95 protein-coding genes, 6 pseudogenes and 1 riboswitch (1 of these 102 only partly in view) are annotated in these 112,716 nt (G+C 63.1%); of the genes and pseudogenes, 53 read left to right on the top strand and 48 right to left on the bottom strand.

From position 1 onward, the window contains the following. The 3 genes in view from KI797_RS16680 to KI797_RS16670 are tightly spaced (at most 37 nt apart) and all read left to right on the top strand, a layout consistent with a single transcriptional unit that may run on beyond the window. A protein-coding gene (locus KI797_RS16680; RefSeq protein WP_226170201.1) for a transporter substrate-binding domain-containing protein crosses the window boundary here: on the top strand, positions 1–154 show its end. 4,112 nt of this gene lie to the left of the window's left edge; the window shows 154 of its 4,266 coding nt (coding positions 4,113–4,266); the start codon falls outside the window, past its left edge; the stop codon is at positions 152–154. Next, positions 147–1,358 carry an EAL domain-containing response regulator gene (locus KI797_RS16675; RefSeq protein ID WP_182786288.1) on the top strand — a complete coding sequence of 404 codons (1,212 nt, stop codon included), beginning with the start codon at positions 147–149 and terminating at the stop codon, positions 1,356–1,358. Before KI797_RS16680 ends, KI797_RS16675 begins: the two co-directional genes overlap by 8 nt. A gap of 37 nt (positions 1,359–1,395) precedes the next feature. Beyond that, entirely contained in the window at positions 1,396–3,372 is a 1,977-nt protein-coding gene (locus KI797_RS16670; protein WP_226170199.1) for a HAMP domain-containing methyl-accepting chemotaxis protein, read from the top strand. A gap of 152 nt (positions 3,373–3,524) precedes the next feature. On the opposite strand, the pseudogene KI797_RS16665 reads toward KI797_RS16670, so the two are convergent. From KI797_RS16665 to metN, 5 genes and pseudogenes are all read right to left on the bottom strand, one after another. Next, positions 3,525–3,596 (bottom strand): annotated as a pseudogene (locus KI797_RS16665) (transcription/translation regulatory transformer protein RfaH); the annotation flags it as partial. Positions 3,597–3,766: 170 nt separating this feature from the next. Continuing rightward, the gene (gene rfaH / locus KI797_RS16655) at positions 3,767–4,267 is read right to left on the bottom strand and encodes a transcription/translation regulatory transformer protein RfaH (RefSeq protein ID WP_182786284.1); all 501 of its coding nucleotides are present in this window, start codon (positions 4,265–4,267) and stop codon (positions 3,767–3,769) included. Between the two features lie 98 nt (positions 4,268–4,365). Further along, on the bottom strand, positions 4,366–5,166 hold the full coding sequence (metQ, locus tag KI797_RS16650; protein ID WP_005327312.1) for a methionine ABC transporter substrate-binding lipoprotein MetQ: 801 nt from the start codon (positions 5,164–5,166) through the stop codon (positions 4,366–4,368). A gap of 26 nt (positions 5,167–5,192) precedes the next feature. Further along, the gene (locus KI797_RS16645) at positions 5,193–5,846 is read right to left on the bottom strand and encodes a methionine ABC transporter permease (RefSeq protein WP_226170197.1); all 654 of its coding nucleotides are present in this window, start codon (positions 5,844–5,846) and stop codon (positions 5,193–5,195) included. Positions 5,847–5,904: 58 nt separating this feature from the next. Next, positions 5,905–6,948, bottom strand: coding sequence for a methionine ABC transporter ATP-binding protein MetN (gene metN, locus KI797_RS16640; RefSeq protein WP_171272534.1), 1,044 nt, complete (start codon positions 6,946–6,948; stop codon positions 5,905–5,907). A gap of 482 nt (positions 6,949–7,430) precedes the next feature. Between metN and KI797_RS16635 the strand changes: the two genes are divergently transcribed. After that, positions 7,431–7,886 carry a hypothetical protein gene (locus tag KI797_RS16635; protein ID WP_005327308.1) on the top strand — a complete coding sequence of 152 codons (456 nt, stop codon included), beginning with the start codon at positions 7,431–7,433 and terminating at the stop codon, positions 7,884–7,886. A 52-nt stretch (positions 7,887–7,938) separates the two neighbouring features. Here KI797_RS16635 and ppgK read toward each other — a convergent pair whose 3' ends face one another. Then, a complete protein-coding gene (ppgK, locus tag KI797_RS16630; protein ID WP_226170195.1) occupies positions 7,939–8,682 on the bottom strand; it encodes a polyphosphate--glucose phosphotransferase in 744 nt (247 codons plus the stop codon). Between the two features lie 83 nt (positions 8,683–8,765). Next, the gene (gene queG, locus KI797_RS16625) at positions 8,766–9,920 is read right to left on the bottom strand and encodes a tRNA epoxyqueuosine(34) reductase QueG (protein ID WP_226170193.1); all 1,155 of its coding nucleotides are present in this window, start codon (positions 9,918–9,920) and stop codon (positions 8,766–8,768) included. Positions 9,921–10,052: 132 nt separating this feature from the next. Between queG and KI797_RS16620 the strand changes: the two genes are divergently transcribed. From KI797_RS16620 to KI797_RS16575, 10 genes are all read left to right on the top strand, one after another. After that, complete coding sequence (locus KI797_RS16620) at positions 10,053–11,555, top strand: NAD(P)H-hydrate dehydratase (RefSeq protein WP_226170191.1); 1,503 nt, start codon at positions 10,053–10,055, stop codon at positions 11,553–11,555. A 17-nt stretch (positions 11,556–11,572) separates the two neighbouring features. Next, complete coding sequence (tsaE, locus tag KI797_RS16615) at positions 11,573–12,046, top strand: tRNA (adenosine(37)-N6)-threonylcarbamoyltransferase complex ATPase subunit type 1 TsaE (protein WP_041206351.1); 474 nt, start codon at positions 11,573–11,575, stop codon at positions 12,044–12,046. Continuing rightward, positions 12,037–13,563, top strand: coding sequence for an N-acetylmuramoyl-L-alanine amidase (locus KI797_RS16610; RefSeq protein WP_226170188.1), 1,527 nt, complete (start codon positions 12,037–12,039; stop codon positions 13,561–13,563). The genes tsaE and KI797_RS16610 overlap by 10 nt, the downstream gene beginning before the upstream one ends. Positions 13,564–13,743: 180 nt before the next feature. After that, the gene (gene mutL / locus KI797_RS16605) at positions 13,744–15,615 is read left to right on the top strand and encodes a DNA mismatch repair endonuclease MutL (protein WP_226170184.1); all 1,872 of its coding nucleotides are present in this window, start codon (positions 13,744–13,746) and stop codon (positions 15,613–15,615) included. Positions 15,616–15,696: 81 nt separating this feature from the next. Then, positions 15,697–16,629, top strand: a complete 933-nt coding sequence (gene miaA, locus KI797_RS16600; RefSeq protein WP_226170182.1) for a tRNA (adenosine(37)-N6)-dimethylallyltransferase MiaA — start codon at positions 15,697–15,699, stop codon at positions 16,627–16,629. Between the two features lie 72 nt (positions 16,630–16,701). Continuing rightward, positions 16,702–16,965 (top strand): RNA chaperone Hfq, encoded by a 264-nt coding sequence (gene hfq / locus KI797_RS16595; RefSeq protein ID WP_011704864.1) that lies wholly within the window; start codon positions 16,702–16,704, stop codon positions 16,963–16,965. Between the two features lie 63 nt (positions 16,966–17,028). Then, complete coding sequence (gene hflX / locus KI797_RS16590; RefSeq protein ID WP_182786271.1) at positions 17,029–18,315, top strand: ribosome rescue GTPase HflX; 1,287 nt, start codon at positions 17,029–17,031, stop codon at positions 18,313–18,315. 82 nt (positions 18,316–18,397) lie between these two features. After that, complete coding sequence (hflK, locus tag KI797_RS16585; RefSeq protein WP_041206349.1) at positions 18,398–19,546, top strand: FtsH protease activity modulator HflK; 1,149 nt, start codon at positions 18,398–18,400, stop codon at positions 19,544–19,546. Positions 19,547–19,549: 3 nt separating this feature from the next. Then, positions 19,550–20,434, top strand: a complete 885-nt coding sequence (gene hflC, locus KI797_RS16580; RefSeq protein WP_041206348.1) for a protease modulator HflC — start codon at positions 19,550–19,552, stop codon at positions 20,432–20,434. An 85-nt stretch (positions 20,435–20,519) separates the two neighbouring features. Beyond that, the gene (locus KI797_RS16575) at positions 20,520–20,708 is read left to right on the top strand and encodes a DUF2065 domain-containing protein (RefSeq protein ID WP_005327246.1); all 189 of its coding nucleotides are present in this window, start codon (positions 20,520–20,522) and stop codon (positions 20,706–20,708) included. 92 nt (positions 20,709–20,800) lie between these two features. Here KI797_RS16575 and ispB read toward each other — a convergent pair whose 3' ends face one another. Next, positions 20,801–21,772: an octaprenyl diphosphate synthase gene (gene ispB, locus KI797_RS16570; RefSeq protein ID WP_226170180.1), complete on the bottom strand. Its 972-nt coding sequence runs from the start codon at positions 21,770–21,772 to the stop codon at positions 20,801–20,803. Positions 21,773–22,014: 242 nt separating this feature from the next. Here ispB and rplU point away from each other — a divergent pair, with 242 nt between their 5' ends. From rplU to KI797_RS16550, 4 genes are all read left to right on the top strand, one after another. Continuing rightward, positions 22,015–22,326, top strand: a complete 312-nt coding sequence (rplU, locus tag KI797_RS16565; protein ID WP_005304210.1) for a 50S ribosomal protein L21 — start codon at positions 22,015–22,017, stop codon at positions 22,324–22,326. Between the two features lie 17 nt (positions 22,327–22,343). After that, the gene (rpmA, locus tag KI797_RS16560) at positions 22,344–22,601 is read left to right on the top strand and encodes a 50S ribosomal protein L27 (protein ID WP_005911261.1); all 258 of its coding nucleotides are present in this window, start codon (positions 22,344–22,346) and stop codon (positions 22,599–22,601) included. Positions 22,602–22,790: 189 nt separating this feature from the next. Then, positions 22,791–23,996, top strand: coding sequence for an Obg family GTPase CgtA (gene cgtA / locus KI797_RS16555; RefSeq protein ID WP_218409651.1), 1,206 nt, complete (start codon positions 22,791–22,793; stop codon positions 23,994–23,996). A gap of 368 nt (positions 23,997–24,364) precedes the next feature. Then, a complete protein-coding gene (locus KI797_RS16550; protein ID WP_043130455.1) occupies positions 24,365–25,735 on the top strand; it encodes a YjiH family protein in 1,371 nt (456 codons plus the stop codon). Positions 25,736–25,807: 72 nt separating this feature from the next. On the opposite strand, the gene KI797_RS16545 is transcribed toward KI797_RS16550, so the two are convergent. After that, positions 25,808–28,693: an HD domain-containing phosphohydrolase gene (locus KI797_RS16545; protein ID WP_226170178.1), complete on the bottom strand. Its 2,886-nt coding sequence runs from the start codon at positions 28,691–28,693 to the stop codon at positions 25,808–25,810. A gap of 231 nt (positions 28,694–28,924) precedes the next feature. On the opposite strand from KI797_RS16545, the gene KI797_RS16540 reads away from it, so the two are divergent. Together KI797_RS16540 and KI797_RS16535 are read left to right on the top strand one after the other, a co-directional pair. Continuing rightward, complete coding sequence (locus tag KI797_RS16540; RefSeq protein ID WP_226170176.1) at positions 28,925–29,914, top strand: luciferase-like monooxygenase; 990 nt, start codon at positions 28,925–28,927, stop codon at positions 29,912–29,914. 171 nt (positions 29,915–30,085) lie between these two features. Beyond that, the gene (locus tag KI797_RS16535; RefSeq protein ID WP_226170173.1) at positions 30,086–30,571 is read left to right on the top strand and encodes a 2TM domain-containing protein; all 486 of its coding nucleotides are present in this window, start codon (positions 30,086–30,088) and stop codon (positions 30,569–30,571) included. 66 nt (positions 30,572–30,637) lie between these two features. On the opposite strand, the gene KI797_RS16530 is transcribed toward KI797_RS16535, so the two are convergent. The 6 genes from KI797_RS16530 to lptD are packed head-to-tail and all read right to left on the bottom strand — an operon-like array spanning position 30,638 to position 37,415. Then, positions 30,638–31,459: a symmetrical bis(5'-nucleosyl)-tetraphosphatase gene (locus KI797_RS16530; protein WP_005327236.1), complete on the bottom strand. Its 822-nt coding sequence runs from the start codon at positions 31,457–31,459 to the stop codon at positions 30,638–30,640. Between the two features lie 6 nt (positions 31,460–31,465). Next, positions 31,466–31,828: a Co2+/Mg2+ efflux protein ApaG gene (gene apaG / locus KI797_RS16525; RefSeq protein ID WP_171272523.1), complete on the bottom strand. Its 363-nt coding sequence runs from the start codon at positions 31,826–31,828 to the stop codon at positions 31,466–31,468. Positions 31,829–31,832: 4 nt separating this feature from the next. Further along, a complete protein-coding gene (gene rsmA, locus KI797_RS16520) occupies positions 31,833–32,660 on the bottom strand; it encodes a 16S rRNA (adenine(1518)-N(6)/adenine(1519)-N(6))-dimethyltransferase RsmA (protein WP_226170171.1) in 828 nt (275 codons plus the stop codon). Continuing rightward, positions 32,650–33,645, bottom strand: coding sequence for a 4-hydroxythreonine-4-phosphate dehydrogenase PdxA (gene pdxA, locus KI797_RS16515; RefSeq protein ID WP_043130574.1), 996 nt, complete (start codon positions 33,643–33,645; stop codon positions 32,650–32,652). The genes rsmA and pdxA overlap by 11 nt, the downstream gene beginning before the upstream one ends. Before the next feature lie 14 nt (positions 33,646–33,659). Next, entirely contained in the window at positions 33,660–34,952 is a 1,293-nt protein-coding gene (gene surA, locus KI797_RS16510; RefSeq protein WP_043130437.1) for a peptidylprolyl isomerase SurA, read from the bottom strand. A 30-nt stretch (positions 34,953–34,982) separates the two neighbouring features. Beyond that, positions 34,983–37,415, bottom strand: coding sequence for an LPS assembly protein LptD (gene lptD, locus KI797_RS16505; protein ID WP_226170169.1), 2,433 nt, complete (start codon positions 37,413–37,415; stop codon positions 34,983–34,985). 174 nt (positions 37,416–37,589) lie between these two features. Between lptD and KI797_RS16500 the strand changes: the two genes are divergently transcribed. The 3 genes from KI797_RS16500 to djlA are packed head-to-tail and all read left to right on the top strand — an operon-like array spanning position 37,590 to position 40,121. Continuing rightward, positions 37,590–38,618, top strand: coding sequence for an aminoglycoside phosphotransferase family protein (locus KI797_RS16500; protein WP_226170165.1), 1,029 nt, complete (start codon positions 37,590–37,592; stop codon positions 38,616–38,618). Further along, on the top strand, positions 38,615–39,283 hold the full coding sequence (murU, locus tag KI797_RS16495) for an N-acetylmuramate alpha-1-phosphate uridylyltransferase MurU (protein WP_226170162.1): 669 nt from the start codon (positions 38,615–38,617) through the stop codon (positions 39,281–39,283). The genes KI797_RS16500 and murU overlap by 4 nt, the downstream gene beginning before the upstream one ends. A 19-nt stretch (positions 39,284–39,302) precedes the next feature. After that, positions 39,303–40,121, top strand: a complete 819-nt coding sequence (gene djlA / locus KI797_RS16490; RefSeq protein ID WP_005327208.1) for a co-chaperone DjlA — start codon at positions 39,303–39,305, stop codon at positions 40,119–40,121. Between the two features lie 69 nt (positions 40,122–40,190). Here djlA and KI797_RS16485 read toward each other — a convergent pair whose 3' ends face one another. The 4 genes from KI797_RS16485 to KI797_RS16470 all read right to left on the bottom strand — a co-directional run bounded on the left by KI797_RS16485 (position 40,191) and on the right by KI797_RS16470 (position 45,256). Further along, a complete protein-coding gene (locus KI797_RS16485; RefSeq protein WP_041206332.1) occupies positions 40,191–41,546 on the bottom strand; it encodes an NCS2 family permease in 1,356 nt (451 codons plus the stop codon). Positions 41,547–41,807: 261 nt separating this feature from the next. Then, positions 41,808–42,143, bottom strand: a complete 336-nt coding sequence (locus KI797_RS16480; RefSeq protein ID WP_005329107.1) for a hypothetical protein — start codon at positions 42,141–42,143, stop codon at positions 41,808–41,810. Between the two features lie 268 nt (positions 42,144–42,411). After that, on the bottom strand, positions 42,412–44,079 hold the full coding sequence (gene ettA / locus KI797_RS16475; RefSeq protein WP_005329110.1) for an energy-dependent translational throttle protein EttA: 1,668 nt from the start codon (positions 44,077–44,079) through the stop codon (positions 42,412–42,414). 331 nt (positions 44,080–44,410) lie between these two features. After that, on the bottom strand, positions 44,411–45,256 hold the full coding sequence (locus KI797_RS16470) for a lytic transglycosylase domain-containing protein (RefSeq protein WP_043130427.1): 846 nt from the start codon (positions 45,254–45,256) through the stop codon (positions 44,411–44,413). A 351-nt stretch (positions 45,257–45,607) separates the two neighbouring features. Between KI797_RS16470 and KI797_RS16465 the strand changes: the two genes are divergently transcribed. The 3 genes from KI797_RS16465 (at position 45,608) to KI797_RS16455 (ending at position 48,480) form a co-directional block, all read left to right on the top strand. Continuing rightward, positions 45,608–46,348 carry a glycosyltransferase family 2 protein gene (locus KI797_RS16465; protein ID WP_182786252.1) on the top strand — a complete coding sequence of 247 codons (741 nt, stop codon included), beginning with the start codon at positions 45,608–45,610 and terminating at the stop codon, positions 46,346–46,348. A gap of 88 nt (positions 46,349–46,436) precedes the next feature. Then, positions 46,437–46,802 (top strand): lipid-A-disaccharide synthase N-terminal domain-containing protein, encoded by a 366-nt coding sequence (locus KI797_RS16460; RefSeq protein ID WP_041206328.1) that lies wholly within the window; start codon positions 46,437–46,439, stop codon positions 46,800–46,802. Further along, positions 46,792–48,480: an ArnT family glycosyltransferase gene (locus tag KI797_RS16455; RefSeq protein WP_226170160.1), complete on the top strand. Its 1,689-nt coding sequence runs from the start codon at positions 46,792–46,794 to the stop codon at positions 48,478–48,480. The genes KI797_RS16460 and KI797_RS16455 overlap by 11 nt, the downstream gene beginning before the upstream one ends. Before the next feature lie 59 nt (positions 48,481–48,539). On the opposite strand, the gene KI797_RS16450 is transcribed toward KI797_RS16455, so the two are convergent. Both KI797_RS16450 and KI797_RS16445 read right to left on the bottom strand, forming a co-directional pair. Further along, positions 48,540–49,538, bottom strand: coding sequence for an NAD-dependent epimerase (locus tag KI797_RS16450; protein WP_226170158.1), 999 nt, complete (start codon positions 49,536–49,538; stop codon positions 48,540–48,542). Beyond that, positions 49,535–50,896: a UDP-glucose dehydrogenase family protein gene (locus KI797_RS16445; protein WP_171272513.1), complete on the bottom strand. Its 1,362-nt coding sequence runs from the start codon at positions 50,894–50,896 to the stop codon at positions 49,535–49,537. Before KI797_RS16445 ends, KI797_RS16450 begins: the two co-directional genes overlap by 4 nt. Before the next feature lie 303 nt (positions 50,897–51,199). Here KI797_RS16445 and KI797_RS16440 point away from each other — a divergent pair, with 303 nt between their 5' ends. Beyond that, entirely contained in the window at positions 51,200–51,808 is a 609-nt protein-coding gene (locus KI797_RS16440) for a YitT family protein (RefSeq protein WP_171272512.1), read from the top strand. Positions 51,809–52,220: 412 nt separating this feature from the next. Here the strand turns inward: KI797_RS16440 and KI797_RS16435 are convergent, their stop codons facing one another. From KI797_RS16435 to KI797_RS16425, 3 genes are read right to left on the bottom strand one after another with little or no spacing between them, the layout of a single operon-like run. Then, positions 52,221–53,027: a heme ABC transporter ATP-binding protein gene (locus KI797_RS16435; RefSeq protein WP_218409655.1), complete on the bottom strand. Its 807-nt coding sequence runs from the start codon at positions 53,025–53,027 to the stop codon at positions 52,221–52,223. A gap of 15 nt (positions 53,028–53,042) precedes the next feature. Next, positions 53,043–54,074 carry a FecCD family ABC transporter permease gene (locus KI797_RS16430; RefSeq protein ID WP_171272510.1) on the bottom strand — a complete coding sequence of 344 codons (1,032 nt, stop codon included), beginning with the start codon at positions 54,072–54,074 and terminating at the stop codon, positions 53,043–53,045. After that, complete coding sequence (locus KI797_RS16425; protein WP_218409656.1) at positions 54,071–54,910, bottom strand: heme/hemin ABC transporter substrate-binding protein; 840 nt, start codon at positions 54,908–54,910, stop codon at positions 54,071–54,073. Before KI797_RS16425 ends, KI797_RS16430 begins: the two co-directional genes overlap by 4 nt. A gap of 168 nt (positions 54,911–55,078) precedes the next feature. Between KI797_RS16425 and hutX the strand changes: the two genes are divergently transcribed. Together hutX and hutZ are read left to right on the top strand one after the other, a co-directional pair. Next, positions 55,079–55,591, top strand: a complete 513-nt coding sequence (gene hutX / locus KI797_RS16420; RefSeq protein ID WP_218409657.1) for a heme utilization cystosolic carrier protein HutX — start codon at positions 55,079–55,081, stop codon at positions 55,589–55,591. Continuing rightward, entirely contained in the window at positions 55,588–56,145 is a 558-nt protein-coding gene (hutZ, locus tag KI797_RS16415) for a heme utilization protein HutZ (protein WP_005329149.1), read from the top strand. Before hutX ends, hutZ begins: the two co-directional genes overlap by 4 nt. A 70-nt stretch (positions 56,146–56,215) precedes the next feature. On the opposite strand, the gene KI797_RS16410 is transcribed toward hutZ, so the two are convergent. Genes KI797_RS16410 through KI797_RS16400 form a run of 3 tightly spaced genes read right to left on the bottom strand, consistent with a single transcriptional unit; the run spans position 56,216 to position 58,214 of the window. Then, positions 56,216–56,620, bottom strand: a complete 405-nt coding sequence (locus KI797_RS16410) for a hypothetical protein (RefSeq protein ID WP_025328092.1) — start codon at positions 56,618–56,620, stop codon at positions 56,216–56,218. Between the two features lie 39 nt (positions 56,621–56,659). Further along, positions 56,660–57,214, bottom strand: coding sequence for a cysteine hydrolase family protein (locus KI797_RS16405; RefSeq protein ID WP_171272507.1), 555 nt, complete (start codon positions 57,212–57,214; stop codon positions 56,660–56,662). 25 nt (positions 57,215–57,239) lie between these two features. Further along, a complete protein-coding gene (locus tag KI797_RS16400; RefSeq protein ID WP_218409658.1) occupies positions 57,240–58,214 on the bottom strand; it encodes a ChaN family lipoprotein in 975 nt (324 codons plus the stop codon). A gap of 201 nt (positions 58,215–58,415) precedes the next feature. Here KI797_RS16400 and KI797_RS16395 point away from each other — a divergent pair, with 201 nt between their 5' ends. The 6 genes and pseudogenes from KI797_RS16395 to KI797_RS16370 form a co-directional block, all read left to right on the top strand. Continuing rightward, positions 58,416–60,509 (top strand): TonB-dependent hemoglobin/transferrin/lactoferrin family receptor, encoded by a 2,094-nt coding sequence (locus tag KI797_RS16395; RefSeq protein WP_226170156.1) that lies wholly within the window; start codon positions 58,416–58,418, stop codon positions 60,507–60,509. A 266-nt stretch (positions 60,510–60,775) separates the two neighbouring features. Next, positions 60,776–61,915, top strand: coding sequence for a 3-phenylpropionate MFS transporter (locus tag KI797_RS16390; protein ID WP_226170154.1), 1,140 nt, complete (start codon positions 60,776–60,778; stop codon positions 61,913–61,915). A gap of 82 nt (positions 61,916–61,997) precedes the next feature. Beyond that, on the top strand, positions 61,998–65,459 hold the full coding sequence (locus KI797_RS16385; RefSeq protein WP_226170152.1) for a hybrid sensor histidine kinase/response regulator: 3,462 nt from the start codon (positions 61,998–62,000) through the stop codon (positions 65,457–65,459). 203 nt (positions 65,460–65,662) lie between these two features. Further along, positions 65,663–65,749, top strand: a riboswitch (cyclic di-GMP riboswitch). A 111-nt stretch (positions 65,750–65,860) separates the two neighbouring features. Further along, positions 65,861–68,463, top strand: a pseudogene (locus KI797_RS16380) (glycosyl hydrolase family 18 protein). A 121-nt stretch (positions 68,464–68,584) separates the two neighbouring features. Beyond that, positions 68,585–70,351 (top strand): immunoglobulin-like domain-containing protein, encoded by a 1,767-nt coding sequence (locus KI797_RS16375; protein ID WP_226170150.1) that lies wholly within the window; start codon positions 68,585–68,587, stop codon positions 70,349–70,351. Between the two features lie 124 nt (positions 70,352–70,475). Beyond that, positions 70,476–71,024 (top strand): annotated as a pseudogene (locus KI797_RS16370) (peptidase M66); the annotation flags it as partial. Between the two features lie 2 nt (positions 71,025–71,026). Here the strand turns inward: KI797_RS16370 and KI797_RS16365 are convergent. Beyond that, on the bottom strand, positions 71,027–71,992 hold the full coding sequence (locus tag KI797_RS16365) for an IS1595 family transposase (RefSeq protein WP_226170148.1): 966 nt from the start codon (positions 71,990–71,992) through the stop codon (positions 71,027–71,029). A 63-nt stretch (positions 71,993–72,055) separates the two neighbouring features. On the opposite strand from KI797_RS16365, the pseudogene KI797_RS16360 reads away from it, so the two are divergent. Then, positions 72,056–73,891: pseudogene (locus KI797_RS16360) on the top strand (M66 family metalloprotease); the annotation flags it as partial. A 46-nt stretch (positions 73,892–73,937) separates the two neighbouring features. Here KI797_RS16360 and KI797_RS16355 read toward each other — a convergent pair. Continuing rightward, a complete protein-coding gene (locus KI797_RS16355) occupies positions 73,938–74,738 on the bottom strand; it encodes a putative RNA methyltransferase (protein ID WP_226170141.1) in 801 nt (266 codons plus the stop codon). A gap of 122 nt (positions 74,739–74,860) precedes the next feature. Beyond that, a complete protein-coding gene (crp, locus tag KI797_RS16350) occupies positions 74,861–75,499 on the bottom strand; it encodes a cAMP-activated global transcriptional regulator CRP (protein WP_025328082.1) in 639 nt (212 codons plus the stop codon). 370 nt (positions 75,500–75,869) lie between these two features. On the opposite strand from crp, the gene KI797_RS16345 reads away from it, so the two are divergent. After that, complete coding sequence (locus KI797_RS16345) at positions 75,870–76,274, top strand: OsmC family protein (RefSeq protein WP_041206318.1); 405 nt, start codon at positions 75,870–75,872, stop codon at positions 76,272–76,274. Between the two features lie 48 nt (positions 76,275–76,322). Further along, positions 76,323–76,622, top strand: a complete 300-nt coding sequence (locus KI797_RS16340; RefSeq protein WP_005330517.1) for a hypothetical protein — start codon at positions 76,323–76,325, stop codon at positions 76,620–76,622. 72 nt (positions 76,623–76,694) lie between these two features. On the opposite strand, the gene KI797_RS16335 is transcribed toward KI797_RS16340, so the two are convergent. The 3 genes from KI797_RS16335 to KI797_RS16325 all read right to left on the bottom strand — a co-directional run bounded on the left by KI797_RS16335 (position 76,695) and on the right by KI797_RS16325 (position 78,621). Beyond that, the gene (locus tag KI797_RS16335; RefSeq protein WP_226173153.1) at positions 76,695–77,228 is read right to left on the bottom strand and encodes a DUF4136 domain-containing protein; all 534 of its coding nucleotides are present in this window, start codon (positions 77,226–77,228) and stop codon (positions 76,695–76,697) included. 15 nt (positions 77,229–77,243) lie between these two features. Then, positions 77,244–78,113: a phosphoribulokinase gene (locus KI797_RS16330; RefSeq protein WP_005330514.1), complete on the bottom strand. Its 870-nt coding sequence runs from the start codon at positions 78,111–78,113 to the stop codon at positions 77,244–77,246. A 262-nt stretch (positions 78,114–78,375) separates the two neighbouring features. Then, complete coding sequence (locus KI797_RS16325; protein WP_041206316.1) at positions 78,376–78,621, bottom strand: YheU family protein; 246 nt, start codon at positions 78,619–78,621, stop codon at positions 78,376–78,378. A gap of 89 nt (positions 78,622–78,710) precedes the next feature. Here KI797_RS16325 and KI797_RS16320 point away from each other — a divergent pair, with 89 nt between their 5' ends. Then, positions 78,711–78,917, top strand: coding sequence for a hypothetical protein (locus tag KI797_RS16320; protein WP_081805769.1), 207 nt, complete (start codon positions 78,711–78,713; stop codon positions 78,915–78,917). Then, the gene (locus KI797_RS16315; RefSeq protein ID WP_226170138.1) at positions 78,865–79,872 is read left to right on the top strand and encodes a GGDEF domain-containing protein; all 1,008 of its coding nucleotides are present in this window, start codon (positions 78,865–78,867) and stop codon (positions 79,870–79,872) included. The genes KI797_RS16320 and KI797_RS16315 overlap by 53 nt, the downstream gene beginning before the upstream one ends. Here the strand turns inward: KI797_RS16315 and KI797_RS16310 are convergent. The 3 genes from KI797_RS16310 to KI797_RS16300 form a co-directional block, all read right to left on the bottom strand. Beyond that, positions 79,854–80,837, bottom strand: coding sequence for a hydrolase (locus tag KI797_RS16310; RefSeq protein WP_226170135.1), 984 nt, complete (start codon positions 80,835–80,837; stop codon positions 79,854–79,856). The genes KI797_RS16315 and KI797_RS16310 overlap by 19 nt on opposite strands. 55 nt (positions 80,838–80,892) lie before the next feature. After that, positions 80,893–81,792, bottom strand: coding sequence for a chemotaxis protein CheV (locus tag KI797_RS16305; RefSeq protein ID WP_043133004.1), 900 nt, complete (start codon positions 81,790–81,792; stop codon positions 80,893–80,895). Positions 81,793–81,944: 152 nt separating this feature from the next. Continuing rightward, positions 81,945–82,634 carry a hypothetical protein gene (locus KI797_RS16300; protein ID WP_226170132.1) on the bottom strand — a complete coding sequence of 230 codons (690 nt, stop codon included), beginning with the start codon at positions 82,632–82,634 and terminating at the stop codon, positions 81,945–81,947. A gap of 39 nt (positions 82,635–82,673) precedes the next feature. Here KI797_RS16300 and KI797_RS16295 point away from each other — a divergent pair, with 39 nt between their 5' ends. Then, entirely contained in the window at positions 82,674–82,880 is a 207-nt protein-coding gene (locus tag KI797_RS16295) for a YheV family putative zinc ribbon protein (RefSeq protein WP_033130616.1), read from the top strand. A gap of 222 nt (positions 82,881–83,102) precedes the next feature. Beyond that, positions 83,103–83,735 (top strand): FKBP-type peptidyl-prolyl cis-trans isomerase, encoded by a 633-nt coding sequence (locus tag KI797_RS16290; RefSeq protein WP_043133000.1) that lies wholly within the window; start codon positions 83,103–83,105, stop codon positions 83,733–83,735. Between the two features lie 59 nt (positions 83,736–83,794). Here the strand turns inward: KI797_RS16290 and KI797_RS16285 are convergent, their stop codons facing one another. Further along, the gene (locus KI797_RS16285) at positions 83,795–84,010 is read right to left on the bottom strand and encodes a SlyX family protein (protein WP_005330500.1); all 216 of its coding nucleotides are present in this window, start codon (positions 84,008–84,010) and stop codon (positions 83,795–83,797) included. Between the two features lie 14 nt (positions 84,011–84,024). Then, complete coding sequence (locus KI797_RS16280) at positions 84,025–84,993, bottom strand: WD40 repeat domain-containing protein (RefSeq protein ID WP_226170130.1); 969 nt, start codon at positions 84,991–84,993, stop codon at positions 84,025–84,027. A gap of 119 nt (positions 84,994–85,112) precedes the next feature. Between KI797_RS16280 and fkpA the strand changes: the two genes are divergently transcribed. Both fkpA and KI797_RS16270 read left to right on the top strand, forming a co-directional pair. Continuing rightward, a complete protein-coding gene (gene fkpA, locus KI797_RS16275) occupies positions 85,113–85,919 on the top strand; it encodes an FKBP-type peptidyl-prolyl cis-trans isomerase (RefSeq protein ID WP_041207073.1) in 807 nt (268 codons plus the stop codon). A gap of 148 nt (positions 85,920–86,067) precedes the next feature. Next, on the top strand, positions 86,068–87,474 hold the full coding sequence (locus KI797_RS16270; RefSeq protein WP_226170127.1) for a sigma-54-dependent transcriptional regulator: 1,407 nt from the start codon (positions 86,068–86,070) through the stop codon (positions 87,472–87,474). 201 nt (positions 87,475–87,675) lie between these two features. Here the strand turns inward: KI797_RS16270 and KI797_RS16265 are convergent, their stop codons facing one another. The 3 genes from KI797_RS16265 to KI797_RS16255 all read right to left on the bottom strand — a co-directional run bounded on the left by KI797_RS16265 (position 87,676) and on the right by KI797_RS16255 (position 89,447). Beyond that, the gene (locus KI797_RS16265) at positions 87,676–88,542 is read right to left on the bottom strand and encodes a tetratricopeptide repeat protein (protein WP_226170124.1); all 867 of its coding nucleotides are present in this window, start codon (positions 88,540–88,542) and stop codon (positions 87,676–87,678) included. 113 nt (positions 88,543–88,655) lie between these two features. Then, a complete protein-coding gene (locus KI797_RS16260; RefSeq protein WP_043132774.1) occupies positions 88,656–88,991 on the bottom strand; it encodes a hypothetical protein in 336 nt (111 codons plus the stop codon). A gap of 117 nt (positions 88,992–89,108) precedes the next feature. Next, complete coding sequence (locus tag KI797_RS16255) at positions 89,109–89,447, bottom strand: DUF2956 domain-containing protein (RefSeq protein ID WP_005330489.1); 339 nt, start codon at positions 89,445–89,447, stop codon at positions 89,109–89,111. Between the two features lie 249 nt (positions 89,448–89,696). On the opposite strand from KI797_RS16255, the gene ushA reads away from it, so the two are divergent. Next, positions 89,697–91,367 carry a bifunctional UDP-sugar hydrolase/5'-nucleotidase UshA gene (gene ushA / locus KI797_RS16250; protein WP_226170121.1) on the top strand — a complete coding sequence of 557 codons (1,671 nt, stop codon included), beginning with the start codon at positions 89,697–89,699 and terminating at the stop codon, positions 91,365–91,367. Between the two features lie 206 nt (positions 91,368–91,573). Here the strand turns inward: ushA and KI797_RS16245 are convergent, their stop codons facing one another. Continuing rightward, positions 91,574–92,428 (bottom strand): Tim44 domain-containing protein, encoded by an 855-nt coding sequence (locus KI797_RS16245; protein ID WP_226170118.1) that lies wholly within the window; start codon positions 92,426–92,428, stop codon positions 91,574–91,576. Between the two features lie 426 nt (positions 92,429–92,854). Between KI797_RS16245 and dnaB the strand changes: the two genes are divergently transcribed. The 3 genes and pseudogenes from dnaB to alr all read left to right on the top strand — a co-directional run bounded on the left by dnaB (position 92,855) and on the right by alr (position 95,619). After that, on the top strand, positions 92,855–94,249 hold the full coding sequence (gene dnaB / locus KI797_RS16240) for a replicative DNA helicase (protein ID WP_005330482.1): 1,395 nt from the start codon (positions 92,855–92,857) through the stop codon (positions 94,247–94,249). Positions 94,250–94,255: 6 nt separating this feature from the next. Beyond that, positions 94,256–94,398 (top strand): annotated as a pseudogene (locus KI797_RS21220) (replicative DNA helicase); the annotation flags it as partial. A 147-nt stretch (positions 94,399–94,545) separates the two neighbouring features. Next, positions 94,546–95,619, top strand: coding sequence for an alanine racemase (alr, locus tag KI797_RS16235; RefSeq protein ID WP_226170116.1), 1,074 nt, complete (start codon positions 94,546–94,548; stop codon positions 95,617–95,619). A gap of 250 nt (positions 95,620–95,869) precedes the next feature. Here alr and putA read toward each other — a convergent pair whose 3' ends face one another. After that, complete coding sequence (putA, locus tag KI797_RS16230) at positions 95,870–99,826, bottom strand: trifunctional transcriptional regulator/proline dehydrogenase/L-glutamate gamma-semialdehyde dehydrogenase (protein WP_226170113.1); 3,957 nt, start codon at positions 99,824–99,826, stop codon at positions 95,870–95,872. 413 nt (positions 99,827–100,239) lie between these two features. On the opposite strand from putA, the gene KI797_RS16225 reads away from it, so the two are divergent. Beyond that, positions 100,240–100,677: a VOC family protein gene (locus KI797_RS16225; protein ID WP_226170111.1), complete on the top strand. Its 438-nt coding sequence runs from the start codon at positions 100,240–100,242 to the stop codon at positions 100,675–100,677. Between the two features lie 319 nt (positions 100,678–100,996). Here KI797_RS16225 and fumC read toward each other — a convergent pair whose 3' ends face one another. The 4 genes from fumC to KI797_RS16205 all read right to left on the bottom strand — a co-directional run bounded on the left by fumC (position 100,997) and on the right by KI797_RS16205 (position 105,928). Next, entirely contained in the window at positions 100,997–102,388 is a 1,392-nt protein-coding gene (gene fumC / locus KI797_RS16220) for a class II fumarate hydratase (RefSeq protein WP_226170109.1), read from the bottom strand. Between the two features lie 102 nt (positions 102,389–102,490). Continuing rightward, on the bottom strand, positions 102,491–103,231 hold the full coding sequence (gene pepE, locus KI797_RS16215) for a dipeptidase PepE (protein ID WP_005326891.1): 741 nt from the start codon (positions 103,229–103,231) through the stop codon (positions 102,491–102,493). Between the two features lie 140 nt (positions 103,232–103,371). Further along, positions 103,372–103,983: a response regulator transcription factor gene (locus tag KI797_RS16210; protein ID WP_226170107.1), complete on the bottom strand. Its 612-nt coding sequence runs from the start codon at positions 103,981–103,983 to the stop codon at positions 103,372–103,374. Between the two features lies 1 nt (position 103,984). Continuing rightward, positions 103,985–105,928, bottom strand: coding sequence for a sensor histidine kinase (locus tag KI797_RS16205; RefSeq protein WP_226170105.1), 1,944 nt, complete (start codon positions 105,926–105,928; stop codon positions 103,985–103,987). A gap of 260 nt (positions 105,929–106,188) precedes the next feature. Here KI797_RS16205 and dsrO point away from each other — a divergent pair. From dsrO to KI797_RS16185, 4 genes and pseudogenes are all read left to right on the top strand, one after another. Continuing rightward, positions 106,189–106,979, top strand: a pseudogene (gene dsrO / locus KI797_RS16200) (sulfate reduction electron transfer complex DsrMKJOP subunit DsrO). Continuing rightward, positions 106,969–108,075, top strand: a complete 1,107-nt coding sequence (nrfD, locus tag KI797_RS16195; RefSeq protein ID WP_226170103.1) for an NrfD/PsrC family molybdoenzyme membrane anchor subunit — start codon at positions 106,969–106,971, stop codon at positions 108,073–108,075. The pseudogene dsrO and the gene nrfD overlap by 11 nt, the downstream one beginning before the upstream one ends. Further along, positions 108,075–109,082 carry a hypothetical protein gene (locus tag KI797_RS16190; RefSeq protein WP_226170101.1) on the top strand — a complete coding sequence of 336 codons (1,008 nt, stop codon included), beginning with the start codon at positions 108,075–108,077 and terminating at the stop codon, positions 109,080–109,082. Before nrfD ends, KI797_RS16190 begins: the two co-directional genes overlap by 1 nt. Before the next feature lie 2 nt (positions 109,083–109,084). Then, positions 109,085–111,181 (top strand): molybdopterin dinucleotide binding domain-containing protein, encoded by a 2,097-nt coding sequence (locus tag KI797_RS16185; RefSeq protein WP_264160711.1) that lies wholly within the window; start codon positions 109,085–109,087, stop codon positions 111,179–111,181. A 56-nt stretch (positions 111,182–111,237) separates the two neighbouring features. Here KI797_RS16185 and KI797_RS16180 read toward each other — a convergent pair whose 3' ends face one another. After that, positions 111,238–112,599, bottom strand: coding sequence for an endonuclease/exonuclease/phosphatase family protein (locus KI797_RS16180; RefSeq protein ID WP_226170099.1), 1,362 nt, complete (start codon positions 112,597–112,599; stop codon positions 111,238–111,240). Positions 112,600–112,716: the final 117 nt, after the last annotated feature.

The raw sequence follows: 112,716 nt of genomic DNA, 5'->3' as shown, positions 1-112,716 counted from the left end.
CATGGTGGGACAGCAGGCATTGGCGGAGGAGGCTGCCCGACTGGAGGCGGCGGCCAGGTTGAAGCAGCTGGACAGGCTCGGCGAGCTGAGTCAGACGGTACAGGCATTGATGGACTCTATCAGAGGTGAAACGGGGTTATGGCTCGATGAATAGTGCACGGCATGAGTGGGTGATCATGGTGGTGGAGGATCACAACTTCCAGCGCAAGGCCCTGATGCATCAGATCCGCGGACTTGGCTACGCTAACCTGCTGGAGGCTCAGGACGGGGAGGAGGCACTGGCCCAGTGCCAGCACCACCAGGTCGACATCCTGTTTTGCGATTTGCGGATGCCCGGCATGGATGGCATGGCCCTGCTGCGTCGCCTCTCTTTGGGCGGTTTTCGCGGCGGCATAGTGCTGTGCAGCGCACTGGAGGACGATGTGGTCGACGCCGTACTGCGCATGAGCCGTGCCTACGGCCTGCAGGTGCTGGGGCGTATCGACAAACCCGCGAGCCATCAGCAGATCGCGCAGTTGATCGGCGCCTGGCAGCCCCAGCAGGTGCGCAGCCAGGAGGAGGACGGTCACAACCTGAGCCTGGATGAACTGTGTCGGGCCCTGGAGCATGATCAGTTGCTGCCCTGGTATCAGCCCAAGGTGAGCTTTGAAAATGGTCAGTGGGTCGGCATGGAGGCGCTTGCCCGCTGGCAGCATCCCGAATATGGGCTCATCTCGCCGGCCCGCTTCATCCCGCTGGCGGAGCACAACGGGCTCATGGATCCGCTGACCGAGGTGATCATCGGCAAGTCCCTGCGCGACGGTCATCTGTGGGAGAAGACAGGACTCTCCCTCAACCTGTCGATGAACCTCTCCACCACCTCGCTGATCGAGGGGGATCTGTGCAATACCCTGCTCAATCACTGCCAGCGCTGGAGCATCAACCCCGAGCTCATCACACTGGAAGTGACAGAAAGTGCCTTCGTCAAGGATCTCGGCAAGTCGCTGGAGGTGCTGACCCGCTTGCGGATGCACGGCTTCGGCCTCTCCATCGACGACTTCGGCACCGGCTACTCCTCCATGCAGCAGCTCGCCCTGCTGCCGTTCACCGAGCTGAAGCTGGACAGATCCTTCGTCGATCGCTGCTATGAGGATCCCTCCCGCCTCGCCATCATCGAATCCAGTATCGAACTGGCGCGCAAGTTGGGGTTAAAATCGGTGGCAGAGGGGGTCGAGGATGAGGCCACCTGGCGGCTGCTGGCCAGGCTGGGGTGCGATCAGTGCCAGGGATTCTTCTCCGCCCGCCCCATGCCACGCGAGGAGTTGCTCGTCTGGCATGACACCTGGTGCGAACGATTGCCCGCATTGATCGGGCGCTAATCAAGGGCAGGATGCCCGCTGCGACACAAGGATGGTCATGAAAATATCAAGCAAGCTGTTGTTGAGCTTCTGTTTTATCAATCTGCTCATCATCCTCTCCTCCGCCCTTGTCTACCATCAGCTCGGCCGGATTGAAGCGTCCCAGGAGACCCTGCTGGCCCAGGCCCTGCCCGCCCTGCAACGGGACGAGGCGAGCCAGAAAGCCCTGATCGCCACCGTCTCCTCCCTGCGGGCCTACCTCATCCTCGGCAAGGATCCCGCGCAAGGTGCGCGCATCAAGCAGGAGTGGGAGGCGGCCTGGCAGGCCATCGAGCAGCAGGGGTTCACACCCGCCCTGACCCGGTCCCTCAAGAGTTTCAAGGAGGCGCAGGAGAAGGTGTGGGCCCTGGCCCATACCGAAGACAACCTGCCGGCCCACACCCTGATGCTGCTGGAGGCAGGCCCCCTGGCGGAGGCGGCCCTCGATCAACTGCAATCCATTGCCAACGAAGAGGTGGCGACCCCCCAGATGACGCTGCCCGGCGATCGCCGCCTGCAGCTCAAGCAGGTGGGGGATGCCTACAACGGGCTGGCCAATGCGCTTTCCGCCCTGCGGGACTTCCTCATCTCCGGGGACAAGGAGTACCTGGACAAGTACCAGGACTACTACCAGTTCCACCTGCAGCGAGTGGCCGAGCTGAAACAGCAACAGGCCAACTTCACCGAGGCGCAGAAGGGTCTGTGGACGCTCTTTGAGGAGATGTCGGCTCCCTTTGCCGAGCTGGTCGGGCAGGTGATCGCCAGACGACAGGCGCCGGACTGGGATCAGGCCAACCACCTGATGGCCACCGACATAGAACCTGCGTTGACCCGACTCGCCGACCAGCTGGCAAGCCAGGTGACCCAGACCCGGGGGGAAGTGGAGAAGATAGCGGGCAAGATGGCCGGCGCCAGTCAGACCATCCACCGCACCCTGCTGCTGGCAACCACCAGCGTCATCCTGCTCGGCACCCTGGTGGCCCTGCTGTTCAGTCGTCGCCTGACCCGTGACATCGCCAGCCTGGTGAGCCGTGCCGGGCTGGTCGCCGATGGCCGTCTGCCGAGGGAGCCGTTGCCGGTGCTGCGCCAGGATGAGCTGGGCGGGTTGACGGGCTCCATCAACCGGATGTCGACCCAGTTGCGCCAGCTGGTGGGGGAGATCCAGGGGGCCGTGGCGCAGGTGGAGGGGGCCGGTCGCGAGGTGGGACTGACCACCAACGCCATAGTGGACGATCTGGCGAGCCAGAATCAGCGGCTGGATACGGTTGCGGCCGCCATAGAGCAGATGTCGGCCAGCACCCGGGACGTGGCGGGGAACATCGCCGATGCGGCTGGCGCTGCGCGTCAGACCGAGCGACAGGCCAAACAGGGGGAACAGGCTCTTGCCCGCATGAGTACCACCATGGCGCAGATTGCCGCCATGATCACCCAGGCGAATCAGGCGATGACGCTGCTCAGCAGCCAGAGCGAGCAGGTGGGTCGCGTCACCGAGGTGATCGCCACCATCGCCGAGCAGACCAATCTGCTGGCGCTCAATGCCGCCATCGAGGCGGCGCGCGCGGGAGAGCAGGGCAGGGGGTTTGCCGTGGTGGCGGACGAGGTGCGCCTGCTGGCCAGCCGCACCAGCGAGTCGACGGCGGAGATCAACCAGACCATCGCCAGCATCCAGCAACAGACCCGGCAGACGGCCGATACCGTGGGCAGCGGTACCCTGCTGGTGGAGCAAGGCCGGGGCGCCGTGGTCTCGGCGAGCGAGACACTGGCGGCTATGTCGACGCTGGTGCAGGATCTCAGTGACCAGCTTGCCGCCATCGCCACCGCGACCGAGCAGCAGTCGAGAGTGGCGCAGGAGGTGGCTGGCACCGTGGAGGAGATCGCCGGGCTCAGCCACCAGTCCAGCGAGCACAGTCAACAGGGCGAGCTGATCGCCGCCAGACTGACCCGGGAGACGAACCGACTGACCACGGCCATCAGCCGCTTTGCGCTGGATGCCTGAGGAGGAGAGCGGTGCAGCGGCATAAAAACGGGGCAGGCCGATGGGCCTGCCCCGTTTTGTTTCCAGTGCCTGGTGGTCGACGCTGCAGCTGGTCTCCTGGCAGGCTCACCAGCAGGGGTGGGGCGCTTCTCGCCAGCGATGTCTATTAAGGGTCAGTCCAGGCGCCGGAAGGCCTGGTTGTCGAAGCTGCTGCTGGTCTCCTGATTGAGCAGGCTGACCAGCAGGGATGGTGCGCTTCTCGCTGCCGACGCCGTCTAGATGCCGGAATCCGGGTCAGTCCAGTCGCCGGAAGGCCTGGTTGTCGAAGCTGCTGCTGGTCTCCTGATTGAGCAGGCTGACCAGCAGGGATGGAGCGCTTCTCGCTGCCGACGCCGTCTAGATGCCGGAATCCGGGTCAGTCCAGGCGCCGGAAGGCCTGGTTGTCGAAGCTGCTGCTGGTCTCCTGGTTGAGCAGGCTGACCAGCAGGATCGCCCGCTTCTCCCCATCCGGCTCCAGGTAGATGGCCTCGAACCCGGCCAGGGGACCAGATTCGATCAATACCTTGTCCCCTTGCGTCGGCAGGCAGGCATAGCTGGCGCGCGCCTCGTCGCTGTCGTCCCGGCTCATCAGCCGGTAGATCAGCTGGCTGCTGACGGGGGTCCACTCCTTGCCGAAGTGAATGATGCGGCTGATGCCGCGGGTGGACTTCAGGGTGACCGGAGTGACCTCTTCCAGATCCACGTAGATGAACAGGTAGTTGGGGAACATGGGTTCACGTAGCGGAACCCGTCTGCCCCGTCTCAGCTTCTCGACTTCCACCATGGGGTAATAGGATTCGACGCCTTGGGCTGCCAGATGGGCGCGAGCGCGAGCCTCTTCCTTGGGCTTGCAGTAGGCCAGATACCATTTCTTCATTGTTGTTCTGTTTTTTCGTGTTGCCGTGCTTCTGGCTATGATAACGGGGGCAAAAAAAAAGGCCACGCTTGACGTGGCCTTTTTTACAGAGTGAGTGATTACCAACCTTTCACCAGACCACCCTTGAACAGCTCGGTCCCCTTCTTGTAGACCTCGTCGGTCTGGAAGGCCTGAACGAACTCCTTGACCTTCTCGTCGTCCTTGTTGTTCTCGCGGGCAACGATCAGGTTGACGTAGGGGGACTCCTTGTCTTCGACAAACAGGCCGTTCTCGGTCGGGGTCAGGCCAATCTGACCGGCGAAGGTGTTGTTGATGATGGAGAGATCAACATCTTCAAGGGAGCGGGGCAGCTGAGCGGCTTCCAGCTCGACGATCTTGAAGTTGCGCGGGTTGCTGGCGATATCCAGCACGGTCGCTTCCAGACCGGCGCCTTCCTTCAGCTTCAGCAGGCCCTGCTTCTCCAGCAGGATCAGGGAGCGACCCAGGTTGGTCGGATCGTTCGGCACCGCGATCTGGGCGCCGTCTTTCAGCTCGGACAGGGCTTTGATCTTCTTGGAGTAACCGGCGATTGGATAGACGAAGGTGTTGCCAACCGGCACCAGCTTGAAGCCGCGATCACGGATCTGGGCATCCAGGTAGGGCTTGTGCTGGAAGGCGTTGACGTCGACGCTGCCGTCGTTCAGGGCCACGTTGGGGGTGACGTAGTCGGAGAAGGTGACGATCTCCACGGTCAGGCCGTATTTCTCCTTGGCCACCTTGGCCGCGGTCTCGACCAGTTCGGTCTCGGGGCCGGCGATGGCGCCGACTTTCAGGGTCTTGCTCTCTTCCTTCTGGCCGCAGCCGACCAGTACCAGAGTTGCCAGCAGCGCAGCCGCAGCGGATTTAATGCCCAATTTCATAAAAACCTCCTGTCAGAAATCGACGATTAACGATGATCACATTGTTTGACCAGGCGCTCACCCGCGCTCTGGATGAGTTGAACCAGTACCACCAGAATGACCACGGTGACCAGCATGACGGTAGGGTCGAAGCGCTGGTAGCCGTAGCGAATACCCACATCGCCCAGGCCGCCACCCCCGATGGCACCGGCCATGGCGGAGTAGTTAACGAGCGTGACGAGGGTGATGATGACGCTGTTGAGGATCCCGGGCAGGGCCTCAGGTAGCAGCACCTTGGCAATGATTTGCAAGGGTTTGGCACCCATGGCCTTGGCGGCTTCGAGCAGGCCGTCCGGCACTTCCATCAGGGCACCTTCCACCAGACGAGCGATGAAGGGGATGCAGCCCACGGTCAGCGGCACGATGGCGGCTATGGTGCCGATGCTGGTGCCGACGATCAGCCGGGTCAGCGGAATGATGGCCACCAGCAAGATGATGAAGGGCACGGAGCGGCCGACGTTGACGACGATGCCGAGGATCTTGTTCAGCAGCGGGTTGGTCAGGATCTGGCCCGCCTTGGTCACGTGCAGTGCCACGCCGAGCGGCAGGCCGAGCAGGCAGCCGAACAGGGCGGAGGCAAACACCATGATCAGGGTGTCGCCGAGGGCTGTGATGAGCAGATTAATCATGGCTTCGGACATGAGTCATTACCTCCAGCTGGATAGGATGGCTGAGTCGCCGAGGATTGGGCGCAGCAGATTAGTCATTGCTTCGTACATAGCCCATTACCTCCAGCTGAATGTGGTTGTCGATGAAGAACTGCTGGGTGGCCTCGCACTGGGCCTCATCCCCGAACAGCTCCGCCAGCAGGAAGCCGAACTTGACGCCACCGGCGTATTCGATGTCTGCGCTCAGTATGCTGATGTCGATGTTGAAACGGCGGCTCACCTCGGAGATGAGCGGCGAATCGACGGTGGCGCCGGTGAAGCCGAGCTTCACCAGGGGATAGCTGTTGGCCACCCGCTCGCTGCTCATCCTGTCCTGGTACTCCTGGGGCACCTCCAGATGGATGGTGGAGTGGATGAAGTCACGGGCCAGCTGGGTCTTGGCGTTGCTGAAGAACCAGGCCACCTCGCCCTGCTCGATCAGGCGACCGTCGCTGATGATGGCCACTTCGTCACAGATCCCCTTCACCACATCCATCTCGTGGGTGATGAGCAAGATGGTGAGCCCCAGCTTGACGTTGATCTCCTTGAGCAGGCTCAGGATGGATCGGGTGGTCTGGGGGTCGAGGGCCGAGGTGGCCTCGTCGCACAGCAGTACCTTGGGGGCCGGCGCCAGGGCGCGGGCGATGGCGACGCGCTGCTTCTGGCCGCCGGAGAGCTCGGACGGATAGGCGTGGGCACGGGCTTCCAGCCCGACCAGGGCCAGTAGTTCGTCGACCCGGGTCTGGATCTGCGACTTGCTCCAGCCCGCCAGCTCCAGCGGGAAGGCGATGTTGGCAAACACGGTGCGGGAGGCCAGCAGGTTGAAATGCTGGAAGATCATGCCGATCTGGCGACGAGCCTGGGTCAGGTCCCGCTCGCTCAGGGCCACGAGATCCTGACCATCGACGATGACCTGGCCCTGAGTGGGACGCTCCAGCAGGTTGACGCAACGAATAAGGGTGCTCTTGCCGGCACCGGAGGCGCCGATCACCCCGAAAATCTTGCCTTGTGGCACATGCAGGCTCACGTCACGCAGGGCGTGCACGGCGTCACTGCCTTTACCGTAGACTTTGTTGAGACCGATCAACTTAATCATGGATTCTTCCGTGCTAACAGCCTTAAAGCACAGGGCGCTACAGGCGGGTGAATTGGGCAGAGGTTTCACTGGGTTGCTCTGCCATCATGGAGGATGATGCTAAGATGTCCGGATGGCTGTGTCAACGCATGTTTCTACGTCTAGACGTCTAAAAAATGGATAAGGATTCCCGCTCGCTGACTAAGGGAAGAGGGGTAAACCGACAGCTTCAATATTAGATTCTGATTTGAAATCATCCTTCCGAATATAACCTGGATAATCACTCTTGAATCGATGATTCCCCCGTTTTGTCACGGTCTACCCCTGGGCGCTGGCAGTCAGTTGCCAGCATGACAGGGAGGAATATCTTTGCCTGTTGCTCTTCGTTTTCTCCTTTTTCTTTCCCATCCCTTTGATGTAGAACAAAAAACGACCGCTTTTATCCGGGGAGGGAGCGGCGTTTTTTTATACTGGCAGGAGGTGGACGGCAGGAGGAAGCAGAGATGCGATTTCAACAGATCAAGGACCTGATGCTTTACCTCGAACAACTGCATCAGCAGCAGGGGCGCAGTTACGGGCGCCTGATCCCCCAGGTGGATGGGGAGCGCAGCCGGATGCTGCTGGCCTATTTGCAAGGACGGGAGGACGCGGCGGCGGCCCACCTGCACGACTATCGGGAGCAGATGGGGAGTGCGGTCAAGGAGACCTGGCTGGATCAGGGCTTCGGTGAGGATCTGCTGGCCGATTGCCAGCGTCTGGCATTGGCGGCCGGTACTCAACCCGAGGAGATAGTGGCCATGGTGTCGCGGCAGGAGGAAAAACTCGTTGGCGAGCTGGGGCGCCTGGCTCGCGAGTGCCCCACGCCGGACACGGCCGCGTTGCTGACGTCGCTGGCATCCATGGCGCAATCCCGGCTGACCCGGCTGGTGCACGGAGCCCATCGGCTCGACGACATCTAGCGCGCCATGGCAGAGGCCCGGTCCGGGCCTCTTGCGGCGTTGTCGGGGAGGGTCAGTCCTCTTGCCGGGCCGCGCCGTAGAGGGCGGCCCCTATGATGCCGGCCTGGTTGAGGTTGGCCGCCGTCATCAGGGGGGCCCGGGTTTCTATCCGGTCGATAAATTTGTCGAGCTTGGCAGCGCTGCCGCCTCCCAGGATGAAGAGGTCGGGGGAGAAGAGGAACTCGAGACGGGCCAGGTATTTGTTGAAGCGCTTGCCCCAGCGGTTCCAGGAGAGATCCTCGCGTTTGCGCACCGCGTCCGAGCAGTAGTGCTCCGCCACCATCCCTTCCAGGATGAGATGACCCAGCTCGGTGTTCGGCAGCAGCTGGCCGTTGACGAACACGGCGGTACCGATGCCGGTCCCCACCGTGATGAGGATGATCACCCCCTTGCGATCCCGGCCGGTACCGAAGCGCATCTCGGCCAACCCGGCGGCATCGGCGTCGTTGAGCACGTGGCAGGGCAGGCCGGTCACGTCGGCGAACAGGTGGGCTGCGTCGGTCTCGATCCAGCTCTTGTCGATGTTGGAGGCATTCTTGGCTATGCCGTTGTGGATGGTGGCGGGGAAGCCGCACCCCACCGGGCCCTTCCACTGGAAATGCTCGACCAGCGCCTTGAGGGTGTGCGCCACGGCGGCCGGGGTGGCCGGTTGCGGCGTGGCGATGCGGTGACGCTCGCCAATCAGTTCGCCAGTCTCGGTGTCCACCAGGCAGCCCTTGATCCCGGAGCCGCCAATATCTACTCCCAACATCTGCATCCGAATCTTCCTTTTATTGTGCCGATGGCCAATGGTCGGCAGAGCATGAAAAAAGTGCTGTCATCCGGCAAGGACCAGATCACTTATGCGTGATCCGGCAGGCCTTTTTCGATGCAGCGGATCAGCAAACGGGTCTTCTTGTTCTCTTTCTCCTGGCGCACGGCCAGGGTCGCCAGCGCCCACTCGATGTGTTCGGCCACCATGGGCTCGGCACTGGCGAGCGCCTGTTGCAGCGCGGCCATGGCATCGCTGCTGGCCGGGCCGTTGCCGAGCGCTACCGCCAGGTTACGGCGCCAGCGCCGATAGCCGATACGGCGAATGGGGCTGCCTTCGGTGTGCTTGAGAAAGTCGCTCTCGCTCCAGCCCCACAAGGTCAACAGCGGCGGGCGATGCAGATTGGGGCGCGGGCTGAAGTCGGGCTCTGGGCTCGCATCCGCATAGCGGTTCCAGGGGCAGATGAGCTGGCAGTCGTCACAGCCGTAAATGCGGTTGCCCATCAGCGGCCTGAACTCTTCCGGGATGGGGCCGTCGTTCTCTATGGTGAGGTAGGAGATGCAGCGCCGCCCGTCCACCACGTAGGGCGCGACGATGGCGCCGGTCGGACAGATGTTGATGCAGGCCACGCACTTGCCGCACTGCTCTTTCTCCACCGGGGCATCGACGGGCAGCGGCAGGCCGACCAGCAGCTCCCCGAGAAAGAAGAAGGAGCCGGCAGTCTCGTTGAGCAGCAGCGAGTGCTTGCCCACCCAGCCGAGCCCCGCCTTGGCCGCCAACGGGCGCTCCAGTATGGGGGCCGAATCGACGAAGGGGCGCCACTCCCCCGGGGTTGCCTGCGTGGATGGCAACAGTGTCTGGCAGCGCTGCTCGATGCGCTCTCCCAGCTGTTTGAGCCGGTTGCGCAGCACCTTGTGGTAGTCGCGCCCGAGGGCATAGCGGCTGATGTAGCCCAGGGTAGGATCGCGCAGGGTGGCGGCAAAGCCCGCCTCGAAGGGGAGATAGTTCATCCGCACCGACAGCACCCGCAGGGTGCCCGGCAGCAGCTCGTGGGGCCGAGCCCGCATCATGCCGTGGCGCGCCATGTAGTCCATGGTGCCGTGATGACCCGCATCCAGCCAGGCCTGCAATCTGGGTTCCTCGAGGGCGAGATCCGTGTCCGTGATGCCGACCTGGTCAAATCCTAGCTCCCGTGCCCAGAGCTTGATATCGTGGGCCAGTTGTGCAAGTTCGGTGGCCGTCATGATGCCTCACCTGCCAGCTGGCTGCGGCATGGCGCCCGCAGCACAGAGGGTGACGAGGGCCGTGCGCCGTCATGGCACGCCATATGCCAGGCCAGAAGCCAGGTCAGTGGATGATGAAGGTGGGGAGCCGTCATGGTAGAGGGTATCGAGGACGCTATCGGCAAAAAACAAGGCATCAGTCTAGCACAGCCGCTGTGGCGGGCCGAACAGATCCGCAAGCTGGAGCAGCGCTGGGCCGAGCGTGAGGGGCAAGCTCTCTACGCCTTGATGGAGCGGGCCGGTGCCGCCCTGTGCAGTTATGCTCGCCATCACTGGCCCCAGAGTCACCACTGGTGGATCTTCGTCGGCCCGGGCAACAACGGGGGGGATGGCTATGTGCTGGCCCGCCTCGCCCGTCGACTCGGCCTCGAGCCTCTGGTGATCGCCGCTAGGGCCCCGGGCCTGCTCAGAGGAGACGCCAGGCGGGCCGCCGACGAGTGGCTGGCGGTGGGGGGAGAGGTAATGATGGCCGATGCGCTCGAGGGGGCGTCGCTCCCTTCGCCGGATCTGGTGATAGATGCATTGCTCGGCACCGGTGTCCAGCTCCCTCTCTCCTCGCCAATGACAAAGATCGTCGCAACAATCAATGGCTTGAATGCCCCCGTCCTGGCGGTGGACCTCCCCTCCGGGCTCAATGCCGACACCGGCCGCGCCATGGGGGCCCTGGTGCACGCCACCCGCACCCTCAGCTTCATCGGCATCAAGCAGGGCATGCTCACCGCCGACGGGGTGGACGGCGTCGGCCAGCTCGACTGGGATCCCCTCGGGGTGGTGCCCGAGGCCGGCCTGGTGCCCGCCGCCGAGCGCCTGGATTATCCCCGCCTAAAGAATCTGCTCTCTCCCCGTCCCCGCTCGGCCCACAAGGGCAAGCACGGCAAGGTGCTGCTGGTGGGGGGCAACCTGGGGATGCAGGGAGCCATCCTGCTGGCGGGGCAGGCCTGCCTGCGGGCGGGGGCGGGTCTGGTGCGACTGTGCCAGCACCCTGACTCTCCCCCCGCCAGCCTGGTGCAACCTGAGCTGATGGGATGTCCGGTTGGGATGGACGAGGGGTGGGCCTCGGTGCGCGTGCTGGGACCGGGGCTCGGGCAGGATGAGTGGGGAAGGGCCCAGTTCGAACACCACCTCAATGCCAGCGGGCCACTGGTATTGGACGCCGATGGATTGAATTGGCTGGCGCAGGCACCCCGTCATCAGGATAATTGGGTGCTCACGCCCCACCCCGGAGAGGCGGCCCGCCTGCTGGATTGCGGTGTCGCCGAGGTCGAGGCGGATCGCTTCGCCGCCGTATCGCGGCTGCAGCAGCGATACGGCGGCGTGGTGCTGCTCAAGGGGGCGGGCTCGCTCATCTGCGATGGCCAGCGCATCAGCCTCTGCGATGAAGGCAATCCCGGCATGGCCAGTGGCGGCATGGGGGATCTGTTATCTGGTATAATCGCCGCCCTCCTGGCTCAGGGCTGGTCTGCCGGCATGGCCGCGCGACTGGGGGCCGTGATTCACGCAGAGGCCGCCGACCTGGCCGCGGCCGAGGGGGAGAGGGGCATGCTGGCATCGGATCTGCTGCCCTGGATCCGCCGTCTGGTCAATCCGACACCGTAACAAGTAACAAGAAGAACATGGCAAAAACGTTGATGATGACACTGCCGGACGAGGCAGCAACTGTGGCTCTGGGCGGCCGCCTGGCGCAGGCATGCCAACAGGCCACTACCGTATTTCTGCACGGCGCCCTCGGGGCCGGCAAGACCACCCTGACCCGCGGCTGGGTGCAAGGGCTTGGCCATCAAGGCAAGGTTAAGAGTCCGACCTATACCCTGGTGGAGCCCTATGAATTGGCCGACTGGCAGGTCTATCACTTCGATCTCTATCGACTGGCGGATCCGGAAGAGCTGGAATTCATGGGGATTCGGGACTATTTCGGCGCCGATACCCTCTGCCTTGTAGAGTGGCCTGAAAAAGGGGAAGGCTGGCTGCCGTCCCCCGATCTCGAGATTACCCTGACGTATGTAAACGAGCAGCGCGAGGCCCTGATTGCGGCCCGCACTGCTATTGGCGAAGCCATTCTGGAACGGTTGTCATCTCAGTGCGCTTGATCCTTGTTATTGCCCTCTCCCTGATGGCCTTACCCTCCTGGGCAAATCAGCTCAAGAGTGTGCGGGTCTGGCCGTCGCCGGATAACACCCGGGTGGTGCTCGACATGAGCAGCGCCCCCAATTTCAACTACTTCACCCTGAGCGGCCCGAGTCGTCTGGTGATCGATCTCAAGGGGGCGAGCAACGCCGCCAACCTGGCTCGCATCGAGAACAAGAGCGAGCTGGTGCGCAAGATCCGCGAGAGCACGCCCCTTGAAAAAGGCAGCATGCGTCTGGTGCTGGATCTCAGCTCCAGCATCAAGCCGGTGGTGTTCCCGCTGGCACCGGCGGGCCCCTACGGTCATCGTTTGGTGATCGATCTGCCCTATGAAGAGAAGGGCGGCGCCACGGCGCAGCCCGCTCCCGTCGGCGGCCAGGGCAAGGCCATCGTCATCGCCATCGATCCGGGCCATGGCGGGGAAGATCCCGGCTCCATCGGCCCGCGCCGCACCTACGAGAAACGGGTGACCCTGGCGGTGTCCCAGAAGTTGGCGGCACTGATCGACCGCGAGCCGGGCATGCGTGCCGTGATGACCCGTCGTGGTGACTATTTCGTCGACCTCAACAAGCGCTCGGAAATCGCCCGCAAGGCCAAGGCTGATCTGCTGGTGTCCGTGCATGCGGACAGCTTCCACAACTCGACCCCGCGCGGCGCCTCGGTCTGGGTGCTGTCGACCAATCGCGCCAACCGCGAGATGGGCAGCTGGCTGGAGAAGCAGGAGAAGCAGGGGGAACTGCTGGGCGGGGTGGGCAAGGTATTGGCCGAGTCCGATCCCAACCCCTATCTGGCGCAGACCTTCCTCGATCTCTCCATGGACAAGTCTCGCGCTGAGGGATACGACGTCAGTCGCCAGATCCTGCGCTCCATGGGACGGGTGGCCCGGCTGCACAAGAAGGCGCCGGAACACGCCAGTCTGGCGGTGCTCAAGGCGCCGGACATCCCCTCGGTACTGGTGGAGACGGGCTTTATCTCGAACCATGCGGAAGAGAAGCTGCTGGCCACCGCCAGCTATCAGGATCAGCTGGCCCGGGCCATCTTCGAGGGGATCCGCAACTATTACCGCAGCCACCCGACCAAGGGCCCCATGATGACCGGCAAGGGGCAGCAAGTGGCCAGCGTCAGTCAGCCTGCGGCGAAAAAGGCGGCGGTTGCCCCCGCGCCCCGGCAGCAGGTGACCAACCGCATGCCGGCGACAGTACCGAGCCGCAGCAGTGATGGCGGAGCCCCGGTCGGCAGCGCCTCCGGTGCCGGGGTGATAAAACCCTACAAGGTGGCGGCCAAGGAGCCGAGCGTGCCGGTCGCAAGCAGCCAGCGCGACGACAAGTCCCAGATGATCCGCCACGTGGTCACCCGCGGCCAGAGCCTCTCCCGCCTCGCCGAGAAGCACGGGGTGAGCCAGGCGCGGCTGGTGGAGATCAACAAGCTCAAGTCACGGGATATCCAGATAGGGCAGGTGCTCTACATTCCCCAAAACTAACGCGCGGGAGCTGGCGAGGCAGGGCCGAGGGGCGCCCGGATTGGCGCTCAAGCCAGGCCGTGCCCTGCATTGTTCGCCACGTCGGCCAACCGGATGGCTGCTGGCGAAGGTGCGGTGGCGCGGCCCGTCCACGTGTTGAAAGTGTCTTGACCCCGCAAGCGAAACCATCAGGAGTAAGCCATGCCGATCCGTATATTGCCCCCTATCCTGGCCAACCAGATTGCTGCCGGCGAGGTGGTGGAGCGGCCCTCCTCTGTGGTGAAGGAGCTGGTGGAAAACAGCCTGGATGCGGGGGCCGACCGGGTCGAGATCGACATCGACAAGGGGGGCGCCAAGCTTATCCGTATTCGTGACAACGGCAGCGGCGTCGCCAAGGAGGAGCTGGTGCTGGCGCTGTCACGACACGCGACCTCCAAGGTGGCGACCCTGGATGACCTGGAAGGGATCAACAGCCTCGGTTTTCGCGGCGAGGCGCTCGCCTCCATCAGCTCCGTCTCCCGTCTCACCTTCACCTCCCGCACCGCGGAGCAGTCCGAAGCCTGGCAGGCGCAGGCCGAAGGGCGCGAGATGAGCGTCACCGTCAAGCCGGCGGCCCACCCGGTGGGGACCACGGTAGAGGTGGTTGACCTCTTCTTCAACACCCCGGCGCGGCGCAAGTTCATGCGCAGCGAGAAGACCGAATTTGCCCACATCGACGAGCTGGTACGCCGCATCGCGCTCTCCCGCTTCGACATCACCTTGATCCTGCGCCACAACGGCAAGGTGGTGCGCCAGTACAAGGCTGCCAATACGGTGCCTGAACAGGAGCGCCGCCTCGCCGCCGTTTGCGGCACTCCCTTCATGCACCACGCGCTGGCGGTGGAGAGCGAGCACAGCGACGTGCGTCTGTGGGGCTGGCTGGCGCTGCCTGCGGGTGCCAGGCCGCAGAACGATCTGCAATATACCTATGTAAACGGCCGCATGATGCGCGACAAGCTCATCAACCACGCCATCCGTCAGGCTTATGACGAGCTGCTGCCCGCCGGCAGCTTCGCCGCCTATGTGCTCTACATCGAGCTGGATCCCCGTCAGGTGGATGTGAACGTCCATCCCGCCAAGCACGAGGTGCGTTTCCATCAGGCGCGGCTCATCCACGACTTCATCTTCCAGGCGCTCTTTACCGCCCTGCGCCGGGAAGGGGCGGGAGCCAGCGAGCAGGACGAGCCCCTGGCCGAGACCCTGGTCGAGCTGCCGACCAGCCCGCAGATAGAGTATCCAGGCCAGGCGCCGCGCCCCGAGTGGTATGGTGCCGAGCACAGCTACAGAGCCCCTGTCCAGACGCGGGATGGTGGCGCCGTGCGCGAAGGTGCAGGCCGCACGGGCAACTATCAGCCCCCCGAGCCTCCCAGCCGGGAGGCGATGCGCGGCATGGGCGCCCTGCTCACTACCCTGCCGGTAGCGGGGGAGGTATCTCAGGCTGCCCCCGTCACCCCGGCCGGTTCGCCGCCGCAAGGGACTCGCGCCCTGACCCTGGTGGAACAGGCCTATCTGCTGATCGAGCGAGAGGGGCAACTGGCGTTGCTCTCCCTGGTGCGGGCCGAGCGGGTGTTGCTGCGCCACTGGTTGCTGGAGACCTGGGGCCAGGGGCTGGCGGCGCAACCCCTGCTGCTGCCGGTCTCCTTCAAGCTGCCAAAGAACCTGATTGCGCTGGTGACCGAGCAGGAACGTTTGCTCAAACGCATGGGGCTGGAGTTGAAAAGCGGGGGACGCGACACCATGATCCTGACTCGGGTGCCTGCCTTGTTGCGCCAGACCGATCTGGTGCGTCTCTTACCCGAATTGCTGCAATTGATCGAGAGCGGATCTGACAGTGATGCTGGCCAGCAGGCTGAAGTACTATGCCAGTGGCTGGTGGAGCAGGGGATAAGCACCGAGAAAATATATGATTTTTCAACTGCCAGCCGGCTGCTGACGGAACTTGTGACCGATTTCAGTGACCAACTGGCAGACATTCGCATGGCGCGCCCTCTGTCGTTGGCGGCCGTGCTGGAAGGGTTTGCACAAGGCGATTGAGTCGCCGGGGCTGACCTCTTCCATTCATTGATAGCTATTTGCATGGTACGCCTCCCGACGAGGCGACCGTGCCAGAGGAACATGAAAGTGGCTGACTTGCCGACTGCAATTTTTCTGATGGGGCCGACGGCCTCCGGCAAGACGGATCTCGCCATTGAACTGTGCCAGGCCCTGCCCTGCGACATCATCAGCGTGGACTCCGCGCTCATCTATCGCGGCATGGACATAGGCACCGCCAAGCCGACTGCCGCCGAGCTGACCCAGGCGCCTCATCGCCTGATCGACATCCTGGATCCGGCCATGAGCTATTCGGCGGCGGATTTCTGCCGCGATGCCCTGCGGGAGATGAAAGAGATCGCCGACCGCGGCCGCATCCCGCTGCTGGTGGGGGGCACCATGCTCTACTTCAAGGCGCTTCTGGAGGGGCTCTCTCCGTTGCCCTCCGCCGATCCGGCCATTCGCGCCGAGATTGAGGCAGAGGCCGCCCGCCTCGGCTGGCAGGCGCTGCACGACGAGCTGGTGCGCATCGATCCTGTGGCTGGCGCGCGGATCCACCCCAACGACCCGCAGCGGCTCAGCCGGGCGCTCGAGGTCTATCGCATCAGCGGCAAGACACTGACCGAACTGACCCAGGTGCAGGGGGAAGGCTTGCCCTACCGGGTGCACCAGTTTGCCATCGCGCCGAGCGATCGCGCCGTGCTGCATCAACGCATCGAGCTGCGTTTCGACAAGATGCTGCAAGGGGAGTTCGAACAGGAGGTCAGAGCGCTCTACGAACGGGGTGATCTTCACCCGGATCTGCCAGCTATCCGCTGCGTTGGCTACCGCCAAATGTGGGACTACCTGGCAGGGGAAGTGGGATATGATGAGATGCGTTATCGTGGCATCGTGGCCACCCGTCAGCTGGCCAAGCGCCAGATGACCTGGTTGCGTGGCTGGACCGACCTGACCTGGTTGGAATCTGGTGAGTCTGGCAATGTGGCCAGGGTGGTCGCCCGAGCTGGTGTGGCTTGACACTCCCTGTATAATCAGGTTGTTATATTGATATCCGGTGTTTAAAAACAACAAACTATAAGGAAAAGAAAGATGGCTAAGGGGCAATCTCTCCAAGACCCGTTTTTGAATGCGCTGCGCCGTGAGCGGATTCCTGTTTCTATCTATTTGGTGAACGGCATCAAACTGCAGGGTCAGATCGAATCGTTTGACCAGTTTGTCATTTTGCTGAAGAACACCGTGAGCCAGATGGTCTACAAGCACGCCATTTCCACCGTGGTGCCGGCCCGTGCCGTCAACCATCACCAGCACGCCCCTGGCGCCGCCGGTGAAGAGCAGGGTGAAGCCGAGGCGTGATATCCCGCGGCGAGCCCACTCGCCAACTCAGAATCATCATGATACCTGTCAAGGAGCAAGCGCTTGTTTGACCGTTACGAAGCTGGTGAACAGGCCGTTCTGGTACATGTCAACTTCAGCGATGAGGGTGAGCGCGAGGATCTGGACGAGCTCAAGATGTTGGTGAGCTCGGCCGGGGTCAATGCGCTGGGGGTGATCACCACCAGCCGCAGCGCGCCCAGTGCCAAATTTTTTGTCGGTAGCGGCAAGGCGGAAGAGATCGCGTCCCAGGTCCAGATGCTGGGTGCGGACGTGGTCATCTTCAACCATGCCCTGACCCCTGCCCAGGAACGCAACCTGGAGCGTCTGTTCCAATGCCGTGTGGTGGACAGGACAGGCCTCATCCTCGATATCTTCGCTCAGCGCGCCCGTACCCACGAAGGCAAATTGCAGGTCGAACTGGCCCAGTTACGCCATCTTTCCACTCGCCTAGTGCGAGGCTGGACCCACCTTGAGCGTCAGAAGGGCGGGATCGGTCTGCGCGGCCCGGGTGAAACCCAGCTTGAAACCGACCGACGCCTGCTGCGAGAGCGCATCAAGGCGATTTTACGCAGGCTCGACAAGGTGGCGAAGCAGCGGGAGCAGGGGCGTCGCGCCCGCAACCGCAACGAGGTGCCGACCGTATCGCTGGTGGGCTACACCAACGCCGGAAAGTCCACTTTGTTCAACCAACTTACAGATGCCAGCGTGTATGCTGCCGACCAACTGTTCGCAACCCTGGATCCCACCCTGCGTAAATTGGTGATCCAGGATGTGGGTGATGTGATCCTGGCGGATACAGTTGGATTTATTCGGCACTTGCCCCATGATCTGGTCGCGGCCTTCAAGGCGACGCTGCAGGAGACCCGCGAAGCGGACTTGCTGCTGCACGTCGTGGACTGTGCCGATGAGCAGATGCAGGAGAATGTCGATTCGGTGCAGACAGTGCTGGCCGAGATCGAAGCGGACGACCGTCCCCAGCTGATGATCTGCAACAAGATCGACAAGCTGACCGATCGTCCGGCCGGTCTGGAGCGGGATGACGAAGGGCGCCCGCAACGGGTCTGGCTGTCGGCCCAGACGGGTGAAGGCAGTGAATACCTGTTCCTGGCCCTGACCGAACTGCTGGCCGGGTCCATGGTCCATCACACCCTGCAGTTGCCGCCCTCGGCAGCAAGACTGCGCAGTGCGCTCTATCGGCTGAAAGGCATCGAGCAGGAAGGTTTCAGCGAGGAGGGGGATTTTGTCCTGGAGGTACGCTTGCAGCTTGCCGACTGGAACCGCCTCATGAAACAAGAAGGTGAGAGTTTACAACGCTTTATCAGGCATTGATCCGGCGATGAAGACAAGCTTCGTCAACGGTTGATGGCTCGGTAGAGATGATATCCATCCGCATGTATTAATGGAGACGCTGATGGCTTGGAATGAGCCTGGTAACAACGGCAAAGACCGTGACCCTTGGGGGAACAACGGCAAGAATCAGGGACCCCCTGATCTGGATGAGATGCTGCGCAAGGTGAGCCGTCGTTTCGGTGGCCTGTTCGGTGGTGGCAAATCGGGCGGTGACGTAGGCAAGTTTGGCCTCTCCATCGCTTTGGTGGTGGCCGTGGTGGTGTGGGTCGTCAGCGGCTTCTACACCATCCGTGAAGCCGAGCGGGGCGTGGTACTGCGTTTTGGGGAGTACTCCCACAACGTGGATCCGGGCCTGCGCTGGAAGCCGACCTTCATCGATCGGGTGATCCCGGTGGATGTGGAATCGGTGCGCTCCCTGCCTGCCTCCGGTTTCATGCTGACCCAGGACGAGAACGTGGTGCGGGTCGAGATGGACGTGCAGTACCGCGTGGTCGATCCCGAGCAGTATCTGTTCAGCGTCACCAACGCCGACGAGAGTCTGAGCCAGGCCACCGACAGCGCCCTGCGCTACGTGGTGGGTCACACCAAGATGGATGATGTCCTGACCACGGGTCGGGAAAAAGTCCGTCAGGAGACCTGGCAGGTGATCGATGGCATCATCGAGCCCTATCAGATGGGCTTGCAGATCGTCGACGTCAACTTCCTGCCGGCGCGTCCGCCGGAAGAGGTAAAAGACGCTTTCGATGACGCCATCTCCGCCCAGGAAGATGAGCAACGCTTCATCCGTGAAGCGGAAGCCTATGCCCGTGAAGTCGAGCCCAAGGCCCGTGGTCAGGTCAAGCGTCTGGAACAGGAAGCCGAAGGCTACAAGTCCCAGATCGTGCTGAAGGCCAAGGGTGAAGTCGCCCGCTTCAACGAGCTGTTGCCCCAGTATCAGTCCGCCCCCGAGTTGACTCGCGAGCGTATCTACCTGGAAACCATGGAAGAGCTCTATCAGCAAGCCAACAAGGTGCTGGTGGACATGCCTGCTGGCAACAACAGCATGATCTATCTGCCGCTCGACAAGCTGTCCGGCAAGGCCAATGCCGCGCAACCGGCGCGTCCGGCGGGCACACCTGCGGTGGAGCCGGCCCAGCCGTCCAACGAAGGGGCGAATTCCACACCGACCCCGCTGCGTGGCGGTGACCGTTTCAGCACAGGGAGAAACTGATAGATGAAAAAGCTAGCTATTGGTGTCATCGCTGTGGCCGCCATGGTCTGCTTCTCTTCCGTCTTCATCATCGATGAAGGGCAGAAGGGAATCGTGGTGCAGTTTGGCAAGGTGAAGCGGGTTGACTCCGGCGAGCCGCGGCTCTATGAGCCGGGCCTGCACTTCAAGGTGCCGCTCATCGATCAGGTTCGCAAGATGGATGCCCGCATCCAGACCCTGGAAGGTCAGGCGGATCGCTTCGTCACCTCCGAGAAGAAAGACCTCATCATCGACTCCTACGTGAAGTGGAAGATCGAGGACTTCTCCAAGTACTACCTGGCGACCGGTGGTGGCAACAAGATCCAGGCCGAAGACCTGCTCAAGCGCAAGATCAACAACGGTCTGCGTTCCGAGATCGGTAACCGCACCATCAAGGACATCGTCTCCGGTGAGCGTAGTACCGTGATGGAAGATGCCCTGATGAAGATGGCGCGCTCCTCCGAGCTCGGCATCAAGGTGGTGGATGTGCGGATCAAGCAGATCAACCTGCCGGTGGAAGTCTCCAGCTCCATCTATCAGCGGATGCGTGCCGAGCGGACTGCCGTCGCCCGTGAACACCGCTCCCAGGGCCGCGAGCAGGCCGAGATCCTGCGTGCCGACATCGACCGCAAGGTCACCGTCATGATCGCCGACGCCGAGAGTAATGCGCGTCAGCTGCGTGGGGAAGGGGATGCCGAAGCCGCCAAGATCTATGCCGACAGCTACAAGAAGGATCCCGAGTTCTTCAGCTTCGTGCGCAGCATGGAGGCCTATCGCAAGAGCTTCGCCGGTGGCAACGACCTCATGGTCTTGAAGCCTGACAGCGAGTTCTTCCGCTACCTCAAGTCACCTCATGGTGACAAGCAGTAAGCAGGCATAGCGCCATAACCCAAAGGGCCTGATGATTCAGGCCCTTTTGCTTGATGAGACAAGGGCCCAGAGGGCAGGAGGAGTCATGCTGACAGCCATCTTGATAGGAGTGGGGCTGTTGCTGCTGTTCGAGGGGCTGGGCCCCTTGCTGGCGCCGAGGGTCTGGCAGCGGATGCTGAGACTGATGAGCGATCAGCCGCCGGAGCAGCTGCGGCGCATCGGCGGCTGCCTGGTGGTGGCGGGGGCTGTGATCCTCTGGGCACTATCCCATTGAGCGGTCAAGACAGCACTGATGCCTCAGAGCAAAGCGCAGACCATAAAAAAGAGGCCACAGGCCTCTTTTTTCTTGGATGCTGACACGCTGGCTCAGGCGCTGCGCTGTACCGCCATCTGGGCCAGGGTCTCCAGCGCCTGCCTGTGCTGGGAGTCCGGCAGGATGGCGAGGGCGGCGATGGCCTTGTCGGCCTCTTCCCGTGCGCGTTGACGGGCATACTCGAGGGCACCGGTGCGGTCCAGAATGGCCAGGATGCGCTCGAGATGCTCCATGCCGTTACGGTGCTCGATGGCGTCACGGATGAGTTGACGCTCCTCCGGGGTGCCCACGGCCATGGCGCGCAGCAGCGGCAGGGTAGGCTTGCCTTCGGCCAGATCGTCGCCGACGTTCTTGCCCATCTCGTCGCTCTGGGAGCAGTAGTCCATGACGTCGTCGATGATCTGGAATGCGGTACCCAGGTACTTGCCGTAGTCGGTCATGGCCTGCTCGACGGGCTCGGTCTGATGGGTCAGCACGGCGGCGAGGCGGGTGGCGGCTTCAAACAGCTTGGCGGTCTTGCAGTAGATGACCGTCATGTAGCTCTCTTCCGTGGTGTCCGGATCGTTGCAGTTCATCAACTGCAGCACCTCCCCCTCGGCGATGGTGTTGGTGGCATCCGACAGGATCTCCATCACCCGCAGGTTGGAGAGTTCGCTCATCATCTGGAAGGAGCGACTGTAGAGGTAGTCACCGACGAGGACGCTGGCGGCGTTACCGAACAGCGCATTGGCGGTCTCCCGGCCGCGGCGCAGGTCGGATTCGTCGACCACGTCGTCGTGCAGCAGGGTAGAGGTATGAATGAATTCTATGATGGCGGCGAGCTTGAGATGATCCTGACCTTCGTATCCCAATGCGCGGGCGGCCATCACTGTCAGCATGGGGCGCATCCGTTTCCCGCCTGCACTGACAATATAGAAACCCAGCTGGTTGATCAGGCTGACATCGGACTGAAGTCTCGCCAGGATCAGTTCATTGACCGCCGTCATGTCGGCGGCACAGAGCGCACGGATAGTCTGTTGGTCCATAAGTCTCGTAACGTGACGGCAGCAATTACTGCGTTTTTAGCAATGGCGGGGATTCTACACGATTTCACAATGGGTTACAGTTAAGCGTTTATTCACGGCGGCAGATATGCGCACAAAATAAACTTTTTGCTAAATTGGCCTTGCCTAGGCAAATCGTTCTGCGTAGAATGCCGGCCCATTGTTATAGGTTTTTGCGCGTGTCTGGCCTTGAGCAAAAGACACGCCTTTACGGAGTTAATCAAATGTACGCGGTATTCCAAAGCGGCGGAAAACAACACCGTGTGGCCGAAGGTCAAATCGTTCGTCTGGAAAAGCTGAACGTTGAGACTGGCGCTACCATCGACTTCAACGAAGTTCTGATGGTTGCTGCAGGCGACACTTTTAAAGTAGGTGCTCCTTTCGTTGAAGGTGGCAAGGTTGTAGCTGAAGTTGTGGCTCACGGCCGTGGCGAGAAAGTGACTATCGTCAAGTTCCGTCGTCGTAAGCACCATCGTAAGCAAGCGGGCCACCGTCAGTGGTTCACTGAAGTCAAAATCACTGGCATCAGCGCTTAATTAGAGGAGTCCGATAAATGGCACATAAAAAAGCTGGCGGTTCATCCCGCAACGGTCGCGATTCTGAAGCTAAACGCCTTGGCGTTAAGCGTTTCGGCGGCGAAACAGTTCTGGCAGGCAGCATCATCGTTCGTCAGCGTGGCACCAAGTTCCACCCTGGCACCAACGTTGGCCTGGGTACCGACCACACTCTGTTCGCTACTGCGACCGGTAAAGTGTTGTTCGAAGTTAAAGGTCCGCAGAATCGTAAGTACGTCAGCATCGTTGCTGAGTAATTACGGACCGCAAGGATCCGAAGCCCCGCCAACCTGGCGGGGCTTTTGTTTTTCTGATGAGTTTGACGAAAAAACGGCACGCGGATGAGCCGGCGCAGACGGGCCTCATCGGCCAGATGCGTCTCGCCCGAAGGGGCCTGTACCACTATAATTGCGTATCGGTTTTTCGAATTAAGGTGACGGTTACCTATGAAGTTTGTTGATGAAGTCCAGATTCGAGTCGATGCCGGTGACGGTGGTAACGGTTGTGTGAGCTTTCGCCGTGAGAAGTACATCCCGAACGGCGGCCCGGACGGCGGTGACGGCGGTGACGGTGGCGATGTCTATCTGATTGCCGATGAGAACCTGAACACCCTGATCGACTACCGTTTCGAGCGTTTCCATGCCGCCGAGCGTGGCGAGAACGGTCAGAGCGCCAACTGTACCGGCCGACGCGGCAAGGATCGCACCCTGCGCGTCCCGGTCGGTACCCGCGCCAGCGATGAAGATACCGGTGAACTGCTGGGGGATCTGACTACCCACGGCCAGAAGCTGCTGGTCGCCAAGGGCGGCTTCCACGGCCTTGGCAACACCCGTTTCAAGAGCTCGGTCAACCGTGCCCCCTATCAGAAGAGCAACGGCACCCCGGGTGAAGTGCGTACCCTGAAGCTGGAACTGCTGCTGCTGGCTGACGTCGGCATGCTGGGCCTGCCCAACGCAGGCAAGTCCACCTTCATTCGCGCCGTCTCTGCTGCTCGCCCGAAGGTGGCTGACTATCCCTTCACTACTCTGGTGCCGAACCTGGGCGTGGTACGTGGGGAGAATTCCCGTTCCTTCGTCATCGCCGATATCCCGGGTCTGATCGAAGGCGCTGCCGAAGGTGCCGGCCTCGGTATCCGCTTCCTCAAGCACCTCGAGCGTTGCCGTGTGCTGATCCATCTGGTGGACATCTGCCCGGTCGATGGTTCCGATCCGGCCGAAAATGCCGTGACCATAGTCCGGGAGCTGGAGAAATACAGCCCCGAGCTGGCAGGCAAGCCGCGCTGGCTGGTGTTCAACAAGATGGATCTGATCCTGGAAGAAGAAGCTCAGGAAGTGATGGATCGCGTCAAGGCCGCGCTGGCCTACGAAGGCCCTGTCTACCAGATCACCGCCATCAGCAAGGAAGGCACCAAGAAGGTCTGCTACGACATCCTGGATCTGCTGGACACCATGCCCCGTCAGCTGGAAGCCGATGCCAAGGCCGCCATCGAGAAGGTCGAGTTCAAGTGGGACGATTACCACAAGAACCAGCTGGCCCAGGCGGAGGCGGAAGCCCTGGCGGCCTCCAAGGCCTTCGATGACGCTCTGGACGATGACGACGACTGGGATGACGAAGATGACGACGGTGTCGAAGTGATCTACGTCCGCGACTGAGACTCTCTTTCGTGACAAGACCGGAGCCCCGACAGGCTCCGGTTTTTTTATGGGAGGATCGACGGGATCACCTTATAGATATATTTCTCATGCCACTTATTGCCTGCCAACCGCAACGGATTATACTGCGCCCCTGAACGTAACCTGTATGAAACATTATGCTAACCTGTTGAATTGAATTGATATGCATGATTGTTTTGGTTTGTTCTTATGGATGGTTTGCCTGATAAAATATTTATGCTTGAAATAATCCATTAAAAGCTTGTTTGTGCAGTTTTTTGGGTTATTCTTGCGCCCGTTTGCCGGGCGAGGGCATGAATATGCAGGCGGCCTGGCTGAAGGAAAAGTCACATTTAAGGCTGTCTATCATGTTGGAAAAGACCCTGCAGGCACCGGCGATCCATACTCGCCGCAATGTGCTGATGTTTTTGATCCCGTCGCTCATCGGGATCCTGCTGTTCATGACCCCCGTCATCTATGACGGCAATGTCACCATCCCCGTCGCCGTGCTGGCGAAGCTGGTACAGACGGTGTTCGCCGACTATCTGGTGGCCATGGTCAGCGCCATCATTACTACTACCATGCTGATGACCTTGATCGCCTGGTTGTTCAAGCCGGCGATCCTGGTGAGACGCCCCTTCCTCAACAGCCTGTTCAACGTCTCCCCCTTCTGGGCCTGCGTGCGGGTACTGGGGGGCCTCTTCGTGCTGTTGACCTTCTTCGAGGCCGGTCCCGAAGTGCTGCGTTCCGGGGCGACCGGCGGTCTGGTGCTGCACGATCTGCTGCCGGTACTGTTCTCCGTCTTCATCTTCGCCGGCTTGCTGCTGCCGCTACTGCTGGACTTCGGTCTGCTGGAGTTTGTCGGCACCATGATGACCCGCATCATGCGCCCGGTGTTCCGCTTGCCTGGTCGCTCCGCAGTGGATTGCTTCGCCTCCTGGCTCGGGGATGGCAGTGTCGGCATCCTGCTTACCAGCAAGCAGTACGAGGGCAAGTTCTACACCCAGCGTGAAGCGGCCGTCATCGGTACCACCTTCTCTGCGGTCTCCATCACCTTCTGTCTGGTGGTGATCTCCCAGGTGAAGCTGGAACACATGTTCGTTCCCTTCTACCTGACCGTCTGCCTGGCCGGCGTGGTCGCCGCCATAGTGGTGCCGCGCTTGCCGCCGCTCTCCTGGAAGAAGGATGTCTACAGCGACGGTACTCCCCTGTGCCGCAAGCAGGAGGCTATCCCCCACCAGCACAGCGTGCTGAGTTATGGCTATCAGCGTGCCCTGACCAAGGCCGACAGCATGACGGACCTCGGCGCCGTGGCGCGGGAAGGGGTGAAGAATGCCCTGGATATGGTGTTCGGCGTGTTGCCGGTGGTGATGGCGATCGGGACCTGTGCCCTGATGCTGGCGGAGCACACCCCCATCTTCAACTGGCTGGGCGCGCCCTTCGTCCCCTTGCTGGAGCTGCTGCAACTGCCGGAGGCCGAGGCGGCGTCCAAGACCATCATGGTGGGCTTCGCCGACATGTTCATCCCGGCTGTGCTGGCTTCAACCATAGAGAGCGACATCACCCGCTTCGTGATCGCCGCCATGTCGGTGACCCAGCTCATCTATATGTCGGAAGTGGGCGCCCTGCTGCTGGGCAGCAAGATCCCGGTCAAGCTGTGGGAACTGTTCGTCATCTTCCTGCTGCGTACCCTGGTGACACTGCCGGTGATCGCCGGTGTGGCGCACCTGCTGTTCTAAGGGGCAGCCTGGAGATAAAAAAACGGTCAACTTCGGTTGACCGTTTTTTTATGGGCGCTTGGCGGATAGCGGCTAATGCGGTTCCGCCAGCAGGGCCTGGCAGGCCGCCTCGTCCAGCTGCTCGGGGGCGAGGAAGCGCAGGGCATAGTCCCGCCAGACCCCGCTGTCGATGAACAGGGTGAACAGTGCCGGGTCTATGTGCTGCTCCTGCACCATCTTCTGCATGATGGTCAGGGACTGGGAGACCGTCTTGCCCGATTTGTAGGGACGATCGCTCGCGGTCAGGGCCTCGAAGATGTCGGCGATGGCCATGATGCGGGCGGGAATGCTCATCTGCTCACCCTGTAACTGGCGCGGGTAGCCGGTGCCGTCCATCCGCTCGTGGTGGCCCCCTGCGATCTCCGGCACCTTGCGCAGGTGACGGGGAAAGGGGAGCTTCTCCAGCATGCGGATGGTCTGGATGATGTGATCGTTGATCTTGTAGCGCTCCTCCTCGGTGAGGGTGCCACGGCCGATGGCGAGGTTGTAATGTTCCCCCCGGTTGTAGAGATGGGCGGGGACCCTGACCTTGAAGCCCCAGGGATTGTGCCTGGTCAGGTTGTCGTGGGGGGGGCGGGGAATGAGGTGCACCGGCTTGTCGGCCAGCAGCGACTCGCGGCAGGGCAGGGGAGCCGCCTCCCCGGGATGGCGCTTTAGCTCCTCCGGGCTGACGCCTAGGCGATCATCCAGGGTGCGCAGCCAGGTGCGGCTGGCGATGGCATCGAGCCGCGCCAGTTTTTCCGGTGCCATCCACTCGCCCCCCAGGTTGCACTCGGCGACGAAGGCGAACTCCTGATCCAGCATCTGCCAGGTCGGGGTCACTGCCTCGAGGGCTGCCTGCCGATCGGAGGCGGGCAGCCGGGCCGCCAGCGCTTCTATATGGGCGTCGCGCTTGAGCACCTCGAAACGGGTGCGGATCTCGTGGATCCTGTCGTAGATGGTCTCCAGCTTGGTGGCCTTGTCCACCACGAACTCTGGTGTGGTGACCTTGCCGCAGTCGTGCAGCCAGCTCGCGATATGGATGGCCTCCCACTCCTCGTCGCTGAGGGTGAAGTCGCCAAAGGGGCCCTGCTGCTGGGCGCAGGCCGCCTCCGTCAACATGCGGGTCAGTTCGGGCACTCGCTGGCAGTGGCCTCCGGTATAGGGACTCTTGGCGTCGATGGCACCGGCGATAAGCTCGATGAAGGCCTCCAGCAACTGCTTTTGCTCCTCCAGCAGGCGCTGATTCTCGATGGCGGAGGCGGACATGCCCGCCAGCGCCTCGATGAGGCTGATGCGTGACGCCAGCTCCCGCGGTGCGCAGTCCGGCAAGATCAGCAGCAGGCAGCCGATAAGCTCCTGGCGGTGGTTGTAGAGGGGCTCGGCCAGTAGTTGGCGGGGGCCGGGGAAGGGGCCCCAGTCGGCCAGGCAGTGCGACCACTGCTCGGCATTAAGGGGCAGGCTGAGTCGCTCTGTATGATAGAGGCCGCCGAGCAGGGACTCCTGCCAGTGCAACTGTTCACAGTCCAGGGGCTGCCGTTGCCAGATGGCCTGAACCGCCTTCATCTGCTTCTCCTGGGCTAGATAGAGGCTGCCCCCCTCAGCCTGGGCCGCCGCCACCGTCTCGTGCAGGATGCGGCTGAGCAGGGAGTCGAAGCGGTGTTCGGCCGCCAGCGCCAGACCCATGTTCATGAAATTGCCGAGGGTCAGTCGCATGCTGGACATGGCGCGGGCGAGATCGTCTATCTCGCGGATCGCCGAGTCTGGCCGCTTGCTCTCGCCGAAGTCGAAGTGCTGGATCCGTTCGGCCTCTTGCGTCAGCGCCAGCAAGGGGGCGGCGGTGCGTCTCGCCACCAGCCAGATGATGGGCAGCAGCAGCAGCAGACCGGCACATGCCCAGGCCAGATTGCGCAGGGCGTCGTGGCGGGCCGGTGCGGTGAGTTCGTCCGTCGGTACCAGCAGGGCCAGGTAGAAGGGAGACCCCTCGTCGAGGGCGGAGAGGTTGACCAGCCAGTCGCGGCCATCCTCGGCAGTCAGCGTCAGCTCGGTTGGCTCGTGCAGCAGGGTGGGTCTGGATGCCATCTCCTGTTGCAACTTGGTCAGTATGGGTTGCTTGAGCGCCGACAACATGGGCAGCCGGCTCAGTTGATCGAAGCTGGGCAGCCGTTTGGGATCCGTTGTCAGCAGGGTTCCGACTTCGTCGAACATCACCAGCTGGCAATAGCTGGGCAGAGGCAGCTCGCCGATGAGGGAGGAAAGCCCCTCCACACCGGCATCCAGCCCGATCACCGCCCGGCGATCGTCGCTCTCCACCGCCAGCGTCATGCCAGGCTCTCTGGTGGTGAAGAAGAGATAGGGGTGGGTCACTATGATGCCCGTGCCCCAGCGCGCCTCCTTGTACCAGCCACGGTCGCGCGGATCGAAGCGATAGTCCGGCATGGGCCGCCGCTCCAGCAGTCGCAGCCGCTGGTCGAAATAGAGGAACTCTCCCCGGCCCTGACTCAGGCTCTGTACCAGCAGGTGGCTCCCGGGAGGGGGGCTGTCCAGCAATCCCCTGGCCCGCTCGGTCAACTTGCGCACCAGGAAGAAGTCGCCGTTCTCGTAACCGGCATAGATGGCACCATAGCTGGCGCTGTTGGCCAGCACCTCGGCCAGTTGGGGCAGGTAGCCGAGGCGGGATTCCAGGCTGGTCATGGCGGCCAGCTGGCCACTGCGCAGCAGGCTGAGCGACATGCGAGCCGGGCGCTGGTTCAACTTGATGGCAAGCGCGAGCTGTTCCCTGTACTGCTGGAAGCTCTGTCGCTCGTGCGCCAACCCCTGCTGCATGCCCTGCTGAAACTGCAACATGATGAGGGCGCCCCCCAGCACGGAGAACAGCAGAATGAAGAGGGTGGCAATGTGCACGTAAAAGGGTTTGCTGCCGAGGCTTGTTTTTGTCATGGACCTGTCCTTGTCCTGCGGGCGCACCCCGCGATGATCTGCTAAACAGTGTGCTCGCAAGATGACAAAAAGCATAGGAGGTGAGGGGGGAAGCGGCCCTCTATCTTCAGGGGCGCACCCTCGCCGGCACGGACGGGGCGCCTCACCGACAACCGGGTTGCGTGATTCATTCAGATATCTCATGCTACATTGCTCCACTGATGAATCGCCTTTGAATCAATGGAGTGTCCCATGCCTGTCGTTCCCTATTCCGTCCTGGATCTGGTGCCCGTCCCCGAAGGTAGCCTGCCGGCCGAGTCGTTTCGTCATTCGCAGGATCTGGCCCGGCATGCCGAGCGCTGGGGCTATCACCGCTACTGGCTGGCGGAACATCACAACATGCCGGGGATCGCCAGTGCCGCCACCGCCGTGCTCATCGGCCATCTGGCCGGCGCCACCAGCACCCTGCGGCTGGGGGCCGGCGGCATCATGCTGCCGAACCACTCGCCCCTGGTGATCGCCGAGCAGTTCGGCACGCTGGCCTCTCTCTACCCGGATCGGATCGATCTCGGTCTCGGTCGTGCGCCCGGCACCGATCAACGCACCATGCAGGCGCTGCGTCGTCAGCGCGGCGGCGAGGTGGATGATTTTCCTGCGGACGTGCGTGAGCTGATGGGTTACTTCGGTGACGAGGTGGGCGCCGTGCAGGCGGTACCTGGCCAAGGGCTGCATGTGCCGATCTGGTTGCTGGGCTCCAGCCTCTACAGCGCCCAGCTGGCGGCCGCCATGGGGTTGCCGTTCGGTTTTGCCTCTCACTTTGCACCCGGTCTGCTGTTGCAGGCACTGGAGATTTACCGTACTCAGTTCCGCCCTTCCGCGCGCTGGCCCAAGCCTTATGCGGTGGTCTGCATCAACGTGATCGCTGCCGACACGACCCGGGAGGCCCGTTTCCTGTTCACCACGCTTCAGCAGCAGTTCCTGCGCCTCTATCGGGGGGATGCCGGCAAGCTGCCGCTGCCGGTGGAGAATCTGGGGGAGCAGTGGTCACCCCGGGAGCTGATGGCGATGGAGCAGACCCTGGCCCGCTCCCTGGTGGGGGATCCGGATCAGGTACGTCACGGTCTCAAGGCCTTGCTGGCCGAAACCGGGGCCGACGAGCTGATGTTCAACGGGCCCATCGTCGATCATCAGGCCAGGCTGCGTTCCTTCGAGATCGCCGCCAAGCTGATGCAGAGCCTGTGACAATCTGGTCGGGCGCACCGATCTGCGCGCACGGGGGCTGACAAAAATCCAATTTTTTATTTCAACTTATTGATTTTAAAGGATAGTCAGGTATATGTCGGCCCTCTGTCGTGTCACCTCTCGCCGCGCTGGCCCTATGCTGGCCCTGTCAATCACCACAAGGAGTTCGAGATGATCGTCAGGAAGTTGAGATTGCAACGGGGGTGGTCCCAGGATCAGTTGGCGACCCTGACTGGCCTGAGTGTCCGCACCATACAGCGGATCGAGCAGGGCCAGCAGCCCGGACTGGAATCCCTCAAGGCCCTGGCCTCCGTCTTTGAGCTCGATGTGACGCAACTGCAGGAGAGCGAGATGAAAGGGAACGAGACCGACAGTCAGGGGACGGTGCAGGTGGCCAAGGATGAGCGGGAGGCGATGAAGTTCGTCGAGGGGCTCAAAGGCTTCTACGGCCACCTCATCAGCTATGTGCTGGTGATATGGGGGCTGTTTGTCATCAACTACCTGAGCAACCCGGACTATATCTGGGCCTGGTGGCCCATGCTGGGCTGGGGGCTTGGCCTGATGTCCCATGCCATCAACCTGTTCCAGCCGTTCAGGCTGTTCGGGCCTGAATGGGAGCGGCGCCAGGTCGAGAAGCGGCTGGGGCGCAGGCTCTAGCCTGCGTGCTGACCAACGAAGAGGCCCGGCAATGCCGGGCCTCTTTATATCGCCAGCGTCTTTGTTTCACTTGGCATAGGCGGGGCAGGGGGTCGCTATCAGGGCATCGTCTTCATAGCGCCAGAGGGTGAGGCTGTTGCCCCACACGCAGCCGGTGTCCAGCCCCTTGATGTCCGCCTTGCCGGTGGCACCCATCAGTGCCGCCCAGTGGCCGAATACCAGGATGGGGTCGTCGTCGTGGTGCTCGCGCTGCTCGAACCAGGGGCGCAGGCCCGGGGTGGACTCTGTGGGTCCCTTCTTGCACTTGAAGTCGAGCCGGCCATCGAAGTAGCAGAAGCGCATCCGGGTGAAGGTGTTGATGATGTAGCGGTAGCGCTCTATCCCCTGCAGGTTTTCGTCCCAGCTATCGGGCTGGTCGCCATACATGTGGTGCAGCAGCCAGCTGTACTGATCGCCGCGCAGCAGCGTCTCCACTTCACGGGCACAACTGCGTGCCGTGTGGGCATCCCAGGCCGGAGAGAGTCCGGCATGGATCATCATGATGGGCAGATCCGGGTGCTCCGCCAGCAGGGGGCGGTGGCGCAGCCACTCCAGCAGCTCGTCCCGATCCGGGGCCTCCATCAGGGCCTGAAGCTTGTCTTTCTTCTTGAGAGGGGCGACCCCATGAGCCACCGCCAGCAAGTGCAGGTCGTGGTTGCCGAGCACGGTCACGGCGCGGCTCCCCAGTGACTTGACGAAGCGCAGGGTGTTGAGGGAATCCGGCCCGCGGGCGACCAGGTCGCCACACAGCCAGAGCGTGTCCTTGTCGGAGTCGAATTCGGCAAGATCCAGCAGACGGCGCAGATCGTCGTAACAGCCCTGGATATCACCGACGAAACAATTCGCCATGAAACCTCAGTTGATAATGTTGGGAACGGCCAGTGTGAAAGGGGCGATGGGGGCCTCGAATTGCTGCCCCGATTCGTCTTGCAGGGTATAACTGCCTTCCATCACGCCGAAGGGGGTGGCGAGCGGTACGCCACTCTGATAGCTGAAGGTCTCGCCGGGGGCGATGAAGGGCTGCTCGCCCACGACCCCCGGCCCTTCCACTTCCAGCATCTTGCCATTGGCATCCGTGATGAGCCAGCGCCGATGCAGCAGCTGTACCTTGCCCGGCCCCAGATTCTCTATCTCGATGAGATAGAGAAAATGGTAGGGATCCTCGGTGCCCGCCACATAGCTGGGGTGCGGGCGCACCACTATCCGGGTGGATGCCATGGGATCAGGCCTGCTGCTGATCGGCCAGCCAGTTGGCGATCATGACGAACTGCTCGAGGGAGAGGTTCTCCGGGCGCAGGTTGCCATCGATGCCAAGCTCGGTCAGCTGAGCGTCGGTGATGAAATTGGAGAAGCTGTTGCGGATGGTCTTGCGACGCTGGCCGAAGCCCTCTGTGCAGACCCGGCTCAGGCAGCGGAGGTCTTTCGCGACGATTGTCGGATTCTTGTGTGGCACCAGTCGCACCACGGCCGAGTCGACCTTGGGGGCTGGCTTGAAGGCAACTGGGCCCACTTCCAGCACCGGGATCACCTGGCAGTAGTACTGGACCATGACGCTCAGGCGGCCATAGGCCTTGCTGCCCGGGCCTGCGCACATCCGCAATACCACTTCCTTTTGCAGCATGAAGTGCATGTCCTCCACCCGATCGGCGAACTCGCACAGGTGGAAGATGAGCGGGGTGGAGATGTTGTAGGGCAGGTTGCCGAAGATGCGCAGGGGCGGTTTGCCTTCCCCCATCAGGGTGCCGAAGTCGAAGCGCATGGCATCGGCCTCGATCACCGTCAGCTTGTCCTTGAGGGTCGGGTGCTCGCGCAGGCGAGCCGCCAGATCCCGGTCAAGCTCGACCACCGTCATCTTGTCCATCTGGGAGGCGACCGGTTCGGTCAGTGCCGCCAGACCCGGGCCGATTTCCACCAGGTTCTGACCCGGCTGTGGATTGATGGCGGCGACGATCTGGTCGATCACATAGCGGTCGTGCAAGAAGTTCTGACCGAAACGCTTACGGGCCGTGTGGCCCATGTGCACCTTGTTGCTCTGCACCTTACTGCTCATATCTTTTTTTCTCTACCATCTGGATGGCGTGGTTAATCGCGGTGATCAGGCTCCCGGAGTCCGCCAGGCCCTTGCCTGCCAGATCCAGTGCGGTGCCGTGATCCACCGAAGTACGGATGAAAGGAAGTCCGAGGGTGATGTTGACCGAGTTGCCAAAGCCCTTGTATTTGAGCACCGGCAGCCCCTGGTCGTGGTACATGGCGAGTACCGCATCCGCATCCTTGAGGTATTTGTCCTGGAACAGGGTATCGGCCGGCAAGGGGCCGACCAGATCGATCCCTTCCTGGCGCAAGTCGGCCAGGGCAGGTTCGATCACGTCGATCTCTTCACGGCCGAGATGGCCCCCTTCCCCGGCGTGGGGGTTGAGGCCGCAGACGTAAATTCTGGGGTGTTCGATGCCGAATTTTCCCTTGAGATCCGCATCCAGGATGCGGATCACCTTGCCAAGGCGCTCCTGCGTGATGGCCATGGCCACATAGGCGAGGGGAATGTGGGTGGTCGCCAGCGCCACCCGCAGCCCTTCGGTGGCCAGCAGCATCACCACGTCGGCGGTGTCTGACTGCTGGGCGAAGAATTCGGTGTGACCGCTGAAAGAGACGCCCGCCTGGTTGATGATCCCTTTGTGCACCGGGCCGGTCACCACGGCGGCGAACTCGCCGCTCAGGTTGCCGTCACAGGCACGCTGCAGGGTGGCCAGCACATAGGCGCCATTGCCCTCGTCGAGTTCACCCGGCACCACGGGGGCGCCGAGGGGAACGGGACAGACCGTCAGGGTCCCCGCCCGCTGCCCCCTCACGGGGGCAGCGGCATCATAGGGTTCCAGTTCGATGGGCAGCCCCAGCAGGGCGGCGCGTTCGCGCAGCAGGGCGGGATCGGCGATCACCACCAGCTGGTGTGGCCAGTCCCGCTGGGCTATCTGCAGCACCAGGTCCGGGCCTATGCCGGCGGGCTCACCCGGGGTGATGGCAAGACGATGGCTGTTCATCTGCTCATCGGCCATTAATTGGGTTCGATCTGGATGTAGGCTTCGTCGCGCAGCTCATCCAACCAGGCCTGGGACTCTTCGGTGAAGCGGCGGTTGAAGATCAGCTGATAGGCACGCTGCTCCTGGGCCTTGCCGGTGGCATCCTGGCTGCGGCGATCTTCCAGCTGCACTATGTGCCAGCCGTGGGTGGTGCGGAAGGGCTCGCTGAGCTGACCCGGTTGCAGGCGGTTGACCATGTCGCGGAACTCCGGCACATAGACGTTGGGATCGGACCAGCCCAGCTCGCCACCCTGCACCGCAGAGCCCGGATCTTCGGAGTACTTCTCCGCCATGCTGGCGAAGCTCGCCTTGCCGCTCTTGATGTCGTGCAGAATGCCGTCCAGGGTGCCCTTGGCCTTCTCCTCGCTCAGGATGATGGAGGGCTTGATCAGGATGTGGCGCGCCTTCACCTCGGTCTGCATCACTTGCTGCTGACCCTTGGTGTCGAAGATCTTGACGATGTGCAGACCGGCGCCCGAGCGCAGCGGGCCGACGATGTCACCCTTGCTGGCACCCTGTACCGCTTCGGCCATCAGGGTCGGCATCTCCTGCGGGCTCATCCAGCCCCAGTCTCCCCCTTCCAGGGCCTTGGGACCGTTGCTCTCGGCGATGGCCAGCTTGCGGAAGTCCGCCCCCTCTTTCAGCGCGGCCAGGATGCGTTCAATCTTGGCCTTGGCGGCGTTGAGCTGCTCGGCATTCGGGTTGTCAGGCAGGGCAACCTGGATGTGACCGACGTGGTACTCGGTCTGTTGCTGACCCTGTTTGCTCAGGGCCTCGACCACCTGCTTCACCTCCTGCTCGGAGATGTTGATGCGGCGGCGGACCTGGCTGCGGCGCACCTCGTTCATCAGGATCTCGCGGCGCACCTCCTCCCGGTACTGGGCATAGGTCAGCCCTTCCCGTTCGAGCTGGGCACGCAGTTGATCCAGGGTCATCTTGTTGTCGGCGGCGATGCTCTGGATGGCCTGCTCCAACTGGGTGTCACTGATCTTGAGCCCCTGGCGATCCGCCAGTTGCAGTTGCAGGCTCTCCTGGATCAGGCGATCCAGCGCCTGCTTGCGCAGGGTGACGTCATCGGGCAGGGATTGGCCGCTCTCCTGGGCTGAGGCCTTCACCTTCTGCACCAGGGCTTCCTGCTGACTGGCCAGTACCACGTCCTTGTTGACCACGGCAAGCACCTTGTCCATCAGCTCGGGCGCGGCGAAGGCGCCCTGGCTCATGACTCCAAACAGGCCTGCGGTCAGCAGGGAAATCAACGTCTTCTTCATATCCATCTCTCAAGGCGTTTGCCAGACCCGTTATTGGTCTCGCAGGTTAAACGGACGAATGTAAGGCAGTGCTTCGGTATCCAGGGAGGTACCCTTGGAGCCGGTACCCACGCTACCCAATCCTTTCATTTCAAATTGAATGCCGAGGCTGCGCTCGGACGTCGGGGCCAGGTTCACGTTGTCCGGCGTATTGACCCACTCCAGGTTGAAGTTGATGCTCCAGCAGCAGGAGTCATATTTCAGACCCACCTTGCGGTCGACTTTGACGTTCTGGTCGAGCTCCTGATAGTAGCCGCCATAGAGGTGCCACTGATCGTTGAGCGGGGTGGTCAACAGCAAGCCGATCTGGTTGAGATCCGTCACCTCGCCCTTGCGGTCGAGGTCATAGTTGGCATCCCGCACGAAGCGGTGGTTCAACTGACTGATCAGCTTCTCATGGCGGTACTCCAGGGCGCTGTTGGCAGAGCTTATCTGGCGCTGCTCCACATCATATTGTGCTCCGGCATGGGCATACCACTGCTCGTTGATCTTGGCATCGCCCTCGAACGACAGCGGCGAGCGGGTATTGGTGCTCAGATTGTCGCTGGCGTAGAGCTTGACCCTGGGCGCCACGAAGTCGAAGGCTTGGGCAACGGCCAGCCGGATTCGTTCATCGCCAGCCGGATCATAGATGCGGGTAGTGACGCCAACAGAGAGCCGGTTGGAGTCGCTGATGCGGTCCAGGCCGGCGAAGCGGCGGTCGCTGAACAGGCTGTAATAGTCCTGGCGCATGGTGGTGGAGTCGTAGACGCCGATGTTGTCCTGATCCTTGTAGGGCACATAGAGGTACTGGAACTCGGGCTCCAGGGTCTGGCTGGCCCCTTCCCCGAACCACTGCTGGTCGCGCTCGAAGGTCATGCCGCCCTTGAGGCGGAACGAGGGCAGCACCCGGGTGATGATGCCCTCCTCCAGGGTGACGTCACCCCCGCCCTGAGGCGTGAATCGGTTGGTGAAGGTACTGCTCATGTCATCCGGCACCGTCTGATCGTAACGGGTGTACATCAGCTTGTACTGGCTGTCGAGGAAGTAACCCGCCTCGTCGATGAGCGGTATGGTCAGGGTGGGGGCCGTGTAGACCCGGGTGCCGGTGTAGGCGCTACCCTTGTTCTCCTCGATGGCCTGGTCGTTGTTGTAGCCGAAGTTGGTCAGCTCGGTGTTCCAGGCCAGATCGTACCAGCTGCCCTGCTGGTAGTAGTTGTGGTTGATGCGCGGCATCAGCTCGTGGGGTTGCTGGGCGCTGGCCAGCAGGATCTGGTAGGTCCGCACCTCGGCATTGAGGTTCCAGCTCTGCTGGTAGTAGCCGGCTTTCAGAGATTGCTGCAACTGGTTGTCGACCTGGGTCCCCACCTTGGGGGAGAAGTCGTTGAAGTAGTTGTAGTCCTGATCCCGCACCTTGGTATAGTCCACCGACACCCGCATGGCATTGTCCATGAACATGGAGGTGTGGCGGGCACTGAGCAGATAGCGGTGACCATCGGACAGGTGATCGTTGAGGCTGTCCGTCTCGTCGTACTGCTTGTCATCCGCCAGGTTTTCGAAATAGAGGGTGCCCACGTGGGCCGGATCCGGCATGTAGCGGAACTCGACCTGCTCCATCAGGCCCCGTCTGTCCATGAAGCGGGAGGTGATGGTAGCATCGTAGTTGGGGGCTATGTTCCAGTAGAACGGCTGGGTGATGTCCATGCCGTTCTTGGAGCTTTGGGTATAGCCCGGGTAGAGCAGACCGGTCTTGCGCTCATCCTTGATGGGGAAGTTGATATAAGGGAAATAGAAGACCGGATAATCATAGAGCCAGAGGCTGGCGTTCCAGGCTTCCCCGAACACTTCGGACTGATCGATGTCGATGCTGCCGGCCTTCAGGGTCCAGGCCTCCTGACCCGGGGGGCAGGTGGTGTACTGGGCCCCCTCCAGGGTGATGTTCTGGTTGTTGTTGGTCATGGTGACTTTTTCGGCGAAGCCGCGCACCGGTGAGCCATGAACCTGATACTTGCCCTCTTCCAGCTCGGAGTTCTTGGTGTCCAGGTTGGATTTGAGGGTCTTGTCGCTGGTGACCGTGATCTGGCCATCGTTGTAATAGATGTTGCCGATGGCAATGACATCCCGGCTCTTCTGATCAAGCTGGGCATAGTCGGAGTCAAATTTGCGCACGCCCTGACGCACCTTGACGTCACCTTCATAGACGGCAGTACCGCCCTGCTTGGCCTCCAGGCGATCGGCATCCACTTCGACGGGCTGGGCATTGGCGTCCTGATCCGCGCTGGGTTTCTCGATCTTGGGGACATAGTCATAGCAGAGGCTGTTGAGGATCCCGGTGGCCGGTGGCGCGTTGAGGGGCGCCGCCTGTACCGTGAGCGGGCTCAGGGCAGGAACAAGGCTGATGGTCAGGGCGATGGGATAAGAACACCCCAGTGTCCATTTTGTCATGTGAAGGGCTCGCGCAATCCGTAGTAAAAACGGTTGATTCAGGGCATGCATTTTATGTCAGGATCCATCGAGTTGACATTGCATGTCATTGCTTTATGTTAGCCGGCAATGATAAAGCATTATTGCGGCCAGGGCTAACAGCCAAGTGCTGCTTTCCAATTTGGTTCCCGACTCATGCACGATCGCGCTTCCCTGCTATTGCAATGGGCACGCCGGATTTCCGGTGATGCCAATCTCCAGTTGACCCTGATCTCCGGTGACGCCAGTTTCCGCCGCTACTTCCGTGGTGGTGGTCTGGTGTGGGTGGATGCTAATCCGAAAACCGAAAAAAATCATGAATTCGTTCGCAATGCGGCCGCCCTGCACGCCGTGGGGCTGCTGGCTCCCGAGGTCAGGGGGGTGGACTATGAGCAGGGCCTGCTGGCGGTGACGGATCTGGGGGATACCCAGCTCATCGGCTGCCTGAACGATGACAACGTGCTGGCCTGGTATGGCAAGGCCATCGCCCTGCTGCCTCGGCTCGGATCGGTGGCGCTCGAGCTCGAGCCCTTCGACGAGGTCTTCATGGCGCGCGAGAACGCCATCTTCCCCGAGTGGCTGCTGGGTCATCATCTGCAACTGACCCTGAGCGCCGAGGAGCAAGGCTTGCTGGCGGAGACATTCGCCTGCCTCACCGAGAGCAACCTGGCTCAGCCTCAGGGAGTGATGCACAGAGACTTCCACAGTCGCAACCTGATGGTGTGTGGTGGCGATACGCCGGACGACAGCCAATTGGCCGTCATCGACTTCCAGGACATGGTCATCGGCCCTCTTAGCTACGACCTGGTCTCCCTGCTGAAAGACTGCTACGTGCGTTGGCCCGATGCCGTGATAGAGCAGGGCATGGGCCATGGCTTCGATACCCTGAGCCAGGCCGGTCTGCTGGGCGATCTCGATTATGCCGCTTTCCGCCGGTATGCCGATCTGACCGGCATGCAGCGCCACCTCAAGGCGGCCGGCCTCTTCACCCGTCTCTACCATCGCGACGGCAAGTCCGGCTACCTCAAGGACATCCCCCGTACCCTGGGCTACGTGGTGGATGTGTGCCACCAACATGGGGCCGAGCATCCTGTGCTGGCCCGCTTCGGCGACTGGTTGCAGCGGATTGTGCTGCCGGGCCTGACCCGAACGGCAGAGGCTCGGCGTGCCGGGGAGCCGTCATGAAGGCGATGATCCTGGCCGCGGGCCGTGGGGAGCGGATGCGCCCGCTCACCGACTTGCTGCCCAAGCCGCTGCTGGCGGTGGGGGGCAAACCCCTCATCATCCACCACATCGAGAAGCTCAAGGCGGCCGGGGTGACCCAGCTTGTCATCAACCACGCCTGGCTTGGCCACAAGCTGGTGGAGGCGCTCGGCGATGGCCACCAGTTCGGAGTCGAGATCCTGTGGTCGGCGGAGGAGAGTGCGCTCGAGACTGCGGGCGGCATCGTGCAGGCATTGCCACTGCTGGGGGATGAGCCCTTCTTGGTGATCAACGGCGATACCTGGATTGATACCGATTATGGCGCTCTGGTGAATCAGCCGTTGGCGGATGACCTGGCCCACCTCTGGCTGGTGCCCAATCCACCTCAGCACCCTCAGGGGGATTTCTCCCTGGCGGAGGGTAGGGTGCAGGACAGCCCGGCTCTGACCTTCAGCGGCGTCGGCCTCTATCACCCGGCGGCCTTTGTCTCCTTGCCTTGCGGTGCCCGCAAGCTGGCACCCCTGCTGCGCGACTGGATGGCACAAGGCCGGGTCGGTGGCAGCGTGCTGGCCGGCGAGTGGCGGGATATTGGCACAGTCGATCGGCTGCGGGAGCTGGATGACCAGCTGCTTGCCGGCACTCATTAACATCACGAGGTCTTGAACCATGCGTATTTGGGGTAAGGTGCTTGGCGCCTTCTTCGGTTTTCTGCTCGGCAACATCTTCGGCGCCCTGCTTGGCCTCTGGATCGGCCACCGCTTCGATCGGGGCATGGGCATTCGGGGGGCATTCCAGCGAGCTCCCAGCCAGCAGCAGCAGGCGGTCTTCTTCCACGCCACCTTCGCCGTCATGGGCCACATCGCCAAGGCGAGCGGTCAGGTCACCGAGCACGAGATCCGGGTCGCCTCCAGCCTGATGGACAGGATGCGACTCTCCGGCGAGCAGCGGGTGCGGGCTCAGGAGTCGTTCCGCCAGGGCAAGGAGAACGACTTCCCGCTGCGCGAAACCCTGGCGGAGTTTCGCCAGGCGAGCCTGGGGCAGCGCGACATCCTGCGCTTCTTCCTTGAGGTGCAGCTGCAGGCAGCCTTTGCCGATGGCAAGGTGGAGGCCAACGAGCGCGCCATCCTGCAGACCATAGCGGACGAGCTCGGCTTCAGCCGCATCGAGCTGGCGCGGATCCTGGCGATGGCGGAGGCGCAGATGAACTTCTTCCACCGCCAGCAGCAGGGTGGACAAGGGCAGCAATACCGGCAGGAGGCCCCCTCCCAGGATCGCCTCAAGGATGCCTACCAGCTGCTGGGGGTGAGCGAGAGCGACAGCGATCAGGATATCAAGCGCGCCTATCGCAAGGAGATGAGCAAGCATCACCCGGACAAGCTGGCCGCCAAGGGGTTGCCGCCCGAGATGATGGAGATGGCCAAGGAGAAGACTCAGGAGATCCAGCAGGCCTGGGAGTGGATCCGCGAGGCCCGCGGCATCCGTTGAACCTTGCCCTTTGTCAGCCATAAAAAAATGCCCGTCGATGACGGGCATTTTTGTATGCGAAAGCCGGGGTTAGTGGCTGTCGACCCAGACGAACTTGAGCACGAACAGCAGGGCTACCACCAGCACGCAGGGGTTGATCTCGCGCCAGCGGCCGGTGCCCGCCTTCATCACGCAGTAGGAGATGAAGCCCACGGCTATCCCCTCGGTGATGGAGAAGCTGAACGGCATCATCACTGCGGTCATGAAGGCCGGTACCGCTTCGGTCAGGTCTTCCCACTTGACCCGGGTCAGCTCGGAGCACATCAGCACGCCCACGTAGATAAGGGCGCCCGCAGCAGCGTACGCGGGCACCATGGCGGCGACCGGGGAGAAGAAGATCGCCAGCAGGAACAACACGCCGACCACGATGGCGGTGAGGCCGGTACGACCGCCGACGGCCACCCCTGAGCTGCTCTCGATGTACGCCGTCACGGAGGAGGTGCCCATGAAGGCGCCGCCGACCGAGCTCACGCTGTCCACTACCAGCGCCTGCTTCATACGCGGGAAGTGACCGCGATCATCGGCCAGCTTGGCGCGGTTGGTGACGCCGATCAGGGTGCCGGAAGAGTCGAACAGGTTGACCAGCATGAAGGAGAAGATGATCCCGGCCAGGCTTATGTCCAGAGACCCCATCAGGTCCAGCTGACCGAAGACGGGGGTGATGCTCGGCGGCACAGAGACGAAGCCCTTGAAGGTCACATCGCCAAACAGCCAGCCCAGGGTGGTGGTGACCACAATGGCGATCAGTACGGCGGAGTGCACGCCGCGGGCGGAGAAGATGCAGATAAGGAAGAAGCCGAGCAGCCCCAGCAGGCAGGGCAGGGAGGTGAGGTTGCCCACGGTCACCATGGTGGCGGGGCTCGCCACTACGATGCCGGCGTTGTGCAGGCCGAGCAGGGCGATGAGCAGGCCTATGCCGGCCGTGATGCCGACCCGCAGGGTGAGGGGGATGTTGGCAATCAGCCAGTAGCGTACCCGCAGCAGGGTGAGGATCAGCAGACCCAGGGCGCCCCAGAAGATGGTGCCCATGCCGACCTGCCAGGAATAACCCATGCCGGCCACTACCACGAAGGCGAAGAAGGCATTCAGCCCCATGGCTGGAGCCAGGGCGATGGGCAGGTTGGCGAGCAGACCCATCAGGATGCTGCCGATGCCGGCGATGAGGCAGGTAGTGACGAACACTGCCTGGGTGTCCATGCCCGCCGCAGAGAGGATCTGCGGATTGACGAACACTATGTAGACCATGGTCAGGAAGGTGGTGATGCCGGCGATGACCTCGGTACGGGCCGTGGTGCCATGGCCTTTCAGGGCAAACAGGCGCTCGAGCAATCCTTGCCCGGCGGCCGGATTGGCTGCCTGCTCTGTGGCGTTGTGTGGTTGATTCATGTTGGATTCCAATGGGTGACGTGAAATAAGCAGCAGGCGAACAGTCAACTCCATCCATGGGGGCTGGGTTGCCCTGTTTCTGGCGACTGAGCGACCAGACTCGTCCTGATACCGTGACAGCGCGCACATTTTTACACAGGCGGCGACGTTTACAAACCCCGGATCTGCGAGGGGGATCAATGAATAGAGCAAAAATTCAAACGTTTGCCATCTGCCCTCTGAAAACAGGCTCGATGGAGACCTGTTCTGTGAGGGCGGCCCTCAGCGGCTCTTCAGATAGCGCTCCACCAGCTGGGCCAGCACGGCGTCGCTGTGCTCCTGCAAGGTGGTCAGCGTCAGCCCCATGCGCTGCAGCAGCAGGTTGGCCTGGGCCTCGCTCAGGGTGCGCCCGTCGATGAAGTAGGCCTGTTCGGGCAACAGCTTGTCGTGACGGGGGAGCAGCACCCAGCTGACCCGCTCGGGTTCGATAGCGGCAAAGATCCGGCTGGCCGCGGCGCAGAAGGTATCGATGTGGGCCTTGCCATCCGGGCCCAGGCAGCCGGGTTCGATCCGGATCTGGATGGTGAGTCTCTTCGGGGGGGCGTTGGTCTGGGTCATTGGTAGGGCCGGTAGGGGAACGCGGGGAGAGTGTAAGCTAAAAGGCAACAGAAAGGGGAGCCTGGGCTCCCCTTGTCACGCTGCAATCACCCCGATGGGGTGATGCATCATTTCGCTTGCATGGCGGTCCGCTGGTGTATCTGGAGCGGTGCGGCTGGGCCGCCTCGCTCCAGTTCATGGCGGCGTGACCGCTTACTTGGCGATGCGCTTGTTTATCTGGAGCGGTGCGGCTGGGCCGCCTCGCTCCAGTTCATGGCAGCGTGGTCGCTTACTTGGCGATACGCTTGTACTTGGCGCGGTGCGGCTGGACGGCGTCGGCACCGTAGGTCTTCTTCTTCCACTCTTCGTATTCGGTGAAGTTGCCCTCGAAGAAGGCAATCTTGCCCTCGTCCTGGTAGTCCAGGATGTGGGTGGCGATCCGGTCGAGGAACCAGCGGTCGTGGGAGATGACCATGGCACAACCCGGGAACTCCAGCAGGGCGTTCTCGAGGGCACGCAGGGTTTCGATGTCCAGATCGTTGGTCGGTTCATCCAGCAGCAAGACGTTGCCGCCAGTTTGCAGCAGCTTGGCCAGGTGCAGACGGCCGCGCTCACCACCGGAGAGCTCGCCGACCCGCTTCTGCTGATCAGCGCCCTTGAAGTTGAAGCGACCGATGTAGGCACGGCTCGGGAACTCGTAGTTGCCGATGCGCAGGATGTCCTGACCGTCGGCGACCTCTTCGAACACCGTCTTCTTGTCGTTCATGCTGTCGCGGAACTGATCCACGGAGGCCAGCACGACGGTATCGCCCAGGGTGATGGTGCCGGAGTCCGGCTGTTCCTGGCCCGACATCATGCGGAACAGGGTAGATTTACCAGCGCCGTTCGGACCAATGATGCCGACGATGGCCCCCTTCGGAATGGAGAAGGAGAGATCGTCGATCAGCTGGCGGTCACCGTAGGACTTGCAGAGGTTCGCCACTTCCACCACCTTGTCGCCGAGGCGCGGTCCGGGCGGAATGAACAGCTCGTTGGTCTCGTTGCGCTTCTGGTAGTCGTTGGTGTTGAGCTCCTCGAAGCGAGCCATACGGGCCTTGGACTTGGCCTGACGGCCTTTCGGGTTCTGGCGAACCCACTCCAGTTCCTTCTCGATGGACTTGCGACGGGCCGCTTCGGAACTGGCTTCCTGAGCCAGACGGGCGTCCTTCTGCTCCAGCCAGGAGGAGTAGTTGCCTTCCCAGGGGATACCCTCGCCGCGGTCCAGCTCCAGGATCCAGCCCGCCACGTTGTCGAGGAAGTAACGGTCGTGGGTAATGGCGACGACGGTGCCCTCGTAGTCGTGCAGGAAGCGCTCCAGCCAGGCCACGGATTCCGCATCCAGGTGGTTGGTCGGTTCGTCCAGCAGCAGCATGTCCGGCTTTTCCAGCAGCAGACGGCACAGGGCTACCCGGCGGCGCTCACCCCCGGAGAGGTGCTTGATCTGGGCGTCCCAGGCCGGCAGGCGCAGGGCGTCGGCCGCGCGCTCCAGCTGGTTCTCCATGTTGTGACCACCCTGGGCGGCGATGATGGCTTCCAGTTCGCCCTGTTCGCGGGCCAGCTTGTCAAAATCCGCATCCGGGTCGGCGTAGGCCGCATAGACCTCATCCAGGCGAGCCATGGCGCGTTTCACCTCGCCGACCGCCTCTTCCACCGCCTCGCGGACTGTCTGCTCCGGATCCAGCTTCGGCTCCTGGGGCAGGTAGCCGATCTTGATGCCGGGCTGCGGACGGGCTTCCCCCTCTATCTCGGTGTCGATCCCCGCCATGATGCGCAGCAGGGTGGATTTACCGGCTCCATTCAGGCCTAATACGCCAATCTTGGCGCCCGGGAAGAAGGAGAGGGAGATGTTCTTGAGAATATGACGCTTGGGCGGCACGACCTTGCCGACCCTGTTCATGGTGTAAATAAATTGAGCCATTGGCTAATTCTCTTCCTTTTCAGTAGTTTAATGTTTTTACATTAACAAACTGACGTCGTGGTGGGGCCCGGTCGACAGGGGTCAACCGGGTTCCAAAAAACCCGTCGATTGTAAACCAATGGGAAGGGGGCGGCAAAGTAGACAACCGGGGGCATGTTGTGCAGAGAGCCCTTTCGGCAGAGGGGAAAGAAGAGGGGAGATAAGAGGGAGCGCCACAGGACAAACGGTTGGCCAGATTCCGCGGTGTGTGGGCTTAAGACTTCCTTAAGCCTGGCTCGATAGGATTCATCACGTTACCGTGAGGCGCGATGGGTTCTGCTTATGCCAGCCGTCAGCGTGGCCGTTTGATCGCCTTGGTCGGGTCCTGCCCCGAGTAGTAGAGCACCCGTTGTACATACTCCTGGGTCTCCTGGTAGGGCGGTACGCCGCCATAACGGATCACGGCCTGCTCACCGGCGTTGTAGGCGGCACTGATCCTGACCCAGTCAGTGCCAAACTGTTTCTCCAGCCACTTCAAGTAGATCATGGCACCGCGGATGTTCTGCTGTGCATCGAAGGGACGGGTCACGCCGAAGCGTACCTGGGTTTCGGGAATCAGCTGCATGACCCCTTGCGCCTGCTTGGGGGAGACGGCGGTGCTGTTGAGATTCGACTCGGCGATGGCGATGGCGAGCGCCAGCTGGGGGTCGACCTTGTGACGATGGGCAGCCTGGCGGATCATGACGGCCAGCTTCTGTTTGGTGAGGGATTGCCGGGCCAGATAGCTATCCTGATCGAAGGGCGTGCTGGGGCGCACCCAGGGGGTGCCTCCTCCACCCCCGCCGATACCGCAAGTGCCAAGGGGGGCATTGCCTACCCGCTCGTTGTAGTAGCGAGCCGCTTGCTGATTGCCGAGGCGCATGGCCATGGCGAGGTAGGCGTTGGCGTGGCGGGCGCTGCGGATCCCCTGAGGCCCGCGAGCCAGCAGGCGACCGATGCGATAATAGGCCTCCGGGTTGCCAAGGTTGGCTGCGGTGCAGTAGTGGGCGATGGCCTGCCTCGGGTTGCCTTGTTCCATGGCGGCGCCCTGACGCAGGGCGCTCATCGCCTTCGGGGCCTGGCGAAAGGCATCGGCATGGGAGGATGGTGTGACAAGCAGTAGCAGGAGTCCCCAGCTCCAGGTGCAGAGTCTCTGCATGATGGATACCTCGTCTTTCGTATCCGCAAGATATAGGTGCGATATGGGGGGGTTGCCAGCCAGGAGATGGAACATCTGGTTATGTGTTCGGCCATCAGAGATGAAAACGGTATGGAACTTTTGGCAGAGAAGGAAAAGACTCTGGCGACGAACGCCAGGTGGCTGCACTTCGCGATCCTCTTCTCCATGGCACAATTCAAATTGATAGATTTATTATTTTTGTGGCAATAGACTGCCGATCTTGCTGCCTAACGCCTTGTATTTGCATGATGTTAGTCACCTTGTCGATAAAATAGAAATGGGGGATGCAGTCGAACCGATTGCATCCTTCGTCATGATTGGGAAGCGCATATGGTTGATTCAATCGAGGTCTCTGTCGTGGTGCCCGCCAAGGATGAGCGGGACAATCTGGCCCCCCTCATCGGCGAGATCGATGCCGCGTTGGCGGGGAAATACAGCTACGAGCTGATCTATGTGGACGATGGCAGCGAGGACGACAGCTACGCCCTGCTCTGCGGTCTGAAGGCGCAATTCCCCGCGCTGCGGGTGGTGCGTCATGCGAGGGCCGTCGGCCAGAGCATGGCGGTACTGAGTGGTGTGCGCCACGGCCGCGGTGACTGGCTGGTGGTGCTGGATGGCGATGGTCAGAACGATCCGGCCGATATTCCCGCCATGCTGGAGGAGGCCAAGCACCGTTTCGCGGCGGACAAGAGCCAGGTAGGGCTCATCGGCCATCGCGTCAATCGGCGCGATGACTGGGTGAAGCGCCTCTCGTCCAAACTCGCGAACGGTTTTCGCGATCTGCTGCTGCGGGACGGCATCCCCGATACCGGCTGCGGCCTCAAGGTGGTGCGCCGTGACTGGTATCAGCGTCTGCCCGGCTTCAACCATATGCACCGCTACATCCCGGCCCTGATCCAGGCCCAGGGTGGCCACATGTCCCCCTGGCCGGTCAACCACAGACCCAGGCAGGCGGGTGTCTCCAAATATGGCGTCTGGAACCGGCTCTGGGTCGGGTTGGTGGACGTGGTCGGCGTCTGGTGGTTGCAGCGCCGCTCCAAGGTGGTCGAGATCAGGGAGACATTGGAGTGATGGAGATCCTGCTTTCGTTGCCGTCGATCTGGCTGGACCGGGATGAGCTTGCCCTGCATGTCGGCGGGTTGCGCCTGGGAGGATGGCGATGATCGATGCCCTGCTCTCCATGGAGCTGACCTGGTTCGACTGGACCGGCCTGCATGTGACCGGCTGGAAGATCATCGGCTACACAGGGGCGCTGATGTTCGGCGGCCGCTGGCTGGTGCAGTTCGTCGCCTCCAAGCGCGCCGGCAAGCCGGTGATCCCGCGCCTGTTCTGGTACATGAGCGTGCTCGGCAGCCTGATGACCCTGAGCTACTTCGTCTTCTCGCCCAAACAGGACTCGGTCGGCGTGTTGCAGAACCTCTTCCCCACCTTTACCGCGCTCTACAGCCTCTATCTGGATATCCAGCACAGAGGCTGGAAGCGGGACAAGGTCGTCAACGACTATGAGGCTCGTCATGGTAAATGACCGTTTCCTGCTCAATCAAAGATCTCTCGGCTGGCTGCTGCTGATCGCGTTGGTGGTGCTGGGTGCAGGCCTCGGGCTGCGGGATCCCTGGCCCGCCGACGAGCCGCGCTTCGCCCTGATCGCCAAGGAGATGGTGGAGAGCGGGCAATGGCTCTTCCCCATGCGCGGCGGCGAGATCTACCCGGACAAACCCCCCCTATTTATGTGGGGGATAGCACTGGGGTATCTGCTGACCGGTTCCATCAAGGTGGCGTTTCTGCTGCCCTCCCTGCTGGCGGGTCTGCTGACCATCACGCTGGTGTGGGACATGGGCCGCCGCCTGTGGAACCCCTCGGTGGGCTTCCTGGCAGGGCTGTTGCTGCTGTTTACCGTCCAGTTCACCCTGCAGGCCAAGACGGCGCAGATCGATGCGCTGGTCACCTTCTTCATCACCCTCGGCGTCTACGGCTTCGTCCGCTTCCTGCTCTGCGGTGGCGGCTGGCGCTGGTACTGGCTCGGCTGGTTCGCCGCCGGGCTTGGCATCATCACCAAGGGGGTGGGGCTGCTGGCCTTGCTAATCTTGATCCCTGCGATCTGGACCCACCGCGAGAAGATCCGTGCCGCCTCCAGGAGCGACTGGCTCAAGGGGCTGACGGGGCCGCTGTTCATGCTGCTGGCCATCGGCCTGTGGCTGGTGCCCATGTTGCTCGCTGTGGCCCAGAGCGGCGATCCCGTGCTGCAGGCCTACCGGGACAACATACTGCTGCGCCAGACGGTGACCCGCTATGCCAACGCCTGGCACCACGTCAAACCGTTCTGGTACTACCTCACCTCGGTGATCCCGCCGTTCTGGCTGCCGGTCTCCCTGCTGCTGCCCTGGCTGGTGGTGGCGTGGCGCAAGGCCATCCAGGGGCAGGACAAGCGCATCATCCTGCTACTCGGCTACCTGGTGCTGGTGATCCTCTTCTTCTCCCTGTCGCCGGGCAAGCGCGGCGTCTATGTCACGCCGGGCACGCCGGCGCTGGCCCTGCTGACGGCTCCCTTCGTCGCCGAGCTGCTGGCGCGGGTCTGGCCCGCGCGCCTGCTGGGCGGGCTCGGCTGGTTGCTGGGGATCATCTGTTTGGGCGGGGCGGGGGCACTGGCATTCAGCGCCAAGCTGGCGAGCAAGCTGGGGGATCTGGGCCCGGCGCCCTGGCTGCCCCTGCTGGCGATGGGGGCGGCGTTGCTGCTGCTCAACGCCTTGCTGCGCCGGGCACCGCTCACCGCCATCTTCTGCTCGCTTGCGGTGGGCTGGCTGATCTACTCCAGCTGGATCTGCGTGAAGCTCAACGACATGCGCACCCCGGAGGGGGTGATGGCGCTGGCGGCGCAGCAGGTGCCTGCGGGCGACGAGCTGTTGCTGGCCGGCTTCAAGGAGCAGCATCTGCTGTTCGCTCTACAACCCGTGCGCCATTATCCTTACCTGCTGGGGGACGGGGAACAGGCCCGCGAGGCGGCGGCCTGGGTGGCGGCCGCGCCCAGGCGCCATGTGCTGGGCAGCGCGGATCTGATGGTGCTGTGTTTCGAGCCAGAGAAGATGGAAAACCTCGGCAACCGCCATCGCACCGACTGGCTGCTGGCTGGCGTGGATGCCCTCAAGCCGGCATGCCAGGGGTTGACTCCCCGGCTCGAACCTTTCCGTTATACCCCGGGCCCCTGAGGCCGGACACAGCAAAAGGGGCTGCCACTGGCAGCCCCTTTTCATCTCAGGAAACGGGGTCAGACCCGATAGTAGGTCTTGTACCAGTCGACGAAGCTTTCGACGCCTTCTTGCAGCGCCATCTTGGGTTTATAACCGGTCGCCTCGAACAGCGCCTCGGTGTCGGCCCAGGTGGCGAGCACGTCGCCGGGCTGCATGGGCAGCAGGTTGCGGATCGCCGGCTTGCCGAGCGCCGTCTCGATGGCCTCCACGAAGTCCAGCAGCCGCACCGGGCTGCCGTTGCCGATGTTGTAGAGGCGATAAGGCGCCGGGCTGGCGTCGGTCTGCCCCCGCCAGTTCGGGTCGCCGACCGGCGGCCGATCCGCGACCCGCACTATCCCCTCCACGATGTCGTCGACATGGGTGAAGTCCCGGCTGAGCTGGCCCTGGTTGTAGATATCGATGGGCTCCCCCGCGAGGATGGCGCGCACGAACTTGAACAGCGCCATGTCGGGGCGACCCCAGGGGCCATAGACGGTGAAGAAGCGCAGGCCCGTGGTGGGCAGGCCGTAGAGGTGGGAGTAGGAGTGGGCCATCAGCTCGTTGGCCTTCTTGCTCGCCGCGTAGAGGGAGACAGGGTGATCCACCCCGTCCGAGGTCTTGAACGGCATCTGCTCGTTCAGGCCGTACACCGAGCTGGAGGAGGCGTAGACTAGGTGCTTGACCCCGTGATGGCGACACCCCTCCAGCACGGTCAGGGTGCCAGTGAGATTGCTGTCGGCATAGGCAAAGGGGTTGTCCAGTGAATAGCGTACCCCGGCCTGGGCTCCCAGATGGATCACCCGCTCGAACTGCTCCCGGGCAAACAGCGCCGCCATGGCGACCCGGTCGGCGAGGTCCATCCGCTCGAAGCGAAAGCCGGGCAGGGGGCTGAGCCGTGCGAGGCGCGCCTCCTTCAGGCTGACCTCGTAGTAGTCGTTGAGATTGTCGATGCCGACCACCTGATGACCGTCGTGGCAGAGCCTCTGCACCACATGGAAGCCGATGAATCCGGTGGCACCGGTGACCAGATATTTCATTGCCGTTGCTCCTTGTGCAGTCCGGTGGCCAGGCTGTCGCCCCGGCCGATGGCGTAGTAGGTAAAGCCGCGCTGGTGCAGGCGGGCCGGATCATAGAGGTTGCGACCGTCGATGATGACGGCCTGTTTCAAGGTACGCTGTATCAGCTCGAAGTCCGGGGCGCGGAACTGCTGCCATTCGGTGCAGATGAGCAGGGCGTCGGCTCCCTTGAGGGCCGCTTCCTGAGTACCGCACAGAGTCAGATCGTCCCGCAGGCCATAGAGACGCTGGGCCTCGGTCATTGCCTCGGGATCGAACGCCTGCACCTTGCCGCCAGCGGCCCAGATCGCCTCCATCAGCACCCGGCTCGGTGCCTCGCGCATGTCGTCGGTGTTGGGCTTGAAGGCCAGGCCCCAGAGGGCGAAGGTCCGTCCCGTCAGATCGCTGCCGAAGTGCTGCTGCAGGCGGGCCATGAGCTTGTGCTTCTGGCCGTCGTTGACCCGTTCCACCGCATGCAGCAGGGGGGCATCGCAGCCTGCCTCGCTGGCAGTGTGGATCAGCGCCTTGACGTCCTTGGGGAAGCAGGAGCCGCCATAGCCGCAGCCGGGATAGATGAAGTGGTGGCCGATGCGCGGGTCGGCGCCTATGCCCTTGCGTACTTCTTCGATGTCGGCGCCGAGCTTCTCCGCCAGGGTGGCCATCTCGTTCATGAAGGAGATCTTGGTGGCCAGCATGGCGTTGGCGGCATACTTGGTCAGCTCGGCGCTGCGGGCGTCCATCTGGATGATGCGATCCCGATTACGGTTGAAGGGGGCATAGAGCTCCTCAAGCAGAGACATGGCGTGGGCCGAACCGGTACCGATGATGATGCGATCCGGCCGCAGGCAGTCGGCCACTGCGGCCCCCTCCTTGAGAAACTCCGGGTTGGAGACCACCTCGAGGGGGAGGTCGACCCCGCGCTCTGCAAGGATGGAGGCGATATGCTGGTGCACCCGGTTGGCGGTGCCGACCGGCACTGTGCTCTTGTTGACCACCACCTTGCCGCCCTGCATCAGCCGGCCTATGGTGCCGGCCACCGCCAGCACGTGCTTGAGATCGGCCGAGCCATCTTCATCCGGCGGGGTGCCGACCGCGATGAAGATGAGTTCGGCAAAACCCACCCCCTCGGCCACATCCGTGGTGAACAGCAGACGGCCTGCCTGGTGGTTGGTCTGTACCAGGGGGGCGAGGCCGGGCTCGAAGATGGGGATGATACCCTCTCTCAGCCGCTCGACTTTGGCTGCGTCCACATCCACACAGGTCACCCTGTGGCCCATCTCGGCCAGTACGGCGGCCTGAACCAGTCCCACATAACCTATTCCAAATACGCTGACTCTCATCTGCTGTCGCTCCGCAGCCAGTGGCAAGGGAGTCATTTTAGAACGATTCTGACTCGCTGACAGCGAGATACCCTGGGTTTTTCAGGTTATCTTCAGGCTGGGAGGGGAGAGGGCATGACATATTTTGGTGCAAGGGTTGTAACGCAGCGCTGACGCGCACCATTTCGGCGCATGCGATCCCGTACTTGTGATCCGGGTCACTCAAAATGGACACTGTGACCATAACGAAGTCCCGACTCACGGGGCTCGCGCCCGTCATCGGGCCTCAGACACTCTTTTCACTTCGCTACTGGACATAAGGTTATGGACAACACTCCCCGTTCGGCCCATCCGCTCTATGAGGATGTGCTCGCCCTGCTGACCGCGGCAGGCTTCGTTTCCCTCGGCATCTTCCTGTTTCATCAGGTCGGTCTGCTCACCGGCGGCACCGCCGGATTGGCGCTGCTGTTGCAGCAGGTCACAGGCCTGAGCTTCGGCCTGCTGTTCTTCACCATGAACCTGCCGTTCTACGCCCTGGCCTGGCTCAGGATGGGGTCGCGCTTCACCCTCAACACCTTCGCCGCCGTGGCCACCGTCTCCTTCATGACGGATCACCTCAACGCCGTGCTGCAGATAGGCAAGATAGAGCCCGTCTATGCGGCTTTGATCGGTGGCACCCTGATCGGCATGGGGCTGCTCATCATGTTCCGCCACAAGGCGAGCCTGGGCGGCTTCAATATTCTGGCGCTGTTTATTCAGGACAAGTTCGGCGTCCGTGCCGGCAAGCTGCAAATGGGGCTTGATTGCGCCATCGTCATCGCCTCCTTCTTCGTGGTCTCCCCCTGGCTGCTGGCGCTCTCAGTGGTCGCGGCCATCATCTGTAACCTGGTGTTGACACTCAATCACAAACCGGGCCGCTACCAGATCGCCTGAGTCACCCTTCACGTTGCATACAAAAGAGCGCCTGATGGCGCTCTTTTGCTATTCGAGATCCTGACTTGATTCACTCCGCCATGGGTTGTCCCGTCTCGGGGTGGTGGATGGCTTGGACGGGGTAGTCGTGGAAAGGGAGGGCGATGCGCTCGTTATCACACGACCATGGGTTGCCCCGTCTCGGGGTGGTGGATGGCTTGGACGGGGTAGTCGTGGAAAGGGAGGGCGATGCGCCCGGCATCACACCACCATAGGCTGCCCCGTCTCGGGGTAGTGGATGGCTTGGACGGGGTAGTCGTGGAAAGGGAGGGCGATGCGCTCGTTATCACACGACCATAGGCTGCCCCGTCTCGGGTTGGTGGATGACTTGGACGGGGTAATCGTGTGGAAAGGGAGGGAGGTGCGCTCGTTATCACACGACCATAGGCTGCCCCGTCTCGGGGTGATGGATCACCTGGGCGGGGTAGTCGTAGAGGCGGGCAATCAGTTCGGGGGTCAGCACCTCTGCCGGGGAGCCGTCCGCCATCAGCCTGCCCTGCTCCAGCATCACCAGCCGGTCGGCGTAGCGCGCGGCCAGGTTGAGGTCGTGCAGCACCACCAGCACGGCGGTATTGCGGGCGGCCAGGGCGCGGGCCATGGTGAGCAACTGATGCTGGTACTTGAGATCGAGGGCCGAGGTGGGCTCGTCGAGCAGCAGCAGTCGCGGCTGCTCGGGATCGGGCAGCCGTTCCGGTGACGGCTCCTGCCAGATCTGGGCCAGTACCCGGGCGAACTGCACCCGCTGGCGTTCTCCGCCGGAGAGGCCGGGGTAGAGGCGGCCAGCCAGGTGCTCGACCCCGGCATGGGTCATGGCGGCCCGCACTATCTGGTCGCGGCGGCTGACGGGTTCGCTGTGGGGCAGCCGGCCCATGGCCACCACCTCTTCGCACAGGAAAGGGAAACTCAGGGACGAGCTCTGGGGCAATACCCCGACTCTGTGGGCCAGGGCATCGCCGGCCCACTCTTGCCGCTTGCGACCGAACAGGGAGATGCTGCCGTCATAGGCCAGCTCGCCGGTCAGGCACTTGAGCAGCGAGCTCTTGCCCGCTCCGTTCGGGCCGAGCAGAGCGGTCAGGCTGCCCCCATGCAGGTCGAGATCCAGGTTGTCCAGGATGAGGCGATTGCCCCGGGTGAGGTTGAGCCCGCGGCAAGCGAGCAGGGGGGAGGGGGATCCTGGCAAGGTGGCGTTCTCCTGTTACAGCGTCCGGCGACTCTTGATCAAGAGCCAGATGAAGAAGGGGGCACCCAGCAGGGCGGTGATGATGCCCACCGGCATCTCGGCCGGTGCCAGCAGGGTGCGGGCCAGCATGTCGGCCCCGAGCAGCAGGGCTGCGCCGAGCAGGGCACTGAGCGGCAGCAGCCTGACATGATTAGGTCCGGCCAGCAGCCTCACCAGGTGGGGCACCACTAGGCCGACGAAGCCGATCATGCCGGCCACCGCCACCGCCACGCCGACCCCGGCGGCAGTGAGCAGGATGAGACGCCGCTTGAGGCATTGCACATTGACCCCCAGATGACGGGCCTCACCTTCGCCCAGCAGCAGGGCGTTGAGGGGGTTGGCATCGCGCATGAAGAGCCACAGCAGGGAGACTAGGGTCAGCAGCGCCAGCCCCACGTCCACCGGCTTGCCGGCGGCCAGGGAGCCCATCTGCCACAGGCTCAGGTTGCGCAGCATCTGATCGTCAGCAAGGTAGGTGAGGAGCCCGATCACGGCCCCTGACAGCGCCGTGATGGCAACGCCCGCCAGCAGCATGACGGTGACCGAGGTGCCCCCCTCACGGGTGCCCAGCAAGTAGACAAGGGTGGTGGTGAGTGCCCCGCCGAGGAAGGCGAGCAGGGGCAGCAGACCGAGGCCGAGCAGGCTCTGCAACTGCTGGCCGAGGGGGGCCAGCAGCACGATGGCCAGGGCGGCGCCCAGCGCCGCACCGCCGGAGACCCCTATGATGCCGGGGTCGGCCAGGGGATTGCGAAACAGCCCCTGCATCACGGCGCCACAGATGCCGAGAATGCCCCCCACGGCGATGCACAGCAGGGTGCGTGGTAGGCGGATCTCCTGCACTATCAGCAGCTTGTGTGCTTCTATCCCGCTCTCTTTGCCAGCAAACAGGGCCTGCAGACTCTCGGCGAAGGAGAGCGACATGGGGCCGGTGGCGAGGGAGCCGACCAGCAGCAGGGCGAGCGTGCAGCCGGTGAGCGCGAGCAGCCAGGGCAGCGGCAGACGCATCATGAACCCTGCTTGATCCACTGGGCTATCTGGTTGGCCTGCTGCAAGGATCTCAGGCTGAGCCCCCCTTGCAGGGCGTGACCGTCGATGGTGTGGATGGCCCTGTTCTTGCCTGCCGGCGTGGCGGCCAGGGCCGGCACCTGGGCCAGCACGCTGTCGACGCTCTGGTATTGCTGCCAGTCACGACCGCTCACCAGCACCAGATCCGGTTGCAGTTCGATCAGGGATTCGGTGGAGACGGGCTTGTAGTCGTGCAAGCGGGCGACCGGGTTGATGCCGCCGGCCAGGGTCACCAGGGCGCTGGCGGTGGTATTGCCGCCGGCTATGCTGGTGGGCTGGCCCTTGTGCAGCAGCAGGAAGGCGACCCTGAGGGACTTGTTCTGTTTCGCCTGGGCCGCCAGTTGGTCGCTCTGGACGGCGATCTCGGCCTTCAGCCTGGTGCCGGCGGCCTGATTGCCCAGCAAGCCGGCCAGGACGTCGATCCGCTCGTTGAGGTTGGCCAGAGTGGGGGCCGTCGGCAGTACAGTAACCTCGACGCCGGCCCGGCGCAGCTGTTCCAGAGCCGGTGGTGGCCCCATCTCGTCGCTGCCGACCAGTCGGGTCGGGGCCAGACTCAGTATCCCTTCGGCAGCCAGGGCGCGGTGGTAGCCGACTCTCGGCAGCCCCTTGGGTTCAGGGCTGCTGACGTCGGTGGCAATCAGGCTCTGCTCGCCCCCCAGGGCCATAATGAGTTCTGTGGTGGCCGGGCCTATGCTGACGATACGTTCCTGCGCGGCAGCAGGCAGGGAAAGGGCTGAACAGCCGAGCAGGCTGAGTGCGAGGGCAAAACGACGGCCCATGCGAACCTCCGAAGGGTGTATGAGAGTGGGATTGCCGCCGAGAATATCAAGCTCGTGAAAAAAATGCACTGATAATGAAAGCGATTATCAATTGCGTTAAGGGGGCCGCTTTATTACAGTATCCGCCGCGAGACCGAGTACTATCGCCAGATCATCCAGGGAGAACCGATGAGCATTGCACAACGCATTCATGCGCTGCTGGAACAAGATCCCAGCGCCCATCCTTCCAGCATCGCCACCGAGCTGGCCGTCAGCGAGTGGGAGGTGGTGCGCCACCTGCCCGCCGAGCTGATGACGCTGGTGCCGAGCGATCAGGCCGAAGCCCTGCTGGTGGATCTGGCCAGTTGGGGTCAGGTGACCACCATTGTGGAGTCCGACGGCTCCATCTTCGAGGTGAAGGCCCCCTTCCCCAAGGGCAAGACGGCCCGTGGCTACTACAACCTGATGGGTCGGGACGGCGAGATGCATGGCCACCTCAAGCTCGACAACGTGGTCGGCATTGCCCTGGTCAGCAAGCTGTTCATGGGCAAGGAGGGGCACTCCTTCCAGTTCTTCGGCCACAGCGGTCGCTGCATTTTCAAGATCTACCTGGGCCGTGACGAGCAGCGTCAGCTGCTGCCTGATCAGGTGGAGCGTTTCAAGGCCCTGCGCCACCAGTATCAAGAGGAAGTGAAAGCATGAGTGAACGTCAGGAGCGTCTGCAGAACCGTCTGCAACCGGAGATCCGCGAATTTCGTGACGGTTGCCGCACCCTGCAGCTCGCGACCGTGGATGGCGAAGGCAACCCCAATGCCAGCTACGCCCCCTTCGTGCTGCAGGAAGATGGCTACTATGTGCTGATCTCCGAGATAGCCCGCCATGCCCGCAACCTGCAACAGGTGCCCAAGGTCTCCCTGATGCTGATCGAGGACGAGACCGGCGCCCGCGAACTGTTCGCCCGCAAGCGACTCACCTTTGATGCCGTAGCCGAGGTAGTGGCGCGGGATGACGAGCGCTGGGGCAAGGCGATAGCGGCGCTGGAGGGGCGTTTCGGCGACATCGTCAAAGGGCTCTCCAACCTCAAGGACTTCGTGCTGTTTCGCCTCAAGCCCGAGCAGGGTCTGTTCGTCAAAGGCTTCGGCCAGGCGTTCCGGGTCTCCGGTGACGAGTTGGTGGATTTCGTCCATCTGGTGGAAGGGCACAAGCGCGTCGACAACGGCGCCGAGTTGACCAGCGAGACGGACGCACCTGTCTGAGGTGCGGGGTCATGAGATGAAAAACGGGCAGCCTGGGCTGCCCGTTTTGTTACCTGTCCCCCAATCGGGATCACTCCTGCCAGGAGGCCTTGTTGGGGAAGGCGTCGCGATCGGCCTGGGTGGCGGTCTCGTTGCACTCCCCCCGGATCTTCCAGGAGGTCTGGCTGAGGACTATGTAGCCGGTGCGGCAATAGTTGCGCGCCGCCAGCGTCTCGGTCAGTTGCTCATCCTGCAGGGCCTCGCGGCGCTCCAGCAGGCTCTTGCTGTTGCGGCTCAGCCGGCTGTCATCCTCCTGCAACCGACTCGGCAGGACGTCGAGGGGCGCGGCTTCAAAGGTGAAGCGCTTGCTCCCCTCTTCGTTGATGTTGGTATGAAACAGGGGGGCCGGGCCGTCGGGCGTGGTGCCCGGCATTCCGGAGCAGGCCGTGATCGCCGGTAACAACAGCACAAGGGCAACGGCAGAGAATAGACGCACGCAAGACTCCAATCAGGTGATCACTTCAAGGCGGGCAGATTAGCACGCCAGCGCGGGTTGAGCCGCCTCGAGCAGCTGATCCGTGGTGAGCAGGGTTATGCGTCTGCCCTCGGGCAGGTCCAGATGCCGCCACATCCAGTTGTGGTGCTCGATGATCTGCTCGGCGCTCAGGTGGGGACGATCCGCTGTGGTGTGACCATCCTGCAACACCAGTACTTCAAAGCCATGGGCCGCGGCGCTGCGTACCGTGGTATCGACGCAAAAATCGGTGTTGCTGCCACAGAGGATCAGCCTGTCGACGGACTGCTCGGCCAACAGGAAGGCCAGCTCGGTCTCGAGGAAGCTGTCGCACGCCGTCTTGCGTACCCGGCTATCCCCCTTGGCGGGTTGCAGGGCCGGGTGCAGTTGCCAGCCCGGGGTACCGGGCTCCAGCTCGCCCCCTGGCAAGTCGTCATGCTGGATGTAGATGACCCGGCCATGTTGCTGTCTGACGTGGGCCGCGGCCCGGTTGATGTTGGCCAGTACCTGTGGCTGTTGGTGATGGGTCGCTTTCATGACCCCTTGCTGCACATCGATGATCAGTAACACGTCCATATTTTACCCGCCGTATCCTGGAAGATTAGGGTTGCAGCCACTGGCTGCAGTCACGGCTGCGGGATTGATGCAGCGCGCCCATATCTTGCTTCATTTCTGCTGCATTTAGCCAGCGTTCCGGCAGGGGGGCTATGTGCACCCGCACGTCGGCACTCCGTCCGGGGGTGGCCTTGCCATCCTGGGATCCAGTCTCAGGCACCACCAGGGCGACTCTCAGCGCCGGATTGCGGCTGGCGATGCGGCTCGCGATACCCAGTCCCCCCTCCACGTGGAAGTTGCCGGCGATGTGCATGATGCGCCGGCCGGGATGCTGCTCGAGATAATCGACCATGCTCTCGGCCATGGTGTCGTCCCAGCTGGTCTGGGCGGCGAAGCGGCGGGCATTGCCGTCCGCATCCCCATGATGCATGGAGGCCATGAACTTCTGGCGGTAGCCGTCATCCCCCAGGGTGAGCTCGCGGGCGAGCTGGCTGCGGCGGCTGGCAGGCAGCTTGTCGAGCCACTCCGGGCCTTCCTGACCGACACAGCTTACCAGCGGCTTGGGGGCATTGGCGGCGATCACAGTCAGCTGCTGCGCCTTGGCAAATTCCACCAGGGGGCGGTAGTCGCTCGGGTAGTTGGGCCAGGCATGGCCGTCCCGGATCAGCGTGGATTCGCCGATGCGCCCGGCCAGGTAGGCATCCAGCACGGGTTGATCGGCGCGGGTGAACTGCTCCATGGAGAGCACGAGGGCCCGGCCATCGACGCGCGACATGCCGGCAAGCTCCGTCAGCAGGTTTGCCTGCAACAGGTGCACGGCCGGGTGGCTGTGGAGCTCGCCCACCAGCACTATGTCGGCATCCCTGACCTTGTCCACCGCCTGGGCGAGGCTGAGGGGCCTGTCGTCCGTCCCCTCGCCAAGCTGGTAGTGATAGAGGGTCTGGGGAGGCTGGCTCTGCGGCGGGGTGGCACAGGCGGCCAGCAGCAGGGGCAGGGCGAGCAGGGGGAGTCGTCGAGTCATGGCATCTCACTCACAAAGGCAGAGATTGGCAAAGGTACAGCACCATACGATGGCAGCATGGCGAGCAGGAAAAAAGAGGCGCTAGTGTAAAACCGTTCAGAAGCAAAAGAAAATGAGAATGATTCACTTTATTATTGATCTTTGTCGCGAGCTGGGTAAGATGCTGTTCGGTTGATAATGATTCTCAATAAGGACTTTGCAGTGGCGCACAACAACACCCCCTCTCTGATTGCCCTCGCCGTGGCGGCCGGGCTGGTATCCCCTGCTTTCGCCGCAGACAAGAAAACGGATGAAGTCATGGTCGTCAGCGGCTCCCGCATGGAGCAGAAGCTGGAAGACGTCTCCGGCCCCATCGCCGTCATCACCTCGGAGCAGATCGAAGAGCAGGTCGTCAGCAATGTCGCCGATCTGTTCCGTTATGAGCCGGGCGTGAGCGTGCAGGGTGGGGCGGGGGATGCCCAGACCTTCGCCATTCGCGGCATGAGCGAGAACCGGGTCAAGGTGGTGCAGGACGGGGTGCGCCAGAACGACGCCTACAAGAATGGCGGTGTGGGCCAGACCTACTTCGACACCGACATGATCAAGCAGGTGGAAGTGGCCAAGGGGCCGGCGTCCGCGGCCTACGGCTCCGACGCCCTGGGGGGCGTCATCGCCATCACCACCAAGGATGCCGGCGACTTCCTCAAGGGGAAGGACAGCTACCTGGACGCGACCACCGGCTATGCCTCCAGCAGCCACCAGAAGATGGCCGGCATCACGGGGGCGCTGCGCAGCGGCGAGTTCGAGAACCTGTTGCGCTACACCTGGCGCGACGGCGGGGTGACCCAGAACTACGACAGCGACAAGGACGAGTTCGACATCGTCAGCCAGGCGGTGCTGCTCAAGAGCAAGTGGAACCTCTCCGATGATCAGTTCCTGAAGCTGACGGTCGACTACTTCACCGAGGGGCAGGATCCGGATGCCATCGATCTGACCAAGGCGGGCTCCGTCTTCAATCAGCCGATCACCGATAAAGACACCGACAACCTCTCCCTGGTGCTGGATCACGGCCTGGCCCTGAACGCCCCCTGGGCGGATCGGGTGGACAGCAAGATTTACTACACCCGCACCAAGCAGACCCTGGATCAGTACGCCTCCTCCAAGTATCCGGTCAACCCGCGCAACCCCTATGTGACCAAGAACTCCCTGGATCACAACGGCTTCGAGCAGGAGAGTCTGGGGGCCCAGGTGAAGTTCAGCAAGGCGCTGGAGAGCCAGCGCCTTGCCTGGGGTGTGGAGTATGAGCACACCGACAACGAGCGTACCCGTTTCAAGGCGCCGACCGTACCGGGCGACTTCGTCGGTTACAGCGAGCTGAGCTTCCCGTCCACCACCAGCGAGCGCAGCGCGCTCTGGGCCTTCGACGAGATCAAGTTTGGCGAGCGCTGGGTGCTGACCCCGGGTGCCCGTTACGACTACTACAAGATGACCCCGGACGAGGATCCCGCCTACACCGGCGAGAACATGCAGAAGATCTCCGAAGGGGAGTTCTCTCCCAAGCTGGGGCTGGTGTTCAAGGCACACGAGGCGGCCAACCTGTTCGCCCAGTACAGCCACGGTTTCAAGGCGCCCATGTATGACAACGCCTTCTCCACCCTGAACCACCAGGCCTACGGCTATCGCATCGAGCCGAACCCTAACCTCAAGCCCGAGAGCAGCGACGGCATCGATCTCGGGGTGCGCGGCAGCAGCGGCGGCTTCAGCTACGAGGTGGCGACCTTCTACAACCAGTTTGACGACTTCATCGAGCTGACCGCCGTGGGGACCGAAGGGCGCACCGCCATCTATCAGTACCAGAACCTGGACAAGGCGACCACCAAGGGGGCCGAGGTCAAGGCGGACTACTGGCTGAACGAGCTGGTGAACGTCTGGGGCAACCTGGCCTACATCGAGGGCAAGGACGGCGACGGCAACTACATCAACAGCCTGAGCCCGTTCAACGGCAGCCTTGGGGTGCGTCTGGAGCAGCCGAACTGGAACATCAACACCGCCCTGCGCTTCGCCGACGACATGGACAAGGTGGGCAAGGACGCCAGAGGTAACGACAACATCAAGAGCGCCGGCTGGGGCGTGGTGGATATCTACGCCCAGTTCAAGCCGATGCAGGATCTGCAGCTCAACGTCGGCGTCTTCAACCTGTTTGACAAGGAGTACGTGAGCTACGAGAGCATCACGGGCCTTGCCGCCAGCTCGGACACCAGCAACCAGACCGAGCCGGGTCGCAACCTGAGCGCAAGGGTCAAGTACGTGTTCTGATACTTGCCAATGACGATGATGATGAAGGGGCCCTTGGGCCCCTTCTCTGCGTCTGGCGGCCCAAACCGGCCCCAAAAAGAAACCCGCCAGGGGCGGGTGTAAGGATTGCAACACTCATCAGGAAGCGGTGTTATCCAGATAGACAGGGGGATGTGACAAAGGTTCAACTTTATTGATATTTATCGTTTTTATCTCCCCTTGCCCCTGGGGATCCCCGCGCCAAAATCGGTTATCATTTGTGCCCCTTGTCCCGCTGCCGAGCCCCTATGCCCGCCTTCTCCTGGTTAGCCCTGTTCTTTGGCGCCTTCTACTTCGTCTACGGCGCCTATCTGCCGTTCTGGTCCCTGTGGCTCGAGGGCATAGGGGTGAGCGCCGAGCAGATAGGCTTGCTGCTGGGGGTCGGCATGGCCATCCGTTTTGCCGGCAACCTGATGGTGATGGGACGGGTCAAGGGGGCCGGTCAGTTGCTGCCCGTCACCCGGCTGCTCTGCCTGCTGAGCCTGCTGGCGTTTCTGGGCTTCTACCTCAGCTACAGCCTCTGGTGGCTGGTGCTGCTGACCCTGGTGGCGAACTTCATCTACCCGACCCTGATGCCCATGGGGGAGGCGCTCGCCACCCGCATGGTGGTGCAGACGCACCTCGACTATGGCAAGGTGAGGCTGTGCGGCTCCTTCGCCTTTATCGCCGCCTCCACCCTGGTGGGGGCCCTGGTGAGCAACTTCGGCAGCGACTGGGTGCTGCACACCATGGTGGCGGGACTGCTGGCCATGCTGGCGCTGAGCGCGTTGCCGCTGCGGCCGCAGCCCCAGGAGCTCAAGGGGGAGCGGGCCCGGGCCTCCCTGCTCGTCACCCTCAAGTCAGCCCCGGTGCGCCGCTTCCTGCTCATCACCGCCCTGCTGCAGGGCAGCCATGCCGCCTACTACGGCTTCAGCGCCATGTACTGGAAGGGGGCGGGCTACAGCGGCACCCTGATCGGCTACCTGTGGGCCCTGGGGGTGGTGGCGGAGATCGCCATGTTTGCCGCGGACAAGCGCTTCTTTCACCGCTTCGGGGCCCAGACCCTGTTTCTGGTGGGGGCCGTCGGCTGCGTGGTGCGCTGGGTGTTGCTCGGCGCCTCTACCGAGCTGGCGGTGCTGGTGCTGGGTCAGCTGCTGCACGGGGTCACCTTCTGCATCAGCCACCTCGGCGCCGTGCGCTTCATGACCCGCCAGCTGCCCGCCGAGCAGCAGATCCCCACCCAGGCGCTCTATGCGGCGCTCGGCCTCGGCATGACGGTGGCGGCCCTGATGGCGATCTGCGGTGTGCTGTTCGAGCCGCTCGGTGGGGGCATCTTCTTCATCATGGTGCTGGTGGTGCTGCCGGTCTTCGTGCTGCGGCTGCGCGGGGAGCATGAGGCCGCCGCCTGAGCGGGCACACTCAATGACGGTTGCCCGTCGGCACGCTGAGCCGGCGCGGCGCTCAACACATCTGAACAAGGGAAGAATGTAGATGCACCAAGGATGGCTGCTGATCGGGTTGTCGCTCGCCTATCTGGGCTTGCTGTTCCTCATCGCCTATGTGGCGGACAAGAGCAAGCGCCGTCGGCTCAAGGGCCAGCCCCTGCTCTACAGCCTGTCGCTCGCCGTCTATTGCACCTCCTGGACCTTCTTCGGCACCGTCGGGCAGGCGAGCGAATCCCCCTGGTCGCCTGTGCCCATCTATCTTGGCCCCATGCTGGTGTTCCTGTTTGGCTGGCGCCTGCTGGCCCGCCTCATCCTGGTGGCCAAGCGCGAGCACATCACCTCCATCGCCGACTTCATCGCCGCCCGCTATGGCAAGTCCCAGCGCCTGGCCATGGTGATCAGCCTGATCGCCGTCATGGGGATACTTCCCTACCTGGTGCTGCAGCTCAAGGCCATCGTCACCGGGCTGGATCTGCTGATGGCCAACTCGGTGCCGGCGGGGCCCACGGGCAACACGGCCGAGCTGGCCCTCGGCGTCGCTCTGTTGCTGGCCCTGTTCAGCATACTGTTCGGCACCCGCAACCTGGACGCCACCGAGCACCATCGCGGCATGGTGGTGGCCATCGCCTTCGAGTCCGTGGTCAAGCTGCTCGCCTTCATGGCGGTGGGGGGCTTCGCGCTCTGGCTCATCATCGCCAGGCCGAGCGAGGCCCGCACCCTGGTGGCCGGGGACTTTCTCGATGCGGTGGTGGCGGTGTCGCCGGGCAGCCTGCTGGAGCTCGCCATCTATACCCTGGTGGCCATGTGCGCCGTCATCTGCCTGCCGCGCCAGTTCCACGTGACTGTGGTGGAGAACAACCAGGGCCAGGATCTGCACTGGGCGCGCTGGCTGTTCCCGCTCTACCTGTTCCTGATGGGGCTCTTCATCTGGCCGCTGGCGCTGGCGGGCAAGCAGTGGGTGGGGGCCGACATGGCCTCGGACACCTATGTCATCAGCCTGCCCATGTCGCTCGGCTTCGACGGCATGGCGATGCTGGCGTTTCTCGGCGGCACCTCGGCGGCCACCGGCATGGTGATCGTCTGCACCATAGCCCTGGCCATCATGGTCAGCAACGATCTGGTGCTGCCGGTGCTGCTGCGCCGCTTCTGGCAGCAGGGGCGGGATGAGCGGCTGATGCGGCTGCTGCTGCAGGTGCGCCGGGGCGCCATACTGCTGATCCTGCTGGCGGCCTGGGTGCTCTATCTCTGGCTCGGGGATCTCACCAGCCTGTCGCGCATCGGCTATCTGTCGTTCGGCGCCGTGGCCCAGTTCGCCCCTGCCCTGCTGCTCGGCCTCTACTGGCGGCACGGCAACCGCAAGGGGGTCTATCTCGGGCTCGCCCTCGGAGTCAGCCTCTGGTTCGTGACCCTGCTGGCCGAGAGCGGCCTGCTGGCGGGCTCGCCCCTGGAGGCGCTGCTGGCCCCCCCCGACTGGCCCGCCTTTCGCGAGCTGAGCCTGGGGGCCTGGTGCATCTTCCTGAGCCTGTTGCTCAACCTGCTCGGCTACGTGGCGGGCTCCCTGCTGTCGCGGGCGGCGGTGAGCGAGCGGCTGCAGGCCGCCAACTTCGTCGGCAAGCCGAGCCGGGATACCACGGCACTCTACCAGGCGCGGGTCTCGGTCAAGGAGCTGGAGATGCTGGCGGCCCGCTTCGTCGGCTCGAGCCGGGTCAAGCGCGCCTTCGGCCGCTTCGCCGGCGAACGCGGCGGTACCCTGGCGCCCCAGATGCAGGCCTCTGCCGACCTGATTGCCCACACCGAGCGGCTGCTGGCGGGGGTGTTTGGCACCTCGTCCGCCCGGCTGGTGCTGGCCTCTGCCCTGCAGGGGCGCAACATGCAGCTCGAGGAGATCGCCACCATAGTGGACGAGGCCTCCGACGTGTTTCGCTTCAACCGTGGCCTGCTGCAGGGGGCCATAGAGCACATGGGGCAGGGGATCTCGGTGGTGGACCGGGAACTCAGGCTGGTGGCCTGGAACCGGCGCTACATCGAGCTGTTCCACTATCCGCACGGGCTCATCCAGGTGGGGCGCGCCATCGAGGAGATCATCCGCTACAACGCGCAGCAGGGACTGTGCGGCCCGGGAGACATCGAGGCCCAGGTGGCGCGGCGGGTCGCCTTCATGAAACGGGGTAGCCCCCATGTCTCGGCGCGGGAGCGACCGGATGGCCGGGTGATCGAGATGCAGGGCAATCCCATGCCGGCGGGGGGCTTCGTGATGACCTTCACCGACATCACCCCCTTCCGGGCGGCGGAGCGGGTGCTGCGCGAAGCGAACGAGCACCTGGAAGCCAGGGTGGCCGAGCGTACCCATGAACTCTCCGAGCTCAACCGCCAACTGCTGCTGGTGAACCAGCAGGTGGAGCGGGCGAACCACTCCAAGAGCCGTTTCCTGGCTGCGGTGAGCCACGATCTGACCCAGCCGCTGAACGCGGCTAAGCTGTTTACCTCCTCCCTGCTGGAGATGCTGCCGCCGGAAGACGAGCCGGCCCGCATTGCCCGCCACATCGACGATGCCCTGGGGGCGACCGAAGATCTCATCACGGATCTGCTGGATATCTCACGGTTGGAGGCGGGCAAGTTCAAGGCGAAGAAGCTCGATTTCGCCCTGCGCGACATGTTCGACAACCTCAAGGCCGAGTTTGGGGTGCTGGCCCAGGCGGGAGGGATCCAGTTCTCCGTGGTGGAGAGTCGCCTCGCCGTCTACAGCGACGTGCGCCTGCTGCGGAGGGTGCTGCAGAACTTCCTCACCAATGCGTTTCGCTACAACCCCGGTGGCCGGGTGCTGCTCGGTTGCCGTCGACTGGGGGACAAGGTACGCATCGAGGTGTGGGACAACGGCCCCGGCATCCCGCTGGACAAGCAGGAGGCTATCTTTGACGAATTCTCCCGCCTCGATCACTCCCGCACCGCGAGGGAGCAGGGGCTCGGCCTCGGGCTCGCCATCGCCCGCGGCATCTCCCAGGTGCTGGGCCACCAGCTCTCCCTGCGCAGCTGGCCGGGGGCGGGATCGGTGTTTGCCATCACCCTCAACCTCGCGACCCGGCCCGTGATGCCGAGCCAGGTGGCGGCCCCCGTGGTGCGGGACAGCCAGCTGGAGGGGATCCGGGTGCTCTGCATCGACAACGAGGAGGAGATCCTCATCGCCATGGCCTCCCTGCTGGGGCGCTGGGGTTGCGAGGTGCGTTGCGCCCAGAACCTGGAGCAGGCGCTATCCCTCATCGGCGACGGCTTCCTGCCGCAACTGGTGCTGTCGGATTATCACCTGGACGATGGCAAGACGGGACTGCAGGCGCTGCACATGATCCGGCTGGCCCACGGCAATGGCATCGGCGGCATCATCATCAGCGCGGATCGCAAGAGCGAGCTGCAGACGCAGATCCGCGAGCACGGCTTTGGCTACGTCAGCAAACCGGTCAAGCCGCTCAAGCTGCGGGCATTGATGAACAGCCTGCTGTTGCCAATACAGTGACAGGCTTCACACAATCAATCATTGATAGGTTCGTTCATGAATGATCATCAGGCGCCAGCATCACCGATGTTGGCGCCAGCTTGCCGGCATGTTCGCGAACAATTGCGAAAAGTGAGTCCTGTTTGCTGTCATTTTTACTAGGTAGCATCCCTTCCTGCTCCCACCTATAGTCATTCGGCGATTATTTTTGTCGCAAATCAAGTTGTGCAAAAAGGCAAACCGGATGAAAGTCCGGGACGCAAAGCCTCCGGTCTAAGGGTCAAAGTGCCTAGGATAGCGGGGCCACCACAGGTTGTATCGTCCATGGGCCAAGCCATGGTTGCGATGATGTCTGCGTTACCTGTCAGGTTGCGTTGCCTTTTTCGTTGTTAATTCCAATAACGAAATAAGGAAGTTCAAATATGTTAAGTCCAAAACTTTCCCTGCTGGCACTCCTTGTCGGGGGGCTCTGCGCTACCTCCGCCTTCGCCGCTGCCCCTGGCAAACCCACCATAGGCTCGGGCCCCACCAAGTTCGCCATCGTCGAAGTCAATCAATCCGCCTCGGCTTACAACCAGCTGGTGACCGTCCACAAGGATGGCGCCCCGGTCAGCGTGACTTGGAACCTCTGGTCCGGTGACGTGGGCCAGACCGCCAAGGTGCTGCTCGATGGCAATGAGGTGTGGTCAGGCCCGGCTTCAGCCGCGGGTACCGCCAACTTCAAGGTGACCAAGGGAGGGCGCTACCAGATGCAGGTGGCCCTGTGCAACGCCGACGGCTGCACGCTCTCCGACAAGAAGGAACTGGTGGTCGCCGATACCGACGGCAGCCATCTGGCGCCGCTCAATGCACCGCTGCAAGAGAACAACAAGCCCTACGCCAACAAGTCCGGCAAGGTGGTGGGTGCCTACTACGTGGAATGGGGGGTCTATGGTCGCAAGTTCACCGTCGACAAGATCCCGGCCCAGAACCTGACTCACATCCTCTATGGCTTCACCCCCATCTGCGGCGGCAACGGCATCAACGACAGCCTCAAAGAGATCTCCGGCAGCTTCGAGGCGCTGCAGCGCTCCTGTGCCGGTCGCGAGGACTTCAAGGTCTCCATCCACGATCCTTGGGCGGCGATCCAGATGTCCCAGGGCAACCTCAGTGCCTGGGATGAGCCCTACAAGGGCAACTTCGGCAACCTGATGGCGCTCAAGCAGGCCCGTCCTGACCTCAAGATCCTGCCCTCGGTCGGGGGGGGGGGTGGACCCTCTCGGATCCCTTTTACTTCTTGGGGGACAAGACCAAGCGCGACACCTTCGTCGCCTCGGTCAAGGAGTTCCTGCAGACCTGGAAGTTCTTCGACGGCGTGGACATCGACTGGGAGTTCCCGGGCGGCCAGGGCGCCAACCCCAGCCTGGGCGGTCCGAGCGATGGCGCCACCTATGTGGTGCTGATGCAGGAACTGCGCGCCATGCTCGACGAACTGGAGGCCGAGACCGGACGTCAGTATGAGCTCACTTCGGCCATCAGCGCCGGCGGTGACAAGATTGCCAAGGTGGATTATCAGGCGGCCCAGCAGTACATGGACCACATCTTCCTGATGAGCTACGACTTCAGTGGCGCCTTCGACCTGAACAACCTGGCCCACCAGACCAACCTCTTTGCTTCCAGCTGGGATCCGGCCACCAAGTACACCACCGACAAGGGCGTCAGGGCACTGCTGGATCAGGGGGTGACGCCGGGCAAGATAGTGGTGGGCGCCGCCATGTATGGTCGTGGCTGGACCGGGGTGAACGGCTATCAGGCTGGCAACCCCTTCACCGGCACCGCTACCGGGCCGGTAACCGGCACCTGGGAGAACGGCGTGGTGGATTACCGCGACATCGTCAACAACCGCATGGGCGCTGGCTGGGAGCAGGGCTATGACGAGGTGGCCGAGGCCCCCTATGTCTTCAAGGCCAGCAGCGGCGATCTCATCAGCTTCGACAACGATCGCTCGGTCAAGGCCAAGGGGCAGTACGTGCTGGCGAACCAGCTCGGCGGCCTGTTTGCCTGGGAGATCGATGCGGACAACGGCGACATCCTCAACGCCATGCACGAGGGATTGGGCCATGGCGAGGGCACCCTGCCACCGGCGAACAAGCCGCCACTGGCCAATGCCGGCAGCGATCTGAGTGTCACCGGCCCGACCGAGGTGACTCTCAACGGCTCCGCCTCCCATGATCCTGAAAACGGGGTGCTGACCCACAGCTGGAAGCAGGTCTCTGGCCCCCAGGCCAGCCTGCTCGATGCCACCCAGGCCAAGGCCCGCGTGGTGCTGGACGCCGTCAGTGCTGACGTCAACCTGGTGTTCGAGCTGACCGTCACCGACGATCAGGGCCTCACCGCCAAGGATCAGGTGGTGGTGACCAACAAGGCGCCGCAGCCCAACCTGCCGCCCGTGGTCAGCGTCCCGGCCAGTGCCAGCGTCGAGTCCGGCAAGCAGGTGACCATCCAGGCCACGGCATCCGATCCGAACGGTGACACCCTGAGCTATCAGTGGAGCCTGCCAGCGGGTCTTACCGCCACCGGCCAGGACAGTGCCACCCTAGTGGTCACGGGTCCGAGCGTCACCAGCGACACCGCTTATGACCTGACCCTGGTGGTCACAGACGGTTCCCTTGACGCCAGTGCCGCTACCCGCCTCACCGTCAAGCCGGTCAGCACCGGTGGCGGTTGTGAGGCAAGCGATCCGGAGGCGGCCAACTGGCCGGCCTGGAACGCCAGCACCGTCTACAACGCCGAAACCAAGGTGAGCCACAACCAGCTGGTGTGGCAGGCCAAGTACTGGACCCAGGGCAACGAGCCAAGCCAGACGGCGGATCAGTGGAAGCTGATAAGCCCGGTGCAGCTCGGCTGGAACGCGGGTGTGGCCTACAACGCCGGTGACTTCACCAACCACAACGGGCGCAAGTGGAAGGCCCAGTACTGGACCAAGGGCGATGAACCCGGCAAGGCCGCGGTCTGGGTGGATCAGGGGGTGGCCAGCTGTAACTGACAAGCCATCCGGGATGGGGCCTGGCCCCATCCCTTCTCACCCTTTTTCACTGACAGGGCCAACGGCCCTGCCATCGCAACAAGAATGCCTCAGCATTTATTCCCTATGAAGGACAGACCCCATGAAGAATCATCACACCCTGTTGCGGGCGAGTGTTCCCCTGCTCGGCTGGGTGCTGCTTGCGCCGCTGGCGATGGCCCAGCAGAGCAGTACCACGGGGGCATTTCGCAAGGACAACAGCGCGCCCCAGATCTACAGCCAGGAGGGGCTGGTCAACAATTTTGCCCAGATGCTGCCACTGGGGGCGACCTTTTCCCCCCTGCTGACGGCCTGGGATGCCGAGGATGGCGATCTCACGGCTCGCATCAGCCAGAAAAGCACGGTCAATACCCAGGTGCCGGGCAGCTATGTGGCCCAGTATCAGGTCAAGGACGATGGTCTGCCCGCGGAGGATGGTTTCAAGGGGTGGGGGAGCATCACCACCACCTTCTCGTTGCCGGTGACCATTTATGATCCAGCGCGTGAGTTGCCCGCCAGGATGCTTGTGCTGGGGACGCTCTGGGATGAGGGTCCCGTCATCAACGACACTCTCTTCATGGTGGTTGGCGACGCGCTGAGCCGCCCCTTCCGTATCAATGGAGACAGCCTGCCGCTGCTGGGAGAGAGGCTGTCCATTCGCACATTCCAGGTGAAGGAGGGACACTGGGGTGGCAACAACCGTCAGTTCGCACTCCTGTTGAGGGATCCTGACAGTGGCGAGGTGCTCTATGACGGTCCCCTGACGTTCAGCGGTGGCACCACCTTCACCCCCAGTGCCCCCATCCCTGTGCTGGCGGATCGGGACTACCAGTTCACCCTGCGCTACTTGGCCGGTAGCGACAGGCAGGGTTTCAAGCGTAATGAGGCGGGCCAGTTCTGGCTTGGCGCCGAAGGGGTGCAGGAGCAGGCGCTCTATCCTCATGCCCAGGTACTGCCGGATCCTGCCAACCGGCTGGCGTTCGACCCCGGCCTGAGCCGCCCTCTCAAAGAAAAGCTGCTGAGCAGCGCCGGCGGCGGGGAGGTGCTCCATGTCCGCAGGTTGCCGGGGGCCGAAGCTCAGGCGTTGAGCTATGTCATCACAGATCCGGCTCTGGCGACGCTCCAGGTCCAGCCGGGGGATGGTGAAGACCGGCTGGTGCTGAGCGGGCTGCAGGCCGGGGAGACCAACCTGGCGATCCTGGCCAACGGCGAGCGGGTCGATCTCGTGCGCCTCGTCATCACTGCCCCCAAGGCGGTGACCCTCTCTTACAGCTACATCTCCTATCCGGGGGAGACCCAGACCCATCTGTGGGACGATGGCGTGTTGATCCAGCGCGATATCACTCGCCGCTACGCCCCTTACAACCTCCAGCTCAGCTGGATCGACAACGGCGTTCTGGTGCACGAGTGGGACCGGGACGGTGACGGCGAATCCTACGAGGCGGATCGCTCCGAGCGGGAGGCGCCCTTCGATGAGGGCTGGATCCCGAACCGGGGACAGGTCTTCTCCAACCTCTATGTGATCCGCAGTTACAAGGATCCGGCGCGAGCCTGCAGCGGCTCCGGGGCCGGTTCGTCCATGGGGATAGGGCCGGACGACGCGCCCCCCCGGGCGGGTTATCGCGCGGCCTGCCCAGGCAACGCCACCGAGCTGGGTCAGTCCCTGACCCTGGCCCACGAGCTGGGTCATAACCTGGGGCTATGGCACACGGGTAACACGGATCCCTATCGCAGCAGCAACCTCATGACCGCCGGTCGTCAGGAGGGGATCTTCTTCGCATCCCAGTGGCGGACTATCCACCAGACCCTGAATGCCCGCATCGCTGCGGGGGATCCCGGGGTGCGCGAGGGGACGACGCCGAGTCGGTAAGCGTCTCTGGGGCGGTCCCGGCACTAGCCGGGCCGCCCCTGTCACGTGCAGTGGACGGATGTGCCGACCGTCTTTCAGGCTTCCAACAGCAGGGCATGTGGACATGCCCATCACAACGAGAACCATAACAATGAAAAAAACACCGTTAGCCAGCCTGATCATGGCTGCCCTGGCGAGTGGCCCCCTGTTGGCCGCCGTCCAGGTTCCCCCCTCCTTGCCCTTCAATACCCAGGCCCCGACCAACGATCTGCAAGGCACGCTGGCGGCGCAGGTCCAGTTTGCCCAGAGCCAGATCCTGCCGGCCCATGTCGCCGAGGGGGACAGCCAGCCCAGGTTGACTGCCTTGCGCAAAAGCCTGCTGCTGGTCAGGCCGCTGCAAGCCGAGACCGGCGTGCCGATGACGGTGACGGCGCGAGACGGCGCCGGGCAGATGCTCGGGACGCTCACCCTCAACCCGCCTGAGCAGTTGCCGAAGACGGCCTATTATCTCGATGGCTCGCCGGAGGAGGGGATCGACTTCACCCCGGGAGCGGGGACCACCACTATCATCAGCAGCAGCGCCGAGCTGGCCCTGCTGAATGACACCACGGCAGCCCTGCTGAGCGATCGCCTGGAGCAGCATGCACTGGTGGAGGTGCAGACCGCTGATGGCCGCTGGGTCAGGGATATCTATGGCTATGTCCCAATTACGTGTTGCATGGGGCGCCCTAGCGCCTCATGCAAGCAACACCTGACGTCTATCCCTCGTTGATAACGCTCCAGCATCCGCCGCCAACCCAGATAATGCTTCAAGTAAGACGTCGCGACACCGTGAAATCGCTCCATCCATTCCTTTAGCCTGCGGTGATACCCGTTCACATGCTGGATATGGTAAGCACCGCTTATCACTCGCTGTCCCGCCCGGTTATGCAGCACCTGATGGCTCAATCCCTGGCTACGGGCAAAGCTCGCATACACGCCTGCCCCATCACTGCACAGCACCGCATCCTTGTCGACTAGCGGCGCCAGGACCGCCTTCACATGCCTGGCATCCAGTTGCTCCAGTTGGAAATCGGCCAGATGGCCTTCCCTGTCTTGCACCACGACCACCGGGATGTAATCCGGTCCCGTTCCTCGGGTTCGCCCTTTGCCACCTCGCTGTCGGGCTGGTCGTGACCAGACATGCTGGCCTTTGAAGGACTCAAGAAAGAAGGTCTCATCCACTTCCACAATCCCGCCTTCATGGTCGGCCCGATGCTCCGCCATGGCACGCAAAAAGCGATGGCGCCACAGGAAGGCGGTGTTCTTGCTGACCCCACAGCGCCGAGCCGCTGCTCTGACGGTTAGACCGTCGATGAGCGCCTGGGCATAGGCTTGCCAGCATTGGGATTTTCTCAGGCGTGCCAATGGCGTCTTGGTCAAGGTAGAGCAGGTCCGCAAGCATTGTTTACAACGGTAACGCCGTAACCCCCGAGTCCAGCCCCAGGGAGCAAGCTGGTCTGGCTGTGCATGACAATGGGGACAAGCAGGGCAATCCGGTAGCAAGGCGTTAATGCGAGAAGGCAAGCTGGGTTGCTGCAACTCACGTTGAGCGATATGTCGTTGTCGGACAGAGAGTTGCGGGAACAGGGTAAGGAGATGTTGGAAGGCTTGGGTATCCATGATGGAGGCCCTCAAGGTGATGACCTACTCCAAGGTTAGTCTTCCAACACGTAATTGGGACAGCGCCATATCTATCTGCCAGAGGGGGCCGCCCTGGAGGGCAAGATGGTACGTGCAAGCTCCAATGCGGGCTACAACTCGACGGTGCGCTACAGTGGCCGTCAGGTGACGCTCTCCCGTGGTCAGACGTTGCAGTTCAAGTTCGTCAATGGCCAGTGGATCAGGGACGGGGAGCTCGAGAACAACGGCATCCGCTATGCGACCGACGCCTGGAGCGCCGTGCTGCCAGCCGACTGGATCCAGCCTGGCCTGAGCCTGCAATTGAGTCAGGGGACGCAGAGCGGTGAACTGGTGGATCTGCAAGTTGGTGCCCCGAGCGAGCTGCTCATCCACACCATCGACATCGGCATGCTGACCACGCCCCGCAATCAGTTTGCCTTCGCCAGGGATCCCGAGGCCCACCGGGAATATTTCCAGACGGTGCCCACCAGCCGGCTGATCGTCAGCCAGTATGCCCCCCTGTCGCTGCCGGAGGTGATGCTGCCAAACGGCACCCTGCTCACCGACTTTGACCCGAGCGAGGGGGGCTGGCACACCGGCACCATGCGCCAACGTATCGGCAAGGAGCTGATCTCCCACGGTATCGACAACGCGAACTATGGCATCAACAGCACCGCCGGCGAGGGGGAGGGCAGCCATCCCTATGTGGTGGCCCAGCTGGCGGCCCACAACAGCCGCGGCAAGTACGCCAACGGCGTCCAGGTGCACGGCGGCTCCGGTGGCGGTGGCATCGTCACCCTCGACAGCTCCCTTGGCAACGAATTCAGCCACGAGGTGGGCCACAACTATGGTCTCGGTCATTACGTCGGCGGCTTTCTGGGATCCGTACACCGCAGCGCGGAGGCGGTCAATTCGAGCTGGGGCTGGGATGGGGATCGCAATCGCTTCATTCCCAACTTCGGCCCCGGCCGCAATGGCCAGAGCACCTGCCTCGACGGCCAGTGCCAGGCGCCTTTCGAGGGCCACCCGTTCGGTTTTGATGCCATGGCGGGCGGCGCGCCCTTCTCCGGCTTCAACCGCTTCACCTTCTATACCCCGAACTCGGCCGCCATCATCCAGCACTTCCTCGAGAGCAAGGCGGTGTTCGATGCCGCTTCCCCGACCGGGTTTAGCAAGTGGGATGCCGCCACCGCCACCATGCTGCCCTACCAGCACAGGGTGGAGCAGCTGGAGCAGATCAGCGCGCCCATCAACGATCTGAGCGAGGCAAAGCTGGCGGCCCTGTTGACGGAATATGATCTGGTCAAGGTAGCCATGTGGGATGGCAACTGGACGCGCAACATCCAGGCGCCGCCAGCCGCAGCCGGGAATGCGGGGCGCATCCTGACCGTGGATCACGCTGCCAGCTACAACAGCATCCTCTTCGTCAATGGCCAGCAGATCACTGTCTCCCGTGGCTTCAAGAAGAGCTACACCTCGGACGGCAGCCGCTGGAACGAAGGGCCTGTGGTGGATCCACGGACTCCGCGCAAGCCGCAGGCATTCGGCGTGCCGGTGACCACCCTGGTGGGGTATTACGATCCTCGCGGGCTGTTGCCGAGCTACCTCTATCCGGCCCTGCACGGTGCCTACGGCTTCAGCTATGGTGCTGACGGCGAGCGGCCCGGGACAGGGGATTGCCAACTGCAGGTGGAGACCCGCGAAGGCCTGCTGCACTTCCGGCTGGCCAATCATCGCCTGAACGCCAACGTGATGAACAAGTTCCATGTCAACGTGCCCACGGCCAGCGAGCCATTGGGCGCCGCCGTGATCTGCGCCGCCCAGACCCTGGTTCAGAGGCCCATCTCGGCACCGGAGGCGGATCTCTCCTTCACCGTCAACGGACGTCCTCTCGAGTAAGAGACGCCAATAAAAAAAGGCCCGTACGGGCCTTTTTTCATGGGGTTCAGAGGGGTTTTTGCCACAGGCTCAACAGCAGATCCTGCTCCAGCTCGTCCGGCCCCTGGTGGGTGAAGGCGTGACGCTGCTCACCGCCGGCGCGCCAGCCGAGGCGACTGGTCTCCAGCACGTGGGCGCGCAGAGCCTGATCCATGGTCATGGAGAACTGGCAGCGTTGCCGCTCAACGGGGACTAGCCCGGCCAGGGCTGGCCAGCTGAGGGGGTGCTCCATGCTCACCGGGTTGAGGCTGACTCTCAGTTGCCACTGGTGGCGCGGACCGGGTTGCAGGTGGAGCAGGTAGCCACCCGGCGTCAGCAGGCTGACCAGCAGCTCTGTCTTGATCTTGAGATCGTTGACCAGCAGCACCTGGGCGGAGCCGGCCAGCAGCGGTGCCTTGGCTGGATCGGCGATGACGAAATGGCCGTCGGGTTGCGCCTTGTTGGCGGCGAAGATGGCGTTCTTGGCCAGATCGATGCCGCCAAACTGCCAGCCCGGCAGGCGTTCTGCCAGGGCGCGGCAGTAGTACCCCTCACCACAGCCGAGATGGATCAGCTCGCGCTCGCCGAGCGGCGCCAGCAGGGTTGCCATGGCCTCCACCAGGGGCAGCTGGTGTCCCTGCTCCAGGAAGCGGCGCTTGGCACGCAGCAGGGCCCGGCTGTCGCTGTCCTTGGGATCCTTCTTGCCCGGAATGAGATCCAGATAACCTTCCGGGGCTGGATCGAAATGGTGCTTGTTGTCGCAATAGACCCCGCGGGAGGCTTCATGAAGATGCAGGGGGCTGCGGCACAGGGGACATTGAAGATGCATACACACTCGCTTGGTTGAGGCCGGGGAAGGGCGTGCGGGATTATAGGGGAGACGATCAGAAAAGGCTGCCGTGGCAGCCTTTTTTATCCAACGGCCCTGTGCTGAGCCGTCAGGGAACCCGGTCAGCGGGTGCCAAACACCACTATGGTCTTGCCGTGGGCGGAGATGAGCTCTTGCTCTTCCAGCATCTTGAGGATGCGGCCGACGGTTTCGCGAGAGCAGCCGACGATCTGGCCGATCTCCTGACGGGTGATCTTGATCTGCATGCCATCCGGGTGGGTCATGGCGTCCGGCTGCTTGGCCAGGTTCAGCAGGGTCTGGGCAATCCGGCCGGTCACGTCCAGGAAGGCGAGGTTGCCGACCTTCTGGCTGGTGTGCTGCAGGCGCTTGGCCATCTGGCCGGAGAGGCGCAACAGGATGTCCGGGTTGACCTGGATCAGCTGGCGGAACTTCTTGTAGGAGATCTCGGCGACTTCACAGGCACCTTTGGCACGTACCCAGGCGGAACGCTCCGGATTCTCGTTCTCTTCGAACATCCCCATCTCGCCCAGGAAATCCCCCTGATTCAGGTAGGAGAGGATCATCTCCTTGCCCTCGTCATCCTTGATCAGGACGGCGACGGTACCCTTGACGATGTAGTAGAGGGTTTCCGCTTTTTCACCGGCATGAATAAGGGTGCTCTTGGCGGGATACTTATGAATGTGGCAATGCGACAAGAACCACTCGAGGGTGGGATCGCTTTGCGGTTTGCCAATGATCATGAGACTTCCTCTGTAGTGTCATTTTTATGGACTGTGCGTCCAGGCAAGTTGCCAAGCTTGCCATTCCTTAGTCTTTGGTCGCAGTAGAATAAGAGCCTTTGTCTGTGCTGACAAGGCTTTGGGACTTTGCTGTCCATCTCTGTGCATCGATCTGCTGCGCCATTCGGGCCATTCTAGGCAAGAAGGGGGGGAGAGATGTTGATTTCGATCTATTTCCTTCAGGGTCTGCCGTGGTTTCGGAACAAGTCGCGGTGCCGGGTGAGACGGTCATGAAGCAGGGGGGGCGCAAGGTGATGGGCATGTGCCACTCGACCCCTGCTTGAGGTATGCTATGGGCGTCAGAACCGTCGTCATTGAGAGGAAAAGTGAGATGAAAGCCAAGGTCAGCTGGGTGGAAGGCATGAAGTTTGTGGGCGAGAGCGAGTCCGGTCATCAGGTGACGCTGGACGGCGCCAACCCGGGCGAAGGTGCCAGCCCGATGGAGATGATCCTGCTGGCTGTCGGTGGGTGCAGCTCCATCGACGTGGTCTCCATTCTGGAGAAGGCGCGCCAGAGCGTGACCGCCTGCCATGTGGAGCTGGAAGGGGAGCGTGCCGACTCGGTGCCTCGGGTGTTCGAGAAGATCCACCTCAAGTTCGTCGTGACCGGCAAGGGCTTGGCCGAGAAACAGGTGGCCCGCGCGGTCGACTTGTCGATGGAAAAGTACTGTTCAGTGTCCCTGATGTTGGAAAAAGCGGTAGAAATTACCCATAGTTATCAAATTCTTGAAGCTTGATAGTTGTAGTTTGTCCCGTAGATAACGCCATGACATAAGGAAAGTGCGATGAAAAAAATGATGATGTTGCTTCCCCTGTTCGGACTGGCCGCCTGCAGCATGCCGCAGCCCACCCAGTATCAATACAGTCAGTATCAGTGCGGGGAAGAGTTGTTGGCCATCACCTATGATGCCCAGGCCGACATGGTGCAGTTCCCTTATGCCGGGGTGTATTACAAGCTGGGTCGCATCGAGTCGCCCAAAGAGACCGCCAGCTATTCCGATGGGGTGACCACCTTCTCCCAACAGGGCAAGCAGGCCACCCTGATCAAGAGTGGCGTGACCCAGCTGACCTGCGAGCTGAAGTAATCGCCATGCCGTGGCAACGGCGTGTATGCAAAACGGCCTGCTTGAAGCAGGCTGTTTTGTTATGGGTAAGGGTCACTGGGCGGGCAGGGAACCCAGCAACTGGGCGGTAAGCTGCTGGCTCAGCTGGCTGCGGGCATCCTCGGCGATGGGCACGTCGCTGGCGAGCTGGATGGCGCTGCTCCAGACACTTTGCTGGGTGCGTCTGTCGATCAGCAGTATGGCCAGGGTGCCCTTGCGCGCATCGGCGGCGGCATTCAGGCCTGGAGTCATGCCGAGGCGGGAAAATATCTCCCCATCACTCATGTCCTGGCTGCCTGCCACTCCGATGGCGACCCAGACGTCGGCTTCATCCAGGGGCACACTGCGCCAACCCTTGCCATCGAGCGTCTGGGTGACGGCTCGTTGCACCGGCTCCAGCCAGGGTGCTGCGCTGTTGCCCGCGTACTGGAACTGCTCCGCCAGCGCATAGCGTGGCGTCGCCCCGTAGGGCCAGTTGTCTGCCGGGCGTACCACCATGGTCCCCGTCTCGACAGTGGGGGCGGCAGGGCCCGCGCTGCAACCGCCCAGCAGGGCTGCCAGTGTGAATGAGAGAAGTGCACCGCGCATCATAAGCTCCTTGGCTCAGGTAATCTTGCCGGTTTCTAACAGTTGCTGGATCAGGGGGCGCAGGATCAGCTCCATCGCGAAACCCATCTTGCCCCCCGGCACCACTATGGTGTTCATTCTGGACATGAAGGCCCCGTCGATCATCGACAGCAGGTAGGGGAAGTCCACCTGCTTGATGCCCCGAAACCGGATCACCAGCATACTCTCGTCCAGGCTGGGTATCACCTTGGCGCTGAAGGGGTTGGAGGTGTCCACCGTCGGCACGCGCTGGAAGTTGATGTGGGTGCGGGAGAACTGCGGGGTGATGAAGTTGATGTAGTCATCCATTGAGCGGACGATGGAGTCGGTCACCGCCTCCCGGGAGTGGCCGCGCTCAGAGGTATCGCGAATGAGCTTCTGGATCCACTCCAGGTTGACGATGGGCACCACGCCGATGAGAAAGTCCACGTGCCGCGCCACGTTGTGTTCACCGGTCACCACGCCGCCGTGCAGCCCTTCGTAGAACAGCAGGTCCGTTTCCCCCGGCAACGCCTGCCAAGGGGTGAAGGTGCCCGGCATCTGGTTGAAGGGGACCGCCTCGTCGAAGCTGTGCAGGTAGCGTCTGTACTGGCCGCTGCCGCTCTGGCCGTACTCCTGGAAAAAGGATTCCAGCAGACCGAAGTCGTTGGCCTCCGGGCCGAAGTAGCTGATGTGGCGCCCCTGCTCGCGCGCCTTGCGGATCGCCACGTCCATCTCGGGCCGGGTATAGCGGTGAAAACTGTCCCCCTCGACCACGGCTGCCTTGTATCCGAGCTGGTGGAACATGGAGCGGAAGGCGTTGGTGGAGGTGGAGGTGCCGGCACCGGACGAACCGGTAACCGCAATGATGGGATGCTTGGCCGACATAGAATTCTCTCTTCCTTGGGAGTTCCGTTATAAGGGCAGGTTCAAAGTGCGGTCAAGTGCGCCTTCATGACCCGGCTGTACCATGATCCCCGTCGCCCTCCATGTGCAGGCGCCCTGGCGGGGCTGACATTGCCGAATGGGGGCATAACATAACTGCGTGTGAAGCGCGTCAGACTGCGGATGAGGTGACCGCATTCTCCGGCGTGGCATTCTCCCGCCTGTACCCCGGGGTGGCTGAGCCTGACGCCGTTCAGATCGTGGATCAATCCTGCCGGAGATCGTCGGCGGGCGCATTGCTCAAATGCGTCTTTGGCACGACGTTGACACTTTCATGCAACTCGCTGTAGACCAGCACGGCACTACCTTGTAGTAATTGCTGTCTGACCTCCTCGACCTTGTCGGCCAGGCTGACATCCTGCTCGCCGTATTCGGTGCCTTCTTGCAGCACGAAATGCTCGAGCAGGTTGTTGAGGGTATCTGGATCCAGTTCTTGCCAAGGGATAATCATGATTTCATCTTCAGTCATAGCGATGCGGATATTGTCGGTGTCTGACCGGCAAGCGCAAGGAGTTTATCTGGACCTGAGCGAGGGTTTCCATGGCATCAGTTGAACAGCGTCACCCAACCAGTCACGTCGACCAGCATCTTCAGGATGCGCGTCGGCACGCCCTGAGCGCGGGGTTGCGCTGGTTCTGGGCCATCAGCCAGCTGGCGATCCTCTATCTGCTGGCTCGCTTCTATATGTATCAGGATGTCCGGCAGGTGGCGATCGCTGGACTGCCCAGGGGGTACCTGGGGGTATGAGTGGCAGATAGGCCTGGTGATCCTGGCCAGCGTGCTGACTCCCCTGGTCTGGCGCTGGTGCTCTCGCCAGGGAGCATCGAGATGGCAGCCCTGGCTTTGGGGTTGTGCCATGTTGTGGGGACTGGCCTGGGCTCTGATGGCCTATTCCCTTGCCACCATCGAGTTCAGCGTGGGATTCAGCCTGGCATTCAACATCGTCAGCCTGTTGCTGCTGACGGCCCTGATCGCCTTCTACTGCGAGTGGCGTGTCTTCTATAGCCTGAGTGCCCCGCCTCTGATCTTTCTGCTGTTCGAGGAGCACTGGGTGATGGTGCCGTCCGTCACCGTGCACTGGCTGGCGGTCGGGGGCTTGCTGATCATCCTGGAGACGGGGCGGCGGATGCTCAACCGCTGGTTCGAGCTGGCGGTGTCGCGCGAGTATGACAACCTGATGCTGGCGCGCAAGATGGATGCCATGGCCCATCGGGATCCCCTGACCGGGCTTGCCAACCGCCGTCATTTCGATCGGGTCTGCAAGCACGCCATCGCACAGGGCACAACGCTGGAGGTGCCGCTCACGGTGATCCTGCTGGATGTGGATTTTTTCAAGCGATACAACGACCGCTATGGTCATCAGGCGGGGGATGAGTGCCTGATCCTGGTGGCCGAATGTCTGGAGGAGAGCGTGCGCGAACCCGGCGATCTGGTGGCCCGCTATGGTGGGGAAGAGTTCGTGGTGTTGCTGCAGGAGACAGAGCTGGCCGCCGGTGAACGGGTTGCGCAGCGTATTCGTTCTACCCTGGCCGCCAGGGCGTTGCCCCACGAAGGCTCAGATGTGGCTCCCCATCTCACCCTGAGCCAGGGGATTGCCCAATGGCGTCAGGGAGAGAGCCTGGTCATGCTGCTCGAGCGGGTCGATGGTGCTCTCTACCAGGCCAAGGAAGAGGGGCGCAACGGCTACCGGCTCGCATCCTGAGTCTGCTCCCGCAGCCATTGGCTGATCCGCTCCTCCAGCCAGAAGCGGGGGCGCCAGGGCGTACCGTGCAGGAAACCCACGTGGCCACCGCACCGGCTCAGCTCGTAGCGCACCAGGGGGGAAAGCTGTTCCGGTGTGGGGATCACGGCCTGCGTCATGAAGGGGTCGTCGGCGGCATGGATCACCAGGGTCGGGATGGGGATACGCGCCAGCAGGCCAAGCCCGGAGCAGGTCTGATAGTAGTGATCGGCGCTGTCGAAGCCATGGAGCGGGGCCGTGACCTGCTCGTCAAAGTCGCGCAGGGTGGCGATACGGTCGACCTGCTGCGGTTGCCAGCGGGACTGGGCTGCGGCTTGATGGCGGATCTTGCTCTGCAGATTGGCTCGCATGGTGCGCAGCAGGTAGCTTTGATACACCCGTGAGAATCCCTGATTGACCCTGTCGGCGCAGCTCGCCAGTTGTAGGGGGGCCGAGATCACCACGGCGGCGGTGAGTTCATCCGGACAAGCCCGCGCCAGCAGATTGACCAGCATGTTGCCCCCCAGAGAATAACCGATGGCGATCAGTGGCTTGCCGGGAAAACGGCGACCCAGCTCGGCGATCACCGCCTCTGCATCCTCGATGGCGCCGGAGTGGTAGGCTCGCAGCAGCCGGTTCGGCTCGCCGCTGCACCCCCGAAAATGCATCAACACGGCGTCGTTCCCTTGCCGCTGCAGATGGGCAAACAGTCCCTTGGCATAGTGGGAGTGAATGCTGCCCTCCAGGCCGTGAAACAGCACCAGCAGTGGTCGCTCATCCGGGCTGATGGGCCCGCTCCAGGCGAGATCGACGAAGTCTCCATCCGCGAGTTCGAACCGTTCCGGGGTGAAGCGTGCCGGCGAGCGGCGCAGCCACTTCGGCAAGATGGTTTGCAGGTGGGGATTGCGGGCCCACCAGGGGGCGTGAAAGTGGCTTTCTGTCAGCATGCAACGACTCGGGGAGAAGAGGAAACAGACGGCGGGCCCATGGCCCGCCGCGGTGTCAGGCGGGCAGGCGATCGTGGTGTTCGGCGCCGCGCAGCATCGCCTGGATCAGCTCGTTGGCTTCAAACTTGGTCAGTGCCTCGTGGGCGCCGACCTGATGGGCACGCTCCACGCTGATCTCGCTGGAGAGGGAGGTGTGCAGGATGATGTAAGCCTCCGCGAGCCTGGGATCGCTCTGCACCTCGAAGGCGAGCTCGTAGCCGTCCAGCCCCGGCATCTCGATGTCGCTCACCAGGATGTCGATCCGGCTGCCCTGAGCGACCTTGGACTGCATCAGGCTGAGCGCGTCGCGCCCGTTGGTGCACACCTCGTAGGGAATGTTGATGTAATCGAGGGCTGCCATCAGCTGGCGGCGGGCGACGGAGGAGTCGTCCACCAGCAGGATCCGCATCGGCTTGAGCCGTTCACGCTGTACATCGGTCAGCACGGGGTAGAGGTGGCTGGGATCGTCCGGATAGACCCGGGACAGGATCAGCTCCACGTCCAGCAGCTGGATCAGCTGATCCCCCACCTTGGTCACCCCGGTGACGAAGACGTTCTGACCGAGGGAAGGAGGAGGTGGCTCTATGTCGCGCCAGTTGCACTCGGTGATCTTGTCGATGCCCCGCACCAGGAAGCCCACCAGGGTGCGGCGGCAATCCGTGATGATGATGAAGCAGCTGGGCATCTCCTCCCGGCTGATCGGGCGATAGCCCACCGCCATCGCCATGTCGATCACGGGGATGGTGGTGCCCCGCATGCTGGCCGCCCCGAGCACGGTCGGGTGCGAATGGGGCAGGGCGGTGAGCTGGGTGTAGGGGACTATCTCCTTCACCTTGAGGGTGCCGATGGCGAAGGATTGCCTGGCTGAGAGGTGAAACAGCAACATGCCCTGGGATTGGTTGGCCTTGCTCGTCATGGCGGATGTCCTGTTGATCTAATCGGTGACGGTCAATCTGGTGTTCAGCATAGAGGGTGGTGACCAGGATGATGCCGTTGTTATTAACGGTTATTAGCGACCGCGAGCCGCAAAACTGGACCCTGCCACCCTCATTTATTTTCTCGTCCGGTTCACTGGGCGGAGGCCACCGCCTCCAGCGTCAGCCCGAGCCAGTGCTGGCACGCCTGCGCCAAAGCCTGTTCATCCCGGTAGCTGAGCTTTGCCACGACCTGGGCAGGCTTGCTGCCACTTCTGAGCAGGCGTACCCCTTGCAGCAACTGCCACTGGGCACCGAGCGCATCGGCCGCCAGGGCGGGATCCTCGATGCCGCGCTGGACGAGGCAAGCCTGCCAGGCTGCGGTGCTGCCTTCCGATTGGCCGGCCAGGGCGCGCCAGGCGGCCTGCAGCGGCTGATCTGCCTGCGCCAGGATGGTACACGCTTGCAACTCGTCTCCGATGACCCGCAGGCGGTGGCCATAAGCCTCCTGCCAGTCATGGGGCCTGGACCAGCTGGCCAGGTTGTCCAGCAGGGCGTCCATCAGCGGGGTGGGTTGCAACCAGCCAGCCTGGGCCGGTTGCGCCACCCGCACCGAGCAGGTCAGCAAATCATGCTGACAACCCGCCAGGGGAGAGAAGGCGGCGAGGGCATCGGCGCACAGCCAGAAGTGGCTGCCCGCCGTCAGCAACAGCTCATGGGAGCCGAGTCTCAGCAGCGCCGCACCTCGGGTGACGCGCAGCAACTGACCCAGAGGGGAGCGTTTGCGGGGGCCGACCTGCAGGCAAGGAGTAGAAAAATGCTGATATTCGATGGCGTGATGCATGTAAAAACCCTGATATGATGCTGCCTGGAGGTAACAAAAATGGAAACCAGACGTAAAAAGCGCTTCATTGCCGGTGCGGTTTGCCCGGCGTGCGGCAAGATGGACACCATGATGCTGTATATGGAGCATGGAGTCGAGAAGGTGACCTGTGTCGACTGCGGGGATACCCAGGTGCAGACCCAGGCCGAGGTGGACAAGGCGACCCGCGAGGCCGAACAGGTCATAGGCGTCTTTCGTCCCGAATGACGTACCGCCGGATGGCCGGGGTGGACCAGGCCATCCGGGAGGCTGAATCGCTGTTAAGGTGTTTCGCCTCCAGTGAGGGGCCTCTTGATAATACCCGGGGTGGGACAAGGCTCGTTCTGGACTGCTGACTTTTTCAGCATGGCGGAGCGGGGCAGATCATATGCTTGGCCACCTTTTTAAGGTATTCTGGGCCCGTTTTTTTCTATCCGCAGGATCCCTGACATGAAAGTAGCTCCCCTGAGCGTGGTTACGCTGGAATACACGGTCACCGACGAACACGGTGAAGTCATCGACACCACTGTCGGTAAAGAGCCTCTGGTGTATCTGCACGGTACCCGTTATCTGGTCTCCGGCCTCGAAGCCGAGCTGGAAGGCCGCAGTGTGGGCGAGGCGTTCGACGTCACCCTGACGCCGAACCAGGCCTATGGCGAGTATGACGAGAACCTGGTGCAAGAAGTGCCCGGCGAGCTGTTCGATGGCATGGAAGTGTCTGAAGGGGATACTTTTGTGGCCGAGACCGACGATGGCCACCGTCCGGTGACCGTCATCGAAGTCTCCGAAGAGTTCATCAAGGTGGATGGCAACCATCCGCTGGCCGGTGTGACCCTGGGCTTCAAGGTCGAGATCAAGGACGTGCGTGCCGCGACCGCCGAAGAGCTGGCTCACGGCCACGTGCACGGTGCCGGTGGCTGCGGTCACGATCATGGCCATGACCACGGTCACGATCACGACCATGACCACGGCGGTTGCTGCGGCGGTCACGGCCACGATCACGGTCATGACCACGGCGACGAGCAGGGTCATGGCGGTTGCTGTGGCGGCGGTGGTTGCGGTGGCAAGGGCCATCACCACTGATCTGCCGACTGGCAAGATGAAAAAACCCGCTGCGTGCGGGTTTTTTTATGGCGGTGCACTCAGTAGTGCGGGGGCGGCGTCTCTTCGGCCATGCTGGCTATCTGGCTCGGCTGCACGCTCTGCAGCTTGTCTACCAGTAGCTGGATCTGATGCTTGAGCCGGTCGAGTTCACGGCCCTGGGTGGTGACCTCTTCGTTGAGCTGCTCCACCGTGTATTCGGCATAGGCGAGACGGCTTTCCAGGGTCTCGAGACGATCGTTAACTTGCTGACTCATGGGCCTTTTGGTCCTTACTTGATAGTCCAGATTTCGGCCAGGCCACTGGAGCTGGCGCTGACGAGGTGGCCATTGTCGCGCAAAGCCACGCCATAGACCACAGCGCTCGGTGGTTTCACCTTGGGATGAGGAGAGACGCGCCAGCTTTGTAGCAGGCTGCCATCGCTCACCCGCCACAGGGAGAGTTGACGTGAGGGGGCGCCGGTGATGAGCCAGTTGCCGTCGTTGGCAAAGCGCGCGCTGGTGTAGACCTCGAAGCGGTGCGCGAACTGCAGCCGGCTCACCTCCTTGCCAGTCTTGAGATCCCAGATGCTGGCCTGGCGGCTGTCGGCGGTGAAGGCGAAGCGCCCCGCTGGATCCAGCCTAGCCATCACCACCCGGCCGCTGTGGTTGAAACGCCACACCACCTGGCCGGAGCGGGTATCCCACAGATAGGCGCTGTAGTCATTGCCGCCGGTGAGGGCGTAGCGGCCATTGGCGGAGAGATCCACCGTGTTGACCTGCTCGGTGTGGCCGAGGAACTGCAGCCTGCGCCCGGTACGGGTATCCACCAGCTCCGCCTTGCCATCTTCGCGGCCGATCAGCACCAGACGACCATCGGCCGAGAGCGCCGCATCCCTCAGGCTGGATTCAGGAAGGGAATAGTAGCCTTGAGATCGACCATCTTGCAGGCGCCAGATGGCAAAGGTGCGCTGGGTGGCGGTGATGGCGTGACTGTCGTCCGGGGAGAAGCGGGTGAGGGTGACGAACTCCTCCTGATCATCGCTCTGACGCCAGCGCCAGCGCTCCTTGCCCTGTTCCAGATCCCACACCACTGTGCCCTGGCCCAGGCTGGAGACGATGGCCTGCTTGCCGGAACTGGCGAGATCCGCACTCAGCAAGCCCTGGTTGGCGAGGCGGATCTGCTGGCCGGGAAGTGAGCTCTGTTCGCACCCCGTCAGCATCAGGCAAATACCGATGAGATAAATGGCACTTTTGATCATTTTTCCTGTCTCATGCTTTCGTTACCTGCGATCACGGCGTTAGTATAAGGCGCTTATCACGATAAACCTCTCATTTCACGAAGGAACCGAGAGCGGTATTTAGAGTTTTGGAGAAACTGATGAACAATTTTCTGAAGGTGTCCCTGTTGGCTGCGGCCGTTGCCGTGGGTCTGACTGCTTGCCAAAAAGATGAGAAGCCTGCTGCCAATACCGCAGAGGTCAAGGCAGAAGCCAGCAAGCCGGCAGAGGCTCCCAAGGCAGCAGCCAAGAGCTTTGAAGAGCAATCCGGCTATGCGATCGGCCTCTCCATGGGTCGTTATATCGCCAATACTCTGGAGCGTCAGCAGGAGCTCGGCATCAAGCTGGACAACAGCGTCATCCTCAAGGGGGTGACCGACGGTCTGGGCAAGGAAGCTGGCATGACTGACGAGGAGATCCAGAAGGTCCTGCAGGAATACGACGCCAAGATCAACGAGCTGACCAAAGCCAAGGCAGACAAGGATGCGGTGGAAAACCTGAAGAAGGGTGAAGAGTACCTGGCCGCCAACGCCAAGAAAGAGGGCGTGAAGAGCACCGAATCCGGTCTGCAGTATCAGGTCGAGAAGCTGGGTGACGGCGCCAAGCCGAAGGCCACCGACATCGTCAAGGTGCACTACACCGGTACCCTGACCGATGGCACCAAGTTCGACAGCTCCGTCGATCGCGGCGAGCCGGCCACCTTCCCGCTGAACCAGGTGATCCCGGGTTGGACCGAAGGCGTGCAGCTGATGCCGGTCGGTTCCAAGTTCAAGTTCTTCCTGCCGTCCAAGCTGGCCTATGGCGAGCACGGTGCAGGCTCCATCCCGGCCAACGCCGTGCTGGTATTTGACGTCGAGCTGCTGGCCATCGAAAAGCCGACCGCCGAAGGCGACGACGCGAAGAAATAAGCGGTAAACGCGATGAAAACGGCTCCCCAGGGAGCCGTTTTTGCTTGTGTGGCGTCGCGGGTGACGGGAGAAAGCTGAGAGCCCGTCTTGAGTGTATGGCGTCTAACCCCCAGAATAGACAACAAAATCAATCGCAAGGATGGATCTCGTGGCGGAAAGCAAACCCCGTGTCCTGCTGGTGGAAGATACCCGCAGTCTGGCCGTCGTCTATGAACAGTACCTGGTTCAGGATGGCTATGACGTAGTGCTGGCCGATTGCGGTCAGCAGGCACTGGCGCAGTTGCTGGCCAGCCCGCCCCCCGTGGTGCTGCTCGACCTCGAACTGCCGGACATGTCCGGCATGGCCATACTGCAGCAGATCACCGAGCAGCAACTGCCCTGCTCGGTGGTGGTGATCACCGCCCACGGCTCGGTGGACGTGGCGGTGGAGGCGATGCGCTGCGGTGCCTTCGATTTCCTGACCAAACCGTTCGACGGCAAGCGGCTGTGTGCCACGGCGCGCAACGCCCTCAAGCACCAGCAGCTCAGCTCGCTGGTGGCCCAGTATCGGGAGAACTTCGAGCGCAGCTCCTTTGCGGGCTTCATCGGCGCCTCCATGGCGATGCAGGCTGTCTATCGCATCATAGAGAGCGCGGCGCCGAGCAAGGCGACCGTGTTCATCACGGGGGAGAGCGGCACCGGCAAGGAGGTGTGTGCCGAGGCCATCCACCAGTGCAGTCCGCGCCGGGATCAGCCCTTCATCGCGCTCAACTGCGCCGCCATTCCCCACGATCTGATGGAGAGCGAGATCTTCGGTCATGTGAAGGGATCGTTCACCGGCGCCCAGGGGGATCGCAAGGGGGCGGCCAGCCTGGCGGACGGTGGCACCCTGTTCCTCGACGAGATCTGCGAGATGGATCTCGACCTGCAGAGCAAGCTGCTGCGCTTCATCCAGACCGGTACCCTGCAGCGGGTCGGCAGCGGCAAGGTGGAGTCGGTGGACGTGCGCTTCGTCTGCGCCACCAACCGGGATCCCCTGGTGGAGGTCAAGACGGGGCGTTTTCGCGAGGATCTTTACTACCGTCTGCACGTGATTCCGCTCTCCCTGCCGCCACTGCGGGAGCGCGGCGAAGACATACTGCTGCTGGCGCGCGACCTCCTGCTGCGGTATGCCAAGGAAGAGCACAAGCGCTTCAAGGATTTCGATGCCGACACTGTGCGGATATTGCTCGACTACCCCTGGCCCGGCAATGTACGCGAGCTGCAGAACGTGGTGCGCAACATAGTGGTGCTCAACGATCGCGAACTGGTGAGCAAGGATATACTGCCACCGCCGCTCAACGGCGGCCGTGCGCTCGCGGTGCCTGCTGCTGTTGAGGCGACCCACGAGATCCTGGCCGAGCCCGTACAGACCGCTCTGCCGGTGCGCCCGCTCTGGCTGGTGGAGAAGGAGGCCATCGAGCAGGCCATCGCCAGCTGTGACGGCAACATCCCCAAGGCGGCGGCGCTGCTGGAGATCAGCCCCTCGACTATTTATCGCAAGAAGCAGGGTTGGGAAGAGGCGAGTCTGGCTTAAGGCCGCAAGGTTGAAGATCAACCCTTCACTCCCTCATTTATCGCAAGAAGCAGGGCTCGGAAGAGGCCAGCCTGGCTTGAGGCTTAAGTGCAGCTGGGCTCGGGCCTTCCCTTATCTGTCGCAAGAGGCAGAGCCGGGAAGAGGGGGGCTTGGCCTGAGTGACGGGCGGCGTGAGCCGCCCGCTCTTTTTGCGGCCCGCCATCAGAGCTTGGCGAGGCGCTTGAGTCTGGCCAACCGCTCCGCCTCGTTGGCCTGCAGCCAGTCATCCCGCGAGAGCAGGAACCAGGCGCGGGCGAAGTATTCGGGGGCGGCCGGATCGTCCAGCATCAGGCCGTTCTCCCCCAGCTCCTCGAACAGATAGCCATCCTCCGGCGCGCTGGCCGCAGCCATGTCGGCCTTGAGCTGGATCAGCTCGGCCATCGCCTGTTCGTGCAATCCCTGCGCCCGGCTCAGTCGCGCCAGGCTCCAGCGGGCGATAAAGGCCTTGGCCTGGTTGTTGTGCTGCTCGTGCCAGGCCAGGCATTTTTGCTGACAGGTGATGGCGTCGTCGAGGCGCCCCAGCTCGAACAGGGTCCAGCCCTGGTTGTTGTAGAGGCTGGGGAGCCAGCCTTGCACCCGCTCGTCCTTGCTGCGCTCGGCCAGCTCCATCGCCAGCTGGTGCCAGCGGCTCTGCTCCTCCAGCGGGGCGGCGATGGCCACCATGTGGGCCGCATCGATGGCGAGATAGATCTCCTTGTGCTTGAGCCCGAGCTGCCAGGCCTGTTCGAACAGCGTCCTGGCGCCGGCCTTGTCGCCGGCGGAGTTGAAGGTGCGGCCGCGCTCCAGCAGGGCGCGCAGGCGGGCTCGCGGGGTGGCGTCGGTGAGACGGGGTTCTATCTCGTCGAGCAGCTGGTGCGCCTTTGCAAACTGGCGCTGCAGGGAGTGGGTGCGGGCGATTTGGGTGAGCAGCTCCAGCTCGTATTGCAGATCGGCGGCGCGCGCCTCGGGCAGCAGAGCATGAAAGCGCAGGGCGCTGGCGGCGGGATCCTGATAATCCCACTGCGCCATGAAATCGGGCGGATTGTCCATCTGGCCTCCTGGCTGGTTACTCTGTCACCAAGATGCCTATCGTCCATTGGTTGTACAAGGGGCGCCCGTCACAGGGCGCCCCTCAGATCATGAAAAAGATCGTGTAAACGACATCAGTAGACCATGGCTAGGCTCATCAGCATCAGGCCGAGGGCGGCGAAGGCTCCCTCCTTGATGGCCAGGCGCGGCACCAGCGCCTTGGGCAGCGCCGGAAACAGGCAGAGCGCGAAGCCAAGCCCCGGCATCAGCCAGTGAAAGCCGGGGCTGCGCAGGCTCGGGTCTGCCGCGCCATTGATGACGATGAGCAGGATGAAGAGGGTGAAGGCTGGCAGGATAAACCAGCGGGCGTTGCCGGCGGCGACTGCTCGCAGCGGGGAGATGCGATAGAGCACCAGGGTCACGATAAATAGTACGAGAGGGGCCAGCAGATAGAGGGGGGCCGGATTCATGATGGGGGTCTCCAGACAACGGGGGGAAGAGTGTAAGCAGCAGGGGCGAGGGATGACCAGCGCGCCGGCCCCGGGCTGTGAGGTCGATCCCAGGGCAAAGGTTTGCCAGGCAAGGGATCAGCGCAGCCAGATCCAGGCACAGCCAAACACCAGCCAGCTCAGTACCAGCAATACCCATGGCAACGGGTGCTGGCGAGAGACCTCGATCACGTCGATCTCGCTCTCTTCTTCATGCTCGCCCTGTTGTGGCTGCTTCGCCCTGGCCTGCAACTTCTTCTGGCGGCTCGCCTCCCGGGCTCGCGCCTTCATCTGCTTCTTGTATTCATCTATGCCCTTCTGGATTCCCTGGGCGATCAACTGGGTCTGTTCCTTGGTCTGCCCCGGCTTCTGGTTGGCGCGGGCTACCTTCATCGCCTCCTGCTGGGTCTCGGGGGAAATCTTGTCGTACTTTGCCATTCACGAGTCTCCTTGGCATCGATTGGCGGGAAGTATGCCACAACTGTCTCCGACCGGCTGCCATCCCTGCGGGCGAAATGGCGCGACAGGGCAGGAGGGGATGGGAATATGAGGAAACAGGTTGCGCTGGTGATCACATTTGGCGGAATTTGTGAGTCACTGATGAAAAAGCGTCACATGTTGTTTGTTATATTACGGACCGACTCGAGACCGGGTTGCCCAATAACAAAATAACAAGGTGATATGGAAATGAATTATAAATTTGTCAAAGGAAGTGTCGCGCTGGCCGTGCTCGCCGCGCTGAGTGGCTGCAATATCTCAAGCAATGACAGCGTCGCCCCCTGCACCGAAAATGTCTGCAAGCTGACCATTCTGCACACCAATGATACCCACGGTCGTTTCTGGCACAACGACAAGGGTGAATATGGCATGGCTGCCCAGAAGACCCTGGTCGAGCGCCTGCGTGGCGAGGCCAAGGCGGCTGGCAGCGAGGTGCTGGTACTCTCCGGTGGCGACGTGAACACCGGGGTGCCCGAGTCGGATCTGCAGGATGCCGAGCCGGACTTCATGGCCATGAACAGCATCCGCTACGATGCCATGGCGGTGGGCAACCACGAGTTCGACAACCCTCTGACCATCCTGGAGAAACAGCGTGAGTGGGCCCAGTTCCCCATGATCTCCGCCAACATCTACGACAAGGCCAGTGGCAAGCGCTATTTCGATCCCTACAAGGTGTTCAAGCTGGAGAGCGGTCTCAAGGTTGCCGTGCTGGGCCTGACCACCGAAGACACCGCCCAACTGGTGGATCCCAACAACGTCCAGACCCTGGAGTTCCGGGACCCTACCACGGAAGCGGCCAGGCTCGGTCAGCAGATCCGCGACAGCAAAGAGGCGAACCTGGTCCTGGCCATCACCCACATGGGTCACTACGAAAATGGCCAGCATGGCAGCAATGCGCCCGGGGATGTGGAGATGGCGCGTGCACTGCCGGCCGGCACTCTGGACGCCATCATCGGCGGTCACTCCCAGAACCCGGTCTGCATGGAGCCGGGCACGCCGGACAAGTACGCCGACTTCAAGCCGGGTGACGACTGCCTGCCGGATCAGCAGAACGGCACCTGGATCATGCAGGCCCACGAGTGGGGCAAGTATGTGGGCCGCGCCCAGTTTGACTACCAGAATGGCAAGCTGACCCTGACCCAGTACGACCTCATCCCTGTCAATCTGAAAGACGCTGACGGCGCCTTCATTCAGGAAGAGATCACCAAGGATCCCGAGCTCTACAATACCCTGCTTACCTACCAGGAGAAGGGTCAGCAGGAGCTGGGCGTGGTGATAGGCTCCACCGACGGTGTGCTGGACGGCGAGCGTGCCAACGTGCGCAACAAGCAGACCAATCTGGGTCGCCTCATCACCACCGCCACCGCCGAGAAGCTGGGTACCGATTTTGGCATCGTCAACTCAGGCGGAGTGCGTGCCTCCATCGCGGCTGGCGACATCAGCTACCGCGACGTGCTGACCGTGCATCCATTTGGCAACACGGTCAACAAGGCGACCATGAGTGGCAGCGAGCTGGCGGCCTATCTCGGTCAGGTGGCGACCAAGACCGTCAATACCGGCGGCTATGCCCAGTTTGGTGGCATCAACATGGCGGTGGACTGCCAGGCGAAGAGTGTGACCATCGCCAGCGTGGGCGGCAAGGCCTTCGATCCGGCGGCCAGCTACAGCTTCTCCATCCCGAGCTTCAGTGCGGCCGGTGGTGACGGTTATCCGAAGATCGACACCATCAATGCCGGTCTGGTGGATGCCGGTGTGCTGAAGGATTACATCGCGGCGAAGAAGACCATACTGGTGGCCGATTATCAGCCGTCTGGTGAAGTCAGCTATGTTAATTCCGCCTCTATGGATGGCTGCAAATAATCCAGCGGCCCTGGGCCAATAACAAAAGAGAGGCAGCCATGGCTGCCTCTCTTTTTTATTTTCGAGGTCATCAACAGGGGCTGATGACGATTATTCCCGGCCCCTCGCAAGGCGGGGGAATATTCCATGAGTCACAGTGATGAGTACGACGGCAATAAAAAAGCGACCCTGAGGTCGCCTTTATCATGCTTGCCGGACGAATGTGCTTACAGCTGCTCGATACCGACGATGTGCCAGGGGGCATTGTCCTTGGCCAGGTTGCGTTCGAGGTGCCACACCTCCTTGATGTCCTCCTCGACCTGCTCCTGACGGTCCATGTAGCGCCCGCTGAAGCGTACGCTGACCTGGGCCCAGTCGCTGCCGTAGTCGGCGCGCACCAGCTGGGTATCCACATACATCACTTCGGTATGCTGCTCGCCGGTCAGTTCGGCGCGCTCGGCCTGGAGGTGCTGGAACAGTTCCGGGCTCACGTACTCGCGTACCTTCTCCAGATCGTTCTTGTTCCAGGCCTCTTGCAGGGTGCGGTAGTGATCGCGGGCACCGGACAGGAAACCGTTCATGTCAAAGCCTGGCGGCAGGCGGAAGGGGACGTCGCTGTCGGCAAAGCCGGTCGCCTGCGGGGCGCCGTGGCTCTGTTCGAACTGCTGCGGCGCTGCCGACGGTGGCTGATAGCCCGCGTAGGCCGCCTGGGGTGGGGTCGCCGCCGCCTTGTTCTTGCGCAGGGCTCGGAACAGGAATACGCCACCCAGTGCCAGCAAGGCGATCAGCAGGAAGTCCATGCCCTGCAGGCCTTCGAAGGCGCCGCTGCCCAGCAGGTAGGCGAACAGGCCTCCGGCCAGCAGGCCGCCCAGCAGGCCACCCATCATGCCGCTCTTCTTGGGCGCCGCGGCCAGAGTCGGGTTCTTGCCATTCACGGGGGCTGCAGTCGGAGCCGGTTGAGCCGGTGCCGTCTTGTAGCTCTTGCCAAAGGATTTGCCGCCACCAAATTTCTTGGCCTCGGCGATGGGTGCCCCAAGGCCAATGGCCAGGATCACGGCAAACAGGGTCAGCATCTTTTTCATTTTGACTCTTTCACTCTCATGTAGGTGGGGGCATGCTCTGCTTGTGCAAGCTCAGCGAGGCGCATGGCAGGCTGCCGGTCCCTTTTTGTGTTGCAGCTTGCGGGTATGATTACCATGTCTGGCATGAATTATTCATGAACAGATTGCCCCTCCCGGGGGCGCCAAGGAGGATCCCCATGAAAAACAGACGACCGAGTCGTTCGGTGCGCAGGCTGCGCAACAAGCTCAAATCCAAGGCGAAGGATCAGACCCTGGTCTGGCCCTTCCTCGTGCTGTGAGGGGCAAGGAGGTCCCCCAGAGCCGATGAGCCGGCCACCCGAAAGCAGGCAGGCCACCGGATGAGGTGAATAGCGCGCATTAGCGCTCGCGATGGCGGGGTTTCTTTTGTAAAATTCCCGTCCCCTTCCCGCTGCGGTTTTTATGTGTATGGCAGAGCAAGTGACGGCGAAAAAAGACGCCAAGACACAACAGCTGAAAGTTCCCCCCCACTCTTTTGAGGCCGAGCAGTCCGTACTGGGCGGCCTGATGCTGGATAACGAGGCCTGGGATCGGGTGGCCGAGCGGGTGATCGACAAGGATTTCTACAGCCGTCCCCACCGCCTGATCTTCCAGGCCATGACCCGCCTCTCCAATGCGGGCAACCCCATCGATCTCATCACCCTGCAGGAGGAGCTGGAGCGCTCCGAACAGCTGGAGGAGTCCGGTGGTTTCGCCTATCTGGTGGAGATCGCCAAGAACACCCCGAGCGCCGCCAACATCAATGCCTACGCCGAAATCGTGCGTGAGCGGGCCGTGGTGCGGGAGATGATCTCGGTCGCCAACGAGATAGTCGAAGCGGGTTACGAGCCCCAGGGCCGCACCTCCGGCGATCTGCTGGACCTTGCCGAGAGCAAGGTGTTCCAGATTGCCGAGCAGCGCTCCAGCGCCAACGAGGGCCCTCAGCCCCTGAAGCTCATTCTGGAGCAGACGGTCGACAAGATTGAGGAGCTGTTCAAGACCCCTCACAACGGGGTGACCGGGGTCTCCAGCGGTTATGGGGATCTGGACAAGATGACCGCCGGCCTGCAGCGTTCGGACCTCATCATAGTCGCGGCCCGTCCCTCCATGGGCAAGACCACCTTTGCCATGAACCTGTGCGAGCACGCGGCGCTCACCGCCGACAAGCCGGTGCTCATCTTCTCCCTGGAGATGCCCTCCGAGCAGATCATCATGCGTATGCTCGCCTCGGTGGGGCGCATCGACCAGACCAAGGTGCGGACCGGCCAGCTCGACGACGAAGACTGGGCGCGACTCTCCTCCACCATGGGGCTGCTGCTGGAGAAGGGCAAGATGTACATCGACGACGCCTCCGGCCTGACCCCGACCGACGTGCGCTCCCGTGCCCGACGCATCGCCCGCGAGCACGGCGGCCTCTCGATGATCATGATCGACTACCTGCAGCTGATGCGGGTACCTGCGCTGTCTGACAACAGAACCCTGGAGATCGGTGAAATCTCCCGCTCCCTCAAGGCATTGGCGAAAGAGCTGCAATGCCCTGTGGTGGCGCTCTCCCAGCTGAACCGAAGCCTGGAGCAGCGGGCCGACAAGCGCCCGGTCAACTCGGATCTGCGGGAATCCGGCTCCATCGAGCAGGATGCGGATTTGATCATGTTCATCTACCGCGACGAGGTGTATCACGACGACAGTCCCGACAAGGGGATTGCCGAGATCATCATCGGCAAGCAGCGTAACGGCCCCATAGGTCGGGTGCGCCTCACCTTCCAGGGTCAGTTCTCCCGGTTCGACAACTACGCCGGTCCGGCGTTTGACGATGATTATTGAGTACCTGATTGTCCTGACAAGGGAATTGCTGGGATGACCATAGGCAAGCAGCGTAACGGTACCAATACGGACGGGTGCGCCTCAGCTTCCAGGGCCAGTTCTCCCGGTTCGACAACTACGCCGGTCCGGCGTTTGACGACGATTACTAAGCGGGAGCGAACCGCTCCCAGATGACAAGACACAGTTTTCCCGGTTCGACAATTCTGCCGGTCCGGCCTTAGACGATGACTATCAAGGGATGACACCACTCGGTGCCTGGCGCAGGTGCGCCATCATGCCCTCGTAAGGGAAAACAGATGAAAGCGGCTATTGCCCAAATCGATACCTCGGCCCTGCGCCACAACCTCGCCGTGGTCAAGCGCCACGCGCCTTCCTGCAAGATCATCGCGGTGGTCAAGGCCAACGCCTATGGCCATGGTCTGCTGCCGGTGGCCCGTACCCTGGTGGATGCGGACGCCTATGCGGTGGCCCGCATCGAGGAGGCGCTGATGCTGCGCTCCTGCGCCGTGGTTAAACCCATAGTGCTGCTGGAGGGCTTCTTCTCGAGCGCGGATCTGCCGGTGCTGGCGGCCAACAACCTGCAGACCGCGGTGCATACCTGGGAGCAGCTCGAGGCCCTGGAGCAGGCGGAGTTGCCGGCCCCCGTGGTGGCTTGGCTCAAGCTTGACACCGGCATGCACCGGCTCGGGGTGCGGGCCGAGGAGATGCCCGCCTTCATCGAGCGGCTGGCCCGCTGCAAGAACGTGGTGCAGCCGTTCAACGTCATGACCCACTTCAGCCGCTCCGATGAGCTCGAGCAATCCACCACCCGCGAGCAGATCGACCTGTTCAGCAAGTTGACCGCCTCCCTCAAGGGCGAGCGTGCCATGGCGAACTCGGCGGGCATCCTGGCCTGGCCGGATTCCCACTGCGACTGGGTGCGCCCCGGCGTCATCCTCTACGGCGTCTCCCCCTTCCCGAACACGGTGGCGGCGGATTATGACCTCAAGCCGGTGATGACCCTCAAGACCCAGCTCATCGCGGTGCGGGATCACAAGGTGGGGGAGCCTGTGGGCTATGGCGCCAACTGGGTGTCGACCCGGGATACCCGGCTCGGCGTCATCGCCATCGGTTACGGCGATGGCTATCCCCGCATGGCACCCAACGGTACCTCGGTGCTGGTAAATGGCCGCATCGTCCCCCTGGTGGGCCGGGTCTCCATGGATATGACCACAGTGGATCTCGGCCCTGGCGCCACCGACAAGGCCGGCGACGAGGCCGTGCTCTGGGGCGAAGGTTTGCCGGTGGAGCGGGTGGCCGAGGAGATAGGCACCATTCCCTACGAGCTGATCACCAAGCTGACCTCCCGGGTATTTATGGAGTACGTCTAACCCTTGGACTTGGGATGGCGGCCGAGGAGATAGGCACAACCTTCTCCCTACGAGCTCATCACCAAGCTCACTTCCCGGGTGTTTATGGAGTACGTTTAACCCCCTCATCCCCAATCCTTCTCCCGCGAGGGGAGAAGGGAGAACAAGAAGGCCGCCCCGACAAGGGCGGTCTTTTTCATGCACGTGTTCTGTAGACGAAAGAACAAGCCCCGCATAAGCGGGGCCTGGGTTTTCAGTTACTGCGTTGCGCTTAGCCTATGGTCATCAGGCTGGCGTTGCCACCGGCGGCGGCGGTGTTGACCGAGAGGGCGTGCTCGATCAGCAGTCGCTCCAGGGGAATGTCGGTCTCGCCACGGTGCAGGCCGTGCACGCCGACGATGGCACCCGCACGGGCGGCGGCAAGCTTGGCCACTTCCCGCAGCTGATCCGAGTCACCGTGGTGCAGCAGGGCATCGAATCCGATGTCGCTGCTGGCCCAGTCCGCAACCAGCTGGATACGCGCTTGTACCTCGCTGGGCAGGCTGGTCAGCAGGGTGCGGTTCTGGGCATTGTCCTGCCACAGCACCTCTGTTCCGACGGCCAGACAGGCCGCCAGCTGGGCCAGCAGATCCGTCTTGTCCTCGGCCAGGGAAAGCACCCGCTCCCGGGGCAGCAGGCTGTAGCTGTTGCGCTCGCCGGTGGGGCCGACCAGCAGTTGGGTCAGGCCGCTCAGCGCCAGCTCGCCGTAGCGATCGCACAGGGCCACCAGTGCCGGAGCCTGCTTGCCAGCCCAGCCACGCAAGGCCAGCAGCGCCGGTTTGGCGGCCTCGGTTTGCGGGGTTGCACCCGGCTCTTGGCGAAGCTGGCTGGTCACCGCCTCCTGCGGGCGTGCCCCGAGCAGACGGTACATGTAGAGCGGGCCACCCGCTTTGGGCCCTGTGCCGGAGAGCCCTTCGCCGCCGAACGGCTGCACCCCGACCACGGCGCCCACTATGTTGCGGTTGACGTAGAGGTTGCCGACCTTGGCGGTGTTGACCACCTGGGCGATGGTCTCGTCGATGCGGGTATGGACTCCCAGAGTCAGGCCGTAGCCGCTGTCGTTGATCTGCGCGAGCAGCTCGCCTAGCTTGGCGCGGGGGTAGCGCACCAGGTGTAGCACCGGGCCGAATACCTCTGGGCCCAGCTCATCGAGGCTGTCGAGCTCGATCAGCGTCGGGAGCACGAAGGTGCCGCGATTGCAGGCGCCGTCTTGGGTGCGGGCAATCTGGTGCACCCGGCGACCCTTGTCTCCCATGGCCTTGATGTGGCGCTCTATGTTGGCCTTGGCCTCGGCGTCGATGACAGGGCCGATGTCGGTGGAGAGGTGCTCGGGGCTGCCGACCTTGTACTCGGCCATGGCGCCCTTGAGCATACGGATCACCCGCTCGGCGACGTCGTCCTGCACGCACAGCACCCGCAGGGCGGAGCAGCGCTGACCGGCGCTGTCGAACGCCGAGGAGATGACGTCCATCACCACCTGTTCGGTGAGAGCGGAGGAGTCGACGATCATGGCGTTCTGGCCGCCGGTCTCGGCGATGAGCGGAATGGTGCGGCCCTGGGAGTCGAGGCGACCGGCCAGGTTGCGGGAGATGATACCCGCCACCTCGGTGGAGCCGGTGAACATGACGCCGCGCACTCGCTCGTCCGCGATGAGCGCCGCCCCCACGGTCTCACCCTGGCCCGGCAGCAGTTGCACCGCACCGGCGGGGACGCCGGCCTCACGCAGGATGCGTACCGCCTGCGCCGCGATGAGAGGGGTCTGCTCGGCAGGCTTGGCGAGCACCGTATTGCCGGCCGCGAGCGCCGCGCAGACCTGGCCGCTGAAGATGGCCAGCGGGAAGTTCCAGGGGCTGATGCAGACAACGGGACCGAGCGGTCTGTGGCTCTCGTTGGCGAAGTGGTTGCGCGCCTGGGCGGCGTAGTAGCGCAGGAAGTCCACCGCCTCGCGCACCTCGGCGATGGCGTTGGCGAAAGTCTTGCCGGATTCGCGCACCAGCAGGCCCATCAGGGGTTGCAGCTCGGATTCCATCAGATCGGCGGCGCGATCCAGCACGGCGGCACGCTCGGCCGGCGGAGTGGATTGCCAGATCTGGCCGCTGGCCAGGGCGCAGGCGAGGGCCTGGTCCACCAGCTCGACCGTGGCTTCGCTCACCTGACCGACGACGTCGCGGTGATCCGCCGGGTTGACCACGTGCTGGAACTGGGTCGGCGCGTCGATGTCGCAACCCGGCTGTTCATTACCCAGCATGGGCAGGGCCTGATAGGCGGTGTTGGTGCTGGCGAGCAGGGCGGCGGACAGCGATCCCAGACGGTGCTCGTTCGCGAGATCCAGGCCGGCGGAGTTCGGGCGAGCCTCGCCGTACAGCTCACGGGGCAGGGGAATGCGCGGGTGGGGCAGACCCAGGCTGCCTTCACGGGCGGCCATCTGCTCGATCTGCTGTACCGGATCCTGCACCAGATCCTGCAGGGAGATGCTGTTGTCCGCGATGCGGTTGACGAAGGAGGTGTTGGCCCCGTTCTCCAGCAGGCGGCGCACCAGGTAGGCGAGCAGGGTCTCGTGGCTGCCGACCGGCGCATAGATGCGGCAGGGGCGACCCAGCTTGCCGTCGGCGACCTTGCCGACCACCTGTTCGTAGAGCGGTTCACCCATGCCGTGCAGGCACTGGAACTCGTACTGGCCCGGGTAATAGTTCTGCCCCGCCAGCTGGTAGATGGCCGACAGAGAGTGGGCGTTGTGGGTGGCGAACTGGGGATAGATGGCTTCCGGCACCGCCAGCAGCTTGCGGGCGCAGGCGAGATAGGAGACATCGGTGTAGGGCTTGCGGGTATAGACGGGGTAACCCTCCAGGCCGTCCTGCTGGGCGCGCTTGATCTCGCTGTCCCAGTAGGCGCCCTTCACCAGCCGGATCATCAGGCGGTGACGGCTGCGCTTGGCGAGATCGATGACGTAGTCGATCACATAGGGGCAGCGCTTCTGATAGGCCTGGATGACGAAGCCGATGCCGTTCCAGTCCGCGAGAGATGGGTCGAAGCAGAGCTTCTCCAGCAGGTCGAGGGAGATCTCCAGCCGATCGGCCTCCTCGGCGTCGATGTTGATGCCGATGTCGTACTGCCTGGCGAGCTGAGTCAGCCCCAGCAGGGTGGGGTAGAGCTCCTCCATGACGCGATCGTACTGGGCGCGGCTGTAGCGCGGGTGCAGGGCGGAGAGCTTGATGGAGATGCCCGGGCCCTCATAGATACCGCGGCCATGGGAGGCCTTGCCGATGGCGTGGATGGCCTGCTCGTAGGAGGCGAGATAACGCTTGGCGTCTTCTTCCGTCAGTGCCGCTTCCCCCAGCATGTCGTAGGAGTAGCGGAAACCCCTGTTTTCCATGGAGCCCGCGTTCGCCAGCGCCTCGGCTATGGTCTCGCCGGTGACGAACTGCTCCCCCATCAGGCGCATCGCCATGTCCACACCCTTGCGGATCAGCGGCTCGCCGCCCTTGCCGATCAGCCCCTTGAGTGAGCTGTTGAGGCCTGCCTCGTTGTGGGTGGCCACCAGCTTGCCGGTGATGAGCAGGCCCCAGGAGGCGGCATTGACGAACAGGGAGGCGCTCTGGCCCAGATGCTGGCTCCAGTTGCCACCGCTTATCTTGTCACGGATCAGGGCATCGCGGGTTGCCTTGTCGGGGATGCGCAGCAGCGCCTCCGCCAGGCACATCAGGGCCACCCCTTCCTGGGAGGAGAGGGAGAACTCCTGCAGCAGCCCCTGTACCAGGCCCTGACGGCCGCTGGCGCTCTTCTGGTTGCGCAGCTTCTCGGCGATGCTCATGGCGAGCTTCTGGGTGGCCTCGGCCTTCTCCTTGGGCAGGCGGGCCTGCTCCAGCAGCATGGGCACGGCCTCGGTCTCGGGGCGGCGATAGGCGGAGGTGATGGCGGCGCGCAGCACGGACTGCGGCAGGATGCTCTCGGCAAACTCGAGGAAGACCTGGATCCCCTGCTCGCTCAGGGTCTCGATGGCCTCTTCCCCGGCGGCAGCGGCCAGGCCGGACTGCTCGGGCGGGGTCAGGCCGCGCTCCAGCTGCTCCAGATAGGTGAAGATCGCCTGCTTGATCAGCCAGTGGGGGGTGCGATCCAGGGTCTGCGCCGCCTGCTTGAGCCGGTCGCGGGTCGCTTCGTCGAGTTTAACGCCGAGGGTGGTGGTGGCCATGGGACTTCCTGTGTCTAGAAGGTAACAATATTACCGGACGGTTAAATTTTGCCGAGGATGGCGCAACCAGGTGCAACCTTCAAGCAAGAAATTTTAATGTTTTGGCTACATTGTTGAATTTTCCTATGCCAAATGGTTCGGAGGATCGAGCCTTAAAACAGGGCTGAATATAGGTTTTCAGTGAAATATTAATAGGTTGCATATATGTTTTCTGAGTGATTCATGAGGTGCAACCCGTGGCTGTGTTGGGTCGCTCTTTTTTCATGAAATATCAGCCAGGTACTCATGGGGAAACGGGTTCAACCGCCGCTGTGGACTCACAGGTGTACTGATTGTCGGGGTGACCCTGGCGCTGACTCTTCTATGCTGATAGCTGTTCGCGAAATCCGCTATCAATGACCAAGGAGATCATCATGGCGCGTGTCAGTACCTATCTCAATTTTGCCCGGGAGACGGAGGCGGCCTTCCTGTTCTACCGGGAGGTGTTCGGCGGTGAGTTCAACGGTCCCATCCACAGGTTCAAGGAGTCTCCCGGCTGCCCGGGTCAGCCGCCCCTGTCCGAGGAGGATGGCGACCTGGTGATGCACGTGGCGTTGCCCATCCTCGGCGGCCACGTGCTGATGGGCACGGACGCTCCTGCCAGCATGGGATTCACCCTGGTGCAGGGCAACAACAGCTACCTCAACCTGGAGCCGGACAGCCGGGCCGAGACCGACCGGCTGTTTGCGGCCCTGGGGGAGGGCGGCCAGGTGGAGATGGCGCTGCAGGAGATGTTCTGGGGCGCCTATTTCGGCTCGCTGGTAGACAAGTTTGGCACTCACTGGATGTTCAACTGCGAGAGCAAGAGCTGAACCCTTGGCTGTGAATGAGAAGGGGCGCCGCGGCGCCCCTTCTGTTTATCCGCGCCCCCAACTCAGAGCCTTATTTGCCCCTCCCCACCATCTCGCCGGGAATGACCCAGGCATCGGGCTTCCGGGGACAGAGCTGGCCCAAGGCAACTTGGGTCATGGTTGCCGTCCCGCCATCTCGCCGGGAACGATCCAGACATCGGACTCCCGGGGGCTGAGCTGGCCCAAGGCAACTTGGCTTATGGCTGCCGTCCCGCCATCTTGCCGGGAACGATCCAGACATCGGACTCCCGGGGGCTGAGATGGCCCAAGGCAACTTGGCTTATGGCTGCCGTCCCACCATGTCGGCGGGCACCACCCAGGCATCGAATTGCTCCGCGCTGAGGTGGCCGGAGGCGATGGCTGCCTCCCGCAGAGTCAGTCCCTGATGGTGTGCCAGTTTGGCGATTTCGGCGGCCTTGTCATAGCCGATGTGGGGGTTGAGCGCCGTCACCAGCATCAGGGAGCGGGCCAGCAGCTCGTCGATGCGCGCCCGGTTCGCTGCGATGCCGACGGCGCAGTGGTCGTGGAAGCTTCTCATACCGTCCGCCAGCAGCCGCACGCTCTGCAGGAAGTTGTGGGCGATCATCGGCCTGAACACGTTGAGCTCGAAGTTGCCGCTGGCGCCGCCGATGTTGATGGCCACGTCGTTGCCCATCACCTGGGCGCACAGCATGGTGAGCGCCTCGCTCTGGGTCGGGTTGACCTTGCCCGGCATGATGGAGGAGCCGGGTTCGTTCTCGGGGATGCTGAGCTCCCCGAGCCCGCTGCGGGGGCCGCTCGCCAGCCAGCGCACGTCGTTGGCGATCTTCATCAGGCTGGCCGCCAGCGTCTTGAGGGCGCCATGGGCATGGACCTGGGCATCGCTCGCCGCCAGGGCCTCGAACTTGTTGGGGGCGCTCACCAGGGGCAAGCCGGTCTGCTGTGCCAGGGTCTGGGCCACCGCCTCGGCGAAGCCGGGGGGGCAGTTCAGACCGGTACCGACCGCGGTGCCCCCCAGCGCCAGCTCACACAGATGGGGCAGGGCGGCAGCGAGGTGACGCTCCCCTTGCGCGAGTTGGGCGACCCAGCCGGAGATCTCCTGACCCAGGGTGAGCGGGGTGGCGTCCTGCAGGTGGGTGCGGCCAATTTTGACAAGGTCGTCGAAGGTGGCAGCCTTGCTGGCCAGCGTGTTTTTGAGCGTGGTCAGGGCAGGCAGCAATTGGCCCGTGATGGTAGTGACCGCCGCCAGGTTCATGGCGCTGGGGAAGACATCATTGCTCGACTGGCTCTTGTTCACCTCGTCGTTGGGGTGCACCAGCCGCGCCTCTCCCCGTGTGCCGCCCAGCAGCTCGCTGGCGCGGTTTGCCAGTACCTCGTTGAGGTTCATGTTGGTCTGGGTGCCGGAGCCGGTCTGCCAGACCATCAGGGGAAACTCGGCGTCGTGCAGGCCGCACAACACCTCGTCGGCGGCGGCCATGATGGCCTGGGCCTTGCGCGCGGGCAGCAGCCCCAGGGCGTGGTTCACCCTGGCGCAGGCGGACTTGATGCGGGCGAGGGCATGGATGATCTCCATGGGCTGGCGTTCCCCCGAGATATTGAAGTGCTGCAGGGAGCGCTGGGTCTGGGCCCCCCACAGCCGCGCCGCCGGGACTTCGATATCACCGAAGCTGTCGTGTTCGATCCGTACCGTCATGGTCGCCTCTCATCGAGAAACAAGGAGCAAGGAATCTTCCTTACCCTCACAGCATGGCAAATCCCCCGATCGCTTGCTCACATCGGCTCGTCTGCCATGGCGTCAGTCGCCGGGCTGAAACGGCGTCAGTGCTGCCAGTGGCCGGGCATCCTCATACTCCCGGGTCGTCTCGCCGTGCTTGAAGATCTTGAAGCCCTCGCCCCGGGCGCTCCAGTATTCGATGGTTTCGCCGCTGCTCTCGCCGCTAATCTGCAGCAGGCTGGCTTCGCGCAAGGCCACCACGGATTCGCTCGGATTGATGGCACAGAACTCGGCGAGGCGCTCGTCCCGGGTCTCCCCCATGTGGCCGCTGATGCTGGCGTCCAGATAGTGGGGGTTGATTTGCAGCGGGAACAGGCCCAGCGCCGGCAACACGGCGGCGCTGCACACCGGCATGTCGTTGGTGGTGCGAATGCTCGGGGTCGCCACGTTGCAACCGGCGCTCCAGCCCACATAGGGTACGCCTCGCTCGCGCACGGCGCGCTGGATGGGGACGACCAGACCGTATTCGTGCAGCAGCTGGTTCAGGCGCCAGGTGTTGCCGCCGCTGATGAAGATGGCCTCCGCCTGCTGGATGGCATCCACCGGATCGTCGAACTGGTGGATGCTGATGGTCTCCACCCCCAGGCTCTCGGCGAGATCCTGGGCGCGGGCGTCCCAGTCGCTGCGGATCACCGCGTAGGGGATGAGCAGGATGCGCTTGACCTGTTTGCGGGCGAGCAGGGTCTGTACCCGGTCGCGGGCCCAGCCAAGCAGGCCGGGGTGTTCGGTGGTTTTACCGTTGCTGAGCAGAAGCAGTTCCATGATGTTTCCTCGAAACAAGGCGCAGGACCTTGGTCTGTCCTGATGAAGGGAAGGGGCACTCTACCCTCAAGGCGGCGCCAAATATGTGATCTCTGCGCGTTTTGTGCCCCCGGGTTAGGAGGGCTCATGGATTGACCGCGTCAGGGTTGCCCGTTGACCGCCGCATAGCACAGCATCAGTTCGGCCAGGGAGCCTGCCTCGAGACGTTTCATCAGGCTGGCGCGACACACCTCGACGGTGCGCACCGAGATGCAGAGATCCTGCGCTATCTGCTGGTTCTTGTGGCCCCGGGCGATGAGTTGCAACAGCTGGTGCTCGCGCGGGGTGAGCCGCTCAAAGGCGGCCAGCTGGGCGAAACGGGTGGCCGCGCTCAGGGTCGCCTGCTCGGCCCGTGCGATGGCGGCGAGCAGGGGGGCCAGCTGCACCGGCTTTTGCAAGAAATCCACCGCCCCCTGCTTGAGGGACTCCACCGCCAGCGGCACCTCGCCGTGGCCGGTGAGGAACAGTATGGCGATGGGGCTCTGGGCCGCCTTCAGCCGCTGCTGCACCTCGGGGCCCGACAGCCCCGGCATGCGGCAGTCGAGGATGAGGCAGGCGGGCTGGTGCAGGTCGACCTCGGCCAGAAAGCGCTCGCCATCGGCAAAGCTGAATACCTGCCGCTCGTCGCAGCTCTCCAGCATGAAGCGCAGGGAGTCGAGCACGGCCTCGTCATCGTCGACCAGATAGAGCGGGGGGCGGGAGAGGGGCGTCATCTCAGTTCCTCGGTGTCGGCGGGTGGGTGGGGGTGGCTGAGGCGGGATCCTCGGGTGGCGGCACGGGCAGGATGACCCGGGCCAGGCAGCCGTGGGGGCTCAGGTTCTCCAGACTGAACTGGCCGCGATGGCTCTCGACCACCTCCCGGCAGATGGCGAGCCCCAGCCCCATGCCATCAGGCTTGTCGCTGTAAAACGCCTGCTGCAGTTCGGTCGCGGGGACCCTCAGCCCGGCACCGTTGTCGCGGATCTCCAGCAGCAATCTCTGCGCCTCGAAGGCGATCAACAGCTCGACCCGGGCAGGCCCCTGTGCCGCTGCTTGCATAGGAGGGTGAGCAGGGGAGTGAACAGCGGCGCGCACCCTCTTCGCCGCACTCTCGGCGCCATTCTTGATGAGGTTGACCAGCAACTGCTCCATCCCGGTGCCGTCCAGAGGGAGCCGGCGCGGCTGGCCCCGCCAGTGCAGGGTGAAGGCGACGTCGAGCGGCGCCAGCATCTGCTCCAGCAGGGGGCGCAGCTCCGCCACCAGGGTGGGCAGGTCGCAAAGCTCGAAGCGGGGAGGGCGCTTTTGCAGCCGGGCTCTGAGCCGGTTGACGGTATGGGTGATGCGCTGGACCTGGCGCCCTATCTGCTCCAGAGCCTGACGCAGGGAGGCCTGGGCGGCAGCTTGGGTCGGGTCCTGTGCCAATCTGTCCAGTCGCAACAAGGCCCCCTGGCTGTAGTTGGCGATGGCGCTGAGGGGCTGATTGATCTCGTGGGCCACGTTGGCGCCGAGTTCACCGAGTTCGGCGAGCCGTCTGGCCTGTGCCAGCTGGCGTCCCTTCTGCTCGAGCTGGTGGCGGGCTTTGAGCAGCCGGCGCTGGCTGCGGTTGAACAGACGTTGCAGCAGCAGGTGGTGACCCCCCAGCAGCAGTACCAGCGCCAGGGCGCCCCAGCCCCACTGTTGATGCTGGCGCAGCCAGTGCCAGGCTGCTTGCCACCAGGGGCCCTGCAGCGGGTGGCGATCCAGCGCCTTGAGCAGGCGGTCGATGGCGAGCTCGCTGGTGGGCACGGTCCAGCCCGCCGAATCGGCAGCGATGGCCGCCTCGCTATCAGCGGGCAGGTCGAACAGTGCACGGGTCACCGCCAGCGCCAGCGCGGGGGAGGCCCGCTCTGTCTTGGCGAAGGACCAGTTGGGATAGAGCCGGGTCGAGCTCTGGCAACCAAAGCCGGGGGGCGCCTGATCGTCCAGCACCCGAAACGCCCCCCTGGCGACCTTGCCCTCCCGCTCCATGCGCTCCAGCTGGCATACCGGCACGATGGCGGCAGCCACCTCACCTGCCGCCAGCCGCTCGATGAGCCGGTCCAGCGGAAAGCCGGTGAACTGCACGGTGGAGAAGAAATGTTCCAGCCGAGCTCCCTGTTCGCCCGCCTCGAAGCGATAGGCGAGGTAGCCGCCGAAGGCGTTCTCCGAAACGGCGGCGACCGCTTGCCCCTCGAGGTCACGCCAGTGTCGGTAGGGGGCCTGGGCAGGCACCACCAGCGCGGCGCCGATGGCGAGGTTGTCTCCCCCGGCCGGGCTCTTGAGGGTGGCGAGCCAGGCCAGCGGATACTGGCGTGCCAGGCTCACCGACTGGCCCGGGTTGGTGATGACGAAATCGAGGTGCTCGAGGGCGACGGCCTCGGCCAGTTCATCGAGCCCCAGCGGATGCAGCACGAAGCGATGGGCGGGGACGCGCTGTGCCAGCCAGCGCAGCAGCGGTTGCCACTGGGCTCTGGCCAGGGCCGGGCCGCGGGTTGCCAGCACGCCGATGCGTATCGGCTCGGCCAAGGCCCGCACCGGCGTGGCCAGGGATGACGCGGATTCCTGTTGGGCCGGCGCTGGCGAAGAAGGGGTCGGGGCGGCCTGCACCCGCAGCGGCAGGGCTGACAGTGCGAGCCAGAGCAGCAGGCTGAGCAGTGACAAGGGAACTGGGACGTGCAGGGGGCTCTCCTCTTGGTGCAAAGGGGGCAGTCTATCACCGGGACGATGTGCTGGGTCGCCTTGACTCCGTGATGGGGCAGCGAATGGGGCTTTGGTCACAGTTTGGTGGTTATGGGGCCGGTTTTATTGCGCTGGATCAACCCGGCTCCCGGTATGTGGAAAACCACAATAGAGGCGACTTCCTGCGTTGAGGACAATCGGCCCAACCCCTTTCAAGCCAGCTCAGCAGAAGGAAAGACGCCATGGAGCCCAGCAAGCGCCGATTGTTATCCGGGATCGCCGCCCTCACCGCAGGGGCGGCCCTGATCCCCGTCACCCAGGTTCAGGCGCAGCCCGTTCCCGCTCCCCGCAACGGGCGGGCGGCCATCAGCCGGGGGGACGGGCGCAAGCGTTACGGCATGCTGATCGACCTGCGCCGCTGCGTCGGCTGTCAGGCCTGCACCGTGGCCTGCACCATCGAAAACCAGCCCCCTCTCGGCCAGTTTCGCACCACGGTAAGCCAGTACGAGGTGAGCGACGTGGCCGCCCTCGAGGCTCCTGCCTCCCTCTTGATGCTGCCGAGGCTGTGCAACCACTGCGCCGAGCCCGCCTGCCTCGATGTTTGCCCTACCGGTGCTACCTTCCCGCGCGATGACGGCATCGTCGTGGTCAACAACGACTGGTGCGTCGGCTGCGGTTACTGCGTGCAGGCCTGCCCCTACGATGCCCGCTTCATCAACCACGAGACCAACACCGCAGACAAGTGCACCTTCTGCGCCCATCGACTGGAGGCGGGGGGCTCTTGCCCGCCTGCGTCGAGAGCTGTGTCGGCGAGGCGCGCATCATAGGCGATTTGAACGACCCCAAGAGCCGGATCAGCCGGCTGCTGCGCGAACACGAGCCGGCGCTCAAGGTGCTCAAACCCGAGGCCCATACCCAGCCGCGGGTCTTTTATCTCGGCATGGACGAGGCTTTCGTCAGCAAGGTCGATGGCAACCCGGCCCTGCGCACCCTGCTCACCGACGATGGCAAGGAGATAGCCCATGGTCATTAACGAACTGCTGGCCCCGGCTCAGCCCATCACCTGGTTGCCCTGGGCAGTGCAATATTTCTTCCTCATCGGCCTCGCCTACGGGGCCCTCTGGCTCGGCGCGTTTGATCTGTGGCGCAAAGAGCAGGATCCGCGGTTGCAGACCCTGGCGGCGGTGCTGATGGTGGCGGCCGGCCTGGTGGCCCCCATCGCCCTGACCGCGGATCTGCACCAGCCGGCCCGGGCCTGGCACTTCTACGCCCAGACGCGCTATGGCTCCGTCATGTGGTATGGCGCCTATCTGCTGCCGCTGTTCAGCCTGCTCTCCATGCTGCTCGGCTGGCTGCTGCTAAGGCCAGCCCTGGCCCGGCGCGGCGCAGAAGGGGACAAGATAGCCCCCCTTGCCCGGCTGCTCTGCCTGGGAAGCTGGTCGGGGCACGTCTGGCTGCGGCCCCTCTCCCTGCTGGCCGCCGTGAGTGGGCTCAGCATCGCCCTCTACACCGGGCTCGAGACCATGGCGGTGGCGGCGCGCCCGCTCTGGCATACTCCCTGGTTGCCCTGGCTGCTGACCCTGAGCGCCGTGCTGGGGGCCCAGAGCGCCCTGCTGCTGCTCAACCGCTTGCTGGCGGGTTGGCGTGCCCAGACCGAGTCGACCCTGCTGCGCCAGAGCGGCTGGACGTTAGGCCTGCTGGCACTCTCCCTGCTGGGCTGGGCCCTGTTGGGCGGCGCCTCGGCGGCAGAGGCCGCGGCCCTCTATCGGCTCGATCCGAGCTGGCGGCTGGCGGCCCACTGGCTGTTGCTGACCCTGGGGCTGGCCAGCCTGCTGATGCTGGTGCACCGAAGGATCTCTGCCCGCCTGGCACTCTGGGGGCTGGCGCTGCTGGGGCTGCACCTGGTGTGGGGCCTGCGCTGGCTGCTGCTGATTCAGGGGCAGCTCGCGCCCAAGTACGGGGCCGGCGTCTATCTCTATGAAATTGCCTGGGGGCCGGCCGGTGTGCTCGGTATCCTCGGCACCTTCGGTCTGCTGCTGGCCCTGCTGATGGCCCTCTCGGAGCTGGTGCGCCCCTCTGCTTCCCCCGCCATCAAGGCATCCACAACTTTTGCACGCGAGGCACTCTGATGGATCACAGCAAACGCAAGTTTCTCAAGGGCGCCGCCATCGCCGGTGGCACCGGATTGTTCGTCGCCGGTTACAGCGATACCCTCAAGCAGGTGGCGAGTGGCCTCGCCACCGGCAGCTCGGGCCAGCCGACCCGGGATCCCATCCATGGCAACTCGCTGGCCGTGGAGTACCGGGTTGACGAGCAGGGAGAGTTGCACCCCAACCCGGCCCAGCGAGTTGCCAACACCATGTGCCTCGGCTGCTGGACCCTGTGCGGAGTGCGGGCTCGCATCGACAACGAGCGCGACCAGATAGTGCGGATCCTGGGCAACCCCTATCACCCCCTCTCCGCCCGCCATCACATCGACTTCAAGACCCCGGTCAAACAGGCGCTGCTCGCCACCAGCGGCTATCAGGAAGGGGGGCTGGACGGGCGCTCCACCGCCTGCGCCCGGGGCAACGCCATGCTGGAGCAGCTCGACAGCCCGCAGCGAGTCACCCGTTGTCTCAAGCGGGTGGGGCCCCGTGGCAGCGGCCGCTGGCAGAGCATCCCCTTCGAGCAGCTGGTGGCCGAGGTGGTGGAGGGGGGCGATCTGTTTGGCGAGGGCCAGGTTGATGGGCTGCGGGCCATTCGCAACCTCGCCGAGCCGCTCGACCCAGCCAACCCGGAGTACGGCCCCAGGGCCAACCAGCTGCTGGTGAGCAACGCCTCGGACGAGGGGCGGGATCACTTCATCAAGCGCTTCACCTTCAACAGCTTCGGCACCCGCAACTTCGCCAACCACGGCGCTTACTGCGGCCTGTCGTTCCGGGTCGGGGCCGGCGCCCTGCTGGACGATCTGGAGAAGAACGCCCACCTCAAGCCGGACTGGGACGAGAGCGACTTCCTGCTGTTCATGGGCACCTCGCCCCAGCAATCGGGCAACCCCTTCAAGCGCCAGTCCCGCCAGCTGGCGGCGAACCGGGCGCGACCGGGCAAGCCGTTCTCCTACGTGGTGGTGGCCCCAGCCTGCCCAACACGGTGAACATGCCCTCCGCCCCCGCCAACCGCTGGCTGCCCATCCGCCCTGCCACCGACTCGGCGCTGGCCATGGCCATGCTGCGCTGGATCATCGACAACCAACGCTACGCCGAGCCCTTCCTGACGGCACCCAATGCCGCCGCTGCCGAGCGGGCCGGCTATCGCGGTTTTTGCAACGCCAGCCATCTGGTTGTCTGCGACGAGGGGCATCCGCGCTTCGGCCAGATGCTGCGGGCCAGCGATCTTGGCTTGCCCTTTGAGGGGGAAGCCTATGGAGAGGGGGACGCCATACTGGTAGAGGAGGCGGGCAGCGGCGAGCCGAGACCCGCCGGCCAGTGTGAGCGGGCCAACCTCTGGGTGGCTCGCCCCCTTCAGGGCCCCAAGGGGGAGTTCACGGTCAAGAGCAGCTTCCAGCTGCTGGTCGAGGCGTGCCGGGAGCACTCTCTCGCGCAATACAGCGCCGAGTGCGCCGTGCCAGTGAGCGATATCGAGGCGCTGGCGCGGGAATTCACCAGCCACGGCACCCGGGCGGCTGTGGTCTCCCACGGCGGCACCATGAGCGCCAACGGCTTCTACTCGGCCTGGGCCATCATGATGCTCAACGTCATGATTGGGAACCTCAATGCCCGGGGCGGCGCCGTGGCGAGTGGCGGCAAGTTCGATCCCTTCGGGGCGGGGCCGCGCTACGATCTGGCGAGCTTCCCCGGCATGGTCAAGCCCGCCGGCGTCTTCCTGTCGCGCTCCAAGTTCCCCTACGAGAAGACCTCCGAATATCGGCGCAAGCGCGAGGCGGGCCAGAATCCCTATCCGGCGCAAGAGCCCTGGTTCCCGATCTCGGGCCCACTGCTCGGCGAACACCTGACTGCGGCGGTGAACGGCTACCCCTACCGGCTCAAGGCCTGGATCAACCACATGGGCAACCCCCTCTACGGCCAGGCCGGGCTCGCCAAGGCCATAGGTGAGCAGCTCAAAGACCCTGCCGTGCTGCCGCTCATTGTCAGCATCGACAGCTTCATCAACGAGTCGTCGGCGCTGTCGGACTACATAGTGCCGGATACCCTCACCTACGAGTCCTGGGGTTGGGCCACTGCCTGGCACGGGGTGATGACCAAGGTCTCCACCGGTCGCTGGCCCATCGTGGAGCCCCGTGTCGCCAAGACAGCCGAGGGGGATCCGGTCTGCATGGAGTCCTTCTTTATCGCGGTGGCCAAACGGCTTGTGCTGCCGGGCTTTGGCGAGGGGGCGCTCAAAGGGGCGGATGGCAAGCTGCACGCCCTGCACAAGGCGGCGGACTTCTCCCTCTACGGGGCGGCCAACGTGGCCTATCTCGGCGAGCCGGTGCCTCCCATCGGGTCTGAGGATCTCGCCTGGTCCGGGGTGGCGCGCATCCTGCCGGTGCTGAATGCCACCCTGAGTGCGGAGGAGGCGGGCCGCGCCGCCTATCTCTTCGCTCGCGGCGGGCGCTTCGAACCGGCGGCCAGGGGGCGCGATGAAGCAGGTCAGCCAAGCAAGCGCTGGCCCAAGCCGCTGATGGTGTGGAACCCCGAGGTGGGCAGCCGCCGTCACAGCCAGAGCGGGCAGTTCTTGAGCGGCACCCCGCGCTTTTTCCGCCCCCAGCTGGCGGACGGCACGCCGCTCAATGAGGCGTTCAAGCCGGCCCAGTGGCCGCTGCTGCTCACCAGTTACAAATCCCACACCATGAGCTCCATGAGCATCGGCTCGGATCGCCTGCGCCAGGTGAACCCCAGCAACCGGGTGCGGCTCAATGCGCAGACGGCGGCGCAGCTGGGGATCGAGAGCGGGGACAGGGTGCGGGTCAGCACCCCGGATGGCAGCGTGATCGGGGTGGCCGAGTGCGTGGCTGGGGTGCAGGCCGATGCCATCGCCATCGAACACGGCTTCGGCCACAAGGAGCTGGGGGCGCGGGAACACTGGATAGATGGTCAGAAAGTGGTCGCCAATCCGCTGCGCGGAGCCGGAGTCAACCTCAACGATCTGGCGGTGCTGGATCCCAGCCGCCATGGCCGCTATCCCCTGGTGGACTGGGCCATCGGTTCGTCGGCCCGCCAGGGGCTGCCGGCCCGGGTGGAGAAGCTGGTATGACGATCTAATGAAAACGGGGCCTGCGGGCCCCGTTGCTTATCTGCTCTGCGTCACTGTCACAGTTTGAAGTCGACCCACACCAGGCGGTGATCCGAGCTGACGCCCTTGGCGATGCCCAGCTTGGCGTCATACACCAGGTGGTAGCCAGGCTCGAAGCTGGCCGGCCAGAACACGCCGGAGGCGACCGCGTTCAGGTTGGCGGAGGGCAGCACGTGGTCAAGCTGCAGGCCGCTGCTGCTGGTGATGCGCTCCGGGGTGGGGCGGTTGTTGTTGCGCTTGCACTGATCCGGCTGGCTGGCGAGGCACTCGGGGCCGCCCTGGCTGACCGGGATCAGGGCGCCGTTGGTGACGGCCTGATTGACCAGCACATGGTTGTGCAGATCCTGAATGGCGGTGAGATCCCCATCGCCAATCTGGGGATCGGCATTGAGATCGCCGGCGATGACGAACTTGGCACCCTCGGCCAAGCCACCCGCCTTGCCGGCGTCATCCACCATGTAGCTGGCGGTCTCTACATAGTCCTGCCAGAAGGCGACTTCGGCCCGGTTGTGCTTGACGTTGTGGCGCGCCGCGTTGCCGAAGATGGGCGGGGTCGGGTGGGAGATGAGGAAGTGGATCACCTCCTCCTTGTTGCCGCGCTTGATGCGCACCGGCACGTCGGCGTGGTTCTTGGACGAGAGCGGGAAGGCCTGCCAGGCGGCATCGTCATACCAGGCATCGCCACACTGGCGGCCGGCCGGGATCGGCGCCTTGGCATTGTTGCAGTCGTCGATGACCGGGTTCACTTCGCCCGGCATGTCCTTCCACTTGAATTTCTGGAAGGTGCGGATCTGCTTGGTATCGATGGGGTACTGGGACATCACGGCGAAGGCGTACTGGCCGTGGTAGTTGCCAAAGCCCCAGGCGTCGTCCGGCCCGTTGTTGATCTTGCCGTCCAGTTTGAGGTCATGGCCGCTCATCAGACCGGTGTTGGTGGCGAAGTTCTGCAGCACCGGGTAGCTGATGGCCTTCACCTCGTCGTGCTGGGCATGGGCCAGGTAGTTGTCGTTGAAGGCTTTGAGGTCCGTGGTGTCGCTGCCCTTGCCGTCATTGTCGAATTCGTTGAGCAGGAACACGTCCGGCCGGGCGCGCTGGATAATCTCGGCAATGTTGCGGATCTGCTGCACGTCGAGGGCCTTGGTCTTCTCGGCGCCGCTCAAGGTGCCATCGGCGAGGCGGGCCAGCAGGGCATCCTGCTCGGTGCGGCTGAGGGCCAGTTCACCGGCGAGCATGCCGGCGGCGGTGCGATCGAAGGAGAGGTTGAAGGTAGCGAAGCGAACCATGGGGGTCGGGGTCTCGGAGTCATTTTGGCTGTTACAGCCTGCCATCAATCCGAGGGAAATGGCAGCGGCCAGTAGGGATTTGCTGATATTTTTCATTGTAATATTCCGTAGCATCAACAGGTTATGCCTGAGAGTCAAAGAAGCCCAGGCGGGCCCATTATAGAGATGCGGGGCCGAAACGGGTTCTGAATGAGCCAAACTGTGAGACCATTC

The organism is Aeromonas media, from assembly GCF_020423125.1.
Taxonomy (GTDB): Bacteria; Pseudomonadota; Gammaproteobacteria; order Enterobacterales; family Aeromonadaceae; genus Aeromonas; species Aeromonas media.
The sequence above is the reverse complement of the archived record's forward strand: the minus strand, read 5'-3'. Positions and strand labels throughout refer to the sequence as shown.

What these genes read in the sequence shown, in the direction of transcription:
- KI797_RS16675 (WP_182786288.1), top strand. Translation starts at nt 147, where the DNA reads ATGAATAGTGCACGGCATGAGTGGGTGATCATGGTGGTGGAGGATCAC.
- KI797_RS16670 (WP_226170199.1), top strand. Translation starts at nt 1,396, where the DNA reads ATGAAAATATCAAGCAAGCTGTTGTTGAGCTTCTGTTTTATCAATCTG.
- rfaH (WP_182786284.1), bottom strand. Translation starts at nt 4,267, where the DNA reads ATGAAGAAATGGTATCTGGCCTACTGCAAGCCCAAGGAAGAGGCTCGC.
- metQ (WP_005327312.1), bottom strand. Translation starts at nt 5,166, where the DNA reads ATGAAATTGGGCATTAAATCCGCTGCGGCTGCGCTGCTGGCAACTCTG.
- KI797_RS16645 (WP_226170197.1), bottom strand. Translation starts at nt 5,846, where the DNA reads ATGTCCGAAGCCATGATTAATCTGCTCATCACAGCCCTCGGCGACACC.
- metN (WP_171272534.1), bottom strand. Translation starts at nt 6,948, where the DNA reads ATGATTAAGTTGATCGGTCTCAACAAAGTCTACGGTAAAGGCAGTGAC.
- KI797_RS16635 (WP_005327308.1), top strand. Translation starts at nt 7,431, where the DNA reads ATGCGATTTCAACAGATCAAGGACCTGATGCTTTACCTCGAACAACTG.
- ppgK (WP_226170195.1), bottom strand. Translation starts at nt 8,682, where the DNA reads ATGCAGATGTTGGGAGTAGATATTGGCGGCTCCGGGATCAAGGGCTGC.
- queG (WP_226170193.1), bottom strand. Translation starts at nt 9,920, where the DNA reads ATGACGGCCACCGAACTTGCACAACTGGCCCACGATATCAAGCTCTGG.
- KI797_RS16620 (WP_226170191.1), top strand. Translation starts at nt 10,053, where the DNA reads ATGGTAGAGGGTATCGAGGACGCTATCGGCAAAAAACAAGGCATCAGT.
- tsaE (WP_041206351.1), top strand. Translation starts at nt 11,573, where the DNA reads ATGGCAAAAACGTTGATGATGACACTGCCGGACGAGGCAGCAACTGTG.
- mutL (WP_226170184.1), top strand. Translation starts at nt 13,744, where the DNA reads ATGCCGATCCGTATATTGCCCCCTATCCTGGCCAACCAGATTGCTGCC.
- miaA (WP_226170182.1), top strand. Translation starts at nt 15,697, where the DNA reads ATGAAAGTGGCTGACTTGCCGACTGCAATTTTTCTGATGGGGCCGACG.
- hfq (WP_011704864.1), top strand. Translation starts at nt 16,702, where the DNA reads ATGGCTAAGGGGCAATCTCTCCAAGACCCGTTTTTGAATGCGCTGCGC.
- hflK (WP_041206349.1), top strand. Translation starts at nt 18,398, where the DNA reads ATGGCTTGGAATGAGCCTGGTAACAACGGCAAAGACCGTGACCCTTGG.
- hflC (WP_041206348.1), top strand. Translation starts at nt 19,550, where the DNA reads ATGAAAAAGCTAGCTATTGGTGTCATCGCTGTGGCCGCCATGGTCTGC.
- KI797_RS16575 (WP_005327246.1), top strand. Translation starts at nt 20,520, where the DNA reads ATGCTGACAGCCATCTTGATAGGAGTGGGGCTGTTGCTGCTGTTCGAG.
- ispB (WP_226170180.1), bottom strand. Translation starts at nt 21,772, where the DNA reads ATGGACCAACAGACTATCCGTGCGCTCTGTGCCGCCGACATGACGGCG.
- rplU (WP_005304210.1), top strand. Translation starts at nt 22,015, where the DNA reads ATGTACGCGGTATTCCAAAGCGGCGGAAAACAACACCGTGTGGCCGAA.
- rpmA (WP_005911261.1), top strand. Translation starts at nt 22,344, where the DNA reads ATGGCACATAAAAAAGCTGGCGGTTCATCCCGCAACGGTCGCGATTCT.
- cgtA (WP_218409651.1), top strand. Translation starts at nt 22,791, where the DNA reads ATGAAGTTTGTTGATGAAGTCCAGATTCGAGTCGATGCCGGTGACGGT.
- KI797_RS16550 (WP_043130455.1), top strand. Translation starts at nt 24,365, where the DNA reads ATGTTGGAAAAGACCCTGCAGGCACCGGCGATCCATACTCGCCGCAAT.
- KI797_RS16545 (WP_226170178.1), bottom strand. Translation starts at nt 28,693, where the DNA reads ATGACAAAAACAAGCCTCGGCAGCAAACCCTTTTACGTGCACATTGCC.
- KI797_RS16540 (WP_226170176.1), top strand. Translation starts at nt 28,925, where the DNA reads ATGCCTGTCGTTCCCTATTCCGTCCTGGATCTGGTGCCCGTCCCCGAA.
- KI797_RS16535 (WP_226170173.1), top strand. Translation starts at nt 30,086, where the DNA reads ATGATCGTCAGGAAGTTGAGATTGCAACGGGGGTGGTCCCAGGATCAG.
- KI797_RS16530 (WP_005327236.1), bottom strand. Translation starts at nt 31,459, where the DNA reads ATGGCGAATTGTTTCGTCGGTGATATCCAGGGCTGTTACGACGATCTG.
- apaG (WP_171272523.1), bottom strand. Translation starts at nt 31,828, where the DNA reads ATGGCATCCACCCGGATAGTGGTGCGCCCGCACCCCAGCTATGTGGCG.
- rsmA (WP_226170171.1), bottom strand. Translation starts at nt 32,660, where the DNA reads ATGAGCAGTAAGGTGCAGAGCAACAAGGTGCACATGGGCCACACGGCC.
- pdxA (WP_043130574.1), bottom strand. Translation starts at nt 33,645, where the DNA reads ATGAACAGCCATCGTCTTGCCATCACCCCGGGTGAGCCCGCCGGCATA.
- surA (WP_043130437.1), bottom strand. Translation starts at nt 34,952, where the DNA reads ATGAAGAAGACGTTGATTTCCCTGCTGACCGCAGGCCTGTTTGGAGTC.
- lptD (WP_226170169.1), bottom strand. Translation starts at nt 37,415, where the DNA reads ATGACAAAATGGACACTGGGGTGTTCTTATCCCATCGCCCTGACCATC.
- KI797_RS16500 (WP_226170165.1), top strand. Translation starts at nt 37,590, where the DNA reads ATGCACGATCGCGCTTCCCTGCTATTGCAATGGGCACGCCGGATTTCC.
- murU (WP_226170162.1), top strand. Translation starts at nt 38,615, where the DNA reads ATGAAGGCGATGATCCTGGCCGCGGGCCGTGGGGAGCGGATGCGCCCG.
- djlA (WP_005327208.1), top strand. Translation starts at nt 39,303, where the DNA reads ATGCGTATTTGGGGTAAGGTGCTTGGCGCCTTCTTCGGTTTTCTGCTC.
- KI797_RS16485 (WP_041206332.1), bottom strand. Translation starts at nt 41,546, where the DNA reads ATGAATCAACCACACAACGCCACAGAGCAGGCAGCCAATCCGGCCGCC.
- KI797_RS16480 (WP_005329107.1), bottom strand. Translation starts at nt 42,143, where the DNA reads ATGACCCAGACCAACGCCCCCCCGAAGAGACTCACCATCCAGATCCGG.
- ettA (WP_005329110.1), bottom strand. Translation starts at nt 44,079, where the DNA reads ATGGCTCAATTTATTTACACCATGAACAGGGTCGGCAAGGTCGTGCCG.
- KI797_RS16470 (WP_043130427.1), bottom strand. Translation starts at nt 45,256, where the DNA reads ATGCAGAGACTCTGCACCTGGAGCTGGGGACTCCTGCTACTGCTTGTC.
- KI797_RS16465 (WP_182786252.1), top strand. Translation starts at nt 45,608, where the DNA reads ATGGTTGATTCAATCGAGGTCTCTGTCGTGGTGCCCGCCAAGGATGAG.
- KI797_RS16460 (WP_041206328.1), top strand. Translation starts at nt 46,437, where the DNA reads ATGATCGATGCCCTGCTCTCCATGGAGCTGACCTGGTTCGACTGGACC.
- KI797_RS16455 (WP_226170160.1), top strand. Translation starts at nt 46,792, where the DNA reads ATGGTAAATGACCGTTTCCTGCTCAATCAAAGATCTCTCGGCTGGCTG.
- KI797_RS16450 (WP_226170158.1), bottom strand. Translation starts at nt 49,538, where the DNA reads ATGAAATATCTGGTCACCGGTGCCACCGGATTCATCGGCTTCCATGTG.
- KI797_RS16445 (WP_171272513.1), bottom strand. Translation starts at nt 50,896, where the DNA reads ATGAGAGTCAGCGTATTTGGAATAGGTTATGTGGGACTGGTTCAGGCC.
- KI797_RS16440 (WP_171272512.1), top strand. Translation starts at nt 51,200, where the DNA reads ATGGACAACACTCCCCGTTCGGCCCATCCGCTCTATGAGGATGTGCTC.
- KI797_RS16430 (WP_171272510.1), bottom strand. Translation starts at nt 54,074, where the DNA reads ATGATGCGTCTGCCGCTGCCCTGGCTGCTCGCGCTCACCGGCTGCACG.
- KI797_RS16425 (WP_218409656.1), bottom strand. Translation starts at nt 54,910, where the DNA reads ATGGGCCGTCGTTTTGCCCTCGCACTCAGCCTGCTCGGCTGTTCAGCC.
- hutX (WP_218409657.1), top strand. Translation starts at nt 55,079, where the DNA reads ATGAGCATTGCACAACGCATTCATGCGCTGCTGGAACAAGATCCCAGC.
- hutZ (WP_005329149.1), top strand. Translation starts at nt 55,588, where the DNA reads ATGAGTGAACGTCAGGAGCGTCTGCAGAACCGTCTGCAACCGGAGATC.
- KI797_RS16405 (WP_171272507.1), bottom strand. Translation starts at nt 57,214, where the DNA reads ATGGACGTGTTACTGATCATCGATGTGCAGCAAGGGGTCATGAAAGCG.
- KI797_RS16400 (WP_218409658.1), bottom strand. Translation starts at nt 58,214, where the DNA reads ATGACTCGACGACTCCCCCTGCTCGCCCTGCCCCTGCTGCTGGCCGCC.
- KI797_RS16390 (WP_226170154.1), top strand. Translation starts at nt 60,776, where the DNA reads ATGCCCGCCTTCTCCTGGTTAGCCCTGTTCTTTGGCGCCTTCTACTTC.
- KI797_RS16385 (WP_226170152.1), top strand. Translation starts at nt 61,998, where the DNA reads ATGCACCAAGGATGGCTGCTGATCGGGTTGTCGCTCGCCTATCTGGGC.
- KI797_RS16375 (WP_226170150.1), top strand. Translation starts at nt 68,585, where the DNA reads ATGAAGAATCATCACACCCTGTTGCGGGCGAGTGTTCCCCTGCTCGGC.
- KI797_RS16365 (WP_226170148.1), bottom strand. Translation starts at nt 71,992, where the DNA reads ATGGATACCCAAGCCTTCCAACATCTCCTTACCCTGTTCCCGCAACTC.
- KI797_RS16355 (WP_226170141.1), bottom strand. Translation starts at nt 74,738, where the DNA reads ATGCATCTTCAATGTCCCCTGTGCCGCAGCCCCCTGCATCTTCATGAA.
- crp (WP_025328082.1), bottom strand. Translation starts at nt 75,499, where the DNA reads ATGATCATTGGCAAACCGCAAAGCGATCCCACCCTCGAGTGGTTCTTG.
- KI797_RS16345 (WP_041206318.1), top strand. Translation starts at nt 75,870, where the DNA reads ATGAAAGCCAAGGTCAGCTGGGTGGAAGGCATGAAGTTTGTGGGCGAG.
- KI797_RS16340 (WP_005330517.1), top strand. Translation starts at nt 76,323, where the DNA reads ATGAAAAAAATGATGATGTTGCTTCCCCTGTTCGGACTGGCCGCCTGC.
- KI797_RS16335 (WP_226173153.1), bottom strand. Translation starts at nt 77,228, where the DNA reads ATGCGCGGTGCACTTCTCTCATTCACACTGGCAGCCCTGCTGGGCGGT.
- KI797_RS16330 (WP_005330514.1), bottom strand. Translation starts at nt 78,113, where the DNA reads ATGTCGGCCAAGCATCCCATCATTGCGGTTACCGGTTCGTCCGGTGCC.
- KI797_RS16325 (WP_041206316.1), bottom strand. Translation starts at nt 78,621, where the DNA reads ATGATTATCCCTTGGCAAGAACTGGATCCAGATACCCTCAACAACCTG.
- KI797_RS16320 (WP_081805769.1), top strand. Translation starts at nt 78,711, where the DNA reads ATGGCATCAGTTGAACAGCGTCACCCAACCAGTCACGTCGACCAGCAT.
- KI797_RS16315 (WP_226170138.1), top strand. Translation starts at nt 78,865, where the DNA reads ATGTCCGGCAGGTGGCGATCGCTGGACTGCCCAGGGGGTACCTGGGGG.
- KI797_RS16310 (WP_226170135.1), bottom strand. Translation starts at nt 80,837, where the DNA reads ATGCTGACAGAAAGCCACTTTCACGCCCCCTGGTGGGCCCGCAATCCC.
- KI797_RS16305 (WP_043133004.1), bottom strand. Translation starts at nt 81,792, where the DNA reads ATGACGAGCAAGGCCAACCAATCCCAGGGCATGTTGCTGTTTCACCTC.
- KI797_RS16300 (WP_226170132.1), bottom strand. Translation starts at nt 82,634, where the DNA reads ATGCATCACGCCATCGAATATCAGCATTTTTCTACTCCTTGCCTGCAG.
- KI797_RS16295 (WP_033130616.1), top strand. Translation starts at nt 82,674, where the DNA reads ATGGAAACCAGACGTAAAAAGCGCTTCATTGCCGGTGCGGTTTGCCCG.
- KI797_RS16290 (WP_043133000.1), top strand. Translation starts at nt 83,103, where the DNA reads ATGAAAGTAGCTCCCCTGAGCGTGGTTACGCTGGAATACACGGTCACC.
- KI797_RS16285 (WP_005330500.1), bottom strand. Translation starts at nt 84,010, where the DNA reads ATGAGTCAGCAAGTTAACGATCGTCTCGAGACCCTGGAAAGCCGTCTC.
- KI797_RS16280 (WP_226170130.1), bottom strand. Translation starts at nt 84,993, where the DNA reads ATGATCAAAAGTGCCATTTATCTCATCGGTATTTGCCTGATGCTGACG.
- fkpA (WP_041207073.1), top strand. Translation starts at nt 85,113, where the DNA reads ATGAACAATTTTCTGAAGGTGTCCCTGTTGGCTGCGGCCGTTGCCGTG.
- KI797_RS16265 (WP_226170124.1), bottom strand. Translation starts at nt 88,542, where the DNA reads ATGGACAATCCGCCCGATTTCATGGCGCAGTGGGATTATCAGGATCCC.
- KI797_RS16260 (WP_043132774.1), bottom strand. Translation starts at nt 88,991, where the DNA reads ATGAATCCGGCCCCCCTCTATCTGCTGGCCCCTCTCGTACTATTTATC.
- KI797_RS16255 (WP_005330489.1), bottom strand. Translation starts at nt 89,447, where the DNA reads ATGGCAAAGTACGACAAGATTTCCCCCGAGACCCAGCAGGAGGCGATG.
- ushA (WP_226170121.1), top strand. Translation starts at nt 89,697, where the DNA reads ATGAATTATAAATTTGTCAAAGGAAGTGTCGCGCTGGCCGTGCTCGCC.
- KI797_RS16245 (WP_226170118.1), bottom strand. Translation starts at nt 92,428, where the DNA reads ATGAAAAAGATGCTGACCCTGTTTGCCGTGATCCTGGCCATTGGCCTT.
- dnaB (WP_005330482.1), top strand. Translation starts at nt 92,855, where the DNA reads ATGGCAGAGCAAGTGACGGCGAAAAAAGACGCCAAGACACAACAGCTG.
- alr (WP_226170116.1), top strand. Translation starts at nt 94,546, where the DNA reads ATGAAAGCGGCTATTGCCCAAATCGATACCTCGGCCCTGCGCCACAAC.
- putA (WP_226170113.1), bottom strand. Translation starts at nt 99,826, where the DNA reads ATGGCCACCACCACCCTCGGCGTTAAACTCGACGAAGCGACCCGCGAC.
- KI797_RS16225 (WP_226170111.1), top strand. Translation starts at nt 100,240, where the DNA reads ATGGCGCGTGTCAGTACCTATCTCAATTTTGCCCGGGAGACGGAGGCG.
- fumC (WP_226170109.1), bottom strand. Translation starts at nt 102,388, where the DNA reads ATGACGGTACGGATCGAACACGACAGCTTCGGTGATATCGAAGTCCCG.
- pepE (WP_005326891.1), bottom strand. Translation starts at nt 103,231, where the DNA reads ATGGAACTGCTTCTGCTCAGCAACGGTAAAACCACCGAACACCCCGGC.
- KI797_RS16210 (WP_226170107.1), bottom strand. Translation starts at nt 103,983, where the DNA reads ATGACGCCCCTCTCCCGCCCCCCGCTCTATCTGGTCGACGATGACGAG.
- nrfD (WP_226170103.1), top strand. Translation starts at nt 106,969, where the DNA reads ATGGTCATTAACGAACTGCTGGCCCCGGCTCAGCCCATCACCTGGTTG.
- KI797_RS16190 (WP_226170101.1), top strand. Translation starts at nt 108,075, where the DNA reads ATGGATCACAGCAAACGCAAGTTTCTCAAGGGCGCCGCCATCGCCGGT.
- KI797_RS16185 (WP_264160711.1), top strand. Translation starts at nt 109,085, where the DNA reads ATGCCCTCCGCCCCCGCCAACCGCTGGCTGCCCATCCGCCCTGCCACC.
- KI797_RS16180 (WP_226170099.1), bottom strand. Translation starts at nt 112,599, where the DNA reads ATGAAAAATATCAGCAAATCCCTACTGGCCGCTGCCATTTCCCTCGGA.